Raw genomic sequence first — 100,700 nt, forward strand, 5'->3', positions numbered from 1 at the left:
CCGTCAGCGACCCGATCTTGGTCCATCCGCGGCTTACACGGTTGTCATGACACGGCCGTTCTTTCGTTGCCGGGTCTGCGGATTCGGAAGCCAGCTGACCGACCACGGTGCTGCTTTCGCGCATCACCCGAAGAGCCAGCTCGTGGCGGCGGGCTTGCAGATCGAGTTCCGCTCGCTCCAACTCGACCCGGTGCTGTTGCCAAGCCATGACCATCCTGAGCAGCTGCTGCAACGCAATGAGCACGGCACCGCCGTAGGCGACCGGAGACGATGCCCGCGCCACCTCGGCGAGCACCACCTGCCACGGGCTGGCCATGGACATCCGGACCACCCGCAGGTCTGCCGCCCAGCCCTCCTCGCTCAACGGCACCGCGCCACGCCACAGCGCATCACGACGCGGTGCCCGATCCTGCCGGTAATAGAGGTACCGCTCGGCGTTCGGCATGCTCGGCAATGCCACCAGCATCCGAGCCTGCCTGGTCAGCGCACGCAACGCGACCGTGTTGCGCTCCACCGCTTCCAAGGCGGGCAAAGCGCCGAGGTCCACCGCGACAAACAACAGCTCAGCATCGGTGCGCGCCCCGGAGTCAGCCTCGATAGTCACTCGCCTCATCCTGCCGCACCCAGTGGCCGCCGGGTACCGCTTACAACCGGCCTGCGGCTTTCAAGGCTAGGTAGCGGTCGGCGAGGGAGGGCGGCAGCTCTTCCGGCACCGCGTCCACCACCCCGACCCCGTGCCGAGTCAGCCAAGCCACCGACGACTCCCGGCCGGCCAACGCGCGTTCCGCCGCGGCAGCGTCATAAACCGCCTCCGCTGAGCCCCGCGAAGCCGCCATCTCCGCCACCCGCGGGTCCGCCACCGAAGCCACCAGCACCTCATGCCGAGCCGTCAACGACCCCAGCACCGGGAACAATCCCTCTTCCAACGGTGCCGGTTCCAGCCCCGTCAACAACACCACCAAAGCCCGCCGACGAGTCCGCCGCAGCACTTCCGCCACCATGCCCCGCGCGTCCGTCTCCACCAGCGACGGTTCGACCGTGGCAAGGGCGTTCACCAAAGACGGCGTCGAAGCATTCGGAACCGAAGCCCGCACCCGACGGTCGTAAGCCACCAAATCGACCCGGTCCCCCGCCCGGGAAGCCAGCGCGGCCAGCAAAAGCGCCGCGTCCATCGCCGCGTCCAACCGTGGCGCGTCGCCGACCCGCCCGGCCGAGACGCGGCCGGTGTCCAGCACCAAAACCAGCTGCCGGTCGCGTTCCGGACGCCACGTTCGCACCATCACGTCCGAAGCGCGGGCCGTCGCGCGCCAGTCGATCGAGCGGACGTCGTCGCCGATCACGTACTCGCGCAGGGAGTCGAATTCCGTTCCCTGGCCGCGAATCAACACGGCATTGCGACCGTCCAGCTGCTGCAACCGAGCCAGCCGCGAAGGAAGATGCTTGCGGCTGTGGAACGGCGGCAGCACCCGAACCGCCCACGGGACCTCGTGCGAACCCTGCCGCGCGGCCAAGCCCAGCGGGCCCACCGCGCGCACGGTCACCCGGGCCGCGACGCGGTCGCCGCGACGGGTCGGGAGCAGCGCAGTCGCCAACGCGCGCCGTTCGCCGGAAGGGACAACGAGAGCGTGCCGGTCGTCGGCACCGGCGCTCGGCGGCCAGGCATCGCGCAGGGAACCCCGGACGGTGCGCCCGCCGGGGTTCGTCACCGTCAGTGTGACCTCGGCGGGCTCCCCAAGCCGGACGGAAGTGGTGCCGCTGCGCGAAAAACGCAGCGCCCGCACACTCCCGGCCAGCACGAGGTCCACGACGACCAGCACCAGCAGCACCGCGACCACGATCGCGACGCCGGTGCCGGACGGGAACAGCAGCCCGACCACCAGCGCCCCCAGGAGCGCTAGCAGCCCGAGCCGCCCGGTGACTGCCATTTAGCGCGGCACCGGCACGGAGGCCAGCACCCGGTCGAGGACGCCGTCCGCGGTCACGCCTTCGAGTTCGGCTTCGGGCCGCACGTCGAGACGGTGCCGCAGCGCCGGACGGGCGAGCGCCTTGACGTCGTCGGGCGTCGCGTAATCCCGGCCGGACAGCCAGGCCCACGCACGCGTCACGGCCAGCAAAGCCGTTGCGCCACGCGGAGAAACGCCGATGCGCACCGCCGGGAGTTCCCGGGTAGCACGGCACAAGTCGACGACGTAACCGATCACTTCCGGCCCGACGGTCACCTTCGCGACCGCTTCCCGCGCGGCCGCGAGCTCCGCCGCCCCGGCGACCGGACGCACGCCCGCCGCAGCGAGGTTCCGAGGGTCGAAACCCTGTGCGTGCCGCCAAAGAATGCCGATTTCGTCCTCACGCGACGGAGCCGGCATGGTCAGCTTCAACAGGAACCGGTCCAGCTGCGCCTCGGGCAACGGATAGGTGCCCTCGTACTCCACCGGGTTCTGCGTCGCGATCACCACGAACGGATCCGGCAACAGCCGCGAAGTGCCGTCGATCGAGACCTGCCGCTCCTCCATCGCCTCCAGCAGCGACGACTGCGTCTTCGGCGGCGTCCGGTTGATTTCGTCCGCCAGCAGCAGATTCGTGAAGACCGGACCCTCGCGGAAGGAGAACTCGCCGCTGTGCGCGTCGTACACAATGGACCCGGTGACGTCGCCCGGCATCAGGTCCGGCGTGAACTGCACCCGCGTCGTCTTCAGGTCCAGCGACGCCGCCAAAGCGCGCACCAGCAACGTTTTCGCGACGCCCGGCACGCCTTCCAGCAGCACGTGCCCCCGGCAGAGCAGCGCGAGGATGAGCCCGGTGACGGCCGCGTCGTTGCCGACCACTGCCTTCCCGACCTCGGTGCGCAACGCGATCAGGGCCGCCCGCGCGTCCTGCATCTGTTCGGTACTCAAGAACGCTCCACCTCTCGTTCCACCGCGTCCAGTTCGTCCGCCAGCCGCACCAGCGCCGTCTCGTCGGACGGCGACGGGCCGTACAGCACCGCCCCGACCTCGTTCGGCGCCCGGCCGGTCCGCGCGCTCACCGTCTCCACCACCGCGGGCGGGCCGGCGTCGCGCGGCAATCCCAGTCTCTTCCGCAGCCGTGTCCTGGCTGCCTCACGCAAGGTCTCCGCCGCGTGCCCGGTCGCGCCGCCCCGCCGGTACAGCCGGGCCCGGCCCTCCGCCGTTTCCGCCGACCGCACGACCACCGGCAGCGGTTCGCGCACCACCGGCCCGAGCCGCCGCGCACGCCACAGTGCGAAAAGGACGATCGCGATTCCGGCGGTCAGCGCACCGTAGCGCCAGCCCGGCGGGATCAGGTCGACGAACGGCTTCTTGTCGCCGGCCAGCGCTGAGTCCTCTGTGGACGGCACGTACCAGGTCAGCTGCCGGTGATCGCCCAGCAGCCGCATGCTGAACGCGGCGTTGCCTTCCTTGGCGATCTGGTCGTTGGTGAACGCGTCCGCGGCACCGAGCACGGTCACAGTGCCGGTCCGGTCGGCCAGCTGCACGAAACTCGGTTCGCTGCCGTCGCGATAACAGGTGCGCGCTGTCTTGTCGTCGGTGCTGTAGTGCCGTCCGCCGAGCGTGACCGAACCGGCGCTGACCGCCGCGCCGACCGTGCAACCCGGTTGCAGCGTACGGACATCTCCAGCGCCCACCGGGGAAACTGTCGGCGCGGCCATGCCCAGCGCGGTCGATCCGGGCGCGACGAGCACGAGGTGCGAGACCCGGCGTCGCAGGTCGGCCAACCCGTTCGTCGGCACCAATTGCGGCGCGGTGATCAGCAGAGTTCCGCTGTCGGCCGCATCCCGCGCCTCGGCGAGCGAATGCACGGCGCGGACTTGAACGCCTTGCTGCTCCAGCAAATGCGCGAGAGCGTGACTGCCGCGCGGTTCGTAGGAACCGGGGTCGAATTCGCCGCTGGTCTGCTTTCCGCGGCTGAGCACGATGACCATCGCGACGATCACGATCAGCAGGAGAATCGCGAGCGGAACCCGGGCGCCACGCCAGATTCGGCGCAGATCCGGCGAAACAGCAGTGCTCATGCGTCCGCCAAAACCGGTCGGGCACGACGGACGCGTTCGTCCAATTCAGACAAAGCACGGTAACCGGTTTCGGTGCCCGGCCGGCCGCCGTAGTGGACGTCGTCGAACTGCCGCGCGGCGGCCGTGAGCTCAACGGCGAGGTCCGGCAGGAACCTTCCGGCTTCGGCGACGGCTTCGTCCGCGGTCCGGCCGGAACGGACGTCAAGCAGCGCGCGCTCTTCCATCCCCCGCACGAGCCCGCGGAACCGGTCCCGCACCGCGTCGGCGAAATCGCCGCGAGCAGCGGCTTCCTCGGCGGCTTCCCGGTACTCGTCAGCGGTTTGCCGCCGTCCGCTGAACACCTCGCCGGACGTTTTCGCGGACCGGCCGACCTTGCCCACCCGCAGCCGCACGACCACGATCAGCACGATCACCAATGCCAGCACCAGCACCAGGCCGAGCGGGCCGCCGGGCACCCCGGACAACGCGTTGAACAGCTCGGAAATCCGCCGTCCGAGCCACTGCCAGACCTGCTCGAGAAAGCCCGGCCGCGCGGCCGCGTAACCCGGGTCGGTCAGTTCCTGGGCCGCCCGCAGCCGGGCGGGGTCCCGGTCGATGTCGACCGGGACGTCGGCGAGAAAACCGATCACCACGCCTGCTGCGGCGGTTGCGGCGGCTGGATGCCCGCCGCCCTTGCCAGTTCGATGTCCATGCCCTCGCGGCGCATCCGCTGGTCGATGTAGAGCACCACGGTGACCAGCGCGGTGAACGGCATGATGATCGTCTCCGCGATCACCTTGCCCACCGATTGCAGCACGAGCCCGCCGGTCGTCACCTTCGGCAGGGTCGCCTGCGGGTCGAAGAGGCCGCTGAACGCGCCCGAGCCGACGCTGAACGGAATGCTGATGATCGCCGAGATGATCCAGCCGATCACGCCCGCCAGCAGCAGAATCCCGAACACCCGCCAGAACATGCCCGACACGAGCTGGCGCGACCGCGTGAACGCCTGCCCAATCGTGCCGCGTTCCAGCACCAGCGCGGGACCGGTGAGCGACCAGAACACATACGGCAGCACGGCGGGCAGCAGGCAGAACGCCGCGGCGACGATCGTGGCCAGCGTGTAAAGGATGGTGACCGCCAGCAGCGGCAGCAGGCGCGGCGCGGCTTCGCGCATCGCCGAACCGAAGTCGACCGGACGGCCGAGCACCGCCTTGCCCATCACCACGGTGAGGAAGCCGGTGAGGAAAGTCTGCGCCAGCATGGAAATCACGAGCGTCGGCAGCAGCGCGGTGAGTGCGGAGCCCAGCAGGCTGTACGCCGCGTCGAGCTGCTGTTGCTGCGTCGCGGCCGGTCCGAGCTGGGCGACCCGGTTGAAATCGGGCACCAGCCACAGCGACGCGACGAGGTTCAGCCCCGCCGAGATCACCGCGACGACCGCGGCCACCCCGAGGATCAGCAACGGGTACCGGCGGATCGCGGTGATCGCGCCGTCGAGGATGTCGCCGACGTTCAACGGGCGCAACGCGATCACGCCCGGTTTGCCCAGCCCGTGCGGGCTCCAGCCGGCGCCGGGACGGCCGTAGCCGCCGCCGGGGTACTGCGGAAGCGGTTGCTGGCCCGGGGATTGCCACTGACCGCCCGCCGGGGGCGGGGTCGCGCCAAGAGGCGGGAACGCGCCGGGCTGTCCCGGAGTGGCGCCAGCCGCGTTCTCGCCGCCGGAAGACGAAGACACTCCAGCCGAGGTCTCGCTCCCCGGCCGCGGGGCTGCCGGATTCTCACCGGCAGAAGGCGAAGACGCGCCAGCCGGGCTTTGCCCGCCTTGCTGCGACGTCGGGTCAGCCGGACTTTCGCTGCCAGGCGACGGAGCCGCGCCAGCCGGACTCGCCCAGCCCGGCGGCGGCGTGGCGCCAGTCGCGTTTTCGCTGGCAGGCGACGGATCAGCGCCAGTCGGACCGTCCGAAGCGGCCTGCATCTCCCCGGACGAACCGGAGTTTTCGCTGGCGGACGACGAAATTCCGGCACCAGAGGACGAGGTGTCCGTTTCGCCGGTCTCCGGCGGGGTGGCGGCGGACGCGCCGGGGTCGGGGCTCGCGAAGCCCCGGCTCGGCGTAGGCGTGTCGTCCCCCGGCCCGGGCGAACCGGGTGAATGTGTCATCGGAGCCCCTCGTCTGCACGGCCCTGCGGTTGCTGCCGTCACTCTTCCAGAGCCGCCCGCACCCGGCCAGACCTGGGGGGACGTCCGGGCGAGGAGGCAGTCCGGCGAAGTGCTGCGGCGCGCCGGGCATCCCCCGATATGCTGAACGGCAAGCCGGGGTACGCCCGGCCCGCGCCGAGACCCACCGGGACTGCCCTGATGACGCAACCGCCCTACGGCCAGGTGCCGCCACGCGGGACCGTTCAACCGCCGCCGGTGCCGGGGCAAGGACCGGTGCCGCCGGGCCAGTACCCGGGTCAGGCGCAAGGTCCGTACCAGGCACAGCCGGGACAAGGGCCGTACCAGGGACAGCAGCCGCCGTATCAGGGCCCGCCGCCGCAAGGTCCGCCGCCGCAGGGCCCGCCGTGGCAGCAGCCGCCGCCGTCCTATCCGGTGCCGCCGCGCAAACCGACCGGCCTGATCGTGGGCCTGTGCCTCGGCGCGGTCGCGGTGCTGGCGCTGGGCGTCGTCGCGATCGTTTCGCTGAACCGCGGGTCGGGTCCGAGCAACGCCGGCTACCAGGCCGCGCCGCCCTCGCCGACGTCTGCCTACGAACTGCCGCCCACCAGCGGCTCGTCCACCGCTTCGAGCGCGCCGTCCAGTTCGTCGGAAAGCCCGAGCACCTCGGTCAGCGCGGGCCCGCACAAGATCCTGAAGCTGGCCGATCACCCGATCCTGCAGGACCGCAACGCCGGCCTCCAGAACCTCGTCTGCAACCTTCCGCAGTGGGCCAGCACGCAGGACGGCGCGGAAGCGTTCTTCACCGCCGCGAGCAAGTGCCTCGACGCGGCGTGGGGCCCGTTCCTCGAGTCCTACAACCTGCCGTTCACGCCGCCCGCGCTGCACTTCCCGACCGGGCCGAGCTTCGACACCGAATGCGGCACCATCCAGGTCGGCATCGCGACCGCGGCGTACTACTGCGAGAACAACCTGTACGTCCCGTTCAAGGGCCTGCAGACCGACCAGTACGGCAACAACCCCGGTGTCTACCTGGCACTGTTCGCCCACGAGTACGGCCACCACGTGCAGGAAGTCGCCGGCATCATGGACGCCGCGTGGCAGAAGATCTACGCGGCCGGGCAGAACAGCCCCGAGGGCCTCGACATGTCGCGCCGCAAAGAACTACAGGCGCAGTGCTTCTCCGGAATGTTCCTGGGCGCGCACGTCGACCGCGGCGGCACGATCACCCGCGACATGTACAACAAGGCCTGGAACGACCAGGAAACCCGCGGCGACAACACTTCCCGCAGCCACGACCACGGCACCAACGCGCACTACGCGCAGTGGTGGCGCGCCGGGGCGAAGGACAACCGGATCGCGGACTGCAACACCTTCGCGGCGTCCGCTTCGGACGTCAGCTGAACTGGTCGCCACTGCGTTCGTAGTGGTTCGCGGCGGGCGGCTGTGTCCGGCGCACTGTTGGCACTACAGGTGTAGTGGTTCGCCGATTGCGGCTAAGTTTCGGTGAGGGTTGGCGCTGCGGCTGTAGTGGTTTGCCGAGCGCGGCTGCGGTGTCGCGTCAGCTGAGCAGCGCGAGCTTGCCCGAACCGCGGATCACCAGGTACGCGTACATCCCGCCGCAGAAGCAGGCGAACACCAGCAGCGCCAGCGCGATCGGCGCACGCAGGTCCTGCGAACCCGCCGAGGTGTCCGGAGTGCTGACGGAGACGACGCCGCTGTCCGGGGCGTCGTCCGGGACCACCACCTGGAGGTGCTCGTCCTTGCCGTGCCCGCAGCTGTCGAGCGTGCCCTGGCGCGGTTTGCCGCCGAGCTGGAACGAGACCGATTCGGCCGCCCCGGGAACAGAGCAGTCGACGGCCTTGGTGATCTGGGCGTCCACCGGCGCGCCGGGAGACTTCGCGTGGATGCCGAGCAGCCCCGGGCCGGCGAGCCACGTCAAGACCACGACGAGCACCCCGGTCGCGATCGGGATGCCCACCTGCAGCCACCGCTTGACGGGGCTCTTATGCGGAGGGTCGGAAACCTGCACGACACCATGCTTCCAGATGCCGGGGGCAAAACCCAGTGAGGTGCCCGCGCACGGGGGACCCCGCCGCCCGCCGCGAGAGCACCGTCACTCGCTGCCGTCCGCCGCCCGATGCCACGGCACCCGCCGCCGCCCACCGACCCCGACCGACCTGGCCCGAATCCCACCCCAATGCCACATTGGGTGCATCCCACGCACCGAATGCCACATTGGGTGCGTCAGACGCACCCAACGCCACATTGGGGTTTCTCAGTAGCGGGTGCCGGTTCGACGGTGCACGGGGTCTTCCTGGTCGACGGGCCCGGTCCGGCGCTGCCGGGAGCAGGGAGCCACGCGGCCCAGCCAGCACTCCGCATCGCCGTAGCGGGGCCGCGCACAGCTTCCGCTGAGACGACCCCCGAGTGCGTGCGACGCACCCAACGCCACATTCGGTGCGTTCAGCACACCCAACGCCACATTGGAGCGGTCCGGAACCAGCCCGAACCCGGCACCCTCAGCGCTCGATGTGATCGACCTGCGTGACCTTCTTGACGTACAGCAGCCGGTCCCCCGGCTCCAGCGCGTCCGCCTGCGGAGCGTCCACCCGGTAAAGCACCCCGTCTCGCACCACGCCGAGCACCGTGTCCGGCAGGTGCCGCGGCGAGCCGCCTTCCTCGCTCGGTTCGATGGCGCGTTCGGCGATCGCCAGGCCGGATTCCGGGGTCAGCAGGTCCTCGACCATGTCCACTACAAGCGGAGTGGACGTCGCCATCCCGAGCAGCCGCCCCGCGGTCTCGCTCGACACCACGACCTGGTTCGCCCCGGACTGCTTCAGCAGGTGCACGTTCTCCGCCTCGCGCACCGACGCCACGATGTGCGCCTTCGGGGCCAGCTCCCGCGCGGTGAGGGTGACCAGCACGGCCGTGTCGTCGCGGTTCGGCGCGACCACTACGGCCCGCGCGTGCTGCACGCCCGCGACGCGCAGGACGTCCGCCCTGGTCGCCGATCCGTGCACGGTGACAAGCCCGAGCGCGCTCGCCGCATCCAGCGCCTGCTGGTCGGTGTCAACGACCACTACACGGTTGGCCTGCACCTCCTCGTCGCCGAGCAGCGCGTTGACCGCCGAGCGGCCCTTCGTGCCGAAACCGACGACGACGGTGTGGTCACGCACCTTCGTCCTCCACTTCTGGATTTTGAACGCCTGCCGGGAGCGCTCGGTGAGCACTTCCAGGGTGGTCCCGACGAGGACGATGAGGAAGAGCACCCGCAGCGGCGTGATCACGATGACGTTCACCAGCCGCGCCGACGCGGTGGCCGGGGCGATGTCGCCGTAGCCGGTGGTCGAGAGGGAAACTGTCGCGTAATAAAGCGAGTCGAGGAGCGAGAGGCCGTCGCCGTTGGCGTCGCGGTAGCCGTCCCGGTCGAGGTAGACGATCAGCACCGTGGCGAGCAGCGCCAGCAGCGCGCCGATGATCCGCTTGACGATCGCCCGCATCGGGCTGACGGTCAGCTCCGGCATCCGGATCACGCCGACGAGCTCGTGGTCGGGCCGGTCGTTCAACCGGACGTTCAGGGGCAGCCGTTTCAAGGCCTTCATGCACCGGCTCCCCGCGCGCGTTCGGCGTCACTCACAGCGGGGAGGATAACCCAATCGGAGCACCCGCACACCCGTCACCGCGATCATGCTGTGGCAGGCTTGCCGCATGTCCGAGCCTCGCGCGTCGCAACGTCCGGCCCATCTTCTCGCCGCTCTCCTGGCCGGGGCGGGCGTCCTGCACTTCGCCCGGCCCAAGCCGTTCGACGCGCTGGTCCCGAAAGAGCTGCCCGGTGACCGGCGCACGTGGACCTACGCCTCGGGCGTCGCCGAGTTGACCGTCGCCGCCGGGATCGCGCTGCCGCGCACGCGCCGGCTGGGCGGGTTGGCGGCGGCGCTGCTGTTCGTCGGGGTGTTCCCGGGGAACGTGAAAATGGCGCTGGACTATCAGCGCCGCGGCCGTCCGGCGCGGGATCGTGCGGTGGCGTGGCTGCGGTTGCCGATGCAGTGGCCGTTGGTGAACTGGGCGTTGACCGTGCGCGATCGGGCGTAGCTCCTACTCGCGGGGAACGTTGCGCAGCAGGGCACGCAGGCCTTCCGCGTCCAGCAGATCGGCCGGGCGCAGCGTGTGTCCAGGTCGGACATAGTGGAAAGCCGCGCGCACCTGTTCCACCGGGACTTTCTTCAGCGCCGCCCAGGCCAATCGGTACGCGCCGAGCTGAACAGCCAGTGCTGGCAGCCGTTCTTCGGACGGGACGGATCCGGTTTTCCAGTCCACAACGGTCCAGCCGCCGTCCGGATCCGCGTAGACCGCGTCCATCCGGCCGCGCAGGGTGATGCCTTCGACGTCTGCGGAGAACGGCACCTCCACGGCCACCGGGACACGGTCGGACCATTCGCTGTTCTCGAAAGCTTCTTGCAGGGCTTCGAAATCGGTGTCCGGAGCCTCGCCGACGTCGGCCGCGCCGGGGAGGTCGTCGATCTCCAGCAGTCGGTCGCCGGAGAAGCGTTGCTCCAGCCAGCTGTGGAATGCGGTGCCGCGGCGGGCGAAGGTGTTGGGCGGCAACGGAAGCGGGCGACGCAGGCGTTGCGCTAGAGCGTCCGCATCGGAAGCCAGGTCCACCAGTTGGCTCACGCTCAGCTGCGCGGGCAGTGCGACGCGATCCACTGTGGACTGCGAGCGGGCGCGTTCGGCGAGCAGGACGTCGGTGTCGGCGGCCCAGCCGTCCGGGTCTTCCGGGTCGATGACGTCTTCGTCGTCTTCGAAGTCGTCTGGCAGGTACTCCTCTTCGTCCTCGGGTTCCGGCGGCAGCGGGATTTCGTCGTCCTCGGCTGCGGGGAGAGGCTCGGCTTCTGGTTCGGGCTCCGCTTTGGGTTCCGGCTCGGGTTCTTCTTCCAGGGCGGCCATTTCCGCCCGCAACAGATCCACCCCGGTGGCCACGCCGGACCGCCGGTCGCGCAGCGGATCCACCGGCCACTTCGCCGTCCGCGAGTCCGCGACCAGCGGGTTCTCCTCGCCCTCCTCCGGTTCGTCCGCCCAGACGTCCACCACGCCCAGCGGCGGATCGGCCTCGCCCATCACCTCGGCGATCTCGGACAGGAAGATCGACGGTCCTTTAGCGCGCGTGCTGCTTTCGTTCCACCAATGCCCGGAAACGAGCAGCGCGCGTTCGGAACGGGTCAGCGCGACGTAACACAGCCGTCGCTCCTCATCGGCTTCGCGCGCGACGAACCCTTCCTCGTGCAATTCCAGGGCTTCTTGCACTTCCTTGCGGTCATAGCCTTCCGCGACCTGCAGCTTCGGCAGATCCGCCGAGTCGCCGCGCAAATGCGCAGGCAGCGCGGTAGAAGTGCGCAACCATGACGACGAACGACGCTTGCCCGGGAACACCTCAGCCACCAGGTGCGGGACAGCCACCACTTCCCATTCCAGCCCCTTGGCCGAGTGGACGGTGAGCACCTGCACCCGGTCCGGAACCACCTGCACTTCACCAGGAGTGAGACCGTCTTCCGCGTGTGCCGCGGTGTTCAAGTAGTCCACAAAGGACAAAAGAGTCGCAGTCGGCGCGGTTTCCGCGTAATCAGTAACCACCTCGGCGAACGCGTCCAAATGCGCGCGGCCAGCCGATCCTGGACGGGCGAGCGATTCGACATCCAGCAGCATCGTGCGTTCGACGTCCGCCACCAATTCCGGCAGCGACTGATCCAGCCGACGACGCAATGCGGTCAATTCCGCACCGATACGGCGAATTCGGCGGTACCCCTCCGCGGAATAACGCTCGGGCGCGCCGGGTTCGTCGACGGCGTCGATCAGTCCGGCTTGTTCCGCGCGCTCGGCGACCAGCTCCGGTTCCTCGCCCTCCTTCGCGCGCGGCTCGGGCGAGGTGAGTTGGTTGGCCCGCCGCCACAATGCCGCGACATCCGCCGCCGCGATCCGCCAGCGCGCACCGGTCAGCAGCCGAGCAGCCGCGCTGCCCGCGAGCGGATCGGCGAGCACCCGCAGCGTGGACACGAGGTCGGCGACCTCCGGTTCGTCCAGCAATCCGCCGAGACCCACGACTTCCACCGGCAGCCCGCGCATCCGCATTTCCGCCGCGATCGGGGCCATGTCCGCCCGTCGCCGCACCAGGACCGCAGCCGTCGGCGGCTTGCCGGATTCTTCTTTCTCCGCATGCCAACGTTGCGCCATCGCGTCGGCGACCCACTCGCGTTCCGCGCGCACATCCGGCAGCAACGCGACCGCGATGTCCGCCGGGCCGGCACCGTCCCGCGCCCGCAACCGTTCGACGCCAAGTCCGCGCTGCCGCAACGGTTCCGAGATCGCGTTGGCCAGCTCCAGAATTTCCGGCGGATTGCGGAAACTCGTGAGCAGCCCGAATTCGTGTGCGGTTTCGAGCCGTTCCTCGCCGCGACGCGGAAAGTCCGTGGTAAACCGGGGCAGGTTAGCCGCACTCGCTCCGCGCCAGCCGTAAATCGCCTGCGCCGGGTCACCCACCGCAGTCACCGGCATCGGCGGATGATCAACGCCGCCGAACAACGACCGCAGCAACACTCGCTGTGCGTGCCCAGTGTCCTGGTATTCGTCGAGCAGCACGGCGCCGTAACGCTCGCGCTCCCCCGTGACCACTGCCGGATAGCTGTCCGCGAGCTGCGCGGCCAACGACATCTGGTCCGCGAAATCCAGCGCGCCTTCCGCCCGCTTGCGCCGGTGGTAATCCTCGACCAACGGCAGCAGCGCGAGCCTGAATCGTTGCGCTGCCAGCACATCCTGAAGTTTCACCGGCAGCGACGCGCGCTGGCCTTTAGCCCGCGGAGCGTTTTCGATGACCTCGCACAGCCACTCGGTGTACTGCCCGAGCTTCTCCGTCGAAATCAGATGCTCGCCCAGTTCACCGGCCAGCGCGAGCAGCTGCGCGGTCACCGTCGGCGGCACGCGGTCGGTGTCCAGGTCATTGTCCCAAGTGGACACCACTCGGTGCGCGAGCTGCCACGACGAAGTCTCCGACAGCAACCGGACGCCCGGCTGCACCGGAAGCCGCAAACCGTGTTCCGACAGCAAACGCCCGGCATACGCGTGATAAGTCAGCACAGTCGGCTCGCCCGCGACCACAGTGGACCGCAACGCACCCGACGGATCGATCCGCTCCAGCAGTCCCGAACCAGCAAGCCGCCGAAGCCGCGCCCGCACCCGCTCCCCGAGCTGACGCGCGGCTTTCCGGGTGAAGGTCAGGCCGAGCACCCGTTCCGGACTCACGATTCCGTTGGCCACCAACCAGACCACGCGCGCGGCCATGGTTTCGGTCTTGCCCGCGCCCGCGCCCGCGACGACCAGCGACGGCTCGACCGGCGACGCGATCACGGTCGCCTGCTCGGGCGTCGGACGGTGCAACCCCAGTGCGTCAGCGATTTCCGCGGGTCCGACGGGGTTGGCGAGCACCACCGGGCTCACGGTCCGGTCACCTGACGCCCTTCCGGACGCAGCGGGCAGCAACCGCGTGCCGGGCACCGGTCACAGTCGGCGTTCTCGTGCGCCTGGTAATCCGGGCCGACTGCCGCAGCCGCGGCGGATCGCACGAGTTCCAGCCACTCACGACCGCTGTCCTCGTCCATCGGCGGCTGATCCCGTTGCGTGGCCCCGGTTTTGTTGTTCCCCTTGGCGACGTAGACGAGTTTCGCGCCGCCAGGCGTGTTCTTGCCCTCGACCGCGCCGAGCAGCACCGCCAGCTGATACGCGGCGAGCTGCGGGTGTTTCTCCGCGTCCGCACCGGACACCGGGACCTTGCCGGTCTTGATGTCCACGATCACCGGACGCCCGTCCTTGTCCATCTCGACCCGGTCGACGCGCCCGCGCAGCAGCACGCGCACCTCTTCGTCGCCCATCGGCAACTCGACCTCGATGTCCTGCTCGACCCCGGCCTCAATCAGCTCCTGCCGCGACTTTTCCAGCCACGACACGAAGTTGCGCAGCATCAGTTCCACGCGGGACCGTTCGCGCCGGGAGAACCACGGCGCACCAGCGTCCACGCGAACCCACGCCTCGTCCAGCGCGGCCTGGATCTGCTCCTCGGTACTCCCGCCCGCGATCGCCTGCGCCAGACCGTGCACGAGCGTTCCGGTCACCGCTGCCAGCTGCGCCGGATCACTGCCGCCGTGCCGTTCGATCAGCCAGCGCAGCGGGCACTTGACCAGGATTTCCACAGTGGACGGCGAGATCCGCATGAGGTCGCCCGGACCGTGCACCGGATCCTCTGTGGACGCTTCCATCAACCCGTACCAAGTGTCCGGATGCGCCCCCGGAACCCCGGCGGCAGCCAGCCGGGCAAGCTGCTTCGCCGCCCGCTGCCGACGTTCCGGATCAGCCTTGTCGTCGCACACGACCTCGCGCAATTCGCCGACCAATTCGGCCAGCACGAGCGACCGTCCCGGCGGCTTCATCCGGGAGTCGAGCATGCCGTCGTCGGCGCCGTTCTCTTCCAAATCATCGAGGAATCGGGACGGCTGCTCGTCTTCCCCGGCCACCGCGGTGACCAGCAGCGTCCGGCGGGCCCGGCTCGCCGCGAGGTAGAACAGCCGCCGCTCCTCGGCAAGGATCGGCGCGATCGCGGACACCTTGTCGTGTTCGTCCACTCCGGACAGGAAGTCGACCAGCCGCTCCACACCTAGCAACGAACCGCGCAGCCGCATATCGGGCCACGCGCCCTCCTGCACCCCGGCGACCGCGACGACTGTCCACTCACGACCCGCCGACGCGTGCGCGGTGAGCAGCGAAACCCCTTCACCCGGAATCGCCGCCGGGGCAAGCGTGTCTCCCGCGATGTTCTGCGACGACAGATAATCCGCGAACGCCGCGACACTCGCCTTAGGCAACCGGTCGGCATACCGGCCCGCCGAATCGAACAACGCCACCACTGCGTCCAGATCACGATCAGCCTGCGCGCCCAGCGAACCGCCGCGATCCACCAGCCGCAGCAACCGCTCCTGCAACCCGCTCGCCTGCCACAGCTCCCACAGCACCGGCTCGACGCCGTCACCACGGCTCACCGCCTGGTGCGTGACACTCAGCAGCTTGCCGACCCGACGGACCGGCAGCGCCTCGTTGTCGGCGAGCCCGACGAGAATGTCCCCGCCCCGCAACGCTTCCACGAGCAGTTCGTCGCTCGACCGCTGCCCGCCGCCAGCCAACTCCAGCCGACGGAGCCCGCGCCGCAACCGCCGCAACGCCAACGGATCAGCCCCGCCAAGCGACGAGGACAGCAGCATCTCCGCGATGTCGACGTCCAGCAATTCCGGTTCCGCCGCGATCCGCAACACCGCCAGCAACGGCCGTACCGCGGAATGCTTCGCCAACGGCAATTCCTCAGTAGCCGAACCGATCGGCACGCCAGCCGCACGCAAAGCACGTTGCAACACAAGGAAAGTCCGCGCTGGGGACCGCACCAGCACCGCCATCTCCGACCACGGCACCCCGTCAACGAGATGCGCTCGACGCAGCTGATCGGCGATCCAGCTCGCCTCCGCCGCCGGAGTCGGCATCAGCCGCACCCGCACCTTGCCGCCGCGTTTCCCTTGCGGGGTAACCAACTTCCGATGCGCCGAGGCGCCCGGCAACGTCGCACCGAGCTTCGCGACCGCCGCCCGGACCGTCGGAGCGAGCCGGTGCGACGTGGTCAGCATGACGGTCCGGGCGCCGTCGTTGTCGGAATCGGCGAACAGCTTCGGGTCCGCACCACGGAAAGAAAACACCGACTGGTCCGGATCTCCGGCCACCACGAATTCCTCCGCGGTGTGCCCGATCGTGCGGATCAGCTGGACCTGCAACGGATCCAGGTGATGGGCGTCGTCCACGAACAAGTGCCGGACCCGGCCTCGTTCGCGCTCGCGCAGCTCCTCGTCGTCCTCCAGCGCGAGCAACGCCGACGTCACCAGCTCAGCGGCGTCGAGCGCGGGCGCGGCAGGCAGGCCGAGCGCGTTTCCGCCAGCCCCCTGCAGCTGGGTGACCTCCTCGTACTGCGCCCAGAAGTGCCCCGCGGCGACCCACTCCTCGCGGTCCTGGCGATGCCCGAGTTCGGTCAGGTCCTCCGGCCCGAGCCCCCGCTCGGCCGCCCGCATCAGCAGGTCGCGCAGCTCCTCGGCGAACCCCGGCACGGTCAGCGCCGGACGCAACTGCTCCGGCCACCCCGTCGCGCCCTCCTCCAGGTCGCCCTCCAGCAGTTCGCGCACGACCACGTCCTGCTCCGCTCCCGCCAGCAACCGCGGCGGCGGCAGTTCCTCGGCGCGAGCTTCCAGGCGCAGCAAGGAAAACGCGTACGAATGCACTGTGCGCACAAGCGGTTCACTCACCGTGCGCGGCAGCGGAGACTCCTGGTCCGGATCGGACGTGAGCCGTCGCGTGAGGTCGGCCCGCAGCGCGTCCGCCGCCCGGCGGGACGTCGTGAGCAGCAGCACGCTCTCCGGATCCGCCCCCTCCGCGATCCGGCGCGCGGCCGCGGTGGCGAGCAACGCCGTCTTGCCGGTGCCCGGCCCGCCGAGCACGCGGCGGAATCCCGAGGGTGCCGACAGCAGCCGCCGCGCGTCCTCGTCCCAGGTGAACGTGGGTGCGGCGGGGACCGGCGGGCGCACCAGCCGCGCCTGTCCGTTCCCTGCTCTCCGCACGTGCACATCAGCGATGGAACCATGCCCGCTCACCCGGGTGGCGCACCGGCACACCCCTCGGCGGGACTATCATCTGCCGGGTCATGAACGACGAACTGCACGAGCGGATACGCGCAGTCATCGCCGACGTACCCGCGGGGACAGTCGCGACGTACGGCGACGTCGCGGCGCTCTCCGGTGCCCCCTCCCCGCGCATGGTCGGCCGCGCCCTAGCCGAGGACGGCCACGACCTCCCCTGGCACCGCATCCTCCGCGCGAACGGCACCCCCGCGCCGCACCTGCTGCACGAACAGCTGGAGCGACTGCGCGCCGAGGGCGTGCTGGCGGACGGCGAAAAGGTGGACCTGCGGAAGTACCGCTGGCGACCGAACGGGGACGAGCCCGACGAGGACGAGCCGCCCGGCTTGTTCTAGAGCTTCCGCACGATCTCTGCACGGCGACCAGCCACCGCCCCCGGCGCGATGACACCGGGATTCGTGCCGACCCGGCCGAGCCATCCGCTCGGCGACCGTCCGGCCAGGCCCGGCGCGCGCGGCGACGAGGTTGCGGCTCCCGCACGACGGCTCGCGGGCCACGGCTTGCCGGAGACGACTTCTGCATGGCTCGGCAGGACTCCGCCCCAATGCCACATTGGGTGCGTCCCACGCACCCAATGTGGCGTTCGGTGCGTCAGATGCACCCAATGCCACATTGGGGTTTTGGCAGTGGTGTCGCGCGGCCGGGGCGAAGCGGGCCGGGGCGGTTCCCCACTCCCACTCCCGCAGAGGTCCGTGAAGGGCTCCTTGAGGGAACTAGATTCCCGCAAGGAGCCCTTCACGGACCTTCTCATCGCCTCCAAGCCGCGATCTCGCGGCCGAGCCCGCACCATCCTCCGAGGCGAGCAGGGCCCCCACGGACGCAGCCAGCCTCATCAACGACAACCGGATCCCGCCTAATCCCGGAAAACGTGGCGCCCGCCATCCTCCCCAGCCATAGCCCGGCCCACTCTTTTTAGGTTAGCCTCACCTCATGGGCGTCCTCACTTACCACCCCGGCAAGGTCATCGCGGTCCGGCGGGTCACCCCGCACATGGCTCGGGTCACGTTCGACTGCCCGGGGCTCGCGGCGGCGGGCCCGGCGGCGCCGGACGCGTACGTGAAGGTGTTCTTCCCGCTCCCCGGCCACGAGGAGCCGCACCTGCCGCCCGCCGAGACGGGCGAGGACGACGTCCTGTCCTGGTATCGCCGCTACCTCGCGATGCCCGACGACGTCCGGCCGCCGATGCGGACGTACACGGTGCGCGCGGCGCGTCCGGAGAGCGGCGAGGTGGACGTCGACTTCGTGCTGCACGAGGACAGCGGCGGCCCGGCGTCGACGTGGGCCGGGCAGGCGGAGGTCGGCGGGCGCGTCGCGTTCCTCGGGCCGCACGGGTTGTACGACGTGCCGGACGGGACGACCTGGCAGCTGCTGGTCGGCGACGAGACAGCGCTGCCGGCGATCGGTGGGATTCTCGAGAGGCTGCCGCAGTCGGCGCGCGCGTCGGTGTACGTCGAGATTCCGGACCGCGCGGAGCGACAGACCTTCGAGACCAACGGTGCGGTCGAAGTGCATTGGGTGGTCCGCGGCGCGCGTACGCACGGCGAAGCGCTCGTAGACGCCGTACGCGCGGCCGAGCTGCCCAACGGCACGCCGTACGCGTGGGTGTCCGGCGAAGCAGGCGTTGTGAAGCTCGTTCGGCGACACCTTGTCCGCGAGCGTGGCTTCGACAAGACCGCCATCTGCTTCACCGGCTACTGGCGGCAAGGCCTCAGCGAAGAAGCCGCCGGACGACAGCAGGCCGAAGCGTCCTAACCGAGCTTCGCGACCACTAGCTTCACCAACGCGCCTAGCCGCTGACGCTCCGGCTGTAGCGTGCGGATTCCGGCTGCCTCCAACGGTGCCGCAGTTACCGGACCAACGCACGCGCAGACGACCGTGCCATCGCGCAGGGTCTCGCGCAGCTCCGTGCCGTGCCCGGATTGGTCGGCGAGCGTCAGGAAGTTCGTCGCGGCCGGGGCGCTGGTGAACACCAATGCGGCCAGTTCTCCCGACAGCACTTCGTGGATCAACGAGAACACCGGCTCCGGATTCGACGGCGTGTGCCAGCGGTAGGGCTGCACCGCGAGCACCGACGCCCCGGCTGCGGCTAGCGGATCGGTGAACTCCGGCAGCGGCGCGCCGTGCAGTTGCAGCGCCACGCGCGCGCCGTCGACACCGACTTCGGTGAGCGCGCTGAACAGCTCGTCGTTGGTCTCGCCGGGCGCGGAGTACTCCTCGCGCAGACCGACGCCACGCACCGCGCCGACCGCTTTCGGCCCGCGCGCGAAGATGCGCGACCCGGCCAGCGCGTCCAACAGCGCGTCGCGAAGACCCCAGCCTTCGGCGGCGTCGAGCCACCCGCGGAACCCAGCGCCGGTGGTGATCGCGGTGAGGTCGATGGGCGCGGCGAGGACGGCTTCGGTGCCTCGGCGCAGTTCCGGATCGTCGGCCAGCGGGACGATCGTGATTGTCGGCGCGTGCCGCACTTCCGCGCCGTGCCGGAGCAACGCGCCGATCAGGTCGTCCGCGCGCCGTTCGGCCGTGACGCCGATCCGCACACCGTCCAGTTCACCCATCCGTTTGCCTCGTCTCCGGCGAACGTGCCCTGTCCAGCTCACTCATACCTCTGACCCATCTCCCGGATCGCCGCCGCCAGTTCCGTCCGCAGGTCCTCCGGCGCGAGCACCTCCAAGTGCGGCCCGAACCGCAGCAGTTCGCCGATCGCCGCTTCTCCCGGTTCGACCGGGAGATCGATGGTCAACCATCCGTCGCCGTCCGGTTCCGCTCCGGCGGCGACTGCCTCGCGAAGCGCCCGGGCACCGACACTGCCCGCATAGAACGGTACGAGAGCTTGGGAACGCGGCGAGAGGCGCACTGTCGCCGTTCGGGGGTACATCCGGCGTTCGAACTGCTCAGACCACTCCTGCCAGTAACCGGCGAGGTCGAATTCCGCCGGTCGCTCGAACTCCTCGCCGAGGTCGGTCAGCTCGTGGATGCGCGAAATCCGGTAGGTGCGATCGGTCCCCTCGCACCGGGCGGCGAGGTACCAGTTGCCCGCTTTGAGGATCAGTCCGAGCGGCTCCAGCACCCGCTCGACCTCGCGCTGCCCCCACCGTTCGTATCGGACGCGGATCCGCCGCGCGGACCACACCGCGTCGGCGACCGCGGACAGCGTCGGCAGGCTTTCGATGCCGCGATGCCAGCCGGGAACGTCGAGGTAGAACCGTTCGGCGACGCGACCGGCGCGGCTGCGCAGCTCCTGCGGCAACGCGGCGTACAGCTTCAGCTGCGCCGCCGCCAGCACCGTGCCGAGCCCCAGCTCAGCGGCCGCCACCGGGAGCCCGGCCAGCGCCAGCGACTGGGCCTCGTCCTCGTTGAGACCGGTCAGCCGGGTCCGGTAGCCGTCGACGAGCTGGTAGCCGCCGCTGCGGCCGCGGTCGGCGTACACCGGCACGCCCGAGGCCGACAGCGCGTCGATGTCCCGGTACACCGTCCGGACCGAAACCTCCAGCTCAGCGGCCAATTCCTCGGCGGTCATCCGGCCGCGGTTCTGCAGCAGGAGAAGCACGGTGAGCAAACGGCCGGCACGCATGCGGCAAGTATGACTGAAATACCTGACACAAGATGGCAGGTATGAGTGCTTGAGTAAGCGGCATGAACACGTTTGGCATGACGAAGTGGGAAGAGCACGTGGCGAGCGGCGAGGAGGGCAGCCCCCGCGTCGCGTACGTGCACGCCGCGATGGAGTACTCGGGCGTCATCCAGGGTGCGGCCACCGGCGACTACCTGCTGTACTACCCAGGCGAAGGCTACGACGGCGGCGCGACCACGTCGCCGGGCTACGACCGGTTCGAGGGCACTGTCGACGGCCGCCGCGGCACGTTCGTCGTCCGTCAGGAGTGGGGTTTCGACCCGAAGAGCATCCGCTCGGAATTCAAGGTCGTGCCGGGCTCCGGGACCGGCGAGCTGGCAGGCATCAGCGGCACCGGCACAGTGCACGGCGTGCTGGGCGAGCCGACCGTGTCGTACACCTTCGACTACCAGATCTGAAGGAGGCCGGGATGCTGGAGGTGTCGCGCGAACAGGCGCTGGCGTACCGGATCGCCGAGCAGGGGCTGCACCGCTCGGTCGCCGATCCGTACGACCTGCCGCTGCTGGACCTCGGCTTGCAGGACAGCATGCGCGACACCGCTGCGCTCTCCCTGACCGCGCGGATGCCGGACCCGGTCACGCCGGAGTCTCTTGTGGACGATGCGCGGCTCGCCCTGGTGTGGTCGCACCGGGGCGCGCCGCATTTCCACCGGCGCACCGATTTGCCCGAGTTGACCGCCGCCTTGGTGCCGGTCGACGATCCGGACGCGCTGGCCCGGATGTTGTGGCAGAAGAAGGACATCCAGGCCGCTGATGTGTCCCCTGTGGACATTGTGTTCACTACCGCGCGAGCGATCCGCAAGGTGGTCACCAAGCCGATGACCAAGGGCGTGGTGAGCGGTGAGATCACCAAGCTGTTGCCGCCCGCGTTCAGCCGCTGGTGCCGCGGCTGCAACGCCACTCACGTGCACGAGCAGCTCATGCGGATCGCCTCCCTGCACGGCGGTGCGCGGCTCGAAGCCGGGCAGTCCCCGGCGACGCTCGCGCCGCTGGAGGATCGCGGACGGATGTCCACGCGCCCGACCCCGGCGGCGGTTTCGCGCTTGATTGAGCAGTATCTGCGATTCAACGGACCCGCGACGCAAGGCGACTCGGCGGGATTTCTCGGCACCGCAAAGACTTCGGTAAGCGAGACTTGGCCTGCCTCGCTCGCCGAGGTCAAAGTGGACGGACGACGGACCTTCATCCCGGCTGACCGGCTGTCCGCACTCGAGAACCCTCCCTCGGCTGCTGGAGTACGCCTGTTGCCGCCGCTTGATCCGTACACACAGGGCCGCGACAAGGCCGTGCTCGTGCCGGACAAAGCGCGGGCGAAAGAGGTGTGGAAAATCCTCGGCAGCCCCGGCGCGTTATTGGTCGACGGCGAGATTATGGGTACCTGGCGGATGAAAGCGTCCGGCAAACGGCTGGCCTTCTCGCTCGCCGAATTCGATCCGCTCCGCCGTTCGGACCGCGAAACCGCCGAGGACGAGGCGGCCCGGGTCGCGGCCGCACGGGGTTGCCAGGACTTTTCCGTGACGTGGGGTTGACCTGCGGGCTAAAGTCCTGACGTGCTGAAATGGCTGCTCGACTCCGACCCGACGCTGCGCTGGCAGGTCGAACGGGACTTAGCGGACGCGCCGCCCGACGTCTGGACGGCCACCCGGCACAAGATCGCGACCGAGGGCTTCGGCGCGCAGCTCCTCGCGAAGCAAGACCCGGACGGGCAATGGGCCGGCGGCGCATTCTTCCCGGCGCAATTCAAACCCGGTCCGGACACCGGACAGCCGTGGACGGCCACCACCTGGTCGCTCAACGTGCTGCGTGAATGGGGCCTGGACCCGGCGGTGCTGCGCGCTCGGCGCACCGCGGAATTGATCGCCGAGAACTCTCGGTGGGAATATCACGATTTGCCCTACTGGGACGGCGAGGTCGACGTCTGCATCAACGCCTGGACCCTCGCGAACGGCGGCTGGCTCGGCGTGGACGTTTCGAAGCTCGTCCATTGGTTCACCGAGCATCAACTGGCCGACGGCGGCTGGAACTGCGAATGGGTCGACGGGTCGAAACGCTCGTCCTTCCACTCGACGCTGAACGCGGTGAAGGGCCTGCTCGCCTACGACATCGCGACCGGCGGCACCGACGAGACGCATGCCGCCCGCCGTGCTGGTGAGGAGTATCTGCTGGAACGCCGTCTGCTGTACCGGCTCTCGACCGGCGAGCAGGTGGCGTCGTGGGTGGATCATTTCGCGTATCCGGTGCGGTGGCATTACAGCGCGATCAACGCGGTCGAGCACTTCCGTGAAGCCGCCATTGTGGACGACATCCCGCCCGACCCGCGCCTCGCCGACGCAGTGGAGCGGGTTCGCGCCGCCCGGCAGCCGGACGGAACCTGGCTGCAGGACGGTCGGCTCAACGGCGACATGTGGTTCGAGGTCGACGTTCCGGCCGGGGAACCCTCGAAGTGGCTGACGCTGTACGGCACCCGAATCCTGTCCTGGTGGGACTCCGCACAGTCCTAACCAGACCGGGCGACGCGAAAGCCGACGTCGTCCACCCGGAACGTCGGGTGACTCCGGCGGCGCACCGACACCCGGACGCTCCAGTGTTCATCCGCCCAGCCGCCACCCTTGAGCACTCGATACTCGCCGTACACCGCCGGGTCGTAAAGATCCCAGCACCAATCCCAAGTGTTGCCGAGCAAATCGTAGGCACCCCAGGCATTCGGCAGCTTCTCGCCGGGCGAATGGAGCCGACCGCCGGAGTTTCCTTCGTACCAGGCGATCTCGTCCAGGTCGCCGTACCTCGGGCCGTCGGTGCCAGCGCGGCAAGCATGTTCCCATTCGGCCTCAGTGGGCAGCCGGTAGCCGGAGGCAGATCGATCCCACTCCACCTCGTCGCCGATCAGGTAAGCGGGCGAGTATCCGTCGCGTTCGGACAGTGTGTTGCAGAACCGCACAGCGTCCAACCAGGACACCTCGACCGCGGGCAGCTCTCCGCCGCCGCGGTATTGCTCCTCGGTGACCGGCATCGCGCCGAGTTCGAACGCGGGCACGTCGACTGTCCAGCTGTGTTCTGTCCGCCGGTCGGTGAGCGTCACCGTTCCCGCCGGAATGGAGACCATCCGCACCAAGCCGAGGTTAGCCGATCGACGCCGGGGTGTCGCCGGGATTCACCGCCAGCCGATAGCCGCGCTTGACCACCGTCTGCACCACTCCGGCACCGCCGAGAGAGGTCCGCAACCGGCCGATCGCCGTCTCCACCGCGTGGGCCTCGCCTCCCGACGGAAGCTCGGCGGACAGCTCTCGACGCGCAACGACCCGGCCAGGCTGCCGGGCGAGGGCGCGCAGAAGCGCCATCGGGGCTGGGGCGATCTCGCGCCATTCGCCGTCGACCAGTGCGCCGGTGCCACGAACCTGCAGCACATGACCTGCGGCGTACAGCGTCGGCGAGACCGTGACCAAGGTGTCGGCGACGGTTCGCGCCAACGCGCCGATTCGCGACCGTCTCGGTTGGACAGTCGGAATTCCCAGCGAGGCGAGCGGCCCGGCCGCGATCGGGCCGACGCACGCCACGACCACCCGGTTGCTCAACACCTCGATCAGCGCACCGAGCCGACCAGTACGCCGCGCCATCGCGACCGTCGAAGCGGCAGCGGGCGCGCTGGTGAACGGCAGCGCGTCGATCGTTCCTTCCAGGACCGCGTCCAGCAGCCGGTCGAGCGGTCCCGGGTCGGCCGGAGCCACCCAGCGGTACACCGGGATCTCGATCACCTCAGCGCCCGCCTGCCGAAGGGCCTCCGCGAAATACGGCAGCGGTTCGCCGTGCAGTTGAAGCGCGATCCGCCGTCCGTCCACTCCGGACCGGGTCAGGTACTGCAGCAGCTCCGCGCTGCTCTCCGACGCGGGCGAATAGTCCTCCGCCAAGCCCGCTGTCCGCACCGCCCCGGCGGCCTTCGGACCGCGAGTCAGCAGCGACGTGTTCGACAAGTGATCGAGCACCTTTTCGCCGAGGCCCCAGCCTTCCGCGGCCTCGATCCAGCCGCGAAAGCCGATCCCGGTCGTCGCCACCACAATGTCCACTGGCGACTCGAGCAACCGCATCGTCGCCGCGTGCAACTCGGTGTCGTCGGCCAGCGGCACGATCCGGATCGCCGGTCCGTAACGGACGGCCGCACCCTGGCGCACGAGCAGCGCGCCCAGCTCTTCAGCTCGGCGCGCTGCCGTGATTCCCACCGTGAACCCGGCCAGTGGCCGGACGTCCGTCACGGTGATCCCACCTCGATCACCCCGTCCCGTACGCGAACCGGATACACCGGTACCGAGACTCCTTCTGCGTCCAGACACGCGCCGCTGAGCAGCGAGAACCGCTCTTTGTAGACCGGTGACGCGACCACCGGCTCTCCCCCGGCGTCGCCGACGATCCCGCGTGACAGCACCGCCGCCCCACTGCACGGGTCCCAATTGGACAGTGCGTGCCAGCCGTCGCCAACGTGGAACACCGCGACCTGCTGGCCGTCGACCAGGGCCGCCGCTCCGGAGAACTCTGGAATGTCCGCGGCCGCGCACACCGCGGTCCAGGATGAGGTCATGGTCATCGCCGCACCTCCGGAACTCCCAGCAGCACCGGGATCCGCTGCTCCCGCTCCTCGCGGAACGAGATCGACGGGTCCGGCGTCCCCGGCGCGTTCACGAATGAACTGAACCGCGCCAGCTTGTCCGGATCCTCCAGCACCCCGCGCCATTCGTCGGTGTAGCCCTCGATGTGTTTCGCCATCGCGGCGTCCAGGTCCTCGCAGATGCCGAGGCTGTCGTCCACGATCACCGCGCGCAGGTGGTCGAGCCCGCCGTCCAGTTCCTCGATCCACGGCGCCGTGCGCTGCAGCCGATCCGCCGTGCGCACGTAGAACATCAGGAAACGGTCGATCGTGCGCACCAGCGTTTCTGTGTCCACATCAGACACCAGAAGCTCCGCGTGCCGAGGTGTCGCGCCGCCGTTGCCGCCGACGTAGAGGTTCCATCCGTGTTCGGTGGCGATCACGCCGAAGTCCTTGCCGCGCGCTTCAGCACATTCCCGCGCACACCCGGACACTCCGGCCTTGATCTTGTGCGGCGACCGCAGGCCGCGATACCGCAGTTCCAAGTCGATCGCCAGCCCCACGCTGTCCTGCACGCCATACCGGCACCAGGTCGATCCGACGCAGGATTTGACTGTCCGCAACGATTTTCCGTAAGCGTGCCCGGACTCGAAGCCCGCGTTGACCAGCCGCCGCCAGATCTCCGGCAGCTGGTCCACAGTGGCCCCGAACAGGTCGATCCGCTGTCCGCCGGTGATCTTCGTGTACAGCCCGAAATCCTGCGCGACTTGCGCGATCACCATCAGCTTCTCCGGGGTGATCTCCCCGCCGGGAATCCGCGGCACCACCGAATAGCTGCCGTTGCGCTGCATGTTCGCGAGGAACCGGTCGTTCGTGTCCTGCAGCGCGGCCTGCTCGCCGCCGAGGATGTGACCGTTGCCCAAAGTCGCCAGGATCGACGCCACCGCGGGCTTGCAGACCGCACAACCGGTCCCGGTGCCGTACCGGCTCACTACCTCGCTGAACGTCGTCATCCGCGTCGCCCGGATGATCTCGAACAACTCCGCGCGCGACTGCGTGAAGTGTTCGCACAACGCCTTCGACTGCTCGACGCCGCACGCGTTCAGCAGCTTCGCCAGCATCGGCACACACGAGCCGCACGAGGTTCCCGCCCGCGTACACGCCTTCAGCTTCCCGACCGAATCGCAGCCGTCCTCGGTGATCGCCCGGGTCAACGCACCCTTGGAAACCCCGTTGCACGAACAAACCTGTGCCTCGTCCGGCAACGCGTCCACGCCGACCGCCGCGCCGCCACCGGCTGGCGCGAGCAACGCACCAGGGTCAGCAGGCAGCGGACGACCGACCAGCGCCCGCAGCGTGTTGTATTCCGCCGCGTCACCGACCAGGACCCCGCCAAGCAGCGTCCGGCCGTCGTCGGTCACCACGAGCTTCTTGTACGTCCCTGCCACGGCGTCGTTCACCGCGACTTCCAGCGCTCCTTCGGTGGCCGCATGCGCGTCGCCGAAACTGGCGACGTCGACGCCCATCAGCTTCAGCTTCGTCGCGGTGTCCGGCTCGGGGAAGCTCGCCGTGGTGCCGGTGAGCTGCGCCGCGACCACCTCCGCCATCGCGTATCCCGGCGCGACGATGCCGTACACGCGGCCTTCGACGGCCGCGCATTCGCCGATCGCGTAGACCGCTGAGTCGCTGGTCCGGCAAGTCGCGTCGACCAGCACGCCGCCGCGCTCGCCGACGTCCAAACCGGACTCCCGAGCCAGGTCGTCCCGGGGACGAACACCGGCGGAGAAGACCACCAGGTCGACGTCTAGCTCCGTGCCGTTGCCCAGCTTAGCCAGCAACCGCGGTCCGTCGGCCTCGATCGCATCTGTTGAGGTTCCAGTGTGGACAGTCACGTCAAGGTTCGCGATCAGCCGCCGAAGCAGCCCGCCCCCACCATCGTCGACCTGTAACGGCATCAACCGCGGAGCCATTTCCACGACGTGCGGCGACAATCCCAGGTCCCGCAACGCCTTCGCCGCTTCCAGCCCGAGCAGACCGCCACCGATGACCATTGCCGCCCGACGGCCGCGTCCTTGCCGTTCAGCCGCCGCGCGAATCGCGTCGAGGTCTTCGATCGTCCGGTACACGAAGACACCCGGCAGGTCCCGCCCCGGCACCGGCGGTACGAAGGGACGAGAACCAGTCGCCAGCACCAGTTGGTCATACGGCTGCACGTGTCCGGAAGCCGTCGTCACCGTCTTGGCTTCGCGATCCACCGAAACGACAACCTCGCCGAGGCGAAGTTCAACCGCGTCGTCGCCGGCGTAATCCGATCCCGGCAACGCCAATGCCGCCGGATCCCAACTGTCCACATAGGAAGTCAGTGCGACCCGGTCGTAGGCGGGACAGCTTTCCTCGCCGAGGACGACGACCCGCCACTCACCCGCCGGGTCTGCCGCTCGAAGTGCCTCCACGAACCGGTGCGCGACCATTCCGTGCCCGGCGACCACCACTGTAGGCATTTCAGACCTCCGCTCCTGCCAACGCCACCTGCGTGCGCACCGCCGGCTTGCGCAGATAGCCGAACCACGTCACACCCACGCACACCGCATAGAAGACCAGGAATCCGACGAACGCCGGGACCCCGCTGTGCGCGGTGGCGAACGACTGCCGGAACGCGAGGTTGATGAACAACCCGCCCAGCGCGCCGATCGCGCCCGCCAGTCCAATCAACGCACCGGACAGCCGACGTGCGTTCCGCAATTCCGTCGCCTCGTCCGCACCGGCCTGGATCGCCGCCCGCGCCTTTACCTGGAAAATCGCCGGGATCATCTTGTACGTCGACCCGTTGCCGACTCCGGTGAGCACGAACAAAACAATGAACGCGGCGGTGAACGTCGCCAGCGAATCAGCCGAGGAAGCCAACACCAACACCACTGTCGCCAACGCCATCGCCCCGAAGGTCGCGAAAGTGACCCGCCCGCCGCCGATGCGGTCAGACAGCCAGCCACCGATCGGCCGCGACAGCGAACCCAGCAACGGACCGAGGAACGTCACCGCAGCCGCCTGCAACGGCGTCCGGCCGAACTGGTTCTGGAGCACCAAACCGAAGGCGAAGCTGTAACCGATGAAGGAGCCGAACGTGCCGACGTACAACAGCGACATCACCCAGGTGTGTCCATAACGGACTACCTCGCGCATTGCCTTGGTGTCACCGCGAACGCTGGCCAGGTTGTCCATGAACAACGCGGCGCACGTCGCGGCGATGACGATCAAGGGAAGGTAGATGTAGAGCACCAGCCGCGGCGCAGTCGCACCAACGGTGCCGATCACGAGGAGTCCGACAAGCTGAATCACCGCGACACCGAGGTTTCCGCCACCGGCGTTCAACCCCAGTGCCCAGCCCTTGTGCCGTTCCGGATAGAAGGTGTTGATGTTCGTCATCGACGAGGCGAAGTTTCCGCCGCCGACACCGCCGAGCGCCGCCATCAGCACGAAGGTGCCGAGCGAGGTACCGGGGTGCAGCACGACCGCGGTCAGCACTGTCGGGATGAGCAGCAGCAACGCACTGATGACTGTCCAATTGCGACCGCCGAACCGGGCGACCGCGAAGGTGTACGGGATGCGCATGATCGCCCCGACCACCGTCGGCGTGGAGACGAGCAGGAACTTGTCCGCCGCGCTGAATCCGTAGGCCGGGCCCATGAACAGCACCACGACTGACCACAATGTCCAGATCGAGAAGCCGATGTGCTCGGAGAACACGGAAAACCACAGGTTGCGCCGGGCGACGCGTTTGCCGGTCGTTTCCCAGAACTCGTCGTCCTCGGGATCCCAGTGCTCGATCCAACGGCGGGTCATGGCGTCCTCCTTGTTACCGGGGGCGGTCATTGCGCGGCCAGCCAGTCCGCGACCGCGCCGACCGTGTCGCGGCAGCTGCCGCATCCCGTGGTGGCGCGGGTGGTGCGGGCGAGTGCGGCAGCGTCGGTGGCGCCACCCCGCCAGGCTTCGATCAGTCGCCCTTTGGTCACCGCGTTGCAGCGGCAGATCACTGTGGACGAAGGAAGATCGGCCGGGCTCGCCGCTGTCGGCGAGCCCGCGGGCAACGCGCGGCCGAGCAGAACCGCGAGCCGGTCTTCAGGCACCGGCGTGCCTCGGTCGTGCAACTGCGTCACGGTCGCCGCCGCGTCCGGCAAGCCGAGCAGGATCGCGCCGGTCACCCGGTCGCCGCGGACGACGAGCTTGCCGTACCGGCCGCCGGACGGATCGTCGAAGGTCACGACCTCGGCGGCGTCGTCCTCGCTGGTCACCTGCGTTTCGCCGAGTGCGGCGAGATCGATGTCGCGGGCTTTGAGCCGGGTGACCGTGCGAGTGCCGCGATACCGCGCCGTAGCGTCCGCGCCGGTGAGCAGGTCCGCCAACACGGCGGCTTGTTCCCACGCTGGCTGCACCAAGCCTGCTGGTGCGCCTGGGTGGCGGGCGCAGTCGCCCAGTGCGTGGATCCGGCCGTCGCTAGTCCGAAGTAGATCGTCCACGAGGATGCCGCGGTCCACTTCGAGCCCGGCGGCTTCGGCGAGCGACGTTTCCGGCCGCACCCCGGCCGCGACGACCACGAGGTCAGCAGGAACGAAGCTGCCGTCGTCGAGTTTCAAGCCGTCGCCGGGAAGGTGCCGGGCGGCCGTTACCTCGAACCGGAACGTCACGCCCAGCTCCGCCAGCCGGCGCGCCAGCACTCGGCCCGCACCGGAATCCAGTTGGCGTTCCAGCACATGCGGCTGCGGGTGCACCACTGTCACGTTCGCACCGCGACCGGCCAGGCCTCGTGCGGCCTCCAAGCCGAGCAGCCCGCCGCCGAGTACCGCGACCGGTGCGCCCGGACGTGCGGCGTCCACGATGCGCGCACAGTCGTCCAGCGTCCGGAACGTCACGACCTCGGGGCCGAGTTCGAGCCCTTCGACCGGTGGCAACCAAGGCGCGGCACCGGTCGCGAGGACTACTGCGTCGTAAGGGAAATCCTCGGTCTCAGTACAGACAGCTCGCCGCGTCGGATCGATTCGCGTCACCCGCGTTCCGAGCCTGAGGTCGACCTGCGTCTGCGCTGCCCATTCTGAATCGTGCAGCCGCACCGTTTCCGGGTTCATGCCGCCCGCGACCACAGTGGACAGAAGTACCCGGTTGTACGCCGGGTGCGGCTCTTCGCCGAGCACAGTCAGCCGCACTCTCTGCGCTTCCGGATCACGCCGCCGGATCTCGTCGGCGAGCCGTGCCCCGGCCATCCCGTATCCGATGATGACGACGTTCCGCGCGCTCATGCTTCCGCCCTCGCCAACGACACCGCGCACACCTTGAACTCCGGCATCCGGCTCACCGGGTCGAGCGCCGGGTTGGTCACCAGGTTCGCCCGCGCCGCGCCGGGAAAGTGGAACGGCATAAAGACCAGGTCGGCCCGCATCGACGAAACACACCGCACCTGCGCGACCGTCTCCCCGCGCCGCGACCGCACCACTGCCCGATCGCCGTCGGCCAGCCCGGACCGCGCCGCAGTGTCCGGATGGACCTCGACGAACACCTCCGGCACGACCGCCGTCAGCTCCGCGATCCGGCGGGTCTGCGCACCGGATTGGTAGTGCTGCAGGACTCGACCGGTCGTGGCCTGCAACGGAAATACCTCGTCCGGAAGCTCGGCGGGTCCACTGTGGTCAACTTCCGCGAACCGCGCCCGTCCATCCGGGTGGGCGAATCCGTCGAGAAACATTCGCGGTGTGCCCGGGTGCGTCTCGTCCGGAACAGGCCAGTGCAGGGCTTCGCCGGACCGCAACCGTTGGTACGTCACGCCGGAGTAGTCCGCGGCCCCGCCCTTCGACGCGGCACGCAGTTCCTCGAAGACCTCCGCCGCGTCGTCCGGGAACCTTTCGGCTGGCTGTCCAATTCGGACGGCGAGTTCCCGCAAGAGCGACAGATCGCTGCGTACTCCGTCCGGCGGTTCGATCGACTGCTGCCGCAGCAGGACCCTGCCTTCGAGGTTGGTCAGCGTGCCTTCCTCTTCGGCCCATTGCGGCACCGGGAAAACCACGTCAGCCAGTTCTGCGGTTTCCGACAGGACGAAGTCCGCCACCACGAGAAGATCCAGTTCAGTCAACCGATCCTGTACGCGAGCCGAGCGCGGCGCGGACACCACCGGATTGCTTCCGAACACAAGCAACGCCTTGATCGAATCGCCCAGTTCATCGAGCAACTCGACCGCCGATCGACCTGGCCCCGGCAAGCTTTCCGCTGGCACACCCCAAACTCCAGCTACATACGCACGCGCCGCTGGGTGGTCGATCTTGCGATACCCCGGCAGTTGATCCGCCTTCTGCCCGTGCTCACGCCCGCCTTGGCCGTTGCCCTGCCCCGTCAGACAGCCGAACCCAGATCCGGCCCGGCCCGGCAATCCCAACGCCAGTGCGAGATTGATCCACCCGCCGACGGTCGCGGTGCCGGACGCGTGCTGTTCCGTCCCGCGCCCGGTGAGCACATACGCGTTGGCCGCCCGCGCCAGCATTTCCGCCGCCCGGCGCTGATCCGCGGCCGAGACACCGGTCACCCGCTCGACTCGCTCCGGCCACCAGGTCGCGGCGATCCGCCACATCGCGTCGAATCCGGCCGTCCGAAGATCTACATAGGACTTGTCCAGGTGTCCTTCGGCGACAACCGCGTGCAGAATTCCCAACGCCAGAGCAAGATCCGTTCCCGGCGCGGGCGCGAGGTGCAACGCGGCGCGCTCGGCTGTCGGAGTTCGGCGCGGGTCGATGACGATCAGTTCCGCGCTCTCGAGGTGCTGCATGAACGGCGGCATCGTTTCGGCCGGGTTCGCTCCGGCGAGCAGGACTACGTCCGCGCCCGCGAGATCGGTGACGGGGAACGGAAGTCCGCGGTCCACGCCGAACGCGCGGATCCCGGCCGCGGCGGCGGAGGACATGCAGAATCGGCCGTTGTAGTCGATTTGCGACGTTCTGAGCGCAATTCGGGCGAATTTCCCGAGCAGGTAAGCCTTTTCGTTGGTGAGACCGCCACCGCCGAACACCGCCACCGAGTCCGCGCCGTGGGCCTGTCGCGATGTTCGTAGCCGAGCCGCGACGAAATCCAGTGCCTCGTCCCAGGAAACCGGCTCCAGTTCACCGTTTCGGCGGAGCAACGGCGAGGTCAGTCGTGCGCCGGATTCCAGCAGCGAGCCCGCTGTCCAGCCTTTCTGGCACAAGCCGCCCGCGTTGACCGGGAAATCCCTTGGGGTGACCCGGGTCTCAGCCAGGCGCATCCCGCACTGCAAGGCGCAGTACGGGCAATGTGTGTCGACGTGCGGCACAGGCGCTCCTCGGGTCGGCGATGACCCGACGGTAAGGACGCTGTGTTACCTCGACGTGCCGGAATGTTTCCGGGAGTTGACATTGCCCGCCGTCATGACGGAGGCGCGCGGTGAGTCAGAGGATCGCGCTGACCTCGCGGGCAGCCGCGCGGAGGCCGTCCAGAGCGGCATTGGTGGAGCGGGGGTCCAGTGCGTGCGAGGCCAGGCGGAAGAGGATGGCGCGCAGGAGGAGCTGGGGCCATTCGGGGAGGTGCGCCCAGCGTTCGAGGAGGGCTCCGGTGGCTCCGCCCCACATCAGCGAGTCGACTGCGGCGATCGCCGCGCCCCATTCGCCTGGGCGGTAGTACGGGACGAAATCGACTACGCCGGGGGCCGCGTCGCCGTCGAAGAGGAGGCCGGCCAGGAGCTCGCCGTGGGCGACCTGGTGCGGGAGTTTGATCGGACGGCGGGCCGGGGCGAGGATTTCGAACCAGCGGCCGCCTTTTTCCTCGGGGAGGGGGCGGTCTTGTTCTTCCCAGGCGATTCGGTCGGCGATGGCGTCCCGGTCGTCACGGGAGGACAGGAAGTCTGGGCGAGGGAGGTCTGCGGTGGCTCGGTGGAGGCGGACTGCCGCGAGGATGGATTCTTCGCAGCGGTGTTCGGTGGTGCCGGGAAGGTATCGCCAGGCCGACCAGTCTCCGACTATCCATCGGCCGTCACGTGAGCGGACTGGTTTGGAGATGCGCAGACCGGGGTCTTCGGCGAAGTCCAGGGCTCGGGCGGTCCATAGGGCTTGGGAGCGGTCTTTGACGCGTTTGAAGACTACGTCGGCGCACTGCCAGGATTCGGAGTCCGGGAGAAGGGTGATGGCGTCGGCGTCGCTGCCGAACGCGGAGCAGACGCGTTCGGAGGGACGTTCGAGGGTTGACCGCACAAAGGGGGAGGTTACCCCGGCGCCCGTGCGGATCCTGGGGAGACTCGCTGGTCGTGGGGCTTCTTGGTGGTTCGGCTCGTCGCCTGGCGGCGACATTGCGTCTGAGTGGGGGCCACCACCCCGAAGCTTGATTGTCCTGACGGTTCGGAGGTGCTTGTCAAGGCGGGAAAGATGCCTTGACAAGCACCTCCGAACCGCAGAGAAGGCTTCGTATCGGGGTTTGGGGGCGGGGTGGGTGGCTCCAACGGTGGGTGCGTCGGCTGCGGTTCGCTGGTCGTGAGGGGAACCCTGAGGGACTCAGAGTCCGTGAAGGTGGCCCTCACGGACATATTGCTGCCGCTAGAAAGCCGTGAAGGGCTCCTTGGGGGAACTAGATTCTCTCAAGGAGCCCTTCACGGACAGACGTTGCTCAGTAAGTCGGCAGGCTCGGGTCGATCTGCCGTGCCCAGGCCAGGACACCGCCACCGAGGTGCGTGGCGTCCTTGAAACCGGCTGCGTGCAGCGCTGCCAGCGCCTCGGCCGAGCGGGCGCCGGACTTGCAGTGCAGGACAATCGGCTTGTCTTGCGGCAGTTCTGCCAGTGCTTCGCCGGAAAGGATGCGGTCCTTCGGGATCAGCGTGGCGCCCTTGATGTTGACGATCTCGTACTCGTGCGGCTCGCGGACGTCGATCAGGGCGAAGTCCTCGCCCGCGTCGAACTTGGCCTTGAGTTCCGCGGGGGTCAGGGTGCTGCCGGAGGCGGCCGAAGCGGCTTCGTCCGACACGACGCCGCAGAAAGCCTCGTAGTCGATCAGTTCGGTGATCTTCGGGGTCTCCGGGTCCTTGCGGATCTTGACCTCGCGGTACTTCATCTCCAGCGCGTCATAGGAGATCAGCCGCCCGAGAAGCGGCTCTCCGATGCCGGTGATGAGCTTGATCGCCTCGGTCACCATGATCGAGCCGATCGACGCGCACAGCACGCCCAGCACGCCGCCTTCGGCGCAGGACGGGACCATGCCGGGGGGCGGCGGCTCGGGGTACAGATCCCGGTAGTTGAGACCCTTGCCGTTCGGGGCGTCCTCCCAGAAGACGCTCACCTGGCCTTCGAACCGGAAGATCGAACCCCACACGTACGGCTTGCCGAGCAGCACCGCCGCGTCGTTCACCAGGTAGCGGGTGGCGAAGTTGTCGGTGCCGTCGAGGATCAGGTCGTACTGCTCGAAGATCTCCAGCGCGTTCGCCGATTCGAGCCGCTCCGTGTGCAGGTGCACCTTGACCAGCGGGTTGATCTCGGCGATCGACTCCTGCGCCGACGCGGCCTTGAGCTTGCCGACGTCGGACTGGCCGTGGATCACCTGGCGCTGCAGGTTGGATTCGTCGACGACGTCGAAGTCGATGATGCCGAGCGTGCCCACGCCGGCGGCCGCCAGGTACAGCAGCGCCGGGCTTCCGAGGCCGCCCGCACCGATGACCAGGACCTTCGCGTTCTTCAACCGCTTCTGCCCGACCACCCCGACGTCCGGGATGATCAGGTGACGGCTGTACCGGGCCACCTCGTCCTTGGTGAGCTCGGCTGCCGGCTCGACGAGCGGCGGCAGTGCCGTGTCTGACATCGGGTCCTCCATACTCGCGCGGGTCGCGTAGTCGATCCCAGTATCCCCAACGCGCGCTGGCAAGAGGGACTTCCCTGCTCCCAGATGGTGAGACTCTGTTACTGGCCCGGCGGAGTCGGGTTCGGCCACGCGTTCGGCTTGCACACGTGATGGTCCGCGGCGACCTTGCCCCGGTCGCCGCCGGGGATGTTGTTGAGCATCGCGACGTAGTCGTCGTTCACGCCGAACGACTGCTGCATCATCACCGGCGCGGGCTGGTCGTTTCCCGGACAGCCCACGTGATTGTTGCCCAGCGCGTGCCCGACCTCGTGGTTGATGGCGTACTGCCGGTACCCGGTCATGTCCGAGCCGTAGACCTTCGCGCCGCGCACCCAGCGGGACAGGTTGATCAGCACCCGGCCCATGCTGCGCCGGTAACAGGAGGCCTCGAATTTGATCTGGAACCCGCACGCGTCCGGCCGGTGCGTCGTGTCCGGCGTGGTGAGACTCACCCGGAAATCCGGGTTCGGATAGCTCGCGTCGACCCGCTTCAACCGGATCTCGCCGTTCCACGTCCAGCTGCGCGGGTCGGACAAAATGCCCTGGACCGCGGTGCCGAAGCTGTCGTCGCCTGCGTAGCTGGCCGGGTCGATGCCGTCCTCGACCTCGACGGTGTAGGTGTAGAGCTTCCCGGACTTGCCGACGACGTCGCTGGATCCGGACAAGGGCACGACGTGCCAGGTGCCCTTGCCGGTCTGGGTGAAATTGCCGCCGTTGGGCAGGTCGGCGGTGGGCACGTTGAGGTTCACCGGCTGCGCGGGGTTCTCCGGGATGCCGCCGCCGCCGTCGATCGCGCCCGAGGACGAGTCGCCGGACGCGACCTCGCCGCTGCTGCCCGCCGTACCCGCGTCGGACGGGCCGGAGGCGGTGTTGACCGCGACCAGCACGGTGATCACGGCCAGGATCGGCAGCGCGTACACGCGCCAGCCGTAGGTCTTCACGAACCGGCCGAACGGCGACTGCTGCTTCTTCTTCGACGCCGGACGCTTCTCCGCGTCGTCCTTGGGCTTCCAGGCGGCCGCGAGCGGCTCCGCGCTGGTCCGGCGTCCGCCCGGCCGGTACCGGTCCTCGCCGACACGCTGGGCGGGCTTGCGCGCGGGCCGGTACTGGCCGACGCGCGGAGAGTCGGACTCCGGATCGCTCGAACCGGAAGATTCGGATGACACCGAAGCCCCTGAACGCCGGGCCGACCCGGCGGTCGGGCCCCGCCGGTCTTTCGCTCGCGCGTCCTGCTTCAGCCGGTCCACCGATCCAGGGTGCCACACGGCGGCGACGTTCCCGGCAGCGACTGGCGGGCTCCCCGGCGATCCGCGGTCCCCCGTTCGGGCTACCAGGAGCCCCGGTCCGCGCCCTCCCACAGACCGAGCACGGCCCGCGCGACCACCTGCGGACGTTCCATCTGGGCGACGTGTCCGGTGCGCGGGAGGACCAGCATCCGGGCGTGCGGAATCGTCTGCGCGGTCCGCGGCGCGCGCTTGACCGAGATCACCCGGTCGTGGAGTCCCCAGACCACCAGCGTCGGGGCCTGGACCTGCTTGGCAACTGACCACAGCGACCCGGCGCCGAGCGCGGTCCAGCGCCGGAAGATGCCGAACGTGCTCCGCTCCATCGCGGCCAGCGCCCACGGGAAGCCGGCGCGCGCGGCGTGCTCCTCGACCAGTTCGTCCAGCCGGGCGTCCGGGAACCGCGCCGGATCGTGGAAGCACAGCTTGATGACCTGCGCGGCGCGTTCGCGGGCGGTCATCCCGGCCATCCGGCGGCGCACCCGGGCGCCGACCACCGGGAGGTAGGCCAGCGCCATCAGCGGATCGGACAGCCGGCGCGGGTCCGGGCGGCGGTCCGGCATCGCCGGGGAGATCAGGGTGAGAGTTCTCACGAGCTCCGGCCGCCGCGCCGCGAGCAGCAGCGCGATCGCGCCGCCCATCGAGTTGCCGAGCAGATGCACCGGTTTGCCCAGCTGCTCGAGCCGGTTCGCGATGACCTCGGCGTGGTCGTCCAGCCCGAAGGCGAACCCGTCCGCGGGCTCCGAATAGCCGAATCCGGGCAGGTCAACAGCCTGTCCGGGTGCGGTCGGGGCGAGCAGCGCGGCGAGGTCGGTCCAGTTCGTGGCCGATCCGCCGAGCCCGTGCACGTACACCGCGGGCGTGCCGTCGGGGCCGGGCGTGTGCCGGATGTGCAGGCCGTCTTCGACCGTTCCCGGCCAGGCAGGCAGCGCCCCGTCGAGCGGCGGAAGGGGCGTAGTCGACAATGGCACCTGGGTCACCGGCGGGCGGACCGCCGCCGCGGCCGTGGGGCGGGAGGTCGTGGTCGTCACGAGTCCAGGATGCCTGACCCTTGGCATTTCGGGCGTACCCACGAGTAATGTCAGGTTCACTTCACGCGGTGGTGAACCCGCCCGGCGAAGGCTGCGGACGGAGGAAGAATGACGGAGATGGCGCGACTGCAACGAGGCGTCCGGTTGCCAAGGACCGAGCGCCGGGCCCAGTTGCTGACAGCCGCGCAGCGCGTCTTCGCCGAGCACGGCTACCACGCGGCGGCGATGGACGAGATCGCCGAAGAGGCCGGCGTCAGCAAGCCGGTGCTCTACCAGCACTTCCCCGGCAAGCTCGACCTGTACATCGCGCTGCTGGAAAGCCACGTCGACGACCTCGTCGGCCGCGTGCAGGGCGCGCTGAACTCCACCAGCGACAACCGCCAGCGCGTCCCGGCCACGGTCGGCGCGTTCTTCGACTTCGTGAACAACGACGCGGGCGCGTTCCGCATGGTCTTCGAGTCCGACCTGCGCGGCGAGCCCGCGGTGCAGGAGGCGGTGGACCGCGCGACCTCGGCCAGCGTCGAGGCCATCACCGAGACGATCACTTCCGACGCCGGTCTGGACGAGGAGAAGGCCCGTCTGCTGGCGGTCGGCCTGGTCGGGATGAGCCAGGTCAGCGCGCGCTACTGGCTGCAGCACAACCAGTCGATGAGCCGGGAGGACGCCGTGGCGCTCACCGCGAACCTCGCGTGGCGCGGCATCGGCGGCGGGTTCCCGCTCAAGGACAACTGACTTCGTGCCCGCCTCGCGCACAGTGGCGGTGCCGGGCACGCTCTGCAGCCCGCGGATCTACGCGCCGCTGGCGGCCGCGCTGCCCGGCGAACTGGACGCGGTCGACTGGATGACCGCGCCGGGCCCGTGGCGGATCGAAGACGTCGCGGCGCGGGTCGCCTCGCGGATTGAGCAGCACGGCGGCCCGGTCACGCTGATCGGACACTCCACCGGTGGCTGCATCGCGACGGTCGTCGCGGCCACCCGGCCGGACCTGGTGTCCGGGCTGCTGCTCGCGAACACCGGCGCGCACATGCGCGGCCACGGCGACGTCGACCGGATCCTCGCCACGATCGCCTCCGCCTGGGGCCCTGACCTGCACGCCGCGATCCTCGACCGGTCCTTCGCCGTCCCGTTGCCGCCGGACCTGCGCGCCGAACTGCTCGCCTACGCCGCCCGGGTCCCGGCCGAGGCCGCGCTGGAAGTCCTGACGAGCCAACGGGATCTGGACCTCACACCGCGGCTGGCGTCGATCCGCTGTCCGGTCACGGTGCTGCACGGAGTCCACGACCGGGCCCGCACTCTCGCCGACGCCCAGCACCTCGTCGACCACCTGCCGGACAGCGAACTCGTCACCGTCGAGACCGGGCACTCCCCGATCTGGGAAGACGTCCCCGCCACTGTTGCCGCCCTCGAACGGCTCCGCTAGCTCACTCGCGCGGGTTTCGCTGGCGTGGCACCGATCTGGCCGCCCCGGGCAGTTCGACCAGCAACTGCTCGAGCTGGTCCGGCAGCGCGCAGCGCGGATCGATCAACCAGGTATCGGATTTGCTTCGCCGGGACGGTTGTTCCCCGTCCGACAACAAGGCGACGTAACAGCCGTAGTCGATGGCGAACCCGTCGTAGAGCGTTCCCGGCCGCTTCCGGCTGACGATGCCGCGCCGCACCAGGTGCACGAGCCGGGCGTCGTACAGATCGCGCATGGCCGGATCGTGGGCGCCGCCAGTGTGTTCGAGCAGAAAAGTGCGGGAACGCCGACGGCCCACCACCTCGTCGACGAGCCACCGCAGCAGCGTCAAGGCTGGTTCGTTTCCGGTGATCGCGGCGTATTTGTCGCACAGATACCAATCTTGCGCGGCCTGCCGGACGTGCCGGATGCCGATGGTCGCGGTGTTCGCGTGCTGCGCGGCCAACGCGGCGATGTTGATCGCGTCCCGGGGCACGCCCTCGGCCGCGCGCACGAGTTCGGGAAACGCGGTGCGGCTGAACGCGGTCGCCACGAATTCCGCCGGATCGTCGGTCACCGGCATCCGGGGTCGGACGTGATTGAGGAACAACTCGGCGAAAAACTGTCTCGACTGGCTTCGGCCGTGGTCGAAGAGAAGCACGTCGTCGAAGCTGACCGCGGAGGCCGCGTCCGCGCCGACCTCGATGCCTACGTAATCGCCTTCGCAGCCCGGTTCGCGGAACCGGGACCGGCGTTCCATCGCCGCGATCTTGACAGTCGCCCCCCGCGTCGGGAGCACGCTGCGGCGCAGCAGATCGGCCAGCAACGGTTGCAGTTCAAGGGGAATCGAACTCCACTCGTCCAGCAACAGCCACAGCCGGGCCGGCGCCAACGCGGCCGTGATCCGTGCGAGCGCCCGGCTGAGCGGCCCGAAGATGACCTGGTGATGCTCGATCCCGGTGCGCCGCAACCGATCCGACGCCGTGACCGAGTGTCGGCTGCTGCCCGACATCGTCACCTGACCGCGCGGACCACCCGGTCCCCAGGACGCGGAAGCGCCCGCACCGGTCGCCTTCTCCGCGGAACCTCCGACGGTCGTCTCCCGCTCGACGTTGCCGACGACCTCGACCGTCGTCGCCGCCTCGGTCAGCTCGTCCAGACCCTGCAACAGGTCTTCCTGGTCGGAAACCCTGGTCTCGATCGCCGTGGTCAGGAGCTGTTCGTGCACCGCTTCCAGCGTGTCGACCAGCAGCTGCGTGCCCCGAAGCGGCACCGGCAGCTGCTGATTCGCGTACAGGCCGCTGGTGGAGCCGATCGTGCGCAAATCCAGGTATACCGCGACATCGTGGGTCTCTTCGACCAGATCGGCCAGGTACAGCAAGGCGTGCGTCTTGCCGGTGCCGCGGCGGCCGTACAGGATCTGATGGTCCGAGGAATGCAGCATCGCCGAAAACGACCCGGCCACCACGAAGGTTTTGGCCAGCGTATGCCGGTCCACGCTCTCCGCCCGCCGGGAAATCGCCATCAGGCTCCGGTTGACGTGCGCGCTCAGCGGCTGCCCCATGCCCGTCCTGTTCCGTCGGCGACATCCCAGCCACCCAGCGTGACATCGCCGGGCGGCCGGGAACAGCCGACAGTCAGGTACGAGCGCGAAGGGCGTGAACGCGCACGGTTACGAATGCGTGGCTCTCGTGAGTGTTTATGCCGGTTCTCATCGGCAAAAACACTCACGAGACGCGCAGCAAGGCCCCGATTCGTGTCGCGACTTCGCCCGCCCGCTCCTGCGGCAGCATGTGCCCAGCACCGGGGAAGCGGACAAACTCCGCGTCCGGCAGCTCGTCCGCGATCACCTTCGCGTGCGGAAGCGGACAAAGCCGGTCCTTCTCCCCCGCCAGCACCACGGACGGGGTACCGCGCAAAGCCGCCAGCGCGACGCGGCGGTCATGCGTCGAAATCGCGTCCTGGAACGCGCCGAGGCTCGCCGGATGCGCGCACAACAGCTGATCCGCCACGAGCCGAAGGTCCGCGCGGCGCGGGTGGTCGCCGAAAACGAGGAACCGCGCGCCCGAACGCACCATTGTCGGGCTCAGCGGCAGCCGCTCGCCCTTGCGGTGCGACAACGCTTTCGCCAGCCGGCGCTCGAACCGCGCGGAGAACTGGCCCGCCATTCCGGGCAGCCCCAACGTGATCCGGTCCATCTGCCCGGACGACGTCGCCACGAACGCCGTCCCGACGACCCGGTCGCGGACCAGTTCGGGATGCCGCTCGGCCAGCGCCATGATGGTCATGCCGCCCATCGAATGCCCGGCGAGCACCAGCGGACCGGACGGCACGCGAGCGGCGATCAGCTCGGCCAGATCGTCGGCCAGCCGCGGAATCGTCCCGGTTTCCTTGGTGGCGGGCGCGGAACCGCCGTGCCCGCGCAGGTCGTAGCGCAGCGTCCGGACGCCAGGGCCGAGGTGGTCCATGACGCCGTCCCACGTGCGGTGGTCCTGCGTCCAGCCGTGCACCAAAACCAGCGTCACCGCGGCGTCGGCCGGACCGCTCGATTCAACGTGCAGCGCACAGCCGTCGCTGGTCACAAACCGATGTTCCCGCGCCGGATTGCGGAGCCGCTCAACGGTAGTCATTTGCCCTCCGGCAACAGGAAAGACTTGCGCCAGAACGGTTTCCCTGGCAACCCGACCAGACCGGACTCCTGCAGGAACGGCATGATCTTCTCCCCCGCCCACGCGATCGTCGCGCGCCAATGCGGGTTGTTCAGCGCCGTCTCGACGCCCTCGCGCGGCCGGATCCCGACCGCCTTGTAGACGTTCGGATTGATGAACGCCCGCGTCACGAAGTACGAGATCAGCGCGATGCTGAACTGCTGGTAGGCGACCTCCGCACGGCCGAGTTTCGCCATGCCGCGGGTGACTTCCTCACGCGCGAAGGTGACGTGCCGCGCCTCCTCCAGCACGTGGATCCGGTTCACCATCCGGACCAGCGGCTGGATCTCCTCGTCGTTCATCTGCTCGCGCTGCAGCCGGTCGAGCACCTCCTCGGCGACCAGGATCGCGCCGTAGCGCGCCGGGCCGTAGGAAATGGTCGGCATCAGCTTCGCGAACTGCCGCAGCACCGGCACCGGACCGTAGGTCGGGCAGCCGATCCGCGCGGACATCCGCGCGAACATCGTGGAGTGCCGGCATTCGTCGGCGATCTCGGTGAGCGCGAACTGCGCGTGCGCCGTCGTCGGGTCCTGGGCGTAGACCTCCTTGAGCAGCATCTGCATCAAGAGGATTTCGAACCACAGCCCGGTGGTCGCGATGCTGGCCATCTCGTGTTTGCCCAGCTCGATCCGCTGCTCCGGGCTCAGCCGGTCCCACAGCGGGGTGCCGTAGAGCGACGAGCGCTCCGGCAGGATGTACCGCTTGCCCTCCACCAGCGGCGCGTCCCAGTCGATGTCGACGTCCGGGTCGTAGAACTTGTTCGCCGCCGACTTCAGCAACCGCTGTGCCGTCGCCTCCCGGTCGGTCACCTTGAGCGTCCGCGTCATCATCAGCCCCTTCCAGCGCCTGACTCGCCGTTGAATCGAGAAGCCGCGTCCCGCTGCCCCCGCAGAACATGTAACCTGCGGTAACAGTTACCTCTGGTAGCATGACCGGCGTGATCGAACGTGTCAAGCGCTCCAGCAAGCAGTCCGGCAAGCAGGCAGCCGACACCGAAACGAGCACTGGTGACGCCCGCCGCGATCGCTGGCGCAAGCACCGCATCGCCCGCCGCGCGGAGTTCGTCGAAGCGGCTCTGCGCGCGCTCGACGCGCACGGTCCAGACCTCGGCATGGAGGACGTCGCCGCGGAAGCAGGCGTCACGAAACCCGTGCTGTACCGGCATTTCGAGGACAAGGCCGACCTGTACGTCGCGCTCGGCCAGCGCGGTACGGAAATCCTTTTCGAACGGCTCATCCCGGCGATCAACGCGGAGCTCGCGCCGGTGCCGCGGATCCGGATGGCGCTCGATTCGTTCTTCGGCGTCATCGAGGAGCACCCGAACCTGTACCGCTTGCTGGCACACGGCGGACTGCCGGGCAAAACCACCGATTCGGACGTCGTCGCGGAGGACAAAGAGGTCATCGCGACCGCGCTGACCGCGCTGCTCGGCGACTACATGCGAATGTTCAACATGGACTCCGGCGCGGCCGAACCGTGGGCGCACGGGATCGTCGGCATGGTCCAGAGCACCGGCGAATGGTGGCTGGACCGGCGCTCGATGGGCCGCGATTCGGTGGTCGAGTACCTCACCCAGATCATCTGGGCGGCGATCGACGGGCTCACCCGCCAGCAAGGCGTGGTGATCGACCCGAACCTGCCGCTCGAGGAGAACAAGGTCGTCCAGCTCGGACGCACCGAAGAAGACGCCGACAGCGACGCAGGCTGACGAGAGGACCCCGGATGAGCGACGAAGACGGCTACACGGGCTCGGCGACGCTGGTCGTCGACGGCACGGAAATCACCGCGGACGTCGATCTGCGCGGCTATTTCCAGCCGATCGACGGGTACTACCACTGGTACGGCCGCGTCGCCGCGGACCCGAAGCTGGCCGAGACGGTCGGCGGGCGCAAGAAGGCGTGCGAGGTGCGGGTCGGCGAGCACACCGCCGAGGGCGAGCTGTCCGATCCGGACCCGTGGGGCCGTTACCGGCTCACCGGCACGTCCACGCCGCCGTTCGCGGTCCCGAAGACGCTGGCCGAGGTCGAAGAAGCGACTGCCTGACCCGGCAGCATCGCGCAAAAAGGCCGCCCCGGAAGGTGTTTCCGGGGCGGCCTTTCGCGTGTACGGCTGGGCTCAGTCGCCGACGCCGAACCCGACCTTGCGGACGTCGGACGGGGCGATCTCGACGTACGCGATGCGGTCGGACGGGACCAGGTACTTGCGGCCCTTCTCGTCGTTGAGGCGGAAGAGCCCGTCACCGGCCGTCAGCGCCTCGGCGACCAGCTTCTCCACCTCTTCGGGAGTCTGGCCACTGGACACCACCAGCTCGCGCGGCGTGTCCTTGATGCCGATCTTGACCTCCACGTGGGACCTCCGCTGAAAACTCGTTGTGACTACGCCCGGCAAGGCTAACCGAAGCGGGCCACCCCGGTGGCGTGCGACCAGCAGGTGATTCGCGACCACTCGCTCAGCCCAGCCCCAGCGCCTGCATGCGCTTGGTGTGCCCTTGCTGCAACCGGCGGAACAGCGCGCCGATTCCCGCGAGATCGCCGGAGCCCGCGACGATCAGTTCGGCCAGGCCATCGCGTTCGGCCACCACGTATTGCGCCTGGGTAAGAGCCTCGCCGAGCAGTCGCCGCCCCCACAGCGCGAGCTTGTCGCGGGCCTTCGGATCGGCCTTGATCCCGGCCGCGACTTCGCGCTCGGCGAACGCCGAGTGCCCGGTGTCGGCGAGCACGGTCAGCACCAGGTCCTTGGTCTCGGCGTCGAGCCAGCTCGCGATCTCGCGGTAGAGATCCGCCGCGAGCCCGTCCCCGACATACGCCTTGACCAGCGACTCCAGCCACGACTTAGGCCGGGTGGAGCCGTGCCACGCGTCCACTTGCGACACGAACGGGGCCATCGCGTCCTCGACCGCGACGCCGTTCGCGGCCAGATGCTTCGTCAGCAGATCGAGGTGCCCGATCTCGGCGGCCGCCATCGAGGCGAGCGCGGCGCGCCCGGCGAGCGTCGGCGCGCTGCGGGCGTCCTCGGCCATCCGGTCGAACGCGGAGAGCTCCAGGTAGGCGATCACGCCGAGCAGGTCGACGACGCCTTCGCTGATCGCGGGCGGAGATGCGGCGGGCACTGGGGACACAGCGGCTTCGGCGGGGTCGGTCACGGCGACGAGGGTATCGCCGAACCGCAGGCCCGCGCCGCGAAGAGACCGATCCCACGCCGCGCCGCCGCGCCCGGTATTCCCCGGAAAACACCTGACCAGGTACAGTGGGATCGGATAAACAGAGCTTCGCCGCGCCGGACCGGCTTTTTCCGAGAGGTCCCGGGAGCGGCGGGAACCAGGCGAGCGGCCGGTGCCACCAGGGCGACCGGGGTTCGCCGCAAGTGTGCGTGCACGCCTCCTAGCGGCATTCCCGGGAGGGCGGCTCCGGCACCACTGGCCTCCAGCAGACGAGGCCTCAGGTGCGAGTCAGGCCCCCGGTCGAGTGTCGAGTGACAACCGGCCTGTGCGCGCTGGTCACGAGAGAGGCGATCACCCTGACCGCAGAACAGTCCACAACCGAACAGACCGAAACCGCGCAGGCCACCGCCGCTGTCGCCCTCGAGCACAGCGAAAACGGACCGGCCGCGCTGGACACGTCGCACCCGCTGCAGGCGGGCGCTCCGGTGGTCGAGGAGTCGCCGACGTTCGCGTCGTTCGGTGTGAAACCCGAAATCGTCAAAGCGCTCGGCGAAGCCGGAATCGAGCGCACCTTCGCCATCCAGGCGCTGACCCTGCCGCTCGCCATGGCCGGCGACGACCTCATCGGCCAGGCCCGCACCGGCATGGGCAAGACGCTCGGCTTCGGCGTCCCGCTGCTGCACCGCGTCGAGGTGCCCGGCGACGGCACCCCGCAGGTGCTGGTCGTGGTCCCGACGCGCGAGCTGTGCATCCAGGTCGCGAACGACCTGAAGGGCGCCGGGAAGCACCTCGGCATCCGCACGCTGGCGATCTACGGCGGACGGCCGTACGAGCCGCAGATCGAGGCGCTGCGCAAGGGCGTCGACGTCGTCATCGGCACGCCCGGACGGCTCCTCGACCTCGCCGAGCAGCAGCACCTGGTGCTGGGCAAGGTCCGCGGGCTCGTCCTCGACGAGGCCGACGAGATGCTGGACCTCGGCTTCCTGCCGGACATCGAGCGGATCCTCCGGATGGTGCCGGACGAGCGGCAGACCATGCTGTTCTCCGCCACGATGCCGGGCCCGATCATCACGCTCGCGCGCACGTTCCTGAACCAGCCCACGCACATCCGGGCCGAGGAGAACGACGCCGGCGCGATCCACGAGCGCACCTCGCAGTTCGTCTACCGGGCGCACTCGATGGACAAGACGGAGCTGATCGCACGGGCGCTGCAGGCCGAGGGCCGCGGCCTCACGATGATCTTCAGCCGCACCAAGCGCACCGCCCAGAAGATCGCCGACGACCTGGTGGAACGCGGTTTCGCGGCCGCCGCCGTGCACGGCGACCTCGGCCAGGGCGCGCGCGAGCAGGCGCTGCGCGCGTTCCGCTCGGGCAAGGTCGACGTCCTGGTGGCGACGGACGTCGCGGCCCGGGGCATCGACATCGACGACGTCACGCACGTGATCAACTACCAGTGCCCCGAGGACGAGAAGACCTACGTGCACCGCATCGGCCGGACGGGCCGCGCGGGTCGCACGGGCGTCGCGGTCACCCTCGTCGACTGGGACGAGGAACCGCGCTGGAAGCTGATCTCGGACACGCTGAACCTCGACCTCGCGGAGCCGCCGGAGACCTACTCGTCGTCGCCGCACCTCTTCAGCGACCTGGGCATCCCCGAGGGCACGAAGGGCCGCCTGCCGCTGTCGAAGCGCACGCGGGCCGGTCTGGCCGCCGAAAAGGAAGAAGACCTGGGCGGCAAGCGCCGGGGCCGTCGTGGTTCCTCTGGACCTTCTTCCGCTGCTGCTTCTTCGGAGGAAGAGGCTCCGCGCAAGCGCAACCGTGCCCCGCGCAAGCGGACCCGCGGCGGCGCCCGCTCCGCCGAGGCTATTGAAGCCGCTGACGCCGCCGCCCCGGCCTCGTCGGGTTCGGACCAGCAGGAAGACCGCCCCCGGACCCCGCGCCGCCGCACCCGCTCGGGCGCCGACGCGACCGGCCCGGCGACGTCCACCGGCAACGCCACCCCCGCGACGACGTCCGACTCCGGGGAGACCGGAGACCGCCCGGCACGCCGCCGCCGTCGCCGCCGTCCGTCCGCATCTGATACACCTGCGTCGGCAGACTGAGCGACACACCGGGGAGTCAGTTACGTGAACGACCACGGGAACGGCGAAACGCCCCCCGAACCTGGATCGAACGTAGCGGGCACTCCCGCGAATCCCGACGAACGCCCCCGGCCGGACCTTCCGGCCGGGGCGCACGTCTCGGATGCGGGTTCTGGTTCTTCTCCGGATGCTTCGGGTGCTGCTGGCGGGGATTCGTCGGCCGGGACGGTGCCTGCGGACCGGGCCTCGAACCCCTCGTCCACGGACGCAGATCTGCCGACTCCCGGGGGCTCGGCCGAGAAGTCTTCCGCCGAACCGACTCCACCGGCTGCGAACCCGGCCTCGCCGACCTCCAGCAGCCACACTGACGCGGCTGCAGGCTCCGCCGTGCCAGCCACCGGCGACGCTTCCGTTGCTGGCTCCGCTGTTCCCGGCTCACAGGCCTCGGCCCCTGTCTCGGCTGCCGCCGAAAAGACTGCTGCCGAGACATCTGCAGGCCCCGCCGCACCAGCCACCGGCAGCTCAGCCGGACACACTCCCGCTGCCCCAGCCGTTCCCGGCTCGCACGCAGCGGACCCTGTCGCGCAGGGCACCGAACAGTCCTCCGCCGAACCAGCCGAAGCCGCGGCAAGCTCCGCCACGCCAGCATCCGGCAACACCTCCGCCGCATCAGCCGCGCCCGGCTCGCAGGCCGCGGACCCGGTCGCGCAAGGAACCGAACAGGCTTCCGCCGAACCGCCCACGTCGGCTCCCCGGCACGCAGGCACCAACGCCCCGATCCCGCCGGTCGCTCCCGAGGAACAAACCGGCCCGATCGCGCGCGTCACGGACGTCGGGGTCACCAGCACCCCCGCCGAGCCCTACGGTTCCGAAACTCTCCTCCCCCGCCGATCCGCCGCGAATCCCGTTGCGCCGCCAGGGAAAGCCCGGCGCTCGCCGTGGAACCGAGGGCGCGACCGGATGATCGCGGGCGCGATCGTCGTCGTGGTCGCGGCGGTCGTCGCGATCGTCGCCGCCACGAGCGACAACCTGCACACCAGCCGTGCCCTGGCAGATCAGCCGCACGCCCTCCCGTCGCCGCCGTCCGCGGTGCCCGGGTCGATGACGCAGCTGTGGCAGGCCCCGAGTTCCGCGACGCCAATTCCGATCGGTCAGTCCGACACCGTCACCACCGCGGACGGCAGCGAGGTCGCCGGCCGCGATCCGCTCACCGGGCAGATCCGCTGGCACTACACCCGCGAAAACCTGCAACTGTGCACTGTGGACGCTGCCTGGGGCCGCGTGAACGCCGTGTACCACAAGACGATGGGCTGCAGCGAGGTCACTCAGCTCGACCCCGCCACCGGCCGCATCACCGCTCAGCGCAACGGCGACGCCGAGCTGGGCACCCGCCTGGTCAGCGACGGCAGCCACGTCACGACCACCGGCAAACATCTCCTCGACACGTGGCGCGACGATCTCGTGAAGAGCATGGAGTACGGCAAAGTCCCGTTCCTGCAAAATGCGAACAAGCAACCGCGCCCCAACTGCACTTACGGAACCGTAGCAGTGGCCGCCGACAAAATCGGCGTGATCGAACGCTGCCCCGGCGACCGTACGGACCGACTGACCGTCTACAAGGCGACCGCCGAGCACGAGGACGAACCGAAGGTCACCTACACCGCCCTGCTCGCAGGCAAGCGGGCTCGGGTCATCGCGATGTCGGGCGACCTCACCGGCGTTCTCCTGCCAGACCAAAAGCTGTACGTCGTCTACGGCGCGGACGGCTCGCAAAAAGCCGCCTACCCCATGGACCTCCCCGCCTCAGACGTAGCAACCGATCCAGCCGGCGGCACCGAAGCGACAACCCGCACCGCAGCCGGGATCTACTGGTACACCGGCTCAAAAACCGTCGCCCTGTCCCGAGACGACCTGTCGCCCCGCTGGACCCTGGACGGCACGCTCGGCCCAGGAATCACCTTCGCGACCCAACTGGTAGTCCCGATCCGCGGCGGACTGGCCGTACTGAACGAAACGAACGGCGCAACGCTACGCACAGTCGGCGTCAACCGCGGCTCCTACGCGGGTCCGATCCGCCTCACCGCGCTAGGCCCAGTACTACTGGAACAGCGCGGCCCGACTGTCGCCGCCCTGCGCTGACGCCTCAGAACCACCACAAAACGCTAAACGCCACCCCCGCGACGACCAGCACCCCAGCCCCCGCCAACGCCGCCACCTTCCCAGCCCGACGGTCTGCGATCCGTTGCAGCGCAAGCACGATCACCGCGGCTACCGGGTGCCCGACGAGCTTGAGCGCGCCCGGACCGGACGCCCCGTTCACGAGACACAACACGCCGACGACAAGCACGCCGACGGCCAGGACTGCCATTCCAGCAGCGACGGAGCCGGTGAATCCTCGCCACCACCTTCCGCGGGGTTTGGGCCTCGCGGAGGGTTCGGCGCGCTCGGTTGCCACTGACGGCTCGGTGCGCCCGGTTTCCGCGGACGGTTCGGTGCGCTCGGTTGTCGCTGACGCTTCGGCGGCACCGGTCATGCTGTCTTGCTCGGCTGTTTCATGGATAACCGTAGCCGCGCGGCCCACCTCGATGCTGTTGGCCGATGCCGAGTCATGCATAACCGCATTCTCGCCGGGTGCGAGACCGTCGGCCGCAGTTGAGTCATGGACAACCTCGGCCGCGTAACCCTGCGCAGCGTTGTCATCCCGCGACAAGCCCCGCGACGTCGCTGCTGCGCGCTTCTCCGCCGCGGAACCAGCCCCAGGGCAGCCCTCGATCGCACGGCCGTCGTCCGAGGCCGCACCACCGCGCACACCGGCACCATCGCCGTCCGGCAACGCGGTGCCGCGCGCATCCGCGCCATCGCCGTCCGCACAGCCGTTTCCCGCGTGCGCACCGGCGTCCTCAGCACGACGTCCGTCGCGAATCCCGCCATGTTCGGCGGCAAGATCCGTTGTCACAGCAGCAAAATCCTTCCTCGCTGCCCCGCGAAGCCCTAACCCGTCGCCAGCAGCACCGCGGCCCCGCGCGCCACCGGCTCGCTCCCCGGTCGGCCTAGACCCGGAACCAGCCGACTCGCGGCGAGCGGTTTTCTCGATCTCCGGTGACGCCACGATTCTCGGGTCCCATCCACGTCTCGGGAAATCCCTACGGCGCAAGCAAATCCCACGGTTGCGCGGCAGGAGCGGTCTGCTGTCCCGCCACGCAGCTCGGGCGGAAGTCGCACCATGCGCAGCGGCGGTCGGGGCGGGCGGGGAACAGCGCTTCTCCATCACCGCCCGCATCCAGGGTATCTGCTGCCAACCGCAAATCCCCGGCGGTCTCCTCGGCGCGTTCCAGGTGCCGCTTCAAGGTTTCCGGGGTGTGTTCCGCCGCGGCGATCGTGCCGGACGGCAAATGGTGCAACTCGACCTTCGTGCACGGCATGCGCAAAGTGCGCGTCGCGGCTACGGCGTACATCGCCAACGCCTGCGAAGCCCTCGCCTCGTGTTCGTCGAGGGCTCGGCGGCCGGTTTTGTAGTCCACGATCACCAGTTCGCCGCCGCGCTGGTCGATGCGGTCGGCCCTGCCTTCGATGATCATCGTGGGGCGGCCGCCGGTTGTGCTGACCGGGGCGGAGACCCAGCGTTCCAATCCCACGGGATCGTCGCTGACGTCGTTGTCCTCCACGTACTCCGCGACCCAGCCCTTCGCTCGCGCTCGGTAACGCGCGGCCTGGTCGTCGTCGGCGAAACCGGCGTCCTTCCAGTGCTCCGACACCAGCGCGATCCCGCGCTGCGGCGTCCGTTTCGCCACTGGCAGGTCGAAAAGCGCGCGCAACGCGTTGTGCACCACCGCACCCAGCGTGCTGTGCGCCCACGGTCCGGTGCGCTGCGGCGTCGGCCGTTCGAGATAGGCCAGCCGGTACCGGCGCGGGCAATCGTCAAAGGTGCTCAGCCGCGCCGGCGACACCTTGGTGAGCCGTTGCGGTTGCTCGACGCCGAAGTCGAACCCCATCTGTTCTTTCACGCCGCCCCCTTCCATCGACGCCCACGCTACGCACCCCCACCGACACTTTCCGGCGTGGGCCCGCCGCGGGCTAGCCGCCGGCGATGAAGCCCTGCACCGAATTCGCGACCAGCTCGACCGCGATCGCGGCGAGCAGGAGGCCGGCGATCTTCGCGAGAAGCGTGATGCCGCTTTCCTTGATCAGCCGGATGACCACGCCGGAGAACCGCATGCAGGTGTACAGCACGAAATGCACGGTCACGATCGCCAGCGCCAGCGCGATGTATGCGCCCAGGTGCCCGTCGGCCTGGCGGACGAACACGATGGTCGCCGCGATCGCACCAGGACCGGCCAGCAACGGCGTGCCAAGGGGAACGAGGGCGACGTTGACGTCCTCAGCCGCTTCGGGCTCGTTACTCCCCGCGTTGCCCATGAGCAGCTGCAACGCGATCAGCAGCAAGAGCAGCCCGCCCGCGCCCTGCAGGGCAGGAATTCCGATGCCCAGATACGCCAGGATCGCCTGCCCGGCCACCGCGAACAGCGAGATGACCAGGAGCGACACCAGCACCGCCTGCCGGGCCGCTTTCACCCGCGTGGCCATCGGTTTGCGGCCGACCAGGCTCAGGAACACCGGCACCGTGCCCGGCGGGTCCATGATCACGACGAGGGTGATCGTCGCGCTCATGAAGAGCTTCGCGTCGAAGAAATCCGAGACGGCCATCTCAGCCCTTCACCACTGAGAAGCCGGTCGCCCGCCCCACCAATTCCTCCAGCTGGTCCGGCTCGGTCGTTTCCTGGCCGAGCCCGATGGTCTTGTTCGTGCCGTGGTAATCGCTGGACCCGGTGCGGAGCAGGCCCAGCTCGTCGGCCAGCTCGCGGGTGCGCGCCCGGGTCGCCGGATCGTGGTTGGGATGGTTGACCTCGACGCCGGTCAGTCCGCGAGCCGTCAGATCGCGCAGGGTGTCCTCGCTGATCGTCGCGCCGCGGCTGAAGGCGAAGGGGTGCGCGATCACGGTAACCCCGCCGGCCGCGGTGACCATGTCAATCGCTTCCTCGACCGGAGTGTCGCGGCGCGCGACGTAGTACCCGCGGCGGCTGTGCAGGTAGTCGCCGAAAGCCTCGTCGACGGAGCTGACCAGACCCGCGCGGACGAGCGCCTGCGCGAGGTGCGGCCGTCCCGCGGGCGAGTCCTCGGGCAGCAGGCTCAGGATTTCGTCGGCGTCGACCGGGAGGCCGTCGGCGGCCATCCGCTCGGCCATCCGCCGCAACCGGGTGCGCCGTTCGACGCGCAGCCGCGTCTGTTCCGCGACGATCGCGGGCGCGGTCGGGTCGAAGAGGTACGCGAGCAGGTGCACGCTGATCTCGTAGCCGGTGTCCGGGTCGATCGAGACCGTCGACAGCTCGGCGCCCGGCACGAGCGTCATCCCGGCGGGCAGGGCCGCCGCGGCCGGTTCCCAGCCCGCGGTGGTGTCGTGGTCGGTGATCGCGACGACGTCGAGACCGGCACGCGCGGCAGCGCCGACGAGCTCGGCAGGGCTGTCGGTACCGTCGGAGGCCGTGGAGTGGGCGTGCAGGTCGATGCGCATCGGACCTATTCTCGACGATGCGCTGCGTCACCCCGGCGCCGGGACCAGTGCCGACGCGCCCGGGGTCAGCCGACCGGCTTCTTGCCCCGCGCCGCGCGCTGTGCCTTGATCATCGAGAACCGTTCGGCCTGCTTCTGCTTGTCGCCGAACACGAGCTCGGAGATCGTGTCGTAGAACTCCTCGGGCCGCGGCAGGTAGTCGATCCGGTTCAGCGCCTGGATCTGACCCGCCGATTCGACGACCATCGTGCCGTAGCCCAGCATCCGGCCCCAGGCCGAACGCTGGTAGGTGAGGTCGGTGACCTTGCTGATCGGCATCATCAGCACCTTGGTGGTGAAGACGCCGGTGGTCATCACGAACCGTTTGTCGGTGACGACCAGCCGTTCGACCCACCATTCGATGATCACGTAGGCGAACCGCAGCACCACCGCCAGCGCGACGTACCAGAGGATGTTCTGCACCACCCACATCGAGGGCGGCAGCAGATACGACACCAGCACGCACACGATCAGCAGCGCGGCTGCCTCGAACGTGTCCCAGAGGAGCACCGCCCAGTGGCGGCGGATCCGGATGACCCGCCGCTCGGTGTCGAGGAGGTACTCGTCAGGGTCGCGTGGCGCGAACATAGTCCGAGGGTATCCCCTGCCGTCAGTGGAAGATGTTGCTGACGAACGTGATCACCGATTCGGCCGAGCTGCGGAGGAAGTCCACGATGTTGCTGACAAGACCAGCAGCATGGCCCGGCTGAGCGATCACGAAGAACAGCACCAACGCGATACCCACGAGTCCCGCAAGCTTCTTCGCGTTCACAGCGATCAATCCCGTCTCTTCCATGACACCCGGAAAACTGACTTTCTACGTTGTACCGCACTGACCACTCACGCGGGAGGAAAGTCCCGCGCATGGGTCAGCCAGGCGCTCGAAGTGTACCGTACGGCTACTCTCCGTGTACAGGTTCCTGAACGCTAGGAGGTGCGGCCGGGCTCGGCTACCTTCGCGGCATGGACCATCTCGAGCGCTGCGTCGGCGGCATTGTGTTCGACGACCAGGGCAGACTCCTGCTCATCCGGCGCGCGAACGATCCGGGGAAAGGCCAGTGGTCGCTGCCTGGCGGACGCGTGGAACCGGGCGAAACGGACCACGAAGCGGTGGTCCGGGAACTCCGCGAGGAGACCGGACTGGACGTGAGACCGCACACATTGGCCGGTTCCGTGGTCCGCGGCGTCTACGACATCCACGACTACGAATGCACGTGGACCGGCGGAATCCTCACCGCGGGCGACGACGCCACCGACGCGCGATGGGTCAACTCGGCTGAACTGGTCAATTTGGACGAAGCGGGCCACCTAGTGGACCAGCTGCTAGTGACCCTGCGTGACTGGAATGAGGTGCCCGCCGCGTAACTCAGAGCGGTTATTTACGCATTGCCCCGGGCCGCGTCCGCGATTCGGAACTGATTGCGGAGTTGTCGGAAAGTTTCCCCATCGTTCAAGCGTCCGCGATGAGCACGGAAAATGCGCGGAACGCGTATTCGATATCGCCGGACGCGCATCGGTTCGGGCATCCTGGCCGTCGCGGAGCAGTGTGACTGATGGGGTGAATGTGACACAGGTTACGCAGGGTGCAGACAGGCGACGTGCGTGGCCAAGCCGGGAAGAACCGGCCTGGCCACGCACGAGACAGCTCACGCCAGCCAGGTCATCCGCTGACCGTGCGGCGCCGTCTGGGCCAGCGCGCGGGCCTCGGGCTTCCCGGCTATCCAGGTCGTCAGCCCCAGCACCGCCATCGCGGGCTCGCCCTCAGCCGAGTCGCCGAAGGACAGGTCTTCCCGCCCGGGCAACACCGTTTCCAGCCCAGCCTTGTAGAACTCCTGGCTGACCCACCACACCGGCCGAGCCGAGGACAGCCGCGCCAGCTCGGCCACGAAGTCCGCCCGCCGGTCCCAGACGTACGCCAGCGCGTGGCTCGTCAGCACCACCAGCGGCAGTTCCTCCGGCAACCGCGCGGCCGCCGAGGCCAGGTCGTCCACCGCGTCCCCGGCGATCAGCTCCGGCGGGTGCTTCCGCTGTTCCGCGGCAGCCGTCCGCAGCAGCCGGATCCGGTCGACCTGATCGGCCCAGACGCACGCCTCCAGCCACGCCAGCTCGTCCTCGTCCGAGAGGTCCACCGGAGCCCGGTCCAGGCCCGCTCGGGCCGCGACAGCGACCTTCTTGGGCAGCTTGGGCAACTTCGCACCGGCCGCGACGTCGATCGCGCAGTGCAGCCCGACAGCGGCCTTCGCCGGGCCAGCCGTGAGCTGCTCGCCGCCGTCGCACTGATAGCGGTAGCCGAACCGGTCGAGCCCCAGCAGCAATCCCGCGCTGCAGCCGACCTCCAGCAGCGCGATCTTGCCGCCCGCTTCCTTCGCCGCCGCGGCGACCGCCGGGTACAGCAGCGCGGCGCGGCGTACCTCGTTCGTCTGCGTGTAGCGGGTCGAGATGATCTCGCGGGCCTGGTCCGCGCGCTCCAGCAGGAACGAGCGGAACAACGGCCACGTCTCGCTGTCGACGCCGTCGAAACCGCCGACCGACGGGTAATAGCGCGACAGCGGATGAATCGGATCCGCTTGCACCAGCCGGTGCGCGGCGGCGAACAGCAAGGTGCCGCGCGCTTCGCCGCCGCGGGCGTCAGTCAGGAGCGCGGCGACGTCGTCGTCCTCGGCCGCGTGCGTGGCGAGGTGGTCGTACAGCGGCGAAACCCCGCGCGCCTCCGTCTCGGCGAACCTGCGCAGCGTCTGCTTGATCTTCTCCAGGGCGATGGCCACCCGTGCTCCTCTTCGCGGCGGATCGATCACTCGTGCGGCGTCGGGCGGCCGGGCTGTTCGCCGCCGCGGGTGTCGCCGTAGGACCGTTTCGGCACCATCACTTTGCGCCGGAAAATGCACACGATGGTGCCGTCCTGTTTGTACCCTCGCGTCTCGACGTACACCACTCCCCGGTCGTCCTTGGACTTCGACGGGGTTTTGTCGAGCACCTCGGTCTCGCCGTAAATCGTGTCGCCGTGGAACGTCGGCTTCACGTGCTTGAGCGATTCGACCTCGAGGTTGGCGATGGCCTTCCCGGACACATCCGGCACCGACATGCCGAGCAGCAGCGAGTAGATGTAGTTGCCGACCACGACGTTCTTGCCGAAATCGGTCGTCTCGCCCGCGTAGTGCGCGTCCAGGTGCAGCGGGTGGTGGTTCATCGTGATCAGGCAGAACAGATGGTCGTCGTATTCGGTGACGGTCTTGCCGGGCCAGTGCTTGTAGACCGCGCCGACCTCGAACTCCTCGTAATACCGGCCGAATTGCACGCTTGCGCCTCCTGTCCGGGTAACACCTGCCGAACCAGGTGCGACACGTATCCGTGGTGAGGAGTACCCTCGACCATCGGTGATCGCGCGTCAACGCGACCCCTGCCACTTCGCACGCCCTGGCGTGCCCCGGCCGAAAGGAGGTGAGGAACCGCCCATGAGCAGTGGTGATAGTCCGCTCCCTAGTAGTACGTGCGTTCCCGCCCCGCCGGTCGGCCTTCTTCCTTCCTGGTAGGCCCGCGTCCGGGAACTCACGGTGCCGCCGGACGGACTCCGCAGTCCGCCTGGCCGTCGTCTTCGTGCTTCACGACGTCTGCCCAGGAGAACCCATGCCTGCCATTCCCTCGCTAGGCGGCCTTCGCGGCCGCGGCAACAACCGGGCCAAGGCCAGCCTCGAGCGGCCGATCCCGGTGCCGCTGTCGGCCTATGTCGTCGATTGCGCGGTGTATGTCGACGGCAAGCGGCTGCCCGGGCGCTGGACGCACGCCGAGGCGATCCGCGAGGTGCGCAAGCGGCACGCGGGGTTCGTCTGGATCGGCTTGCACGAGCCCGATTCCGACCAGATCCAGGGCATCGCGGAGACCTTCGGGCTGCACGAACTGGCCGTCGAGGACGCGCTGGAGGCGCATCAGCGGCCGAAGCTGGAGCGCTACGACGACACGCTGTTCCTGGTGCTGAAGACGGTCCGCTACGTCGAGCACCAGTCGCCGACCACGGCGAACGAGATCGTGGAGACCGGCGAGCTGATGGTGTTCCTCGGCCGCGATTTCGTGATCACCGTCCGGCACGGCAACCACTCCGGCCTCGCCCGGCTGCGCCGTGACCTCGACGACGACCCGGAGCGGCTCGCCCTCGGCGCGGCGGCGGTCGTGCACGCGATCGCCGACCACGTGGTCGACCACTACCTGGAGGTCACCAGCCGGATCGAGGCGGACATCGACGAGATCGAGGCGCAGGTGTTCGCGCCGCGTTCGTCGGTGAGCGCCGAGCAGATCTACCTGATGAAGCGGGAAGTGCTCGAACTGCGGCGCGCGGTGGTCCCGCTCGCCACGCCGGTGTCGCGGCTCGCCGAGGGCTACACGCGGCTGGTGCCGGACGAGGTCCGCTCGTATTTCCGCGACGTCGCCGACCACCTCGCGACGGTGTCCGAACGCGTCGCGGCGTTCGACGAACTGCTCAGCACCCTGGTCGACGCGACCGTCGCGAAGATCTCGCTGCAGCAGAACACCGACATGCGCAAGATCACCGCGTGGGCGGCGATCATCACGGTGCCCACGATGGTCGCGGGCATCTACGGCATGAACTTCGACTACATGCCCGAACTGCACTGGCAGTTCGGCTATCCGATCGTGGTCACGATCATTCTCGCGATCTGTCTGCTGCTGTACCGAATATTCCGGAAGAACGGCTGGTTGTAGCCGCCCCTCGCGGTCCCCGTTTCTTCACCCGGTAGCAGGAGGTTTGTCTCGTCATGTCCCGGTTGCTGTCCAACCTCAAGTTCTGGGCCCTGGCCCTCTGCCTCATGTGGATCGTCGGCATCGTCGCGATGATCGCGCTCAACCCCGGGTTCGCGCACGGCATGAAGTGACGCCGCGTGCGCCGTAACCTTGGCGCATGCCGAAAGCGCTGGTGGTGGCCGACGAGGCCGACGAGCGGCTGTGGACCCCCGCGGTCCGCTCGCTGCGGGTCGACCTCGTCGTCGCCGCCGGCGATCTGCCGTTCGCGTATCTCGAGTTCCTCGCCGGCATGCTCGACGTGCCGTGCGTGTTCGTTCCGGGCAATCACGATCCGGACCTGAGCGGCTTCACCCGCTACGGCGGACTGTCCATGAAGGACGGTTTCCCGACCGAATGGCCCGGCCCCGCCGGCGGAATCAACGCCGACGGCCGCATCGTCGACGTCGCCGGACTGCGCATCGCCGGGCTCGGCGGTTCGATCCGCTACCGCGACGGCCCGAATCAATGGACGCAACGCCAGCAGGCGCGCCGGGCCCGGCGGCTGGAGCGGCGTTTCCGGTGGCGGAAATGGCGCGACGGCAACGGAATCGACATTCTGCTCACGCATTCGCCACCGCGGCACCTCGGCGACCGCGAAGATCCGCCGCACCAAGGTTTCACCTGTCTGCACCGCACGATCGAAACCCTGCGGCCGCACTGGCTGCTGCACGGACACATCCATCCGCACGGCGAATCGGCGCCCGACCGCGTGGCCGGCCGCACCCGGATCCGCAATGTGGTGGGCTATCAGGTGATGGAGTTCCCGCGATGACCCGACCGACCGGTTTCCCGCGCGCTGACGCCGAAAACGACTTCCTGCGAGCCCGGCGGCGGCAAGTGCTGTCCCGGCTTTCCACGTGGCTGCGCCGGGAACCCGACGACGTCAACATCATGCTTCCGTTCCACGAAGTGGTGCAGGCGCTCGGTTACGTCAGCGAAGCGCGGATCGGGACGCGAGTGATCACTTTGGACTCGATCGTCGGCACCGTCGACCGCAGCCGCGACTTCGACCGCCGCTTCCGTCCCACTTCCGCCCGCGTCCGGCAACGCTGGGAACGACTCGCGCTGGCCTCCCGCCGCGGCGAGGCTATCCCACCGATCGAGGTGTACCGCATCGGCGAACTGCACTTCATTATCGATGGCCACCACCGGGTTTCGGTCGCGCTGGCGCAGGGACTGTCCACAATAGAAGCGTCGGTGATAGCCGTGCGCACCAAACTGGACCCGAGCGGGATCCGGTATCGCGGCGACCTGATCGTGAAGGACTACCGGCGGCTGTTCCTGGAACGAGTCCCGCTGTCCGGCCACGCCCGCGCGTCGGTGCTGGTGACGGATCCATGGAACTACGCGCAACTCGGCGAACACGTCGAGGCGTGGGGTTTCCGGCTCATGCAAGACGAGGGCCGGTTCACCGACCGCGCGACTGTCGCGCAGCGCTGGTTCGACGAGGAATTCACGCCGGTAGTGGCGATGCTGCGGCAAGCCGACCTGATCGGCGACCGCACCGAGGCCGAGGCGTACCTGTGGGTCGCCTGCGAGCGGTACCGGCTGATCCGGACCCATCGCTGGGACGAGGAGGTCATCGAAACGCTGCGTTCCCAGCAGTGACTTGTCAGGCGCCTCCTGACGTGTCAGGCTGATCCTGACACCAGGAGGTTGCGATGACTTCGTACTGCTCGTTCTGCCTGAAACCGGCCGACGAGGTGGCCAAACTGATCGCCGGATCCGGCGTCTACATCTGCGACGGCTGCGTCGGATTGTGCGGCCAGATCCTGGCTGGGGAGCACGAACCCGGGACGCCCGAGGTGACGCTGTGGGAGCGGAAATCGGACGAGGAAATCCTGGAGAGCATCCCGCGGATGGCGAAGGTCAGCGCGCAGACAGACGCGCGGATCCAGGAGCAGGTGGATCTGCTGCGGACGCGCGGGGTGGCGTGGGCGCGGATCGGCGAGGCGCTGGGAGTGACGCGGCAGTCGGCCTGGGAGCGGTTTTCCGCCGAGCGGAAATGAGACTGGCCCCCTCCCGTTTGGCGGCGGAAGAGGGCCGATCGATCCCAGTGGTTCGGCGGCGGCCCGGTCCGGGCCGCTCAGTCGTCGCGTGCGGCCGCTCCTCAGACAGCTCGCCCGGCGGGTCAGTCGCTGGGGATGATGGCCCACAGGATCAGGTACCCGATGAACTGCGGCCCCGGCAGCAGGCAGGAGACCAGCGCGAGCACCCGGATCTTGCCCGGCGTGGTCCCGAAGCGACGGGCGAGCCCGGCGCAGACGCCGCCGATCATGCGCCCCTCTCGCGGCCGGCTCAGCCGGTGGGTGACAGGTGCGGTCATCGTGTTCCCCTCCCGTTTGGGTTCGTACCTCTATGTCACCACGTGCGGGGCCGGGGCACATCGCCCCGCGGGACGATCCGGACCCCTAAGGGGATGGGGTCCGGTACTGGGGAGGAATCGGGGTCGGGGCGGGAACTCGCAGGTCAACGGGCTGGCCGACCGCTACCCGGCGGCTTGCCATTCCCGGCTGACGCAGCCTTCCTCGTAAGCCCACGAACCGTCTGCCCGGCCTGCTTTGAGCACCCGCTTCGCCGCGGCGAGATCGGCTTCCGGCGGGACGGTGAACCCGACCATGCCGAATTGGTCGAACCGTTCGCCCTCGAAGCCGAACGCGGCGAAGCGGTCGAGCACGCGGCCCAAATCGCCCGCGAAAGGGCCGTCCGGCCAGACGATCATCCGGATGGTGCAGTTCCCCGACCACTCCACCCGTTCGACGGGCCGCAGCGTCCCGTCCGCGTCCCGCTCGACACGGAAAACGTCGCCCTCGGCCGCGTCGCGGGCGAACCACGGGACGTTGTCCAGCCGCACGTGGTCCGGCCGGTCCAGCGGGACCGCCCACAGCCCTTCGCGGCTGAACGGCGGCCAATCCTCGCCATCGGAAGGGAGTTCGAACACGACCTTGACGTGGGCCGGCCGATCGAGGTCGCTGGGTTGTTCAGGCACCGCAGAAGCTTGCCATCGCCTGCGTGCGGCGAAAACGCGGCCCGTCTCGCTCGATCGCTGCGGCTGCGGCTGCGGCTGCGGCTGCGGCTGCGGCTGCGCAAGATTCTCGCGCGGTTCGGCGGACAAGCCGCCCCGTCCGCCACAGCCCTGCTCTCCCGCCCGGCCCGGATGCCCACCGACAACCCGCACACCAGACCAAACCAGGCACCCACGCGCCTGCCCAACCCCGCACCTGCCGACAACCCACCCGCCAGACGGCCGAGTCTGTCCACCGAAACCCGCTTCCCCATTTGCCCACCCAGAACCTCCCCCACCAGCGGTGATGACTCAGCGAAGTGTGGGATTTCCCGGCGGGGGCTGGATTTTTCGCCACTCACGGTGATACTGCACCCCGTGCGTAACCCACTCGGAGTCCTCGCGGTCGGCTGTTCGGTGCTTCTCGCCGCGAGCGTCGGATGTTCCGCGGAGTCTGCCCCGGCGGAGCAGGCGCAGGCGCAGTCCACGCCGGTGCCGCTCACCGCGATCGCGGCGCTCGGGGACTTCGCCACGCTCGATTACTGCAGTCTCCTCGACCCGGAGCGGCTCAAGAACACCACCGCGGACACGCCCGATTCCTCGTTCACCGCTTGCCAGGCGGACTTCGTCCAGGCCGGGCGGCCCCGGACGGTCACTGTCGGGCCGCTCGCGGCCGATCGCGATCCCAACATCAAGGCCTACGACTACGCGGGCAAGGTGCCGGACGGCGTTTCCGTGCAGCAGGCCGGTTTCGTGCCCGAACGGTCGTGCGGGCGGGCGATCACGTTCGCCGACGGGGTCCGGCTGGCCGTCTCCATCACCGACGGGGACGATCGCGGCAGTGCGGAGGACCGGTGCGGCGCGGCGGACGACGTCGTCGGCGGGGTGCTCGACGCGGTGACCGGCAACCGGGTGCGGCATCCGCAGTTGCCGGACCGGTCCTGGGGGCGGGTGGATTCCTGCGCGATCCTCAGCGCGTCCGGGGCGCAGGGCGGCGACGCGACGGCCGGGATCGCCGGGCATTCCTGCATTCTCGACAAGGTGAGCCTGGAGTTCGCGGTGGTGCGGCAGGCTCCGGCGGGGCCGTCGGAAACGCTCGGCAACCGGATGGCGCGGGTGGCCGCCGACGGCGCGTTCTGCCGGGTACGGACGGTGCAGCCCTCCCCTGCCACGGCTGGACGCGCGGAGCAGGCGACGGTGAGTGTGGTCGACACCAGCGGTGCGGGCGGCGAAGCGGCTTGCCCGGCCGCGCGCACCGCGGCTGCGACGGTCTTCTCGCGAATCCCCTAAACGTCCGTGAAGGGCTCCTTGAAGGAATCTGATTCCCTCAAGGAGCCCTTCACGGACCGTCAGCTCAGTCGGAGTAGGTGAGGTTTCGGCCGTTGGACGGGTCGAAGAGCTTCACCTTGTCCGCGTCGAACGAAATCTGCAGATCCTGGTTCTCCGCGGCGGCCGATTCCGCCGACAGCCGGGCCACGATCAGCGATTCCGCGCCGGGGACGTCGGCCGAACCGCTGTCCGCGGCCAGTTCCGCCAGTTCGGCCGAGGTCGCGGCTTCACCCTCCACGGTGAAGTGCGCGAACTTCTCCGAACCCATCGACTCCAGCACGTCCACGTGTGCGGTGAACGTCGCGCCTTCGTGGCCCGATTCGGCCAGTGCGGCGTCCTCGAAGTGCTCCGGGCGGATGCCCATGATCACCTCGCGCGGGGCGTCCGCCGCTTCGGCCATCCGGCGGATCCGGTCGGTCAGCGGGGTGGTGCCGAGCGAACTGCGCAGCTGACCGTCTTCGAGCGTCGCGGGGACGAAGTTCATCGACGGCGAGCCGATGAACCCGGCCACGAACAGGTTCGCCGGGTTGTCGTACAGGAACTGCGGCGAACCGATCTGTTGCACGTACCCGGCCCGCAGCACCACGACGCGGTCGCCGAGGGTCATCGCCTCGGTCTGGTCGTGCGTGACGTACAGCGTGGTCGTGCCCAGCTGCTTCTGGATTTTGGACACCGAGGTCCGCATCTGGCCGCGGAGCTTGGCGTCCAAGTTGGACAGTGGCTCGTCCATCAGGAACGCCTTGGGGTTGCGGACGATCGCCCGGCCCATCGCCACCCGCTGCCGCTGCCCGCCGGACAGGTTGGCGGGTTTGCGGTCGAGATGCTGGGTCAGGTCGAGGATCGTCGCCGCTTCCTCCACTTTGGACCGGACGATCTTGTCGTCCACTTTGGCCAGCCGCAGCGGGAACGCCATGTTCTCCCGCACGCTCATGTGCGGGTACAGCGCGTACGACTGGAACACCATCGCGATGTCCCGGTCCTTCGGGGCCTTTTCGTTGACCCGCTTGCCGTCGATGCGCAGTTCGCCCGAGGAGATGTCCTCCAGCCCGGCGACCATGTTGAGCGTGGTCGACTTCCCGCAGCCGGACGGGCCGACGAGGATGATGAACTCGCCGTCGGCGATCGTGATGTCCACTTCGGACACCGCGAGCGCGCCGTCGGGATAGCGCTTGGAAACCTTGTCGAGAACGATTTCAGCCATGGGTCAGCCCTTCACCGCACCGGACGTCAGCCCCGCCACGATGCGACGCTGGAAAAACAACACGAACAGGATGATCGGCACCGTGATCACGACCGCGGCCGCGCACACCTGGCCAGTCGGGTCCTCGAACTGCGAGGACCCGGTGAAGAACGACAACGCGGCCGGCACCGTGCGCGACGCCTCGGTGGACGTCAGCGAGATGGCGAACAGGAAGTCGTTCCAGCAAAGGATGAACACCAGGATCGCCGTGGTGAACACGCCCGGCGCGGCCAGCGGCGCGATCACCTTCCGGAACGCCTGGGCCGGCGTCGCGCCGTCCATTTTCGCCGCTTTTTCCAGCTCCCACGGGATTTCCCGGAAGAACGCGGACAGCGTGTAGATCGACAGCGGCAGCGCGAACGTGATGTAGGGCAGGATCAGCCCCGGCCAGGTGTCGAAAAGGCCGAGCCCGCGTTCGATGTTGAACAGCGGGGTGACGAGCGAGACCTGCGGGAACATCGCGATCAGCAGGGAAAGCCCCACCAGCACTTGCTTCCCGGGGAAATCGAGCCGGGCGATCGCGTAGGCCGCCATCGTGCCCAGCACCACCGCGATGACCGTGGAGATCACCGCGATGCCGATCGAGTTCACCAGCGCGCGCAGGAACTCCGTGGTCTGGAAAATGTCCGCGTAGTTCTTGAGCGTCCATTCCACCGGGATGAAATTGCCGTCGGTGAGCGTCGCTTTCGTCTTGAACGACAGCGAAAGCACCCAGAGCACCGGGACGATCGCGAACACCAGCACCAGGATGTCGAGCAGGCCCCAGCCCACTTTGCGGCCGGTCGTGGCCGCACCTGTAATGGCCATCAGCGCTTCCCCCCGTCGTCCGTGCCGGGCGCGGCGGTGCCGAACACCTTGATGAAGAGGAACGCGATGATCGCCACGGTGATGAAGATCAGCACCGCCATGGTGGAGCCGATCCCGAGGTTGAGCCCCTTGACCAGGTTGTCGTAGGTCTGCATGGACACCGATCCGGTGTCCTGCGCGCCGCCGGTGAGCACGTAAATGTTGTCGAAAATGCGGAACGCGTCGAGCGTGCGGAACAGCAGCGCGACGAGGATCGCCGGTTTCATCACCGGCAGCATCACCTTGGTGAACCGCTGCCACGCGGTCGCGCCGTCCATCGCCGCGGCCTTCAGCAGGTCATCAGGCACCAGCGCCAGCCCGGCCATCAGCAGCAGCGCCATGAACGGCGTCGTCTTCCACACCTCGGCGAGAATGATGATGAACAGCGACGGCCACTGGTCGGTCAGCGGCGCGACCCCTTCGCCCAGCACGTTCGCCAGGTACCCGGTTTTGGGCGTCCACGCGAAATACCACGAGAACGCGGCCACCACGGTCACGATGCCGTACGGGATCAGCGCGACGGTGCGCACCAGCCCGCGGCCGACGAGCGTGCGGTGCATGATCAGCGCGAGCCCCATGCCGAGCACGAATTCGATCGCCACCGAAACGACAGTGAGGAACATCGTGGTGCCGAACGCGGTCCACCAGTAGGAATTGGTGAGCACCGCGGCGTAATTGGAGAATCCGATGAACTCGTGCTGCGACGGGAATCGCAGGTCGTAGCGCTGCAGCGAAAGCCAGACCGAATAGATGATCGGGTATCCGGTCACCGCGATCATCACGATGAAGGCGGGCGCGCACAGCCAGAGCCCGAGCCGCCGTTCCGCCTTCTTGCCCTCGGAAAGCGCGGGCTTTCCCTTGCGGTGCGCCGCTTCCTGGGCGGTCGCGGCGGGATCCTGGACGGTCACGGGATCACTCCCTTCGACTGGAGCGCGTCATCGAGCTGTTCCCGCATTTTCTGCGCGGTCGCCTGCGGATCGATCGCCGACGGCGGGGAGATGATTTTCGACATCACCGTGGACAGGTTCTGGTACACCGGAGTGAGCGGCCGGACCGCGGCGGTTTTCAGCGCCGACAGAATGGCGTCGCGCATCGGGTACTTCTGCGCCATGTTCGGGTTGTCCGCCGACGCCGGTTTCGCCGGGTCCACCGGCACGTCGTCGTGGTACACCGACTCGATCGTCGGCGGCACCCCGTCGTTGATCGCCGACACCTTCTGGTTTTCCTTGCTGCGCAAGCACAACGCGGCTTCATACGCCTCGGGCTTGTGCTGCGAGTAGGCGCTCACCGCCAGGTCGAACCCGCCGATCGTGCTCTTCGACGGAATGCCCGCCTTCGCCTGCGGATACACCGCCCACTTGAAGTGCGACAGGTCCTGCGGCTTTTCCTCGGCGTAGGAGGCGTAAACGAACGGCCAGTTCAGCTCGAACGCGGCGCCGCCGCTCTGGAACGTCCGCCGGACGTCGTCCTCCTTCTGGTTCGTCAGCGACGGGTCGGTGATCCCCGACGACGTGACCTTCTTCAGCAGTTCCAGCGCCTGCACCGCGCCCTCGTCCATCACGACGGATTTCCCGTCGTCGGACAGGATGTGCCCGCCGAGCGATTCGACCAGCGTGTTGTAGATGACCACCAGACCCTCGTACTGCGCGCCAGTGAAGACGACGGAATACGGCTTGTGCTGGCTCTTGAGCTGCTGTGACATCTGCATCATCTCGTCCCACGTCTTGGGCGGGGTCGGGGTGATGCGGTCGTCGTACCAGAGCAATTGCACGTTGGTGTTCTTCGGTGCGGCGTAGAGCTTTCCTTGGTACGTAGCGGTTTCCAGCGGGCCTTGCAGCACGCCCTCGGACGCGGCCGTCTTGTTCTGCCCGGTCCACTCGTCGACCCAGCCCGCCTCGGCGAACTCCGAGACCCAGGTGACGTCGAGGCCGAGCACGTCCATCGACGTGTCGCCCGCGGCGAGCCGGCGCGCCATCTGGATCCGCTGGTCGTCCGAACCGCGCTGGAGCTTGTTGTAGACGATCCGGTACCGCCCGGCGGCGGCTTTGTTGCAGTTGTCGACGACCGTCTGGAAATGGTCCTCCGGGGAGTAGTAGACGTTGATCGTCGTCCCGGAAGCCGTTCCGCAGCCTGCCGCCAGGCCGCTGGTCATCAAGCCCGCGGCGAGCAGTGCCGCCGCGCGGGTAGGTCCTCGTTTCTTTCCGCTGGGCCGTTTCTTCCCCATCCAAGCCTCCTCGCGTGTGCACACGGCACCGTCCGGCGCCGCCCCCAGACAGCACGCCGCGACGAGGCGGACCCGAGCCAGCACCCCGACGTGCCAGTTGCCGGCAGGCCGCGCTGGAGGACACGACCGGCCAACCGGTGTCGGACAACCTATGCCCGGCGATCACCCGCCGCAAGCAGGGTCGGTAACGATTCAGCCAGGTGCGCGCGAACCATCGGAAAGACGGGTGAAAAAGTCCCGTGGGTATTTACGCCGTGGCGGGCAGCGGACCGCGTGAGCGGCAATCCCGGTGAGAACCGGCATAAACAGTCACGAGGCAAGAGGCGGCGGCCGCAACGCCAGCTTCGCGAGCAGCTCGCGCCCCTGCTCCGCGCTGCGCGGCTGGCACAGCACGTCGTACCGGCCCGCGACGAGCTGGCTCGCCGACGAGAAATCCCTGCGCCCGCGCGACGTGCGGTATCCGATCGCCGAGAACGCCAGCCCGGACAGGACACCGAGCACCAGCCCGGTCAGCAGCTGCAGCGTGAATCCGCCCTGGTTGACGAACATCCCCAGCAGCAGTCCGGCGAACAGGCCGAACCACGCGCCCGACATCGCGCCCGCGGCGAGCACCCGGCCCCACGACAGCCGTCCGATGACGCGTTCGACCAGCATCAGGTCGACGCCGACGATCGTCACGTCGGTGACCGCGAACTCGCTTTCCGCCAGGAAATCGACCGCCTGCTGCGCCTCGCCGTAGGTCGTGTACGACCCGATCGGCCAGCCGGTGGGCGGGGTCGGGAGCCGCGGCAGCCCGGCCTGGCCCTGCCCGCCACCAAAGGGACTGCTCACCATCATCACCTGCGCACTCGTCCGGAGTTCGAGGGCTCCATCTTGTCAAGAACCGGCGGAGCGCGCGAACTCCGGCGAGCCGCGGGTCAGGCTTTGTAATCCCGCAGCAGGCCGCGGCTGATGATGGTTTTCTGGATTTCGCTGGTGCCCTCGCCGATCAGCAGGAACGGGGCCTCGCGCATCAGGCGCTCGATCTCGTATTCCTTGGAGTAGCCGTAACCGCCGTGGATCCGGAACGCTTCCTGGGTCACCTCGGCGCAGTACTCGCTGGCGATCAGCTTCGCCATCCCGGCCTCGACGTCGTTGCGGGCGCCGGAATCCTTGAGCCGCGCGGCGTTGACCATCATCAGGTGCGCGGCCTCGACCTTCGTCGCCATCTCCGCGAGCTTGAACGCGATCGCCTGGTGCTGCGCGATCGGCTTGCCGAAGGTGGTGCGCTGCTGGGCGTAAGCGATCGCCAGCTCGAAGGACCGGATCGCGATCCCGCACGCGCGCGCCGCGACGTTCACGCGGCCGACCTCGACACCGTCCATCATGTACGAGAAGCCCTTGCCCGGAGCCTCGCCCAGGACCTTGTCGGCGCCGATCTTGAAGCCGTCGAACACCGCTTCGGTGGTGTCGACGCCCTTGTAGCCCATTTTGTCGATCTTGCCCGGAATCGTCAGACCCGGAAGCACCTCGCCGAACCCGGACGGCTTCTCGACCAGGAACGTCGTGAGGTTCTGGTGCGCCTTCTCCGCGCCCTCGTCGGTCTTCACCAGCAGCGCGATCAGATTCGACGAACCGCCGTTGGTCAGCCACATCTTCGCGCCGTCGATGACGTAGTCGTCGCCCTCGCGCTTGGCGCGGGTCTTGATCGCCGCGACGTCCGAGCCGAGGTCCGGTTCCGACATCGAGAACGAGCCGCGGACCTCTCCGGTCGCCATCCGGGGCAGGAAGTGCTGCTTCTGCGCTTCGGTACCGTGCTGCTTGATCATGTGCGCCACGATGAAGTGCGTGTTGATCACGCCGGACACGCTCATCCAGCCGCGCGCGATCTCCTCGACCACGAGCGCGTAGGTGAGCAGTGATTCGCCGAGGCCGCCGTACTCCTCCGGGATGGTGAGCCCGAACAGGCCCATCTCCTTCATGCCCTCGACGATCTCCGCCGGGTACTCGTCGGCGTGCTCCAGCGCCTGCGCGTGCGGGATGATCTCCTTGTCCACGAACGAGCGAACCGTGGACAGAATCTCCTGCTGCACATCGGTCAGGCCGGCGGTCCGGGCGAGACGGGCCATGAGCTCAGCTCCTCACTGCGGGCGACGCCGGCTCCCGGCGCTGGGGTTACCGGGGAGTATGACTGGTTCGCGCCCGAGCGGCTATGAGGGTGCTCACGCCAGGCCCCGGTTTCCCCCGTTAAGGTGCGGATAAGGTGCTGATCCACCCGAAACCGCGAGAAGGATCCCGATGAGCGAGGCCAGCGACGACCGGGACGAGCCAGCCGGGCGCGACGGCTACACGCACCCGTCGTATGAGCACCAGCCCTATCCGCCGCAAGGCCCGCCGCCGGGCGCGGGACTCGCGCTCGGGTCGCTGGTGTGCTCCATCGCCGGGTTCGTGCTGTGCGCGCCGATGGCCGTCGCGGGGATCGTGATGGGGCACATCGCGTTCCACCGGGCCCGCCGCGGTCGCGGCACGGGCGGCGCGCTGGCGGTCGCCGGTTTCGTGATCGGCTACGCCGCGCTGATCGTCTGGGGCATCGCCATTCCGCTGATCGTGCACGCGCTGGTCCAGTCCGGAGTTTTCGGCTGATGCCGCCGCGATTCCCGGTAGCGTCGTCCTTCGAACCCGGCACCTCGAGGGAGCCCCGATGACCACTCCGTCCGACCGCGACCCGGCGTCGTACGAACCGCCGCCGACCGCGGATCCCGCTCCGTACGAGCCGCCGGCCACCGCCGACCCGACGCCGTACGAGGCCCCGGCGGACGCCGTCCCGTCCACTTCGGAGGCTGATCCGCTGGTTCCCCCGCCGGGCTGGACCGCGCCCGACCCCGGTCCGGTCGCGCAGCTGCCCGGCGACCAACCGGCTCCCGCCGCGCCACCGCTCGCGTCGCCGTATCCCGTTGCGGCGCAACCGGATCCGTTCGCGCCGCCGCCCGCGTACCACGCCTTCCCGGCTCCGCCGCCGTACGGCGCGCCCTACCAGCCGTACGCCGCGAACACCACCGACACCGGCCTCGCGACCGGCGCGCTGGTGTGCTCGCTGCTCGGCCTGGCGACCTGCGTCCTCGCGGTCCCCGGCCTCGCGATGGGGCACGTCGCGCTCTCCAAAGCCAGCCGCAACGAAGCAGGCGGACGCACCATGGCGCTCTCGGCCGTCGTGCTCGGTTACGTCGCGGTCGCGCTGTGGGTCGGCTTCTTCGTGACGCTGACGGTCCTCGGCATGAACGGCTACCTCGACCGCTGATCCGGCACGTCGCTCGCCTCGGCCTCGGGCGGGGCGACCTGCCCGTTGCCGACCTGTTCCGCGGACTCCGCAGACTCCACGGACTCCGCTGACGCCCGCGGCTCCGGCGGTTTCGCGGCCGGTCTCGCCGGAGGATCGGTCCGCGCGTCCAGGAACCGCAGCAGTTCCACCGGGAACGGCAGCACCAGCGTCGAGTTCTTCTCCGCCGACACCTGCACCACTGTCTCCAGCAGGCGCAGTTGCAGCGCCGCCGGGGTGTCCGCCATCGTCGCGGCGGCCTGGGCGAGCTTGTGCGATGCCTGCAGTTCGCCGTCCGCGGAGATCACCCGGGCGCGGCGTTCGCGTTCGGCCTCGGCCTGGCGCGACATCGAGCGCTTCATCGACTCCGGCAGCGCGACGTCCTTGATCTCGACCCGGTCGATGTGGATGCCCCAGTCCAGCGCCGGGCTGTCGATCATCAGCTCGAGGCCCTCGTTGAGCCGCTCGCGGTTCGACAGCAGGTCGTCGAGGTCGCTCTTGCCGATGATGGACCGCAGCGACGTCTGCGCGACCTGGCCGATCGCCGTCCGGTAGTCCTGCACGTGGACCGCGGCCAGCACCGGGTCGACCACCTTGAAGTACACGACCGCGTCCACCCGGACCGTGACGTTGTCGCGGGTGATGCCGTCCTGTGCGGGCACCGGCAACGTCACGACCTGCATGTTCACCTTCTGCATGCGGTCGGCCAGCGGCAGCAGCAGCGCGAGCCCGGGGTCGCGGACCTGCGAGCGCACCCGGCCGAAACGGAACACCAGCCCGCGTTCGTACTGTTTCACCACGCGCACCGCGGAAGCGAGCCACACCCCGCCCGCGACGACCACCGCGCTGACAATCTCGACGATCATGGCAGCTCCCGGGTTCGCCAAACCCTTTGTCCACCCACTGTACGCGCGGAAGACGACCTCGGAAACGGCTTGCGCGGCCGACCAGGATGGGCGTTGTGACCGTTTTGGAAATCCCGCCCGCCTTCGCCGAACGCGCCCCCAAGGTCCTCGGTCCGGAAGCCGTCCCGTGGCTCGCGTCGCTGCCGTCGCTCGCACAGCGGTACGCCCGGAAGTGGGAGCTGGAGTTCGAGGACACCGCCCGGCACGGCTACGTCGGCGTCGTCCAGCCCGCCCGGCGCGCGGACGGCTCCCGCGTCGTGCTCAAACTCGGCTGGGTGGAAGAGGAATCGCGCGACGAACCGCTCGCACTGTCCACATGGGCCGGTCGAGGATCGGTGCTGCTGCACGAGTCCGCGCCCGAGGACGGCGCGATGCTGCTGGAGCGGCTCGACGACAGCCGCACGCTCGACGGCGAACCGCTGCTGCCCGCCGTCGAGATCATGAGCCAACTCGCCCGGCGGCTCGCCGTGCCCGCGCCCGCCGAACTCACCCGCACGCTGTCCGGCATCGCCGAGGAACTGCTCGAAGAACTGCCCAAGTCCTGGCGGGAACTGGGCGAACCGCTCCCCCGCCGGGAGCTGGACGCGGCGCTGGCGGTGTGCCGCGACCTCGGCCCGGAAGCGGGCAACGCGCTGGTGAACGAGGACCTGCATTACGAGAACGTCCTGTCCGGCACCCGCGAACCGTGGCTGGTGATCGACCCGAAGCCGCTCGCCGGCGACCTCGAATACGGCGCGCTTTCGTTGCTGTGGAACCGGTTCAGTGAATCCACACTGGACTCAAAGCTCGCCGCGAGCGGTCTGGACCGCGACCGCGCCAAGGCGTGGACGCTCGTCCGGGCGGTGCAGAACCGGCTGTGGCACGCCCAGGATCTGGTCGATTTCGGCGGTTTGGACGAGGACGACGACGGCCCGTCCGCCGAGGAGCTCCCCGCGCTGACCCGATGGGCGCTGCTTAGCTGAGAATTCGCCGAGTCGCGGCACGAGCGCACACCGGCGCCAGCCGATAGTGTCGGCGCCATGGCAGGCACAAACCGGGTTTACGCAGCACAGCTCGCCGGTCTGCCGGTATTCGGGCCCGACGGGGAATCGATCGGCAAGGTCCGCGACGTAGTCGCTGGCCTGCGGCTCGACCAGCAGCCGCCGCGGATCCTCGGCATGGTCGTGGAGCTGGCGACCCGGCGGCGGGTGTTCGTCCCCATGCTGCGGGTCACCTCGATCGAACCGAACGCCGTGACGCTCGCCACTGGTTCGGTCAACATGCGGCATTTCCACCAGCGGCCCAACGAAGTCCTGGTGTGCGGGCAGCTTCTCGACGCGCACGCGACGCTCACCGGCGCGGAAACCCGGGTGACGGTGGTCGACGCGGCGATGGAGCCGACCCGCACGCGGGACTGGGTGCTGGCGAAGCTCGCCGTCCGCGAGCGCTCGACCCGGCTGGCGCTCGGCCGGCGGCGCGCCGCGATGCAGGTCCTGCCGTGGAGCGAGGTCTCCGGGCTCGGGCTCACCGATCTGACCGGACAGCCCCAAGGCGCCGGCCAGCTGCTGATGCTGTTCGACACGATGCGCGCGGTCGACGTCGCCGCGACGCTGCGCGACCTGCCGATCAAGCGCCGCCACGAGGTCGCCGACGCGATGGACGACGAGCGGCTCGCGGACGTCATCGAGGAGCTTCCCGAGGACGACCAGAAGGAACTGCTGGCCTACCTCGCCGAGGAGCGCGCCGCGGACATCCTCGAGGCGATGAACCCGGACGACGCCGCCGACCTGCTCGCCGAACTCGCCCCGGCCGAGCAGAGCCGGCTGCTGGAATTGATGGAGCCGGAGGAATCCGCGCCGGTCAAACGGTTGCTGGCGTATTCGTCGGACACCGCGGGCGGTCTGATGACGCCGGAACCGGTGGTGCTGACGCCGGACGCGACGATCGCCGAGGCGCTGGCGCACATCCGCAACGCCGAACTCCCCGCCGCGCTCGCCAGCATGGTGTTCGTGTGCCGACCGCCGACCGAAACGCCGACCGGCCGGTTCGTCGGCGTCGTGCATTTCCAGCGACTGCTGCGCGAACCGCCCGCCGAACTGGTCGCGAGTGCCGTGGACACCGACCTCACCGCGTTGCGCCCGGAAGCGACGCTGGCCGAGGTCACCCGGTATTTCGCGGCGTACAACCTGGCGTGCGGCCCGGTCGTCGACGCCGAGGACCATCTGCTCGGCGCCGTCACCGTCGACGACGTGCTCGACCATCTGCTGCCTGACGACTGGCGCGAAACCGGACTGCACGACGTGGCGGACGGTGCTGATCTAGAGGAGGCCGAACGTGCCTGAACTCGGCTCCGGCCGCCGGCTCGACCAGCCGCGCGGCCAGGCCCGCCTGCGGCTGAACATCGACCCGGACACCTTCGGCCGGTTCACCGAGCGGATCGCGCGGTTCCTCGGCACCGGGAAGTACCTGTTCTGGCAGACGCTCATCGTGGTCGTCTGGATCGTGCTGAACCTGACCGCGTTGTCGCTGCAGTGGGACCCGTACCCGTTCATCCTGCTCAACCTGGCGTTCTCGACGCAGGCCGCGTACGCCGCGCCGCTGATCCTGCTCGCGCAGAACCGCCAGGACGACCGGGACCGCGTGTCGCTGGAAGAGGACCGCACGCGCGCCGCGCAGACCAAGGCGGACACCGAGTACCTTGCGCGCGAACTGGCCGCGCTGCGGCTGGCCGTCGGCGAGGTCGCCACCCGCGACTACCTGCGCAGCGAACTCGACCGGCTGCGCGACGATCTCGACGTGGACTCCAAGCCGCGCAAGGCCAAGCAAAGCTGAACTGGGCAGTACGTACGATGGAAGCGTGACTGGTACACAGCAGCTCCCCAGCGTCGACGACGTCCGCACCGCGCTGAAGGACGTGTACGACCCGGAAATCAAGAAACCGATCACCGACCTCGGCATGGTCAAGGACGTGGCGGTCGGCGACGACGGGGTGGTCGACGTCGGGATCTACCTCACGGTCGCGGGCTGCCCGCTGAAGGCGACGCTGACCGCGGACACGAAGAAGGCCGTCTCGAAGCTCCCCGGCGTCGCCGACGTGCGGGTCGAGCTGGACGTGATGAGCGACGAGCAGCGCACCGAGCTGCGCAAATCGCTGCGCGGCGACGCGGCCGAGCCGGTGATCCCGTTCGCGCAGCCGGGTTCGATGACGCGGGTCTACTGCGTGGCGTCCGGCAAGGGCGGCGTCGGCAAGTCGTCGGTGACGGTGAACCTGGCCGTGGCGATGGCCGAGCGCGGGCTGTCGGTCGGCGTGGTGGACGCGGACATCTACGGCCACTCGGTGCCGCGCATGCTGGGCGCGCGCGAGAAGCCGACCAAGGTCGACACGATGATCATGCCGCCGCAGGCGCACGGCGTGAAGGTGATCTCGATCGGCATGTTCACGCCGGGCAACACCCCCGTCGTGTGGCGCGGCCCGATGCTGCACCGCGCGCTGCAGCAGTTCCTCGCCGACGTGTTCTGGGGCGACCTGGACATCCTGCTGCTGGACCTGCCGCCGGGCACCGGCGACATCGCGATTTCGGTGGCGCAGCTGATCCCGAACGCGGAAATCCTCGTGGTGACCACGCCGCAGCAGGCCGCCGCCGAGGTGGCCGAGCGCGCGGGCGCGATCGCGATGCAGACGCGGCAGCGCGTCGCGGGCGTGATCGAGAACATGTCGTGGCTGGAAACCCCGACCGGCGAACGGATCGAGGTCTTCGGCGCGGGCGGCGGCCAGACGGTGGCGGATTCGCTGTCGAAGTCGGTGGGTTCGACGGTGCCGCTGCTGGGCCAGGTCCCGCTCGACCCGCGCCTGCGCGAACAGGGCGACGAGGGCACGCCGATCGTGCTGTCCGATCCGGATGCCCCGGCGGCGCTGGTGCTGAAGGACGCGGCGAAGCAGCTGTCGGTCCGGGCGCGCGGTTTGGCCGGGATGATGCTGAACGTGAGCCCCGCCGGTCGCTGACCCTTTCAAGCAAAAGAGGCGTGCACCCTTTCGCGGGTGCACGCCTCTTTTTTTGTTGCGCTTAGGAGGCGTGCACGGTCACCAGGAGGGCACCGGACTCGCGGAGCGTCACCTTGGTGTCGCCCGGCTTCGTCACGGTCCAGTCGATGTCCTCGGGCTTCTTCGCGGACACGTCGGCCGACTTGTCCGGCAGGTCCTGGACGTCGATGTTCTGCGACTGGTCGGACGTCACCTTGATCTTGACCTTGTTGCCGACCTTGACGTCGACGACCCCGGCCGGCGGCGTGACCTTCCCGCTCTGGTAGGCGACGGTGACCAGCACGTCAACGCCTGCCTCGCCGGTCTCCGCGCCGCGCTTGACGTTCGGCTGCTCACCGGTGGCACTGCCGTTCTCGCTCGCCGGGGCGCTGGACGGAGCCACCGATCCGGACGGCATCGCCGGAGCGGGCACCGAGGTGTAGGTGGCGGGCGCTTTGGTGCTGGGCTCGTCGTCGGCACTGCACCCGGCGACGGCGAAGGCGGCCGCAGCGATCGTTCCGGCCAGCGCAGCCGCACGGCGTGACATATCGGGAACCTCCAGGGTCGGTTGAGCTGATGCTCCTGAGGCTACCCAGCCTGATCAGCGCGTCGCGCGTCGGCTTGGCCAGTCGGTTTCGCATCGGGATCGCCGCGTACCGAGCGGCGTGCGCCGGTCGTGAGTGGCGATCACGGTTCTCACCGGGATCGCCGCGCACGAGGATCAGGTCGCGTCCGGGTCGACCGGCGGACGCTCGCCCGGCTTCAACGGCTCCGGCTGCGGGAGCGCGGTCTGCGGCTTGATCGTCGGCGCCGCGCTCGACCCGTTCCCGTTCGAGCCGTTCAGCTCGTTCTTGAACCCGTTCAACCCCAGCGGATCCGAATCCCCGTCGAACAAATGCTGCGACACCACCCGCTTCGGATCCAGATTGCGCAGGCCGCGCAGATCTTCGAGGGGTTTGCGCAGCTGGTCGAACTCCGGGCCCATCTCCTCGCGCAGCTGCTCGCGCGCGCCGGTCGCGAAGTCGCGGGCCTTGCGGACGCTCTTCGCCATCCAGGCCGCCGCTTCGGGCAGCCGTTCGGGTCCGAGGATGAAAAGCCCGGCGATGATGAGCACGAGGATCTCGCCCCAGCCGACACTGTCGAACACCCGTGAAACCTCCGCTCGGTGCTGCCCCGCCCAAGACTACCCGGGCCGTTTCGCACCCCGGCAGGCCCGAACGTCGCACGCAGCTTAAGAACGGGTGTCAGTCCGACCCGAGCGTGACGTCCACCACGAGCAGCGCGCCGTCGCGGGCCAGCTGCACCGGAACCACCTGGCCGGGGTCGTGGCTGCGCACCGCCACGGTCAGCTCGGCGGAGTCGCGCACGACGTGGTCGCCGATCTTGGTGATCACGTCGCCTTCCTTGATCCCCGCGCCCGCGGCCGGACCGCCCGGGGCGACGTTGCGGACCTGCGCGCCCATCGTCGACGAACCGGCGACCGTCGAGGCCGCGTTGATCCCGATGTCGGCGTGCTTGACCTTGCCGTCCTTGATCAGCGCCTTGGCGATCTTGATGGCGTAGTCGCTGGGAATGGCGAACCCGATGCCGATGCTGCCGCCGTCGGAGCTGGACGAGCGGATCGCGGAGTTGATCCCGACCAGCGCGCCCCTCGAGTCGACGAGCGCCCCGCCCGAGTTGCCGTGGTTGATCGCGGCGTCGGTCTGGATGGCGGAGTAGGTGACCGGAGCCGCCCCGTTGTCGCCGCCCGCGGTGACCGGCCGGTCGAGCGCGCTGACGATGCCGGAGGTGATCGAGTTCTGCAGCGCCAGCGGCGATCCGACCGCGATCACCGCGTCCCCGACCTGCAGATCGGACGATTTGCCGACCTGCATCACGACCGGGTTCGTCACATTGACCTTCACCACGGCGAGGTCGGTTTTCTGATCCGCGCCGACGACCTTGGCCTCGGTGCGGGTCCCGTCGTTGAACACCGCCGTGATCTTCGTAGCCGCGTCGCCGACCGCGGTCGCGACCACGTGCTCGTTCGTGAGGATGTATCCCTGCGGATCGATCACCACGCCGGAACCCTGCTCGCCGCTGTCCGCCCCGGGCTTGACCACCTCGAGCGAAACCACCGCGGGCGCCACCCGCCGCGCGATGTCCGCGAGCGACCCCGGCGGCCGCTCCTTGGCCGCCTCCGCCTCGGAAATCGTGGCGCTGCCGGTCAACGAGGACCCGGTATCCCCGACCCACCAGCCGACCAGCCCGCCGACCGCGCCGATCACCAACGCGACGACCCCCAGCAACGCCAACGCCTTCGGCTGCACCCGCCGCCCGAACAGCACCTCAGGCAAGCTCAACTGCGCACCGCTGGGCAGCTTCGGTTTCTCGCCCTCTTCGTCCTCCGGAACCACCGCGGGCCCAGCCAGCACGGCCCCAGCCGCCGGATCCCGCCAAGGATCGCTGGTGTCAGTCCACAACGGATCTTCCGCGGCGCCGTTCTCCCCGGACGCCTCGAGCGGCCGCTGCAACCGCACGCCCTCGGCCCCAGCAGGCCTGCTGAACGCCTCCGCCAGAGACTCCGGCGTCGGCGGCGCGAGACTGAGCTTCTGCTGCCCGTTCCCGTTAGGCGGCGGGGTGTAAAGCTTGTCGAACGCCCCCTCGACCCCGTGCGGACGCCCGAAGACAGCCGCCTGCTGCTGATCCACCGCGGGCCGCTCAAGCGGCCGAGGACCCAACCGGTCCGTTCCGACGGCACCGGACTGGTCAGGATTAGCGTTCGGCTGGTCGGTCATCATTCCCCGGGAAGCGGTTCAGTACGGCTGGTGGTGGACGATACCCAAGCCTAGGGAGAGTCTGCCCAGGCCGCAGTGAAATGGCTGTTGCCTGCCCTCCTCCCGCCCCCCGCTCTGCCGAACGTCCGTGAGGGGAACCCTCACGGACTCAGAGTCCCTCAGGGTTCCCCTCACGACCCGCCGATGTTCGTGAGGGACCCCTTCACAGCCTCAGATTCCCTCAAGGAGCCCTTCACAGCCCACCCACTCGTCCACCGCCGCCGAGATACGCCCCAACGCCACATTGGGTGCGCCAGACGCACCCAATGTGGCATTCGGTGCATCCCACGCACCCAATGTGGCATTCGGTGCGTCACATGCACCCAATGCCACATTGGGGCGCTAACCAGCCCCCTCGCGAACCGCAGCCGATGCACCCAACCAAGGCAGCCACACCCCCCGCACCCCGATACGAAGCCAAAAACGCGGCGCGGGGGTGCTTGTCAAGGCATCTTTCCCGCCTTGACAAGCACCCCCGCGCCGTCGTCACAATCAGCTTCGGGGTGCCCCACGCAACCGTGGCCGCAATGTCGCCGCCAGGCGACGAGCCGAAACCCCGACGAACTACCGAGCCGCGACAGCAGCCCCAGCCCGAATCACCTCAGGCTCCGGCTCCGGAGCCACAGACCCCGCCTCGCCCCCCGACCGAGGCACAGTCATATGTGCGGGCAGCAAATTCGCGTTAGGCACCCGAACCGGCCCAGTCCCGGTCGACCCTTCCCCGCTATCCGCCGAAGTCCCGACGAGTGCGAGCGCGCTCAGCACGAGCCCGGACACGACGACCCCGGCCCCTTGCGCCGCCCGCTTCCGGCTGAAAGCGAACCGACCGCCGCCGAGCACGTTCGCCGACTGCCCGAGCGGCGCGGTTGTTCCCAACGGCGCCGCACCCCCGAGCACCCCAGCGTCCCGCAACCCGGCCACCCGCTCCGGCCGCTGGATCGCCACCAGCTGACCATCGGCGGTAACCGCGAGATTGTCCGGCGTACCAGGCAGATCAGTGTGTTCCGGAATAGACCGAAGACTGGCCAGGAACCCAGCCGACATCGACGGCGCACCCGCGTCCTTCACCGCGGCGACAGCCTGCCGCTGCGAGGTCACCTCAGCCGCGCAGTCCGGGCAGCGCGCGACGTGCGCCAGCGCCCGGTCGTGGGCGACGGGCGTCAGCTCGCCGTCGACCAGTGCGACGACCGCGTCGGGCATGAGGTGGGATTCGGCGAAACGCCAGCCGGTCATACGGACACCTTCGCAGATTCCTCCCGGGTCGCGCGACGGCGCTCGAGCGACGCGCGCAGCGCCGAGCGGCCGCGGTGGATACGGCTGCGCACGGTGCCGAGCTTGACGCCCAGCGTCGCGCCGATCTCCTCGTACGACAGTCCTTCCACGTCGCACAGCACGACCGCGGCCCGGAACTCCGGGGGCAGCTCGTCGAGCGCCTCCTGCAGGTCCGGGTCAAGATGGGTGTCGCTGTAGTGCTGCTCCGGGCTCGGGTCGTCGCCGACGATCCGGTCGGTGTCCTCGGGCAGTCCCTCCATGCGCACGCGCGAGCGGCGGCGCGCCATGTCGAGGAACAGGTTCGTGGTGATCCGGTGCAGCCAGCCCTCGAAGGTGCCGGGCTTGTAGGACGCGAGCGACCGGAAGACGCGGATGAACGTCTCCTGGGTCAGGTCCTCGGCGTCGTGCGTGTTGCCGGTGAGACGGTAGGCGAGCCGGTACACGCGGTCGGCGTGTTCGCGCACGACCTCGTCCCACGAGGGCGGCGTCCAGGCCGCCTCGGCTGCGTCCACGGTCACCGGAGCGGCCTCCGGCAGTTCGGCGTTCTGCATCGGGGGAGCAGGCACCTCCATCTGGGTCAACTCCTCTTCACCTCTGCCAACGCGGGCCGGGCACACGGTGTTCCCGTGTGGTTGAGACTCAGTTTGCCGAGCTTCCTTATGGAACTCATGAGACCGATCTGAGAGCAGCCTGAGAAGTTGGCCTTTCCAGGGTTTTCGCGGGCTTTCCCGGGGCCGGAAGGCGCTTACCAGGGAGCCTTCGCTGATTTATCGACAACCAGCGCTAACCTTCGCGCGTGAGTTCGGGGACAGAGGCGGCGGCCGAGACCGGGGCGGTCGGCGCCGAGCAGGTCGACGGGTACCTGCCCGACGACGACGTGCTGACCGCGGCGCGGCTGCGCGCGGTCGACCTCGGTTGTGCCCCGCTGGCCCCCGGAGCAGGCACGACGCTGCGTTTTCTCGCCGCGACGGTCGCCGCGCGGGCGGTCGTGGAGGTCGGCACCGGATCCGGCGTGAGCGGGCTGTACCTGCTGCGCGGGATGGCCGCCGACGGCGTGCTGACCTCGATCGACGTCGAGCCGGAGTACCAGCGGGCGGCGCGCAAGACCTTCCTCGAAGCGGGCTACCCGCCGGGCCGGATGCGGCTCATCGTCGGCCGCGCGCTGGACGTGCTGCCGCGGCTCACCCCTGGCGGCTACGACCTGGTGTTCGTCGACGCCGCGCGGATCGAGTACCCCGGCTACTACGAGCAGGGCGTCGCGCTGCTGCGCCGCGGCGGGGTGATCGTGTTCCACCAGGTCCTGGCAGGCGGACGGCTCACCGACCCGGCTCGGCGCGACCCGGAGACGATGGCGCTGCGCGAAGTCGCGCGGGCCGTGCGCGAGGACGACCGGCTGATCCCGGCGCTGCTGCCGGTCGGCGGCGGGCTCTTGGTGGCCACGGCCTGCTCCTGAGCGCTTAGCTGCGCACCAGCACTCGCTCGGCGCTCCGCATCCGCGTGCCCACCTGCACCGCAGCCACAGCCAGCCCCAGCCACACCACTACGGCAACGATCAGCCAGTTCCACCCGGCCCGCCCGTAAACAACACTGCCGACCCCGCCGCCGACGCTGCTGCCCAGGTAGTACATGAGCATGTACAGCCCGCCGACCTGGCCGCGCGCGTTCTCCGGGGCCTCGGCCGCGGCCCAACTGTTCGCGATCGAGTGCGCGGCGAAGAAGGCTGTCGTCAGCACGAGAAAACCGACGACGATCAGCGGCAGCGAATCCGGGATCGTCAGCAACGCACCGACCGCAGTGAGCAACAGCACTCCGACCAGCGCCTGCCGACGCCCGATCCGCGCGGACAGCCGGTTGGCTGTGGCCGACGAAACCGAGCCCAGCGCGTACGACACGAACACCAGCGACGCGATCGCCGGCGACAGGTTCAGCGGCTCTCCGGTCAGCCGGAACCCGGCCGCGTTGTACAGCGCGACGAACGCGCCCATAGCCAGCAGCGCGACGGCGTACTGCGCGAGCAACACCGGCCGCCGCACCGCGGTCAGCAGGCCGACGCCGATATCGCGCAGGCCCTGCCGCTCCCCCGTCTTGACCGGCGAAGGCGGCAGCATCACGACCGTCACGACCGCGCAGACCAGGGAAATCCCAGTGACCACGTACAGCGCGCCGCGCCAGCCGAACGGACCGGCGGTGAACCCGGTGGCCAGCCGTCCGGTCATGCCGCCGATGGTGTTGCCCGCGATCATCGCCCCGACCGCCGCCGCGACGCCGGTCTTCCCGAGGCGTTCCACGAGGTAAGCCGTTGCCACGCCGGGGAATCCGGCGATCGCGACGCCCTGCACCGCGCGCAGCACCAGCAGCAGCGAGTAGTCCGGCACCAGCGGCAGCAAGAGCCCGAGCACCGAGGAGAGCACGACGGACGCGATGATCACCGGCCGCCGGCCGACCACCTCGGACAAGGCGGCGATGGGCAGCACGGAGATCGCCAGCGCACCGGTCGCCACGCTCACCGCGAGCGCCGCGCCGCCGGGGTCGAGGTGGTACTGCCCGGCGAGCTGCGGCAGGACCGCCTGCGGCGCGTAGAGCAGGGCGAACGACGTGAAGCCCGCGGCGGCGACCGCGACCTTGACCCGGCGGGCGGAGGAGAGCATGACCTTGAAAGTAAGCTTGGCTAATCAATACGTCTAATACGTTGATCTGCGATCATTCATACCGTGCCGAATGAGAGCCTCACCGCGCAGCTCGTCCCGCACCTGTCTCTGCTGGCCACGCTGCGAAGCACCGGAAACGTCACCCGCACGGCCGAGATCCTCGGAGTGCCGCAACCCACAGTCAGCAGGCGGCTGGCCGCGCTCGGACAGGCCCTCGGCGCGCCGCTGACCGTGCCTGACGGCCGGGGCGTCCGGCTCACCCGCGCCGCCGAACTGCTGGCCGACGCGGCAGAACGCGCACTGCCGGTGGTCGACGCCGGGGTCCGCCTCGCGCGCGAGGAGATCGAACCGGCGAGCGGCCGCGTCGTGCTCGGATTTCTGCACCTGCTCGGCCGGTCGCTGGTGCCGGAACTGCTGCGCGCGTATCGCGAACAGGCCCCGACCGCCCGGTTCTCCCTCGTCCAGGGTTCGTTGCGGGACATGGTCGACCGGCTCGTGTCCGGCGAACTCGATCTCGCCCTGCTGGCCCCGGTCGTCGAGGACGAGCGGCTGGAGACGGTCGTCCTCGACCGGCAGCCGATCCACCTCTCGGTCCCCGCCGGACATCGGCTCGCCGGACGACGCAGCGTGCGCGTGGCGGAGCTGACCGACGAGCCGTTCGTGCTCCTCGAGCCCGGCTACGGCCTGCGAAGGATCACCGACGACCTCTGCGCCGCCGCCGGCTTCACGCCCAAGGTCGCCTTCGAGGGCCAGGAATCCGACACTGTCCGCGGACTCGTCGGCGCTGGTCTGGGCGTCGCGCTCCTGCCACGCTTCGAACCCGGCTCCCCCGCGGGTGTCGCGGAGGTGCCGCTGCACCCGCCGGTCCACCGGACGATCGGGCTCGCCTGGCGTGCCGGGGAGCCGCTTTCGCCCGCCGTTCAAGCGTTCCGGGACCAGGTGCTCGACCGGACGGGCTAGCGGCCGGGGTGGTATTTGTATCCCGGTACCGTGCTACCGTTTCCGGTATAGAAATACCGGAACCTGAGGACGCGAGGTAGTCGTGATCGAGCTGAAGACGCCTGCGGAGATCGACCGCATGCACGTGACCGGGCAGTTCATCGCCGAGGTGCTGACCGAGGTCGGCAAGCTCGCCGACGTCGGCGTGAACCTGATGGACCTGGAGCACCACGTGCGCGGCATGATCAAGCGGCGCGGGGCCGTCTCGTGCTACTGGGACTACGCGCCGTCGTTCGGCGAAGGCCCGTTCCGCAACGTCATCTGCCTGTCGGTCAACGACGCCGTCCTGCACGGCCTGCCGCACGACTACACCCTGCGCGACGGCGACGTGCTCACCGCGGACATCGCGGTCACCATCGACGGCTGGGCGGCGGACTCGGCGCGCACGGTCATCGTCGGCACGCCCGCCGAAGAGGACCAGCAGATCATCCGGGCCACCGAGGAAGCGCTGGAAGCCGCGATCAAAGCGGCGCGCGCGGGCAACCGGCTCGGCGACATCTCGGCCGCGATCGAGGCGGTCGCGACCGGCTACGGCTACCCGGTCAACACCGAGTTCGGCGGCCACGGCATCGGCCGCACCATGCACGGCGAGCCGCACGTGTCCAACCGCGGCAAGGCAGGCCGGGGCATGAAGCTCCGCCCGGGCCTGACGCTCGCGCTGGAACCGTGGCTGGCGCGCACGACGGACAAGATCGTCTACGACCCGGACGGCTGGACCATCCGTTCCGCCGACGGCTCGCGCACAGCGCATTCGGAGCACACGGTGGCCATCACCGATGGAGAGCCGATCGTGCTTACCCGCCGGGAGGAAGAGCTGTCGGGCAAGAACTAGCCCTCGTAGGAGGCCGCGAACTCCACCAACGTCCGAGCAGCGAACCCCGACGCGCCAGGCACCACGTCGTCATACGGCTTGTCCGCGCGCGCCGGGCCCGCGATGTCCAGGTGCGCCCACGGCAACCCCGCCGTGAACTCGCGCAGGAACAGCGCCGCCATGATCCCGCCGGGGCCGCCGGGGGCCTGCCGGACGTCGCCCAGCTCGCCTTCGATACCGGTCGCGTAGTCCTCGACCAGCGGCATCCGCCACCACGCCTCACCAGCGCGGGCACCGGCCTCGACCACTCGGGCGGCGAGGTCGTCGTCGGTCGCGAAGAAGCCGCCGGTGCGCACGCCCAGCGACACCTTCATCGCGCCGGTCAGCGTGGCCGCGTCGACGATCAGGTCCGGCTTGAACTGGGCGATCCCGTACGCGAGCGCGTCGGCCATCACCATCCGGCCCTCGGCGTCGGTGTTGCCGACCTCGGTGGTCTGGCCGCCGTAGTGCCGCACGATGTCGCCCGGCCGGTACGAGCCGCCGGAGACGTGGTTTTCCGCGGCGGGCACCAGCGCGGTGACGCGCACCGGCAGCTTCAGCTCGGCGATCGCGCGCATCGCGGCGATCACGGCCGCGCCGCCCGCCATGTCGGTGCGCATCAGGTGCATGCCGTCGGCCGGCTTCAGCGAAATGCCGCCGGTGTCGAAGGTGATCCCCTTGCCCACGAACAGCAGGTGCTTCGTCGCGCCGCGCGGACGGTGCGTCATTTCGATCAAGCGCGGCGGCGAAGCCGAACCGCCGCCGACCGCGAGGACTCCGCCGAACCCCTTGTCGGCGAGCCACTTCTCGTCTCGCACGGTCACGTCGACAGTGCCGCCAAGCACCTTCGCCGCAGTGTTCGCCAGCCATGCCGGGTTCTTGATGTTCGACGGCGTGTTCGCGAGATCACGTGTAAAGGCAGCAGCCGCCGCGAGAACGCGTACGCGCGCGACTGCGTCTGCGTACACGGGCACGGCGCGCTCGTGCGCGACAACGAGGCGTACGGCGGGCACGGGAGGCTTCGGCTCTGTCGTGGTGACCACGAACCGGTAGCCGCCCAGCGACAGTCCAACCGCGAATTCGGCGGCGTGCTCCACTGTCGCGTCTTCGGGCAGTACGACCTGGACTGTCCGGATGGGACGGTTCTCGGCCGCTTCGCGCATCGCGCGCGCCAACGCGGCACCGGTCCGGCGAAAGTCCTTCGGCGCGCCTTCGCCGATACCGGCGACCCAGCGCGGACCGTCGCCGTCTTCGGGCACGTCGCGTACTTCGGCGGTGCGTCCGCTCGACCCGTACGCTGCGCCTTCCTCCGCCGCGACCAGCACTGCTCGCGGGATTCCGCGGCGTGTCGCGGCGACGACCTCGATTTCGGGCAGCTTCGTGGGAACGGGTGGTAGCGAGTTACGCACAGCGAGCAACCTTAGGGCGCAGACGAACCGACCCCGGCCTCCAAGAGGAGACCGGGGTGCACAGTGGACAGAGAGGGGAGAGCGCAGGTCAGCCAGTGACCTCCTGCAGCGCAGCGCCGAGGTCCTTCGCTTCCTCCGCGGAGAGCTCGACGACCAGCCGGCCGCCACCCTCCAGTGGCACCCGCATGACGAGGCCCCGCCCCTCCTTGGTCACTTCGAGGGGACCATCTCCGGTCCGGGGCTTCATGGCCGCCATAGCGTGCTCCCTCCGTCTCAACCGGCGCGCCCGGGTCGCGCACTCCCATGCCAGCCGGGTCTCGTCCCCCATTGTCCCTCATCAGCGCCCGGGCGCGAACGCGGACCGATCATTTGCCGCCGCATCGGTGCTGGTATGCCGCCCGCCGAGGGTGCGAGACTCAGTCCCGAGAACCCGAGCCGCCGCTTCAGAGGAGCATTTCGTGACCACATCCGACGTCCTGTTGACCGCCGACGCCGACGGCGTGCGCACCCTGACCCTGAACCGGCCGGAGGCGTACAACTCGCTGACCGTCGAGCTCAAGGAGCGCCTGATCGCCGAGCTGCGCGCGGCCGCCGAGGACCCGGACGTCCGCTCCGTCGTGCTCACCGGGACCGGCAAGGCGTTCTGCGCCGGACAGGACCTCAAGGAGCACGTCGGCCTGCTGCAGGCGAACGACCCGGCCCCGCTGCACACGGTCAGCGACCACTACAACCCGATCGTCAAGGCCATCACCGGGATGCCGAAGCCGGTCATCGCGGCGGTGAACGGCACCGCGGCTGGGGCTGGGGCGGCCTTCGCTTATGCGAGTGACCTGCGGATCGCGGCTGAGTCGTCTTCGTTTTTGATGGCGTTCGCGAATGTCGGGCTGGGGCCGGACTCCGGGGCGTCTTGGACGTTGCAGCGGTTGATCGGGTACGGGCGGGCTGCTGAGTTGATGTTGATGGCTCGGACTGTGGACTCGGCTGAGGCGCTGCGGATCGGGCTTGTCGGGGAGGTCGTGCCGGACGAGGAGCTGGCGGCTCGGGCACAGAAGGTGGCGGCGAAGTTGGCTGGGGGGCCGACTGTGGCTTACGCGAAGATCAAGGGGGTGTTGGCGGTGGCGGCCGAGTCTTCGTTGGAGGAGGCGTTGGCGGCTGAGGATGCTGCGCAGACTGCTCTTGGGGCCACTGCTGATCACACTGAGGCGGTGGAGGCGTTTGTGGGGAAGAGGAAGCCTAATTTTCAGGGGAAGTGAGCGGCTGCGCCGCTGAAAAGAAGGTTGCGGTGGGGCACCCCGAAGCTTGATTGTGCTGACGGTCTGGGGTGGCTTGTCAAGGCGGGAAAGATGCCTTGACAAGCCACCCCAGACCGCAGAGAAGGCTTCGTATCGGGGTGCGGGGGGAGGGGCTGGGTGCGCCGATTGTCGGGTGCATCGGCTGCGGTTTAGGGCTGTGAGGGGAACCCTGAGGGACTCTGAGTCCCTGAAGGTGGCCCTCACGCTGCGCGGAAGCAGCCTTTTACGTGGTCGTCGACCATGCCGGTGGCTTGCATCAGGGCGTAGCAGGTGGTGGGGCCCAGGAAGGCGAAGCCGCGCTTCTTCAGGTCTTTGGCCATGGCCTTCGACTCGTCAGTGATCGCCGGTACGTCGGCCATGGTGCGGGGGCGGCGGTGTTTTGTCGGGGCGAAGGACCACAGCAGCTTGTCTAGCGGGATGTCCAGGTCTGCCACTGCGCGGGCGTTCTTCACTGCCGCTTCGATTTTCGCGCGGTTGCGGACGATGCCGGCGTCCTGCATCAGGCGTTCGACGTCCTTCTCCTTGAAGCGCGCGACCTTCTCGGGGGCGAAGCCTCGGAAGGCTTTTCGGAAGTTCTCGCGTTTGCGCAGGATGGTGATCCAGGACAGTCCGGACTGGAACGACTCTAGGCACAGGCGTTCGTACAGCTCCGCCTCGCCGTGCAGCGGGACGCCCCACTCCTCGTCGTGGTACGTCGCGTAGTCGGGGGCTGAGTTGCCCCAGCTGCAGCGGGCGATGCCGTCTTCGCCCAGCAGTTCCGTCATTGCTCCCCCATTGAATAGTTCTCCGCGAACCTCGCGAACTGGCGCAGCGAATGGCGTACTCCCAGGGCGAACGCGGGGCGCGCTAAGGGCCAGCCTGCGCGGCCCAGCAGGCCGAACGGCAGTTTGAGGTGTTCGGCCCAGACGAAGGTGCAGTGCCCGGCACCCTTCGACAGCACTTGGAAGACGCCGGTTCCCTGCACGAAGCTGCCCAGGTGGCGCACCGTGCAGCGCAGGGGCGGTTCCCAGGTCGTGATTTCCATGGTGTCGGTGAAACCGATGCCGCCGAAGCCGGTGAAGGCCGACAGCTTCGAGCCGACGCTGCGGCCGTTGCCTTCGACGACCCGCACCCGCGTGCCCAGCATCCACTCGCCTTGGCGGGCCCAGTCGGTGAGCGCTAGCCAGGTCGTGCCAGCCGGTGCCGCGACGTCTACCGACAGCACCAGGTCACTCACCTGTCGGCCTCCGGTGCGCCGCTTCGCGCGGTTGCCGCGCGGCTTCCAGGCGGGCGACACGTTCGCGCAGTTCGTCCAGTTCAACGCCGGTCCTGCGCAGCACCCAGTCTACTTCGGACATCTTGTACCCGCGGAACACGAGCTGGAAGCGCACCTGGCGGACGTCCTCGCCGGTGATGTCCTCGGCGGGCAGGCGGGTGGGCGAGCTGCCGGGCGGCAGCGGCGCCAGTTCCTCGCCCCGGCCGAACACCACAGCGGCCAGCAGGAACACCACGGCGGCCACCAGCAGCATGACTACGAGGTAGATCAGCGCGGTCGTCACGCGACGATCGTGGCACACCGTCCCCAGGAACGTCGCGCTAGCACGACAAGTCGGAACGACAGGACCACCCACGAGACCATCAGCAGACCGCACGGACCGCTGAGGAACAGGCGCGCGGCGTCGACCACTCCGGTCGCTCCGATCAGGAGCAGGATCGAGAACAGGTTGAGGCCCACCGCGATCGCGGCCAGCACCCGGCAGACGCTGGCCGTGCGCACGCCGCCGAAGCGGCGGCTCAGCAACCTCGTGCTCAGCAGAGCGAGAAGGCCGAGGACCGGCACGGCGTAGAGCGCGGCGTGGGTGAGCTGCGTGACGTACGGGTACCAGCCGGGGTTCGGGGTGGTCAGCCGCGACCAGGAACCGTAGGTGAAGATGCGCGCCAGCTCCCACGACGCTTGCATCGCCGGTACGCCGAGAACGAGCAGCCACAGCGTCCGTACGCCGTTGTGCATGCTCAGTTCCGCTTGGTAGTCGTCGGCAACCTCGCGGACGTGGCCGAAATCCACTACCGCGCGGCGTTGCGCCTCTGTCTCGCTCCAGCCGCCCTCGCGGTACGCCTCGGCCGCGTCCCGCAGACCGTCGCATGCTTCGGCGAGCAGGTCCGCCTTCGCGCCGCGGCGGCCGACCAGCACCCGGTCCAATTCGGCCAGGTAGCCGTCGATCGGGCTGGTCGTGGCCCGGCTTGTCGTGGTCATGGTTCCAGCACCCCGCCGATCACCGTGGTGAACTCCCGCCACTGCGCCCGTTCCGCGGCCAGCGCCTGCTGTCCGGCGCGAGTGAGCCGGTAGGTGCGCCGTTTGCGGCCGGACACCACGTCCCATTCGCTCGCCAGCCAGCCGGCGCGCTCGAGCCGGCGCAACGCCGGGTACACCGTGCCGGTGGGCAGGTCGAGCGCCCCGTCGCTGCGCAGCGACAGCGCCTCGATGATCGCGTAGCCGTGCAGCTTGCGGCCGTCGAGGACGGCGAGCAGCAACGCGTCGAGGTGTCCGCGCAACGTGTCCGCTTTCATAGGTCGGCAGTCTACTCATCTTGTCCTTGGCAGGCTAATCTCCGCCGCCCGCGGAACCGTCCGGGAAAAACCCTGAGATCACCCCGATCTCATGAGTTTGCCCGCTACATGTAGCCAAACTACGTATAGGCTCCGTCGGCATGGACCCACTGCCGATCGCGAGACTCCAGTTCGCGACCACCACCTCGCTTCACTTCCTGTTTGTCCTGCTCACCTTGGGTTTGGTGACCATGGTGGCGATCATGCAGACGCGCGCGACGATCCGCGGCGGCGAGCAGCCGCACCGGATGACCGCGTTCTGGGGCCGTCTGTACGTGGTCAACTACGCACTGGGAATCGTCACCGGAATCGTGATGGAATTCCAGTTCGGGATGACCTGGACCGGGCTGTCCGCGTTCGCCGGGGACGTTTTCGGCGCGCCGCTCGCGATCGAGACGCTGGTGGCGTTCTTCCTGGAATCGACGTTCCTCGGACTGTGGATCTTCGGCCGCGGCCGGATGAACAAGTGGCTGCATCTGGCGGTGCTGTGGCTGGTCACGCTGACCGCGTACGCCTCGGCGCTGTTCATCATGGTCGCCAACTCCTTCCTGCAGAACCCGGTGGGCTCGCGGATGGAGAACGGCGTGCTGCGCCTGGACGACTTCGGCGCGTTGTTCGCCAACCCGGCGCTGGTCGCGTCGCTGCCGCACGTCGTCGGGGCCGCGCTGCTGACCGGCGGGTTCTTCGTGACCGGGGTCAGTGCGTACCACTTTCTCAAGCGCACCAGCGAGATCGACTTCTTCCGCCGGTCGCTGCGGATGGGCGTCGTGACGTCGCTGATCGGGAGCGTGCTGGTGGTGCAGGCCGGGTTCGCGCAGTTCGCGGAGATCGCCGGGTACCAGCCGGACAAGTTCAAGGGTTCGGTCGGCGTCGGGCTGCCGCTCGGGATGATGATCATGGTCGGCTTCTTCGCGTTCTTCGCCTCGCTGATCGGCACGCTGCTGCTGTTCCGCGACCTGCTGCTGCGAGCGCGGCCGGTGCTCTTCCTGATGGTGCCGGGGATCGCCGTGCCGTTTATCGCCGCGATCCTGGGCTGGCTGGTCCGCGAGATCGGCCGTCAGCCGTGGCTGGTGTGGGGCAAGCTGCGCACCGCGGACGCGGTCGCCGACGTCAGCGGCGGGCAGATCCTGTTCTCCTTCATCGCCTTCACGCTGTTGTTCGTCGTGCTGGCCATCGCCGACTGGGTGCTGCTGGCGCGGATCGCCAAACGCGGTCCGGCGGTCGCGGCGACGGAACCCGAACTTCCCGTCCTGAGTGGAGTGTGACCCGTGGTGACGATCTGGTGGGGTGTGCTCGGTTTGCTGCTGGGCGGCTACTTCGCGCTGGCTGGCTACGACTACGGCGTCGGGATGCTGCTGCCCGCGATCTCCCGTGACGAGCCTGGACAGCGACGGGTGCTCGGCGCGGTGGGCCCGTTCTTCCTGGCCAACGAGGTGTGGCTGGTCGCGGCCGTCGGGGTGCTGTTCGGCGCCTTCCCGCACCTGGAAGGGCGGGTGTTCGCCGGGGCTTACGTGCTGGTCGTGCTGTTGCTGCTGGGATTGGTCACGTTCACCGCGGCAGTGCAGCTGCGGAGTCGGCATCCGGAGGGCAACCGGCGCGGATGGACGTTCGCCATTGCCGCGGGTGCGCTGGTCACTGCGGTCTCGTGGGGATTGTTCCTCGGCAACCTCGTGCACGGGCTTCCGCTCGACGCGCAAGGCCGTCCGGTCGACGACGTTCTGGCGCTGTTCAATCCTTATGCGGCGCTGTGGGGGCTCGGGTTCGTCGCGCTGTTCTGCCTGCAGGGACTGGTTTTCCTCGCGGTCCGTGGTCCGGTGGAGATCGCCGGCCGGGTTCGGCGACTGACTCGGTCCTTCCTGGCTCCGGTCGGCGTGTTTCTGGTGATTGCGACAGCTTGGGGCGCTTTCTCGGTTTCCCACGTTTCCTGGGCGGCGTTAGCGGTTGTCGCCATCGCGTTCGCGGCCTACCTAACTGTCCTCTTCGGACTCCGTCGACCCCGGCTGGCGTTGCCCGCCGTAATGCTTCTGAGCGCTTGCCCGGCGCTGCTGGTCGGCGTGCTGCGGTTCCCGGTCGTCTTGGCCTCCGGCACGGGCTACCAGCTGACCGTCGATCAGGCCGCCACCACGCCGGACATGGCCGCGGTGATCGGCTGGTTCGCCGCACCCGCGCTTCTCGTGCTGGTCGCCGTGCAGTGGCTGACCTGGCGGGCACACCGGCGTCCGGTCGACGAGAAGTCGTTGCTGCACTTCTGAGGGAGTCTCGCCATGCCTGCGCTACCTGGTCTCCGCGGTTATCTCGCGGCGCTCGCCGTGCTGGGTGTCGTCACCGCTGTCTCCGCGCTCGTCCAGGCGGACGGGCTGGCGACCCTGCTCACCGGCGGCGGCGTTTCGGTCGCCCTGTTCGTCGCCGTCGGGGCGCGGATCCTGCTCGCCGCCGGACAGGGCCTGCTCACCAGCCGTTTCGCGGCTTCGGCACAAGCAGGTCTGCGTCGCCGGTTGCTCGACGCGACCGGCGACCCCGGCGCGACCGCCACCCGAATCACCAAAGGCGTCGATGCCACGGCGACCTATCTCACCGGCTACCTGCCCGCGATGATCCTGTCCGTACTGGTGCCAATCGCTGTACTGACAATGCTTTTCACCGCAGACCTGACCTCCGCGTTAATCGTTACCGCCACCGTTCCGTTGATCCCGCTCTTCGGCGCATTGATCGGCGCGCACACAAAAGCGCGTACCCAATGGACACTGCTGACCAGGCTGGGCGGGCACTTTCTCGACGTCGTCCGCGGCTTGCCGACGCTCAAGTTGTTCGGCCGCGCGCAAGCCCAGGTCCGCATCGTGCGCGAGATGGCCGACGCGCACGCCGACGCCACCATCCGGACGTTGAAAGTCGCCTTTCTGTCGGCGCTGGTCCTGGAACTCGTCGCGACCCTGTCTATCGCACTTGTCGCAGTACCCATCGGATTCCGACTGCTGTCCGGCTCGATGACCGCGCATACCGCGATGTTGATCCTGGTCCTCACCCGGAGGCGTACTTGCCGCTGCGCGCGGCCGGAGCGAAGTTCCACGCCGCTACCGAAGGACTCACCGCGCTGAAAGAGATCCTTGCCGCACCAACCACAGTCCGCCAATCCGGCACGCAGACACGTCGCCTCGGCCCGTCGGAAGTGGTGTTCGACCGTGTCTCCGTGCATTACGGCAAAACCTGCGCATTGTCCGAAGTGGACTTAACAATTGACCCCGGCGAACACCTCGCCTTGGTCGGACCGAGCGGTTCCGGCAAGTCCACCCTGCTCGCGGTACTACTGGGTTTCGTCGAGCCAACCTCCGGCCGAGTCCTGATCGACGGCATCGACCTGCGCACCCTCGACCATTCGTCCTGGCTGCGCGACACCGCGTGGCTGCCACAACGTCCGACACTGTTTCGCGGCACCCTCAAGGAAAACACCGGCGGACGACGGGTCGACGACATCGTCATCGACCTCCCCGACGGTTACGCGACGCAGATCGGCGAACTGGGTGCCGGACTGTCCGCTGGACAACGGCAACGCGTCGGCCTGGCCCGAGCCTTGTCCCGCACCGAAGCCGGGCTGGTCCTGCTGGACGAACCCACCGCCCGCCTCGACGCGCGCACTGAAGCAACCGTGCTGGCAGGAGCGAGGGAACTGCTGCCCGGCCGCACCGCGGTCCTGGTCGCGCACCGACCGGCGCTGGCCGCACTCGCGTCGCGGACGGTCGAACTCAACCACGGGGTGACCGTATGAAACTCGTCCGCGCGACCCTGCTCGCCGTCGGCGCCGAACTCGCCGGGCTCGGACTGACCGGAACCGCGGCGTGGCTGCTCATGCGCGCCGCCGAACAACCTCCGCTCGCCGCACTCACGCTCGCGATCGTCGCCGTGCGGGTTTTCGCACTGGCCCGCGGCGGACTCCGTTACGCCGAACGCCTTGCCGGACACGACGTCGTCCTCCGCTACCTCGGATCTCTGCGAACCCGGGTGTACCAAGCGCTTCTCCCCCGCCGCGTCGCCGAACACTCCGGCGCGGATCTGGTCACGCGTCTAGTGTCCGATGTGGACGCTGTACAGGACGCCATTCTCCGGCTCGCGCTACCGGCTGCGGTCGCGGGAACTGTCGGTATCGCGGTGGTGATTTTCGCCGGGCTGGTAAGCCTTCCGCTCGCCGGGATCGTCCTCATCGGACTACTCGCGGCCTCAATTCTGCTGGTTCCCAGAGGAAAGACACCTGAGAAACGACAGGAGCTCGCCGAACGCACCGTAGAACTCGTCCTCGGCCGCGACGAACTGCTCGCCTACGGCTGGGAACAACGCGAGAAAGAACGCGCGACCAAGGTGATCCAGGCACTAGCCGCAGGCTCCCGTCGCACCGGCCGCCGCCTGGCCCTGGTCACCGCCGCCGGAGCAGCCGTCCAGTTCGCGACCACCGCCGCAGTCGCATTGCTCAGCCCGGCAAGCATCCCGGTCACCGCTGCCCTCACCCTGACCACGATGGCCCTGTTCGAACTGGTCCTGCCGCTCCTCACTGCCGCCGAACGCCTCCCCGAAATCCGGGCGTCGCTGAGCCGAGTACGCGCCGTCCTCGCCGCCCCAGCACCTGCCCCGGAACCCGCCCCCGGTCCAGGCCATTTCCGGCTGACCAACGTCGGCGTGCACTATCCCGCCCGACGAGCCGCACTCGAAGGCATCGACCTCGACCTGCCGCCCGGCACCCGGCTGGGCATCCTCGGCCCCTCCGGAGCCGGAAAAACGACCCTGCTGCACGTCCTGCTCGGCTTCGTCTCCCCCACATCCGGCACGGTCACCGTCGACGGCCGTCCCGTGGCCGGACCACACCCCGCCGTGATCTCCGGAGCACTCGCCGACGCGCACGTCTTCGCCACGACCGTCCGCGAAAACCTGCTGCTCGCCAACCCGGAAGCCACCGACGACGACCTGCGCGCCGCCTGCGAAACCGCGGGCTTCGACCTCCCGCTGGACCGAGACACCGGCCAAGACGGCGACGCTCTCTCCGGCGGTCAGCGCCAACGGCTGATCCTCGCCCGCGCCGTGCTCGCCGCACCGCCGGTCCTGGTCCTCGACGAACCGGTGGAAGGCCTCGACCCCGCACACGGCGACGAGGTCCTGGCCCGAGTTCTCGCGCAGGCTAAGGGAACCGTCGTGCTGGTGACACACCGGCCGGAGCACGTCCACGGGTTCGACCAGGTCCTCACCCTCGAGGAAGGGCGACTGGCGCTCACTGTTCCCGGGTGAGCTGAATCGGCGGGTCCATCGGATGAATGTGGAACACGTCGTTGGCGTCGACATACATGTTCACTTCCGGCGCACCTCGGAACAGAGCCACCGCGACGTTGTCGAGCCGGACCCGTCCTCCGCCGAGATGGGTGATCCCCTTCGGCTCGTCGAGCTTGGCCAGCCAGTCAGCCTGCTTCGGGTCCATCGTGGCGAGGTAAGTCCCGGTCCGGCCGGAGCGGATCTCGTGGTCGGCCAGGACGTCGCCCCACTGGGCGAGCGTGAGGATCTCGCGGATCGCGGCACCGAGCGTCTCGCGCCCTCCGTGCTCCACCGGTCCGTAGCTCGCCCGGCGGGCCAGCCCGCCGTGCCAGTAGCTGTAGTCGTCGCCGGGCACTGTCCGGACGACCGTGTGCCACGAGAGGCGCCGGTAATAGGGATGCGGGGCCAGTTCAGCCCAGCCGACCGGGAACCCGTCGCGGCTGCCGTCGTCCGCACAGACCCGCACGACCTTGCGATCCGGCTGCCGGATGGCCAGATTGCGCAGTTTCACCTGATGCACGGTGCTGGAATCCAGCCGGTCTTTGGCCACGCCCATCGCCCCCCCCGGTCACTTGAGCCGAATCGGCCCCGAACGTAGCGCGCCGCGATGACATTTCAGTGAAAACCACCGCGTGTCCAATGTGGACGGACGTCACGGCTGCCGAGCGGCAAGAACCTCCCGCATCGGGGGCCGGTCCGCCACCGGCACCTCCGTCGCGTCCGGCACCCATTCCCCGGACACCTGCACGAACTGCGTGAACCGCGCCGCCTCCGCGCTCGGCATCCCGCAGCGGGCCAACGCCGTGCCGAGGATCTGCCGGGCCATCACGCCGAGCTGCAGCAGCGACCGGTTTCGGTGTTTGCGCACGCCGAGGTTGACCTGTGCCAAGCCGTCGAGGCCGTAGCGCTCCTCGGCGTCCAGCAGCAGGCCGATCTCCACGCCGTACCCCCCGGCGAACGGCACCGACTCCAGGAACTCTCGCGTGCCCGCGTACTCGCCGCCGAGCGGCTGCACCAGTTCGCCCAGCGCCGGGCGCAGCGCGGACAGCACCGGCCGCGCCAGCAGTTCGGTGACCCGGCCGCCGCCGGTGCTCTCCAGCCGCAGCGGGCGGCGGTAGAAGCCTTTGACCAGGTGCACCCCGTCCTCGGTGAGCAGCGGGCCGAGCAGCGAGGGCACGAAGGCCGGGTCCGGGTCGACCAGGTCGGAGTCGAGGAACACCACCAGGTCCCCGGTCGTCGCGGCGAGCGAGCGCCACAGCACCTCGCCCTTGCCGGGGCGCGGCGTCAGCTCCGGCACGACGTCCTCGCGGCGCACCACACGAGCGCCCGCGGCCGCGGCGACCTCGACGGTCGCGTCCGTGGAACCCGAGTCGACGACCACCAGCTCGTCGACGACCCCGCCGAGCAGCGGGCGCACCGACGCGACCACCGCGGCGACCGTTTCCTCCTCGTCCAGCGCCGGCAGCACGACCGACACGGTCCGGCCGCGTTTGGCGGCGAGGATGTCCGCGGCGCTCCACCCGGGCTCCTGCCAGGTGCGACGGTGAAACCAGCTCATGGAGGCGATCGTGCCATGCTGGAGCCGGTGCCCGATCCTCCGGAGGGAGAACCTTTGCTCACGCTGCTCGTCCGTTTCGTGCTCGGACCGCTGGTCCGCGCGCTGTACCGGCCCAAGGTCGAGGGCGTGGAGAACATCCCCGGGGACGGCCCGGTCCTGCTCGCCTCCAACCACCGGGCGGCGCTGGACACCGGTGTGATCACGTTCACCACGCCGCGGCAGGTCCGGTTCCTCGGCAAGGCCGAGTACTTCACCGGCAAGGGGCTCAAGGGCCGGTTCATCGCGAAATCGCTCGACGCGCTCGGCTACATCCCGGTCGAACGCGGCAACGCCCAGGCCGGGCTCGCCGCGCTCGAAGCGGGCCGCAAGGTCCTCACCGACGGCGGCGTGTTCGCGATCTACCCCGAGGGCACCCGCTCGCTCGACGGACGGCTGCACCGCGGGCACACCGGCGTCGCCGCACTCGCACTGTCCACCGGGGCGAAGGTGGTTCCGGTCGCGTTGTTCGGCACCGAAGGCATCCAGCCGAACGGCGCGAAAATCCCGCGGCCCGCCAAAATCCGGGTCCGATTCGGCGAGCCGCTGGACTTCTCGCGCTACGAGGGCCAGGACTCGTCCTCGGCGATCCGCCGGTCGGTGACCGACGAGATCATGTACGCGATCCTCGAGCTCTCCGGACAGGAATACGTCGACACCTATCACAAACGGCCGGACGAAAAAGCGTCGTAACGCGCTATCCGATCGAACGGCTCAGGATGTCGACCAGCTTGTCGGCGTCAGACGCGACACTGATCAACTCCCGGGTCTCCGGCCGCAGGAAACCCTTCTCCAGCATCTGGTCGGCGAACGCCACCAACGGCGAGTAATACCCGGCCACGTCGAGCAGTCCGATCGGCTTGCGGTGGATGCCGAGCTGCGCCCACGTCCACACCTCGAACAATTCCTCGAGGGTGCCGACGCCGCCGGGCAGCGCGACGAAAGCGTCCGACAACGCGGCCATTTTCGCCTTGCGCTGATGCATGTCGGCGACCACGTGCAATTCGGTGAGCCCGCCGTGCGCGATTTCCACGTTCGACAGCACTTCCGGGATCACGCCGATCACTTCGCCGCCCGCCTCGAGCGCGGCGTTGGCCACCACGCCCATGGTGCCGACGCTCGCGCCGCCGTAGACGAGGCCGATTCCCCGCTGCGCCAGCAGTTTCCCGACGCCGGCCGCCGCCTCGGCGTACTCCGGCGAAAAGCCCTGCGCCGAACCGCAGAACACACAGATCCGCATCAGTGCGTGTCCTCCCAAGCCTGGTAAGAATCCCGCACGACGCGCACCGCGTCGTCGATGTCGTCGGTCAGGTGCAGCAGGGCGAGGTCCTTCTCGCCGATTTTCCCGCCGCCCAGCACCGATTTCTCGATCCAGTCGTACAGCCCGCCCCAGTATTCGGTGCCGAACAGCACCACCGGGAACTTCGTGACCTTCTTGGTCTGGACCAGCGTGAGCGCCTCGAACAGTTCGTCGAGCGTGCCGAATCCGCCGGGAAGGCAGATGAACGCCTGCGAATACTTGACGAACATGGTCTTGCGCGCGAAGAAATAGCGGAAGTTCACGCCGAGGTCGACCCACGGGTTCAGGCCCTGCTCGAACGGCAGCTCGATGCCCAGCCCGACGGAGAACCCGCCCGCCTCGTTCGCGCCGCGGTTCACCGCTTCCATCGCGCCGGGGCCGCCGCCGGTCATCACCGCGAACCCGGCGTCGGCGAGCGCCGCCCCGATCTTGCGGCCCAGTTCGTATTCCGGGTTGTCGCGCTTGGTGCGCGCCGAACCGAACACCGTCACCGCGCGCGGAACCTCGGCAAGCGCACCGAACCCTTCGACGAACTCGGCCTGGATGCGCAGCACGCGCCACGGGTCGGTGTGCACCCAGTCGCTCGGCCCGCGCGAATCGAGCAGCCGCTGATCGGTGGTGCTGCCCTGATCGCGCCGATCGCGCCGGAGCACCACCGGGCCCTTGTGCCGCTCCACCGGACGTTCGGGGTACTGGCCGTCGGGAAACTCAGACTGTTCGCTCACCAGCCAAGCCTACGGGCCGATCGGCCGCGGCGGGCGCCCGCGTGGGCACCGGAGCGTGACGGATCGGTTGCCCGCGGCTGAACGCGCGAAAGCGGACCACCAGCGGGTTCCGGTCCTCCTACCAATGGCCGGTTGTCGGGAACTACCGACGAAAGTCGCCCGGCCCGTCCCGAATCGGCGTTTTCCCTGCTACGAGGCCACCTGAGAGGAATAGTCCTGATCGCTCCCGGGGTCCCGCTGGTCCGTTCAGCGCATTGACCGCCCCCGTGAGCGCTTTTTTACTCACGGTGTCCGCGGCCTGATCAGCCCAGCTCAACGCGTTGCGCTTTTCCCCATCGTGTACCCCGAAAGGACTGTCGATGACGTCCAGAAGAGGGCTCGCCACCGGCATCGCAAGTGTCGCCGGTCTCGCCCTTTCCCTGCTCGCGCTGCCGGTGACCCCGGCATCCGCGGCCCCCGCCCACCCCACCGCAGACCCGCAGGCCACCGCGATCGCGGCCGCCGACCGGGTCGCCGCCGCAGGCGCGGTCGGGCTCCGCAAGAGCTCGGCCGAGAGCCTGCACCGCGTCAGCACCACCCTGGGCGACGCCGGGCTGTATTACAACTCCTACGAGCGCACCTACGACGGCCTGCGGGTCGTCGGCGGGGATGCGGTGATCGTCGCCGACGGAACGGGCCGCGTGCGCGGCACCGACTCCGCCGACGGCGCGGCGATCACCGTGGGCACCACGCCTGCTGTCGACGCGGCGCGCGCGGCTTCGGTCGCCCGCGGCCAGCTGCCGACCGTGAGCACGGTGAGCAAGCCTGATCTGGTCGTTCTCGGCGGCGCACAGCCGAAACTGGCCTACGAGGTCGTCGTCAAGGGCCGCACCGCGAAGGCGCCGAGCAACCTGCACGTCTTCGTCGACGCCGCTACCGGCAAGGTCCTCGACCAGCGCGACGACGTGAAGGCCGAAAGCCCGGCGAAGGCCGGTTCGAACGCCGCGGCCCCGCGTGCGGCGGGCAACGGCAACAGCTACTACGCCGGCCAGGTCAACATCGACACGAGCGGCTCCGGCAGCTCGTACTCGATGCGCGACTCGACCCGGCCCGGCATCAGCTGCGGCCGCGAGGGCGGCTCGGTGTTCACGAAGTCCAGCAACAACTGGGGCAACGGGCAGGGCACCGACCTCGAAACCGGCTGCGTCGACGTGCTCTACACGGTGCAGACCGAGTGGAACATGCTCAAGGACTGGCTGGGCCGCAGCGGTATCGACGGCAACGGCAACGGTTTCCCGGCGTCGGTCGGCCTGAACGACGTCAACGCCTACTGGGACGGCTCGTCCACCCACTTCGGGCACTCGCAGGACAACCAGCGCCAGGCGACGTCGATGGACGTGGCGGGCCACGAGTTCGGGCACGGCATCTTCCAGAACACGCCGGGCGGCGCGGGTTCGGGCAACGAGAACGGCGGGCTCAACGAGTCCACCGGCGACGTGTTCGGCGCGCTGACCGAGTTCTACGCGAACAACCCGGTCGACACCCCGGACTTCACCGTCGGCGAGGGCGTGAACCTGGTCGGCAACGGCCCGATCCGCTACATGTACGACCCGAGCCGCGAGGGCGACCCGAACTGCTACTCGTCGTCGATCCCGAACACCGAGGTGCACGCGGCGGCGGGCCCGCAGAACCACTGGTTCTACCTGCTGTCCGAGGGCAACGCGCCGACCGACGGCCAGCCCGCCAGCCCGACCTGCAACAACAGCAGCGTCACCGGCATCGGCATCCAGAAGGCAGGCAAGATCTTCTACAACGGCCTGCTGCACAAGACCTCGTCCTGGAACCACAAGGCGGCCCGCAAGGCCACCCTGCAGGCGGCGGTCGACCTGTTCCCGGGCAGCTGCACCGAGTTCAACGCCACCAAGGCGGCGTGGGACGCGGTTTCGGTCGCCGCGGTTTCCGGTGAGGCCACCTGCACCGGCAACCCGCCCGCGGGCAACGACTTCTCGGTCGCGCTCTCGCCCTCGACCGCGACTGTCCAGCCTGGACAGTCGGCCACGTCGACGGTGACCACCAAGATCACCAACGGCAACGCGCAGTCGGTGAAGCTGACCGCGAGCGGCCTGCCCTCGGGCGCGACCGCGACGTTCAACCCGGCGACCGTCCAGTCCGGCGCCACCGCGACCGTCACGATCGCCACGACGGCCAGCACGCCGAACGGCACCAGCAAGGTCACGATCACCGCGACCGGCGCGAACGCCACCCACACCGCCGACTTCACGCTCACCGTGGGCAGCGGCAACCCGGGCGGCTGCGGCGGCGTGACGGCGTGGGACTCGAACAAGTTCTACGGTCCGGGCGACGTCGTCTCGTACCAGAGCCACAAGTGGACCTCGTCGTGGTACTCCGTCGGCGCTGAGCCGGGTGCGCCCGGTTCCTGGGCCGTCTGGACCGACAGCGGGGCCTGCTGACGCAGTAATCTCTCCCTAGTTCCCCCAGACCAGCCGGGCACGGCGCTTCGTGCCCGGCTGGTCTCTGTTCGTAGTTGTCCAGACCACCCATCCTCGAATTTGTCTAGACCATACGATCGGGGGTAGGCATCCCCCGCCGCCGCCGCTTACCGTTGCGGCAACACCGTTATCGGACGGGAGCCCGTGATGAACGGACGGAAATCGCGCTGGTTCGGGACCGCGATCGCGGCCCTGCTCGCACTGCCGCTGGCAGGAGTCGCCCCCGCCTCAGCGACCACCGCACCGCAATCCGACACCTGCGCGGTCAAGCCGAGACCGTCGGGCTCAGTACTGCAGGGTTACTGGGAAAACTGGGACGGAGCCTCGAACGGCGTCCACCCCGGCATGGGCTGGGTGCCGATCAACGACCCGAGCATGGCCGCACACGGCTACAACGTCATCAACGCCGCTTTCCCGGTGATCCTCTCCGACGGCACCGTGCAGTGGGAAGACGGCATGGACGCCACGGTCAAGGTCTCGACGCCCGCCGAGATGTGCGCGGCCAAAGACGCCGGCGCCACCATCCTGATGTCCATCGGCGGCGCGGCAGCGGGCATCGACCTGTCGTCCAGCTCGGTCGCCGACAAGTTCGTCAGCACCATCGTGCCGATCCTGAAGAAGTACAACTTCGACGGAATAGACATCGACATCGAAACGGGCTTGTCGAGCAGCGGCGACATCAACTCCCTGTCCCCGTCGCAAGCAAACCTGGAACGCATCATCGACGGCGTGCTGTCGCAGATGCCCTCCGGCTTCGGCCTGACCATGGCCCCGGAAACGGCCTACGTCACCGGAGGCTCGGTGACCTATGGCTCAATCTGGGGCGCATACCTGCCGATCATCAAGAAGTACGTGGACAACGGCCAGCTGTGGTGGCTGAACATGCAGTACTACAACGGCTCCATGTACGGCTGCTCCGGAGACAGCTACGAAGCCGGAACGGTGCAAGGCTTCACCGTGCAGACGCAGTGCCTGGACAAGGGCCTCACCGTACAAGGCACCACCATCCGCGTCCCCGCCGACAAACAGGTCCCCGGCCTCCCAGCCCAACCAGGCGCGGGCGGCGGCTACATGGACCCCGGCTCGGTTTCGCAGGCCTACCAAAGCGTCCCGGGCCTCAAAGGCCTGATGGACTGGTCAATCAACTGGGACGGCTCAAGGGGCTGGACCTTCGGCGACAACGTGAAGTCGCTGCAAGGCCGCTAGACCGCTGCGGGCCGGGGTGCTGCGCAAGGCGCCGCCCCGGCCACAGCTCACTTAACCGGGCCGCCGGGGAGACCCCCGCGGCCCTGAGTGCGTGAGGGGAACCCTCACGCACTCAGAGTCCCTCAGGGTTCCCCTCACGACCTTCCACACGCCGTGAGGGGCCCCTTCACGGAATCAGATTCCCTCAAGGAGCCCTTCACAGCCCACCCGCCCGCTCGCCGCGATGCGCCCCAATGAGGTTTTCTCAGTAGCGTCCGTGGTGTTCGTGGTGGGTGAGGAC

At 69.0% G+C, this 100,700-nt stretch carries 98 protein-coding genes and 1 pseudogene; 37 read left to right on the top strand and 62 right to left on the bottom strand.

The window, feature by feature from the left end; all coding sequences use genetic code 11:
* From ACFORO_RS40695 to ACFORO_RS40720, 6 genes are all read right to left on the bottom strand, one after another.
* Positions 1-604 (bottom strand): hypothetical protein (locus ACFORO_RS40695; RefSeq protein WP_377896750.1); only part of this gene is annotated, 604 nt, incomplete at its 3' end.
* Between the two features lie 40 nt (positions 605-644).
* The gene (locus ACFORO_RS40700) at positions 645-1,925 is read right to left on the bottom strand and encodes a DUF58 domain-containing protein (protein WP_377873059.1); all 1,281 of its coding nucleotides are present in this window, start codon (positions 1,923-1,925) and stop codon (positions 645-647) included.
* Positions 1,926-2,876, bottom strand: coding sequence for an AAA family ATPase (locus tag ACFORO_RS40705; RefSeq protein WP_354744823.1), 951 nt, complete (start codon positions 2,874-2,876; stop codon positions 1,926-1,928).
* 11 nt (positions 2,877-2,887) lie between these two features.
* Positions 2,888-4,027, bottom strand: coding sequence for a DUF4350 domain-containing protein (locus ACFORO_RS40710; RefSeq protein WP_354744795.1), 1,140 nt, complete (start codon positions 4,025-4,027; stop codon positions 2,888-2,890).
* Positions 4,024-4,659 carry a DUF4129 domain-containing protein gene (locus ACFORO_RS40715; protein WP_377873060.1) on the bottom strand — a complete coding sequence of 212 codons (636 nt, stop codon included), beginning with the start codon at positions 4,657-4,659 and terminating at the stop codon, positions 4,024-4,026. The genes ACFORO_RS40710 and ACFORO_RS40715 overlap by 4 nt, the downstream gene beginning before the upstream one ends.
* Complete coding sequence (locus tag ACFORO_RS40720; RefSeq protein ID WP_377873061.1) at positions 4,653-6,161, bottom strand: hypothetical protein; 1,509 nt, start codon at positions 6,159-6,161, stop codon at positions 4,653-4,655. Before ACFORO_RS40720 ends, ACFORO_RS40715 begins: the two co-directional genes overlap by 7 nt.
* Before the next feature lie 198 nt (positions 6,162-6,359).
* On the opposite strand from ACFORO_RS40720, the gene ACFORO_RS40725 reads away from it, so the two are divergent.
* Positions 6,360-7,562: a neutral zinc metallopeptidase gene (locus ACFORO_RS40725; protein WP_377873062.1), complete on the top strand. Its 1,203-nt coding sequence runs from the start codon at positions 6,360-6,362 to the stop codon at positions 7,560-7,562.
* Positions 7,563-7,719: 157 nt separating this feature from the next.
* Here the strand turns inward: ACFORO_RS40725 and ACFORO_RS40730 are convergent, their stop codons facing one another.
* Positions 7,720-8,190 carry a hypothetical protein gene (locus tag ACFORO_RS40730; RefSeq protein WP_354744803.1) on the bottom strand — a complete coding sequence of 157 codons (471 nt, stop codon included), beginning with the start codon at positions 8,188-8,190 and terminating at the stop codon, positions 7,720-7,722.
* A 490-nt stretch (positions 8,191-8,680) separates the two neighbouring features.
* Complete coding sequence (locus ACFORO_RS40735; protein WP_344288523.1) at positions 8,681-9,763, bottom strand: potassium channel family protein; 1,083 nt, start codon at positions 9,761-9,763, stop codon at positions 8,681-8,683.
* Positions 9,764-9,869: 106 nt separating this feature from the next.
* On the opposite strand from ACFORO_RS40735, the gene ACFORO_RS40740 reads away from it, so the two are divergent.
* On the top strand, positions 9,870-10,253 hold the full coding sequence (locus tag ACFORO_RS40740; protein ID WP_377873063.1) for a DoxX family protein: 384 nt from the start codon (positions 9,870-9,872) through the stop codon (positions 10,251-10,253).
* Positions 10,254-10,256: 3 nt separating this feature from the next.
* Here the strand turns inward: ACFORO_RS40740 and ACFORO_RS40745 are convergent, their stop codons facing one another.
* Positions 10,257-13,649 (bottom strand): ATP-dependent helicase, encoded by a 3,393-nt coding sequence (locus ACFORO_RS40745; RefSeq protein ID WP_377873064.1) that lies wholly within the window; start codon positions 13,647-13,649, stop codon positions 10,257-10,259.
* The gene (locus tag ACFORO_RS40750; protein ID WP_377873096.1) at positions 13,646-16,819 is read right to left on the bottom strand and encodes an ATP-dependent helicase; all 3,174 of its coding nucleotides are present in this window, start codon (positions 16,817-16,819) and stop codon (positions 13,646-13,648) included. The genes ACFORO_RS40745 and ACFORO_RS40750 overlap by 4 nt, the downstream gene beginning before the upstream one ends.
* A 116-nt stretch (positions 16,820-16,935) precedes the next feature.
* Here ACFORO_RS40750 and ACFORO_RS40755 point away from each other — a divergent pair, with 116 nt between their 5' ends.
* Both ACFORO_RS40755 and ACFORO_RS40760 read left to right on the top strand, forming a co-directional pair.
* A complete protein-coding gene (locus ACFORO_RS40755) occupies positions 16,936-17,265 on the top strand; it encodes an MGMT family protein (RefSeq protein WP_354744809.1) in 330 nt (109 codons plus the stop codon).
* Between the two features lie 595 nt (positions 17,266-17,860).
* On the top strand, positions 17,861-18,682 hold the full coding sequence (locus tag ACFORO_RS40760; protein WP_377873065.1) for a siderophore-interacting protein: 822 nt from the start codon (positions 17,861-17,863) through the stop codon (positions 18,680-18,682).
* Here the strand turns inward: ACFORO_RS40760 and ACFORO_RS40765 are convergent.
* Together ACFORO_RS40765 and ACFORO_RS40770 are read right to left on the bottom strand one after the other, a co-directional pair.
* Positions 18,679-19,485 carry a uroporphyrinogen-III synthase gene (locus ACFORO_RS40765; RefSeq protein WP_377873066.1) on the bottom strand — a complete coding sequence of 269 codons (807 nt, stop codon included), beginning with the start codon at positions 19,483-19,485 and terminating at the stop codon, positions 18,679-18,681. The genes ACFORO_RS40760 and ACFORO_RS40765 overlap by 4 nt on opposite strands.
* 38 nt (positions 19,486-19,523) lie before the next feature.
* Positions 19,524-20,501 carry a helix-turn-helix transcriptional regulator gene (locus ACFORO_RS40770; protein ID WP_354750770.1) on the bottom strand — a complete coding sequence of 326 codons (978 nt, stop codon included), beginning with the start codon at positions 20,499-20,501 and terminating at the stop codon, positions 19,524-19,526.
* 62 nt (positions 20,502-20,563) lie between these two features.
* Here ACFORO_RS40770 and ACFORO_RS40775 point away from each other — a divergent pair, with 62 nt between their 5' ends.
* Genes ACFORO_RS40775 through ACFORO_RS40785 form a run of 3 tightly spaced genes read left to right on the top strand, consistent with a single transcriptional unit; the run spans position 20,564 to position 23,061 of the window.
* A complete protein-coding gene (locus tag ACFORO_RS40775) occupies positions 20,564-20,959 on the top strand; it encodes a DUF3224 domain-containing protein (RefSeq protein WP_377873067.1) in 396 nt (131 codons plus the stop codon).
* An 11-nt stretch (positions 20,960-20,970) separates the two neighbouring features.
* Positions 20,971-22,089 (top strand): winged helix DNA-binding domain-containing protein, encoded by a 1,119-nt coding sequence (locus ACFORO_RS40780; RefSeq protein WP_377873068.1) that lies wholly within the window; start codon positions 20,971-20,973, stop codon positions 22,087-22,089.
* 21 nt (positions 22,090-22,110) lie between these two features.
* Positions 22,111-23,061 carry a squalene cyclase gene (locus ACFORO_RS40785; protein WP_377873069.1) on the top strand — a complete coding sequence of 317 codons (951 nt, stop codon included), beginning with the start codon at positions 22,111-22,113 and terminating at the stop codon, positions 23,059-23,061.
* Here ACFORO_RS40785 and ACFORO_RS40790 read toward each other — a convergent pair.
* The 11 genes from ACFORO_RS40790 to ACFORO_RS40840 form a co-directional block, all read right to left on the bottom strand.
* Entirely contained in the window at positions 23,058-23,663 is a 606-nt protein-coding gene (locus ACFORO_RS40790) for a formylglycine-generating enzyme family protein (RefSeq protein ID WP_377873097.1), read from the bottom strand. The genes ACFORO_RS40785 and ACFORO_RS40790 overlap by 4 nt on opposite strands.
* A gap of 16 nt (positions 23,664-23,679) precedes the next feature.
* Complete coding sequence (locus ACFORO_RS40795; RefSeq protein WP_377873070.1) at positions 23,680-24,807, bottom strand: uroporphyrinogen-III synthase; 1,128 nt, start codon at positions 24,805-24,807, stop codon at positions 23,680-23,682.
* On the bottom strand, positions 24,804-25,136 hold the full coding sequence (gene nirD, locus ACFORO_RS40800) for a nitrite reductase small subunit NirD (RefSeq protein WP_377873071.1): 333 nt from the start codon (positions 25,134-25,136) through the stop codon (positions 24,804-24,806). The genes ACFORO_RS40795 and nirD overlap by 4 nt, the downstream gene beginning before the upstream one ends.
* Entirely contained in the window at positions 25,133-27,637 is a 2,505-nt protein-coding gene (gene nirB, locus ACFORO_RS40805; protein ID WP_377873072.1) for a nitrite reductase large subunit NirB, read from the bottom strand. The genes nirD and nirB overlap by 4 nt, the downstream gene beginning before the upstream one ends.
* Before the next feature lies 1 nt (position 27,638).
* The gene (locus ACFORO_RS40810; RefSeq protein WP_377873073.1) at positions 27,639-28,976 is read right to left on the bottom strand and encodes a nitrate/nitrite transporter; all 1,338 of its coding nucleotides are present in this window, start codon (positions 28,974-28,976) and stop codon (positions 27,639-27,641) included.
* 26 nt (positions 28,977-29,002) lie between these two features.
* A complete protein-coding gene (locus tag ACFORO_RS40815; protein ID WP_377873074.1) occupies positions 29,003-30,427 on the bottom strand; it encodes an FAD-dependent oxidoreductase in 1,425 nt (474 codons plus the stop codon).
* Positions 30,424-32,460 carry a molybdopterin oxidoreductase family protein gene (locus ACFORO_RS40820; RefSeq protein ID WP_377873075.1) on the bottom strand — a complete coding sequence of 679 codons (2,037 nt, stop codon included), beginning with the start codon at positions 32,458-32,460 and terminating at the stop codon, positions 30,424-30,426. The genes ACFORO_RS40815 and ACFORO_RS40820 overlap by 4 nt, the downstream gene beginning before the upstream one ends.
* 115 nt (positions 32,461-32,575) lie before the next feature.
* Positions 32,576-33,373 (bottom strand): TIGR02569 family protein, encoded by a 798-nt coding sequence (locus ACFORO_RS40825; RefSeq protein WP_377873076.1) that lies wholly within the window; start codon positions 33,371-33,373, stop codon positions 32,576-32,578.
* A gap of 409 nt (positions 33,374-33,782) precedes the next feature.
* Positions 33,783-34,964 carry an adenylyltransferase/sulfurtransferase MoeZ gene (gene moeZ, locus ACFORO_RS40830; protein ID WP_354746344.1) on the bottom strand — a complete coding sequence of 394 codons (1,182 nt, stop codon included), beginning with the start codon at positions 34,962-34,964 and terminating at the stop codon, positions 33,783-33,785.
* A gap of 98 nt (positions 34,965-35,062) precedes the next feature.
* Positions 35,063-36,250, bottom strand: a complete 1,188-nt coding sequence (locus tag ACFORO_RS40835; RefSeq protein WP_377873077.1) for a DUF3152 domain-containing protein — start codon at positions 36,248-36,250, stop codon at positions 35,063-35,065.
* An 80-nt stretch (positions 36,251-36,330) separates the two neighbouring features.
* Positions 36,331-37,317 carry an alpha/beta hydrolase gene (locus ACFORO_RS40840; RefSeq protein ID WP_354746348.1) on the bottom strand — a complete coding sequence of 329 codons (987 nt, stop codon included), beginning with the start codon at positions 37,315-37,317 and terminating at the stop codon, positions 36,331-36,333.
* 108 nt (positions 37,318-37,425) lie between these two features.
* Between ACFORO_RS40840 and ACFORO_RS40845 the strand changes: the two genes are divergently transcribed.
* Together ACFORO_RS40845 and ACFORO_RS40850 are read left to right on the top strand one after the other, a co-directional pair.
* A complete protein-coding gene (locus tag ACFORO_RS40845) occupies positions 37,426-38,049 on the top strand; it encodes a TetR/AcrR family transcriptional regulator (protein ID WP_067585865.1) in 624 nt (207 codons plus the stop codon).
* Between the two features lie 4 nt (positions 38,050-38,053).
* A complete protein-coding gene (locus ACFORO_RS40850; protein ID WP_377873078.1) occupies positions 38,054-38,737 on the top strand; it encodes an alpha/beta fold hydrolase in 684 nt (227 codons plus the stop codon).
* A 1-nt stretch (position 38,738) separates the two neighbouring features.
* On the opposite strand, the gene ACFORO_RS40855 is transcribed toward ACFORO_RS40850, so the two are convergent.
* The 3 genes from ACFORO_RS40855 to ACFORO_RS40865 all read right to left on the bottom strand — a co-directional run bounded on the left by ACFORO_RS40855 (position 38,739) and on the right by ACFORO_RS40865 (position 42,290).
* Entirely contained in the window at positions 38,739-40,319 is a 1,581-nt protein-coding gene (locus ACFORO_RS40855; RefSeq protein ID WP_377873079.1) for an ATP-binding protein, read from the bottom strand.
* 163 nt (positions 40,320-40,482) lie between these two features.
* The gene (locus ACFORO_RS40860; RefSeq protein WP_377873080.1) at positions 40,483-41,385 is read right to left on the bottom strand and encodes an alpha/beta fold hydrolase; all 903 of its coding nucleotides are present in this window, start codon (positions 41,383-41,385) and stop codon (positions 40,483-40,485) included.
* Positions 41,382-42,290 carry an AurF N-oxygenase family protein gene (locus ACFORO_RS40865; protein WP_354746356.1) on the bottom strand — a complete coding sequence of 303 codons (909 nt, stop codon included), beginning with the start codon at positions 42,288-42,290 and terminating at the stop codon, positions 41,382-41,384. Before ACFORO_RS40865 ends, ACFORO_RS40860 begins: the two co-directional genes overlap by 4 nt.
* A gap of 101 nt (positions 42,291-42,391) precedes the next feature.
* Here ACFORO_RS40865 and ACFORO_RS40870 point away from each other — a divergent pair, with 101 nt between their 5' ends.
* Positions 42,392-43,171 carry a TetR/AcrR family transcriptional regulator gene (locus ACFORO_RS40870; RefSeq protein WP_354746358.1) on the top strand — a complete coding sequence of 260 codons (780 nt, stop codon included), beginning with the start codon at positions 42,392-42,394 and terminating at the stop codon, positions 43,169-43,171.
* Between the two features lie 14 nt (positions 43,172-43,185).
* Positions 43,186-43,506 carry a DUF4873 domain-containing protein gene (locus tag ACFORO_RS40875; protein WP_354746360.1) on the top strand — a complete coding sequence of 107 codons (321 nt, stop codon included), beginning with the start codon at positions 43,186-43,188 and terminating at the stop codon, positions 43,504-43,506.
* Between the two features lie 72 nt (positions 43,507-43,578).
* Here ACFORO_RS40875 and ACFORO_RS40880 read toward each other — a convergent pair whose 3' ends face one another.
* Both ACFORO_RS40880 and ACFORO_RS40885 read right to left on the bottom strand, forming a co-directional pair.
* Positions 43,579-43,809, bottom strand: a complete 231-nt coding sequence (locus ACFORO_RS40880; protein WP_009072973.1) for a DUF3107 domain-containing protein — start codon at positions 43,807-43,809, stop codon at positions 43,579-43,581.
* Between the two features lie 103 nt (positions 43,810-43,912).
* Positions 43,913-44,605 (bottom strand): ferritin-like fold-containing protein, encoded by a 693-nt coding sequence (locus tag ACFORO_RS40885; protein ID WP_377873081.1) that lies wholly within the window; start codon positions 44,603-44,605, stop codon positions 43,913-43,915.
* 503 nt (positions 44,606-45,108) lie between these two features.
* On the opposite strand from ACFORO_RS40885, the gene ACFORO_RS40890 reads away from it, so the two are divergent.
* Both ACFORO_RS40890 and ACFORO_RS40895 read left to right on the top strand, forming a co-directional pair.
* Positions 45,109-46,725: a DEAD/DEAH box helicase gene (locus ACFORO_RS40890; RefSeq protein WP_377873098.1), complete on the top strand. Its 1,617-nt coding sequence runs from the start codon at positions 45,109-45,111 to the stop codon at positions 46,723-46,725.
* A 792-nt stretch (positions 46,726-47,517) separates the two neighbouring features.
* Positions 47,518-48,843, top strand: coding sequence for an Rv3212 family protein (locus tag ACFORO_RS40895; protein WP_377873099.1), 1,326 nt, complete (start codon positions 47,518-47,520; stop codon positions 48,841-48,843).
* A gap of 4 nt (positions 48,844-48,847) precedes the next feature.
* Here ACFORO_RS40895 and ACFORO_RS40900 read toward each other — a convergent pair whose 3' ends face one another.
* Entirely contained in the window at positions 48,848-49,072 is a 225-nt protein-coding gene (locus ACFORO_RS40900; protein WP_377873082.1) for a hypothetical protein, read from the bottom strand.
* A 291-nt stretch (positions 49,073-49,363) separates the two neighbouring features.
* Here ACFORO_RS40900 and ACFORO_RS40905 point away from each other — a divergent pair, with 291 nt between their 5' ends.
* Complete coding sequence (locus ACFORO_RS40905) at positions 49,364-49,699, top strand: hypothetical protein (protein ID WP_377873083.1); 336 nt, start codon at positions 49,364-49,366, stop codon at positions 49,697-49,699.
* A gap of 148 nt (positions 49,700-49,847) precedes the next feature.
* On the opposite strand, the gene ACFORO_RS40910 is transcribed toward ACFORO_RS40905, so the two are convergent.
* The 5 genes from ACFORO_RS40910 to ACFORO_RS40930 all read right to left on the bottom strand — a co-directional run bounded on the left by ACFORO_RS40910 (position 49,848) and on the right by ACFORO_RS40930 (position 53,092).
* Complete coding sequence (locus ACFORO_RS40910; protein WP_377873100.1) at positions 49,848-50,696, bottom strand: RecB family exonuclease; 849 nt, start codon at positions 50,694-50,696, stop codon at positions 49,848-49,850.
* 82 nt (positions 50,697-50,778) lie between these two features.
* The gene (locus ACFORO_RS40915; RefSeq protein WP_344288575.1) at positions 50,779-51,408 is read right to left on the bottom strand and encodes a MarC family protein; all 630 of its coding nucleotides are present in this window, start codon (positions 51,406-51,408) and stop codon (positions 50,779-50,781) included.
* 1 nt (position 51,409) lies between these two features.
* The gene (locus ACFORO_RS40920; protein WP_377873084.1) at positions 51,410-52,273 is read right to left on the bottom strand and encodes a PHP domain-containing protein; all 864 of its coding nucleotides are present in this window, start codon (positions 52,271-52,273) and stop codon (positions 51,410-51,412) included.
* Positions 52,274-52,338: 65 nt separating this feature from the next.
* On the bottom strand, positions 52,339-52,899 hold the full coding sequence (locus tag ACFORO_RS40925; protein ID WP_009072960.1) for a PH domain-containing protein: 561 nt from the start codon (positions 52,897-52,899) through the stop codon (positions 52,339-52,341).
* 22 nt (positions 52,900-52,921) lie between these two features.
* Positions 52,922-53,092: a hypothetical protein gene (locus ACFORO_RS40930; RefSeq protein WP_093576760.1), complete on the bottom strand. Its 171-nt coding sequence runs from the start codon at positions 53,090-53,092 to the stop codon at positions 52,922-52,924.
* Positions 53,093-53,274: 182 nt separating this feature from the next.
* Between ACFORO_RS40930 and ACFORO_RS40935 the strand changes: the two genes are divergently transcribed.
* On the top strand, positions 53,275-53,676 hold the full coding sequence (locus ACFORO_RS40935) for an NUDIX hydrolase (protein ID WP_377873085.1): 402 nt from the start codon (positions 53,275-53,277) through the stop codon (positions 53,674-53,676).
* 281 nt (positions 53,677-53,957) lie between these two features.
* On the opposite strand, the gene ACFORO_RS40940 is transcribed toward ACFORO_RS40935, so the two are convergent.
* Together ACFORO_RS40940 and ACFORO_RS40945 are read right to left on the bottom strand one after the other, a co-directional pair.
* Complete coding sequence (locus tag ACFORO_RS40940) at positions 53,958-55,070, bottom strand: DUF2332 domain-containing protein (protein ID WP_377873101.1); 1,113 nt, start codon at positions 55,068-55,070, stop codon at positions 53,958-53,960.
* A gap of 32 nt (positions 55,071-55,102) precedes the next feature.
* Positions 55,103-55,606 carry a MaoC family dehydratase gene (locus ACFORO_RS40945; protein ID WP_037815874.1) on the bottom strand — a complete coding sequence of 168 codons (504 nt, stop codon included), beginning with the start codon at positions 55,604-55,606 and terminating at the stop codon, positions 55,103-55,105.
* A 329-nt stretch (positions 55,607-55,935) separates the two neighbouring features.
* Here ACFORO_RS40945 and corA point away from each other — a divergent pair, with 329 nt between their 5' ends.
* From corA to ACFORO_RS40965, 4 genes are all read left to right on the top strand, one after another.
* Complete coding sequence (gene corA, locus ACFORO_RS40950; protein ID WP_354746372.1) at positions 55,936-57,024, top strand: magnesium/cobalt transporter CorA; 1,089 nt, start codon at positions 55,936-55,938, stop codon at positions 57,022-57,024.
* Between the two features lie 196 nt (positions 57,025-57,220).
* Positions 57,221-57,874 (top strand): metallophosphoesterase family protein, encoded by a 654-nt coding sequence (locus tag ACFORO_RS40955; RefSeq protein WP_377873086.1) that lies wholly within the window; start codon positions 57,221-57,223, stop codon positions 57,872-57,874.
* On the top strand, positions 57,871-58,710 hold the full coding sequence (locus tag ACFORO_RS40960) for a chromosome partitioning protein ParB (protein WP_377873087.1): 840 nt from the start codon (positions 57,871-57,873) through the stop codon (positions 58,708-58,710). The genes ACFORO_RS40955 and ACFORO_RS40960 overlap by 4 nt, the downstream gene beginning before the upstream one ends.
* Positions 58,711-58,763: 53 nt before the next feature.
* Positions 58,764-59,111 (top strand): ClpX C4-type zinc finger protein, encoded by a 348-nt coding sequence (locus tag ACFORO_RS40965; RefSeq protein WP_370940258.1) that lies wholly within the window; start codon positions 58,764-58,766, stop codon positions 59,109-59,111.
* Between the two features lie 122 nt (positions 59,112-59,233).
* Here the strand turns inward: ACFORO_RS40965 and ACFORO_RS40970 are convergent, their stop codons facing one another.
* Both ACFORO_RS40970 and ACFORO_RS40975 read right to left on the bottom strand, forming a co-directional pair.
* Complete coding sequence (locus ACFORO_RS40970; RefSeq protein ID WP_344288589.1) at positions 59,234-59,428, bottom strand: PspC domain-containing protein; 195 nt, start codon at positions 59,426-59,428, stop codon at positions 59,234-59,236.
* Between the two features lie 162 nt (positions 59,429-59,590).
* A complete protein-coding gene (locus ACFORO_RS40975) occupies positions 59,591-60,091 on the bottom strand; it encodes a DUF4265 domain-containing protein (RefSeq protein ID WP_377873088.1) in 501 nt (166 codons plus the stop codon).
* A 393-nt stretch (positions 60,092-60,484) separates the two neighbouring features.
* Here ACFORO_RS40975 and ACFORO_RS40980 point away from each other — a divergent pair, with 393 nt between their 5' ends.
* Positions 60,485-61,396: a hypothetical protein gene (locus tag ACFORO_RS40980; RefSeq protein WP_377873089.1), complete on the top strand. Its 912-nt coding sequence runs from the start codon at positions 60,485-60,487 to the stop codon at positions 61,394-61,396.
* Positions 61,397-61,460: 64 nt separating this feature from the next.
* Here ACFORO_RS40980 and ACFORO_RS40985 read toward each other — a convergent pair whose 3' ends face one another.
* The 6 genes from ACFORO_RS40985 to ACFORO_RS41010 form a co-directional block, all read right to left on the bottom strand.
* Complete coding sequence (locus ACFORO_RS40985) at positions 61,461-62,636, bottom strand: ABC transporter ATP-binding protein (protein ID WP_354750990.1); 1,176 nt, start codon at positions 62,634-62,636, stop codon at positions 61,461-61,463.
* A gap of 3 nt (positions 62,637-62,639) precedes the next feature.
* Positions 62,640-63,482, bottom strand: a complete 843-nt coding sequence (locus ACFORO_RS40990) for a carbohydrate ABC transporter permease (RefSeq protein WP_377873090.1) — start codon at positions 63,480-63,482, stop codon at positions 62,640-62,642.
* On the bottom strand, positions 63,482-64,429 hold the full coding sequence (locus ACFORO_RS40995) for a carbohydrate ABC transporter permease (protein ID WP_354750988.1): 948 nt from the start codon (positions 64,427-64,429) through the stop codon (positions 63,482-63,484). Before ACFORO_RS40995 ends, ACFORO_RS40990 begins: the two co-directional genes overlap by 1 nt.
* A complete protein-coding gene (locus ACFORO_RS41000; RefSeq protein ID WP_354750987.1) occupies positions 64,426-65,745 on the bottom strand; it encodes an ABC transporter substrate-binding protein in 1,320 nt (439 codons plus the stop codon). Before ACFORO_RS41000 ends, ACFORO_RS40995 begins: the two co-directional genes overlap by 4 nt.
* A gap of 309 nt (positions 65,746-66,054) precedes the next feature.
* Positions 66,055-66,582 carry a general stress protein gene (locus ACFORO_RS41005; RefSeq protein WP_354750991.1) on the bottom strand — a complete coding sequence of 176 codons (528 nt, stop codon included), beginning with the start codon at positions 66,580-66,582 and terminating at the stop codon, positions 66,055-66,057.
* A gap of 80 nt (positions 66,583-66,662) precedes the next feature.
* Entirely contained in the window at positions 66,663-67,853 is a 1,191-nt protein-coding gene (locus ACFORO_RS41010; RefSeq protein ID WP_354750986.1) for an acyl-CoA dehydrogenase family protein, read from the bottom strand.
* A gap of 169 nt (positions 67,854-68,022) precedes the next feature.
* On the opposite strand from ACFORO_RS41010, the gene ACFORO_RS41015 reads away from it, so the two are divergent.
* Together ACFORO_RS41015 and ACFORO_RS41020 are read left to right on the top strand one after the other, a co-directional pair.
* Positions 68,023-68,367 carry a DUF4190 domain-containing protein gene (locus tag ACFORO_RS41015; protein ID WP_354750985.1) on the top strand — a complete coding sequence of 115 codons (345 nt, stop codon included), beginning with the start codon at positions 68,023-68,025 and terminating at the stop codon, positions 68,365-68,367.
* Between the two features lie 58 nt (positions 68,368-68,425).
* Complete coding sequence (locus ACFORO_RS41020) at positions 68,426-69,022, top strand: DUF4190 domain-containing protein (RefSeq protein ID WP_377873091.1); 597 nt, start codon at positions 68,426-68,428, stop codon at positions 69,020-69,022.
* On the opposite strand, the gene ACFORO_RS41025 is transcribed toward ACFORO_RS41020, so the two are convergent.
* Positions 69,007-69,906: an SPFH domain-containing protein gene (locus tag ACFORO_RS41025; RefSeq protein WP_377873092.1), complete on the bottom strand. Its 900-nt coding sequence runs from the start codon at positions 69,904-69,906 to the stop codon at positions 69,007-69,009. The two genes, ACFORO_RS41020 and ACFORO_RS41025, sit on opposite strands and share 16 nt — an antisense overlap.
* Positions 69,907-69,992: 86 nt before the next feature.
* Here ACFORO_RS41025 and ACFORO_RS41030 point away from each other — a divergent pair, with 86 nt between their 5' ends.
* Genes ACFORO_RS41030 through ACFORO_RS41045 form a run of 4 tightly spaced genes read left to right on the top strand, consistent with a single transcriptional unit; the run spans position 69,993 to position 73,927 of the window.
* Positions 69,993-70,907, top strand: coding sequence for an aminoglycoside phosphotransferase family protein (locus ACFORO_RS41030; protein ID WP_377873093.1), 915 nt, complete (start codon positions 69,993-69,995; stop codon positions 70,905-70,907).
* A gap of 57 nt (positions 70,908-70,964) precedes the next feature.
* Complete coding sequence (locus ACFORO_RS41035; RefSeq protein ID WP_354750981.1) at positions 70,965-72,266, top strand: magnesium transporter MgtE N-terminal domain-containing protein; 1,302 nt, start codon at positions 70,965-70,967, stop codon at positions 72,264-72,266.
* On the top strand, positions 72,259-72,756 hold the full coding sequence (locus ACFORO_RS41040; RefSeq protein WP_354750980.1) for a DUF1003 domain-containing protein: 498 nt from the start codon (positions 72,259-72,261) through the stop codon (positions 72,754-72,756). Before ACFORO_RS41035 ends, ACFORO_RS41040 begins: the two co-directional genes overlap by 8 nt.
* A 25-nt stretch (positions 72,757-72,781) precedes the next feature.
* Entirely contained in the window at positions 72,782-73,927 is a 1,146-nt protein-coding gene (locus ACFORO_RS41045) for an Mrp/NBP35 family ATP-binding protein (RefSeq protein ID WP_377873094.1), read from the top strand.
* 61 nt (positions 73,928-73,988) lie between these two features.
* Here the strand turns inward: ACFORO_RS41045 and ACFORO_RS41050 are convergent, their stop codons facing one another.
* The 5 genes from ACFORO_RS41050 to sigE all read right to left on the bottom strand — a co-directional run bounded on the left by ACFORO_RS41050 (position 73,989) and on the right by sigE (position 78,605).
* Positions 73,989-74,492, bottom strand: coding sequence for a hypothetical protein (locus tag ACFORO_RS41050; RefSeq protein WP_377873095.1), 504 nt, complete (start codon positions 74,490-74,492; stop codon positions 73,989-73,991).
* Between the two features lie 174 nt (positions 74,493-74,666).
* Positions 74,667-75,092, bottom strand: a complete 426-nt coding sequence (gene tatB / locus ACFORO_RS41055; RefSeq protein ID WP_354750977.1) for a Sec-independent protein translocase protein TatB — start codon at positions 75,090-75,092, stop codon at positions 74,667-74,669.
* Between the two features lie 97 nt (positions 75,093-75,189).
* Positions 75,190-76,722, bottom strand: coding sequence for a trypsin-like peptidase domain-containing protein (locus ACFORO_RS41060; RefSeq protein WP_354750976.1), 1,533 nt, complete (start codon positions 76,720-76,722; stop codon positions 75,190-75,192).
* A 603-nt stretch (positions 76,723-77,325) separates the two neighbouring features.
* Positions 77,326-77,994 carry an anti-sigma factor family protein gene (locus ACFORO_RS41065; protein ID WP_354751187.1) on the bottom strand — a complete coding sequence of 223 codons (669 nt, stop codon included), beginning with the start codon at positions 77,992-77,994 and terminating at the stop codon, positions 77,326-77,328.
* Positions 77,991-78,605, bottom strand: coding sequence for an RNA polymerase sigma factor SigE (sigE, locus tag ACFORO_RS41070; RefSeq protein WP_354751188.1), 615 nt, complete (start codon positions 78,603-78,605; stop codon positions 77,991-77,993). Before sigE ends, ACFORO_RS41065 begins: the two co-directional genes overlap by 4 nt.
* Positions 78,606-78,829: 224 nt before the next feature.
* Here sigE and ACFORO_RS41075 point away from each other — a divergent pair, with 224 nt between their 5' ends.
* On the top strand, positions 78,830-79,486 hold the full coding sequence (locus ACFORO_RS41075; protein WP_354751186.1) for an O-methyltransferase: 657 nt from the start codon (positions 78,830-78,832) through the stop codon (positions 79,484-79,486).
* Between the two features lie 4 nt (positions 79,487-79,490).
* Here ACFORO_RS41075 and ACFORO_RS41080 read toward each other — a convergent pair whose 3' ends face one another.
* On the bottom strand, positions 79,491-80,681 hold the full coding sequence (locus ACFORO_RS41080) for an MFS transporter (protein WP_377875458.1): 1,191 nt from the start codon (positions 80,679-80,681) through the stop codon (positions 79,491-79,493).
* Positions 80,682-80,744: 63 nt separating this feature from the next.
* On the opposite strand from ACFORO_RS41080, the gene ACFORO_RS41085 reads away from it, so the two are divergent.
* Together ACFORO_RS41085 and map are read left to right on the top strand one after the other, a co-directional pair.
* A complete protein-coding gene (locus ACFORO_RS41085) occupies positions 80,745-81,641 on the top strand; it encodes a LysR family transcriptional regulator (RefSeq protein ID WP_377875456.1) in 897 nt (298 codons plus the stop codon).
* An 82-nt stretch (positions 81,642-81,723) separates the two neighbouring features.
* Entirely contained in the window at positions 81,724-82,512 is a 789-nt protein-coding gene (gene map, locus ACFORO_RS41090; protein ID WP_377875454.1) for a type I methionyl aminopeptidase, read from the top strand.
* Here the strand turns inward: map and ACFORO_RS41095 are convergent.
* Both ACFORO_RS41095 and ACFORO_RS41100 read right to left on the bottom strand, forming a co-directional pair.
* Complete coding sequence (locus tag ACFORO_RS41095; protein WP_377875452.1) at positions 82,509-83,939, bottom strand: leucyl aminopeptidase family protein; 1,431 nt, start codon at positions 83,937-83,939, stop codon at positions 82,509-82,511. The genes map and ACFORO_RS41095 overlap by 4 nt on opposite strands.
* 88 nt (positions 83,940-84,027) lie before the next feature.
* Entirely contained in the window at positions 84,028-84,195 is a 168-nt protein-coding gene (locus ACFORO_RS41100; RefSeq protein WP_005155393.1) for a DUF3117 domain-containing protein, read from the bottom strand.
* A 202-nt stretch (positions 84,196-84,397) separates the two neighbouring features.
* Between ACFORO_RS41100 and ACFORO_RS41105 the strand changes: the two genes are divergently transcribed.
* Positions 84,398-85,192 (top strand): enoyl-CoA hydratase-related protein, encoded by a 795-nt coding sequence (locus ACFORO_RS41105; protein WP_377875448.1) that lies wholly within the window; start codon positions 84,398-84,400, stop codon positions 85,190-85,192.
* A gap of 239 nt (positions 85,193-85,431) precedes the next feature.
* Here the strand turns inward: ACFORO_RS41105 and ACFORO_RS41110 are convergent, their stop codons facing one another.
* Genes ACFORO_RS41110 through ACFORO_RS41130 form a run of 5 tightly spaced genes read right to left on the bottom strand, consistent with a single transcriptional unit; the run spans position 85,432 to position 87,778 of the window.
* Positions 85,432-85,995 carry a DNA-3-methyladenine glycosylase I gene (locus tag ACFORO_RS41110; protein ID WP_377875446.1) on the bottom strand — a complete coding sequence of 188 codons (564 nt, stop codon included), beginning with the start codon at positions 85,993-85,995 and terminating at the stop codon, positions 85,432-85,434.
* Complete coding sequence (locus ACFORO_RS41115) at positions 85,992-86,447, bottom strand: SRPBCC family protein (protein WP_354750993.1); 456 nt, start codon at positions 86,445-86,447, stop codon at positions 85,992-85,994. The genes ACFORO_RS41110 and ACFORO_RS41115 overlap by 4 nt, the downstream gene beginning before the upstream one ends.
* Positions 86,440-86,769: a DivIVA domain-containing protein gene (locus tag ACFORO_RS41120; RefSeq protein ID WP_377875444.1), complete on the bottom strand. Its 330-nt coding sequence runs from the start codon at positions 86,767-86,769 to the stop codon at positions 86,440-86,442. The genes ACFORO_RS41115 and ACFORO_RS41120 overlap by 8 nt, the downstream gene beginning before the upstream one ends.
* Positions 86,766-87,464: a permease prefix domain 1-containing protein gene (locus ACFORO_RS41125; protein WP_377875442.1), complete on the bottom strand. Its 699-nt coding sequence runs from the start codon at positions 87,462-87,464 to the stop codon at positions 86,766-86,768. The genes ACFORO_RS41120 and ACFORO_RS41125 overlap by 4 nt, the downstream gene beginning before the upstream one ends.
* On the bottom strand, positions 87,461-87,778 hold the full coding sequence (locus ACFORO_RS41130) for a helix-turn-helix transcriptional regulator (protein WP_354750996.1): 318 nt from the start codon (positions 87,776-87,778) through the stop codon (positions 87,461-87,463). Before ACFORO_RS41130 ends, ACFORO_RS41125 begins: the two co-directional genes overlap by 4 nt.
* Before the next feature lie 140 nt (positions 87,779-87,918).
* On the opposite strand from ACFORO_RS41130, the gene ACFORO_RS41135 reads away from it, so the two are divergent.
* The 4 genes and pseudogenes from ACFORO_RS41135 (at position 87,919) to cydC (ending at position 93,085) form a co-directional block, all read left to right on the top strand.
* Positions 87,919-89,082, top strand: coding sequence for a cytochrome ubiquinol oxidase subunit I (locus ACFORO_RS41135; RefSeq protein ID WP_377875439.1), 1,164 nt, complete (start codon positions 87,919-87,921; stop codon positions 89,080-89,082).
* 3 nt (positions 89,083-89,085) lie between these two features.
* Complete coding sequence (locus tag ACFORO_RS41140; RefSeq protein ID WP_377875437.1) at positions 89,086-90,069, top strand: cytochrome d ubiquinol oxidase subunit II; 984 nt, start codon at positions 89,086-89,088, stop codon at positions 90,067-90,069.
* A gap of 12 nt (positions 90,070-90,081) precedes the next feature.
* Positions 90,082-91,580, top strand: a pseudogene (cydD, locus tag ACFORO_RS41145) (thiol reductant ABC exporter subunit CydD).
* Entirely contained in the window at positions 91,577-93,085 is a 1,509-nt protein-coding gene (gene cydC, locus ACFORO_RS41150) for a thiol reductant ABC exporter subunit CydC (RefSeq protein ID WP_377875435.1), read from the top strand. The pseudogene cydD and the gene cydC overlap by 4 nt, the downstream one beginning before the upstream one ends.
* Here cydC and ACFORO_RS41155 read toward each other — a convergent pair.
* Positions 93,069-93,662 carry a hypothetical protein gene (locus tag ACFORO_RS41155; RefSeq protein ID WP_377875433.1) on the bottom strand — a complete coding sequence of 198 codons (594 nt, stop codon included), beginning with the start codon at positions 93,660-93,662 and terminating at the stop codon, positions 93,069-93,071. The genes cydC and ACFORO_RS41155 overlap by 17 nt on opposite strands.
* 96 nt (positions 93,663-93,758) lie before the next feature.
* Positions 93,759-94,664, bottom strand: a complete 906-nt coding sequence (locus ACFORO_RS41160) for a glucosyl-3-phosphoglycerate synthase (RefSeq protein ID WP_354751002.1) — start codon at positions 94,662-94,664, stop codon at positions 93,759-93,761.
* A 54-nt stretch (positions 94,665-94,718) separates the two neighbouring features.
* On the opposite strand from ACFORO_RS41160, the gene ACFORO_RS41165 reads away from it, so the two are divergent.
* A complete protein-coding gene (locus tag ACFORO_RS41165) occupies positions 94,719-95,393 on the top strand; it encodes a lysophospholipid acyltransferase family protein (protein ID WP_354751007.1) in 675 nt (224 codons plus the stop codon).
* A gap of 4 nt (positions 95,394-95,397) precedes the next feature.
* Here ACFORO_RS41165 and ACFORO_RS41170 read toward each other — a convergent pair whose 3' ends face one another.
* Both ACFORO_RS41170 and ACFORO_RS41175 read right to left on the bottom strand, forming a co-directional pair.
* Positions 95,398-95,940, bottom strand: a complete 543-nt coding sequence (locus ACFORO_RS41170) for an LOG family protein (protein WP_354751003.1) — start codon at positions 95,938-95,940, stop codon at positions 95,398-95,400.
* Positions 95,940-96,725: an LOG family protein gene (locus tag ACFORO_RS41175; protein ID WP_354751004.1), complete on the bottom strand. Its 786-nt coding sequence runs from the start codon at positions 96,723-96,725 to the stop codon at positions 95,940-95,942. The genes ACFORO_RS41170 and ACFORO_RS41175 overlap by 1 nt, the downstream gene beginning before the upstream one ends.
* A gap of 359 nt (positions 96,726-97,084) precedes the next feature.
* Between ACFORO_RS41175 and ACFORO_RS41180 the strand changes: the two genes are divergently transcribed.
* Together ACFORO_RS41180 and ACFORO_RS41185 are read left to right on the top strand one after the other, a co-directional pair.
* Positions 97,085-99,175, top strand: coding sequence for a M4 family metallopeptidase (locus tag ACFORO_RS41180; RefSeq protein WP_377896751.1), 2,091 nt, complete (start codon positions 97,085-97,087; stop codon positions 99,173-99,175).
* A gap of 186 nt (positions 99,176-99,361) precedes the next feature.
* Positions 99,362-100,420: a chitinase gene (locus ACFORO_RS41185; protein WP_354751006.1), complete on the top strand. Its 1,059-nt coding sequence runs from the start codon at positions 99,362-99,364 to the stop codon at positions 100,418-100,420.
* Positions 100,421-100,700 lie beyond the last annotated feature (280 nt).

The organism is Amycolatopsis halotolerans, from assembly GCF_042647905.1.
GTDB lineage: Bacteria > Actinomycetota > Actinomycetes > Mycobacteriales > Pseudonocardiaceae > Amycolatopsis > Amycolatopsis halotolerans.

Coding starts and splice junctions, on each gene's coding strand:
- ACFORO_RS41100 (WP_005155393.1), bottom strand. CDS start 84,195: ATGGCGGCCATGAAGCCCCGGACCGGAGATGGTCCCCTCGAAGTGACC.
- ACFORO_RS40775 (WP_377873067.1), top strand. CDS start 20,564: ATGAACACGTTTGGCATGACGAAGTGGGAAGAGCACGTGGCGAGCGGC.
- ACFORO_RS40935 (WP_377873085.1), top strand. CDS start 53,275: ATGGACCATCTCGAGCGCTGCGTCGGCGGCATTGTGTTCGACGACCAG.
- ACFORO_RS40990 (WP_377873090.1), bottom strand. CDS start 63,482: ATGGCCATTACAGGTGCGGCCACGACCGGCCGCAAAGTGGGCTGGGGC.
- ACFORO_RS40710 (WP_354744795.1), bottom strand. CDS start 4,027: ATGAGCACTGCTGTTTCGCCGGATCTGCGCCGAATCTGGCGTGGCGCC.
- ACFORO_RS41050 (WP_377873095.1), bottom strand. CDS start 74,492: ATGTCACGCCGTGCGGCTGCGCTGGCCGGAACGATCGCTGCGGCCGCC.
- ACFORO_RS40700 (WP_377873059.1), bottom strand. CDS start 1,925: ATGGCAGTCACCGGGCGGCTCGGGCTGCTAGCGCTCCTGGGGGCGCTG.
- ACFORO_RS40960 (WP_377873087.1), top strand. CDS start 57,871: ATGACCCGACCGACCGGTTTCCCGCGCGCTGACGCCGAAAACGACTTC.
- ACFORO_RS40855 (WP_377873079.1), bottom strand. CDS start 40,319: ATGGGGCAGCCGCTGAGCGCGCACGTCAACCGGAGCCTGATGGCGATT.
- ACFORO_RS40965 (WP_370940258.1), top strand. CDS start 58,764: ATGACTTCGTACTGCTCGTTCTGCCTGAAACCGGCCGACGAGGTGGCC.
- ACFORO_RS41160 (WP_354751002.1), bottom strand. CDS start 94,664: ATGAGCTGGTTTCACCGTCGCACCTGGCAGGAGCCCGGGTGGAGCGCC.
- ACFORO_RS40875 (WP_354746360.1), top strand. CDS start 43,186: ATGAGCGACGAAGACGGCTACACGGGCTCGGCGACGCTGGTCGTCGAC.
- ACFORO_RS41125 (WP_377875442.1), bottom strand. CDS start 87,464: ATGACCACGACAAGCCGGGCCACGACCAGCCCGATCGACGGCTACCTG.
- ACFORO_RS41030 (WP_377873093.1), top strand. CDS start 69,993: ATGGGCGTTGTGACCGTTTTGGAAATCCCGCCCGCCTTCGCCGAACGC.
- ACFORO_RS41080 (WP_377875458.1), bottom strand. CDS start 80,681: ATGCTCTCCTCCGCCCGCCGGGTCAAGGTCGCGGTCGCCGCCGCGGGC.
- corA (WP_354746372.1), top strand. CDS start 55,936: ATGCCTGCCATTCCCTCGCTAGGCGGCCTTCGCGGCCGCGGCAACAAC.
- ACFORO_RS40900 (WP_377873082.1), bottom strand. CDS start 49,072: ATGGCAGTCCTGGCCGTCGGCGTGCTTGTCGTCGGCGTGTTGTGTCTC.
- ACFORO_RS40955 (WP_377873086.1), top strand. CDS start 57,221: ATGCCGAAAGCGCTGGTGGTGGCCGACGAGGCCGACGAGCGGCTGTGG.
- ACFORO_RS40725 (WP_377873062.1), top strand. CDS start 6,360: ATGACGCAACCGCCCTACGGCCAGGTGCCGCCACGCGGGACCGTTCAA.
- ACFORO_RS41180 (WP_377896751.1), top strand. CDS start 97,085: ATGACGTCCAGAAGAGGGCTCGCCACCGGCATCGCAAGTGTCGCCGGT.
- ACFORO_RS40740 (WP_377873063.1), top strand. CDS start 9,870: ATGTCCGAGCCTCGCGCGTCGCAACGTCCGGCCCATCTTCTCGCCGCT.
- ACFORO_RS40870 (WP_354746358.1), top strand. CDS start 42,392: ATGACCGGCGTGATCGAACGTGTCAAGCGCTCCAGCAAGCAGTCCGGC.
- ACFORO_RS40915 (WP_344288575.1), bottom strand. CDS start 51,408: ATGGCCGTCTCGGATTTCTTCGACGCGAAGCTCTTCATGAGCGCGACG.
- ACFORO_RS40735 (WP_344288523.1), bottom strand. CDS start 9,763: ATGAAGGCCTTGAAACGGCTGCCCCTGAACGTCCGGTTGAACGACCGG.
- ACFORO_RS40765 (WP_377873066.1), bottom strand. CDS start 19,485: ATGGGTGAACTGGACGGTGTGCGGATCGGCGTCACGGCCGAACGGCGC.
- sigE (WP_354751188.1), bottom strand. CDS start 78,605: ATGGAGGTGCCTGCTCCCCCGATGCAGAACGCCGAACTGCCGGAGGCC.
- ACFORO_RS40985 (WP_354750990.1), bottom strand. CDS start 62,636: ATGGCTGAAATCGTTCTCGACAAGGTTTCCAAGCGCTATCCCGACGGC.
- ACFORO_RS40905 (WP_377873083.1), top strand. CDS start 49,364: ATGGACAACCTCGGCCGCGTAACCCTGCGCAGCGTTGTCATCCCGCGA.
- nirB (WP_377873072.1), bottom strand. CDS start 27,637: ATGCCTACAGTGGTGGTCGCCGGGCACGGAATGGTCGCGCACCGGTTC.
- ACFORO_RS41170 (WP_354751003.1), bottom strand. CDS start 95,940: ATGCGGATCTGTGTGTTCTGCGGTTCGGCGCAGGGCTTTTCGCCGGAG.
- ACFORO_RS40790 (WP_377873097.1), bottom strand. CDS start 23,663: ATGGTCTCCATTCCGGCGGGAACGGTGACGCTCACCGACCGGCGGACA.
- ACFORO_RS40920 (WP_377873084.1), bottom strand. CDS start 52,273: ATGCGCATCGACCTGCACGCCCACTCCACGGCCTCCGACGGTACCGAC.
- ACFORO_RS40865 (WP_354746356.1), bottom strand. CDS start 42,290: ATGACGCGGACGCTCAAGGTGACCGACCGGGAGGCGACGGCACAGCGG.
- ACFORO_RS40810 (WP_377873073.1), bottom strand. CDS start 28,976: ATGACCCGCCGTTGGATCGAGCACTGGGATCCCGAGGACGACGAGTTC.
- nirD (WP_377873071.1), bottom strand. CDS start 25,136: ATGACCATGACCTCATCCTGGACCGCGGTGTGCGCGGCCGCGGACATT.
- ACFORO_RS41000 (WP_354750987.1), bottom strand. CDS start 65,745: ATGGGGAAGAAACGGCCCAGCGGAAAGAAACGAGGACCTACCCGCGCG.
- ACFORO_RS40860 (WP_377873080.1), bottom strand. CDS start 41,385: ATGACTACCGTTGAGCGGCTCCGCAATCCGGCGCGGGAACATCGGTTT.
- ACFORO_RS40770 (WP_354750770.1), bottom strand. CDS start 20,501: ATGCGTGCCGGCCGTTTGCTCACCGTGCTTCTCCTGCTGCAGAACCGC.
- ACFORO_RS40705 (WP_354744823.1), bottom strand. CDS start 2,876: ATGCAGGACGCGCGGGCGGCCCTGATCGCGTTGCGCACCGAGGTCGGG.
- ACFORO_RS40815 (WP_377873074.1), bottom strand. CDS start 30,427: ATGAGCGCGCGGAACGTCGTCATCATCGGATACGGGATGGCCGGGGCA.
- ACFORO_RS41135 (WP_377875439.1), top strand. CDS start 87,919: ATGGACCCACTGCCGATCGCGAGACTCCAGTTCGCGACCACCACCTCG.
- ACFORO_RS41155 (WP_377875433.1), bottom strand. CDS start 93,662: ATGGGCGTGGCCAAAGACCGGCTGGATTCCAGCACCGTGCATCAGGTG.
- ACFORO_RS41110 (WP_377875446.1), bottom strand. CDS start 85,995: ATGACGGAACTGCTGGGCGAAGACGGCATCGCCCGCTGCAGCTGGGGC.
- ACFORO_RS41065 (WP_354751187.1), bottom strand. CDS start 77,994: ATGACCGGCTGGCGTTTCGCCGAATCCCACCTCATGCCCGACGCGGTC.
- cydC (WP_377875435.1), top strand. CDS start 91,577: ATGAAACTCGTCCGCGCGACCCTGCTCGCCGTCGGCGCCGAACTCGCC.
- ACFORO_RS40970 (WP_344288589.1), bottom strand. CDS start 59,428: ATGACCGCACCTGTCACCCACCGGCTGAGCCGGCCGCGAGAGGGGCGC.
- ACFORO_RS41060 (WP_354750976.1), bottom strand. CDS start 76,722: ATGACCGACCAGCCGAACGCTAATCCTGACCAGTCCGGTGCCGTCGGA.
- moeZ (WP_354746344.1), bottom strand. CDS start 34,964: ATGTCAGACACGGCACTGCCGCCGCTCGTCGAGCCGGCAGCCGAGCTC.
- ACFORO_RS41010 (WP_354750986.1), bottom strand. CDS start 67,853: ATGGCCCGTCTCGCCCGGACCGCCGGCCTGACCGATGTGCAGCAGGAG.
- ACFORO_RS41020 (WP_377873091.1), top strand. CDS start 68,426: ATGACCACTCCGTCCGACCGCGACCCGGCGTCGTACGAACCGCCGCCG.
- ACFORO_RS40760 (WP_377873065.1), top strand. CDS start 17,861: ATGGGCGTCCTCACTTACCACCCCGGCAAGGTCATCGCGGTCCGGCGG.
- ACFORO_RS40780 (WP_377873068.1), top strand. CDS start 20,971: ATGCTGGAGGTGTCGCGCGAACAGGCGCTGGCGTACCGGATCGCCGAG.
- ACFORO_RS41185 (WP_354751006.1), top strand. CDS start 99,362: ATGAACGGACGGAAATCGCGCTGGTTCGGGACCGCGATCGCGGCCCTG.
- ACFORO_RS40910 (WP_377873100.1), bottom strand. CDS start 50,696: ATGGGGTTCGACTTCGGCGTCGAGCAACCGCAACGGCTCACCAAGGTG.
- ACFORO_RS41035 (WP_354750981.1), top strand. CDS start 70,965: ATGGCAGGCACAAACCGGGTTTACGCAGCACAGCTCGCCGGTCTGCCG.
- ACFORO_RS41005 (WP_354750991.1), bottom strand. CDS start 66,582: ATGATGGTGAGCAGTCCCTTTGGTGGCGGGCAGGGCCAGGCCGGGCTG.
- ACFORO_RS41025 (WP_377873092.1), bottom strand. CDS start 69,906: ATGATCGTCGAGATTGTCAGCGCGGTGGTCGTCGCGGGCGGGGTGTGG.
- ACFORO_RS41015 (WP_354750985.1), top strand. CDS start 68,023: ATGAGCGAGGCCAGCGACGACCGGGACGAGCCAGCCGGGCGCGACGGC.
- ACFORO_RS41130 (WP_354750996.1), bottom strand. CDS start 87,778: ATGAAAGCGGACACGTTGCGCGGACACCTCGACGCGTTGCTGCTCGCC.
- ACFORO_RS40755 (WP_354744809.1), top strand. CDS start 16,936: ATGAACGACGAACTGCACGAGCGGATACGCGCAGTCATCGCCGACGTA.
- ACFORO_RS40720 (WP_377873061.1), bottom strand. CDS start 6,161: ATGACACATTCACCCGGTTCGCCCGGGCCGGGGGACGACACGCCTACG.
- ACFORO_RS40845 (WP_067585865.1), top strand. CDS start 37,426: ATGACGGAGATGGCGCGACTGCAACGAGGCGTCCGGTTGCCAAGGACC.
- ACFORO_RS40925 (WP_009072960.1), bottom strand. CDS start 52,899: ATGTTCGCGCCACGCGACCCTGACGAGTACCTCCTCGACACCGAGCGG.